Source organism: Clostridium tertium, from assembly GCF_902652255.1.
Classification (GTDB): Bacteria; Bacillota; Clostridia; order Clostridiales; family Clostridiaceae; genus Clostridium; species Clostridium tertium_A.
Genome location: NZ_CACRTO010000019.1, coordinates 1 through 115,343, shown reverse-complemented (window position 1 = coordinate 115,343; position 115,343 = coordinate 1). Strand labels below are relative to the sequence as shown.

The 115,343-nt window shown below is 28.6% G+C and carries 112 protein-coding genes, 1 tRNA gene, 1 riboswitch and 1 other annotated feature (1 of these 115 running past the window's edge); of the genes, 17 read left to right on the top strand and 96 right to left on the bottom strand.

Annotated features, from left to right (window positions below; all coding sequences use genetic code 11):
- Window positions 1-335 carry the 3' portion of a glycosyltransferase gene (locus GPX08_RS08705; RefSeq protein ID WP_156626421.1) on the top strand. It extends 670 nt beyond the left edge of the window, so 335 of the gene's 1,005 nt are visible here — the last part of the coding sequence; the start codon falls outside the window, past its left edge; it ends in the stop codon at window positions 333-335.
- Between the two features lie 149 nt (window positions 336-484).
- Here the strand turns inward: GPX08_RS08705 and GPX08_RS08700 are convergent, their stop codons facing one another.
- On the bottom strand, window positions 485-733 hold the full coding sequence (locus GPX08_RS08700) for a TIGR04540 family protein (RefSeq protein WP_156626420.1): 249 nt from the start codon (window positions 731-733) through the stop codon (window positions 485-487).
- Window positions 734-1,000: 267 nt separating this feature from the next.
- Here GPX08_RS08700 and ahpC point away from each other — a divergent pair, with 267 nt between their 5' ends.
- On the top strand, window positions 1,001-1,564 hold the full coding sequence (gene ahpC / locus GPX08_RS08695; RefSeq protein ID WP_156626419.1) for a peroxiredoxin: 564 nt from the start codon (window positions 1,001-1,003) through the stop codon (window positions 1,562-1,564).
- A 125-nt stretch (window positions 1,565-1,689) separates the two neighbouring features.
- Window positions 1,690-3,348, top strand: a complete 1,659-nt coding sequence (locus GPX08_RS08690) for an FAD-binding protein (RefSeq protein ID WP_156626418.1) — start codon at window positions 1,690-1,692, stop codon at window positions 3,346-3,348.
- A 140-nt stretch (window positions 3,349-3,488) separates the two neighbouring features.
- Here the strand turns inward: GPX08_RS08690 and GPX08_RS08685 are convergent, their stop codons facing one another.
- The gene (locus tag GPX08_RS08685) at window positions 3,489-4,805 is read right to left on the bottom strand and encodes a cation:dicarboxylase symporter family transporter (protein ID WP_156626417.1); all 1,317 of its coding nucleotides are present in this window, start codon (window positions 4,803-4,805) and stop codon (window positions 3,489-3,491) included.
- A 122-nt stretch (window positions 4,806-4,927) separates the two neighbouring features.
- Window positions 4,928-5,158: a binding site (T-box leader), on the bottom strand.
- A gap of 138 nt (window positions 5,159-5,296) precedes the next feature.
- Between GPX08_RS08685 and GPX08_RS08680 the strand changes: the two genes are divergently transcribed.
- The 3 genes from GPX08_RS08680 to GPX08_RS08670 all read left to right on the top strand — a co-directional run bounded on the left by GPX08_RS08680 (window position 5,297) and on the right by GPX08_RS08670 (window position 7,637).
- A complete protein-coding gene (locus GPX08_RS08680) occupies window positions 5,297-6,199 on the top strand; it encodes a prenyltransferase (protein WP_156626416.1) in 903 nt (300 codons plus the stop codon).
- A gap of 62 nt (window positions 6,200-6,261) precedes the next feature.
- Window positions 6,262-6,831, top strand: a complete 570-nt coding sequence (locus GPX08_RS08675) for a LemA family protein (protein ID WP_156626415.1) — start codon at window positions 6,262-6,264, stop codon at window positions 6,829-6,831.
- Between the two features lie 2 nt (window positions 6,832-6,833).
- Window positions 6,834-7,637, top strand: a complete 804-nt coding sequence (locus GPX08_RS08670) for a TPM domain-containing protein (protein ID WP_156626414.1) — start codon at window positions 6,834-6,836, stop codon at window positions 7,635-7,637.
- 118 nt (window positions 7,638-7,755) lie between these two features.
- Here GPX08_RS08670 and GPX08_RS08665 read toward each other — a convergent pair whose 3' ends face one another.
- The 15 genes from GPX08_RS08665 to GPX08_RS08595 all read right to left on the bottom strand — a co-directional run bounded on the left by GPX08_RS08665 (window position 7,756) and on the right by GPX08_RS08595 (window position 21,497).
- On the bottom strand, window positions 7,756-8,922 hold the full coding sequence (locus GPX08_RS08665; RefSeq protein WP_156626413.1) for an AI-2E family transporter: 1,167 nt from the start codon (window positions 8,920-8,922) through the stop codon (window positions 7,756-7,758).
- A gap of 138 nt (window positions 8,923-9,060) precedes the next feature.
- On the bottom strand, window positions 9,061-9,864 hold the full coding sequence (gene zupT, locus GPX08_RS08660; RefSeq protein WP_156626412.1) for a zinc transporter ZupT: 804 nt from the start codon (window positions 9,862-9,864) through the stop codon (window positions 9,061-9,063).
- A 165-nt stretch (window positions 9,865-10,029) separates the two neighbouring features.
- Window positions 10,030-10,821, bottom strand: coding sequence for a hypothetical protein (locus tag GPX08_RS08655; protein ID WP_156626411.1), 792 nt, complete (start codon window positions 10,819-10,821; stop codon window positions 10,030-10,032).
- 75 nt (window positions 10,822-10,896) lie between these two features.
- Entirely contained in the window at window positions 10,897-11,127 is a 231-nt protein-coding gene (locus GPX08_RS08650; RefSeq protein ID WP_156626410.1) for a hypothetical protein, read from the bottom strand.
- A 169-nt stretch (window positions 11,128-11,296) separates the two neighbouring features.
- Complete coding sequence (locus tag GPX08_RS08645) at window positions 11,297-11,533, bottom strand: DUF1292 domain-containing protein (RefSeq protein ID WP_156626409.1); 237 nt, start codon at window positions 11,531-11,533, stop codon at window positions 11,297-11,299.
- 39 nt (window positions 11,534-11,572) lie between these two features.
- Entirely contained in the window at window positions 11,573-12,016 is a 444-nt protein-coding gene (locus tag GPX08_RS08640) for a DUF2383 domain-containing protein (RefSeq protein ID WP_156626408.1), read from the bottom strand.
- Window positions 12,017-12,084: 68 nt separating this feature from the next.
- Window positions 12,085-13,416, bottom strand: coding sequence for a DUF21 domain-containing protein (locus tag GPX08_RS08635; protein WP_156626407.1), 1,332 nt, complete (start codon window positions 13,414-13,416; stop codon window positions 12,085-12,087).
- Window positions 13,417-13,749: 333 nt separating this feature from the next.
- Entirely contained in the window at window positions 13,750-14,175 is a 426-nt protein-coding gene (locus tag GPX08_RS08630; protein ID WP_156626406.1) for an SUF system NifU family Fe-S cluster assembly protein, read from the bottom strand.
- A 4-nt stretch (window positions 14,176-14,179) separates the two neighbouring features.
- Window positions 14,180-15,406, bottom strand: a complete 1,227-nt coding sequence (gene sufS, locus GPX08_RS08625) for a SufS family cysteine desulfurase (protein WP_156626405.1) — start codon at window positions 15,404-15,406, stop codon at window positions 14,180-14,182.
- Window positions 15,399-16,505: a Fe-S cluster assembly protein SufD gene (gene sufD, locus GPX08_RS08620; protein WP_156626404.1), complete on the bottom strand. Its 1,107-nt coding sequence runs from the start codon at window positions 16,503-16,505 to the stop codon at window positions 15,399-15,401. Before sufD ends, sufS begins: the two co-directional genes overlap by 8 nt.
- A complete protein-coding gene (sufB, locus tag GPX08_RS08615; protein WP_156626403.1) occupies window positions 16,505-17,914 on the bottom strand; it encodes a Fe-S cluster assembly protein SufB in 1,410 nt (469 codons plus the stop codon). The genes sufD and sufB overlap by 1 nt, the downstream gene beginning before the upstream one ends.
- 17 nt (window positions 17,915-17,931) lie before the next feature.
- Complete coding sequence (gene sufC, locus GPX08_RS08610; RefSeq protein ID WP_156626402.1) at window positions 17,932-18,681, bottom strand: Fe-S cluster assembly ATPase SufC; 750 nt, start codon at window positions 18,679-18,681, stop codon at window positions 17,932-17,934.
- 439 nt (window positions 18,682-19,120) lie between these two features.
- On the bottom strand, window positions 19,121-19,681 hold the full coding sequence (locus tag GPX08_RS08605; protein WP_156626401.1) for a GNAT family N-acetyltransferase: 561 nt from the start codon (window positions 19,679-19,681) through the stop codon (window positions 19,121-19,123).
- Between the two features lie 70 nt (window positions 19,682-19,751).
- The gene (locus GPX08_RS08600) at window positions 19,752-20,729 is read right to left on the bottom strand and encodes an alpha/beta fold hydrolase (protein WP_156626400.1); all 978 of its coding nucleotides are present in this window, start codon (window positions 20,727-20,729) and stop codon (window positions 19,752-19,754) included.
- Window positions 20,730-20,909: 180 nt separating this feature from the next.
- On the bottom strand, window positions 20,910-21,497 hold the full coding sequence (locus GPX08_RS08595; RefSeq protein ID WP_156626399.1) for an NUDIX domain-containing protein: 588 nt from the start codon (window positions 21,495-21,497) through the stop codon (window positions 20,910-20,912).
- Window positions 21,498-21,624: 127 nt separating this feature from the next.
- Between GPX08_RS08595 and GPX08_RS08590 the strand changes: the two genes are divergently transcribed.
- Window positions 21,625-22,761 (top strand): AI-2E family transporter, encoded by a 1,137-nt coding sequence (locus GPX08_RS08590; RefSeq protein WP_156626398.1) that lies wholly within the window; start codon window positions 21,625-21,627, stop codon window positions 22,759-22,761.
- 132 nt (window positions 22,762-22,893) lie between these two features.
- Here the strand turns inward: GPX08_RS08590 and GPX08_RS08585 are convergent, their stop codons facing one another.
- The 24 genes from GPX08_RS08585 to GPX08_RS08470 all read right to left on the bottom strand — a co-directional run bounded on the left by GPX08_RS08585 (window position 22,894) and on the right by GPX08_RS08470 (window position 46,976).
- The gene (locus GPX08_RS08585) at window positions 22,894-23,796 is read right to left on the bottom strand and encodes a gfo/Idh/MocA family oxidoreductase (RefSeq protein ID WP_156626397.1); all 903 of its coding nucleotides are present in this window, start codon (window positions 23,794-23,796) and stop codon (window positions 22,894-22,896) included.
- A 24-nt stretch (window positions 23,797-23,820) separates the two neighbouring features.
- The gene (locus GPX08_RS08580) at window positions 23,821-25,518 is read right to left on the bottom strand and encodes a diguanylate cyclase (protein WP_156626466.1); all 1,698 of its coding nucleotides are present in this window, start codon (window positions 25,516-25,518) and stop codon (window positions 23,821-23,823) included.
- A gap of 60 nt (window positions 25,519-25,578) precedes the next feature.
- On the bottom strand, window positions 25,579-25,713 hold the full coding sequence (locus tag GPX08_RS08575; protein ID WP_156626396.1) for a cyclic lactone autoinducer peptide: 135 nt from the start codon (window positions 25,711-25,713) through the stop codon (window positions 25,579-25,581).
- Window position 25,714: 1 nt separating this feature from the next.
- Window positions 25,715-26,374, bottom strand: a complete 660-nt coding sequence (locus tag GPX08_RS08570; RefSeq protein WP_156626395.1) for an accessory regulator AgrB — start codon at window positions 26,372-26,374, stop codon at window positions 25,715-25,717.
- Window positions 26,367-26,834, bottom strand: a complete 468-nt coding sequence (locus GPX08_RS08565) for a hypothetical protein (protein ID WP_156626394.1) — start codon at window positions 26,832-26,834, stop codon at window positions 26,367-26,369. The genes GPX08_RS08570 and GPX08_RS08565 overlap by 8 nt, the downstream gene beginning before the upstream one ends.
- Before the next feature lie 16 nt (window positions 26,835-26,850).
- Window positions 26,851-27,414 carry a hypothetical protein gene (locus tag GPX08_RS08560; RefSeq protein WP_156626393.1) on the bottom strand — a complete coding sequence of 188 codons (564 nt, stop codon included), beginning with the start codon at window positions 27,412-27,414 and terminating at the stop codon, window positions 26,851-26,853.
- Between the two features lie 197 nt (window positions 27,415-27,611).
- Window positions 27,612-29,339 (bottom strand): 4Fe-4S dicluster domain-containing protein, encoded by a 1,728-nt coding sequence (locus GPX08_RS08555; RefSeq protein ID WP_156626392.1) that lies wholly within the window; start codon window positions 29,337-29,339, stop codon window positions 27,612-27,614.
- Window positions 29,339-31,243 (bottom strand): 4Fe-4S dicluster domain-containing protein, encoded by a 1,905-nt coding sequence (locus GPX08_RS08550; protein ID WP_156626391.1) that lies wholly within the window; start codon window positions 31,241-31,243, stop codon window positions 29,339-29,341. Before GPX08_RS08550 ends, GPX08_RS08555 begins: the two co-directional genes overlap by 1 nt.
- A 1-nt stretch (window position 31,244) precedes the next feature.
- The gene (locus GPX08_RS08545; protein ID WP_156626390.1) at window positions 31,245-31,721 is read right to left on the bottom strand and encodes an NAD(P)H-dependent oxidoreductase subunit E; all 477 of its coding nucleotides are present in this window, start codon (window positions 31,719-31,721) and stop codon (window positions 31,245-31,247) included.
- A gap of 734 nt (window positions 31,722-32,455) precedes the next feature.
- The gene (locus GPX08_RS08540) at window positions 32,456-32,911 is read right to left on the bottom strand and encodes an S-ribosylhomocysteine lyase (protein ID WP_156626389.1); all 456 of its coding nucleotides are present in this window, start codon (window positions 32,909-32,911) and stop codon (window positions 32,456-32,458) included.
- 33 nt (window positions 32,912-32,944) lie between these two features.
- Window positions 32,945-33,838, bottom strand: coding sequence for a methylenetetrahydrofolate reductase [NAD(P)H] (gene metF / locus GPX08_RS08535; protein ID WP_156626388.1), 894 nt, complete (start codon window positions 33,836-33,838; stop codon window positions 32,945-32,947).
- 221 nt (window positions 33,839-34,059) lie between these two features.
- Window positions 34,060-34,165: riboswitch (SAM riboswitch) on the bottom strand.
- Window positions 34,166-34,229: 64 nt separating this feature from the next.
- Window positions 34,230-34,769, bottom strand: coding sequence for a GNAT family N-acetyltransferase (locus GPX08_RS08530; RefSeq protein ID WP_156626387.1), 540 nt, complete (start codon window positions 34,767-34,769; stop codon window positions 34,230-34,232).
- Between the two features lie 99 nt (window positions 34,770-34,868).
- Entirely contained in the window at window positions 34,869-35,822 is a 954-nt protein-coding gene (locus GPX08_RS08525) for an undecaprenyl/decaprenyl-phosphate alpha-N-acetylglucosaminyl 1-phosphate transferase (RefSeq protein ID WP_156626386.1), read from the bottom strand.
- Window positions 35,823-36,067: 245 nt separating this feature from the next.
- Window positions 36,068-36,709, bottom strand: coding sequence for a V-type ATP synthase subunit D (locus tag GPX08_RS08520; RefSeq protein WP_136006199.1), 642 nt, complete (start codon window positions 36,707-36,709; stop codon window positions 36,068-36,070).
- 2 nt (window positions 36,710-36,711) lie between these two features.
- Entirely contained in the window at window positions 36,712-38,094 is a 1,383-nt protein-coding gene (locus GPX08_RS08515) for a V-type ATP synthase subunit B (RefSeq protein ID WP_136006197.1), read from the bottom strand.
- On the bottom strand, window positions 38,087-39,868 hold the full coding sequence (locus GPX08_RS08510) for a V-type ATP synthase subunit A (protein ID WP_156626385.1): 1,782 nt from the start codon (window positions 39,866-39,868) through the stop codon (window positions 38,087-38,089). Before GPX08_RS08510 ends, GPX08_RS08515 begins: the two co-directional genes overlap by 8 nt.
- Before the next feature lie 17 nt (window positions 39,869-39,885).
- On the bottom strand, window positions 39,886-40,206 hold the full coding sequence (locus GPX08_RS08505) for a V-type ATP synthase subunit F (RefSeq protein ID WP_156626384.1): 321 nt from the start codon (window positions 40,204-40,206) through the stop codon (window positions 39,886-39,888).
- The gene (locus GPX08_RS08500; RefSeq protein ID WP_156626383.1) at window positions 40,190-41,191 is read right to left on the bottom strand and encodes a V-type ATP synthase subunit C; all 1,002 of its coding nucleotides are present in this window, start codon (window positions 41,189-41,191) and stop codon (window positions 40,190-40,192) included. Before GPX08_RS08500 ends, GPX08_RS08505 begins: the two co-directional genes overlap by 17 nt.
- A gap of 12 nt (window positions 41,192-41,203) precedes the next feature.
- Window positions 41,204-41,794, bottom strand: coding sequence for a V-type ATP synthase subunit E (locus GPX08_RS08495; RefSeq protein ID WP_156626382.1), 591 nt, complete (start codon window positions 41,792-41,794; stop codon window positions 41,204-41,206).
- Between the two features lie 18 nt (window positions 41,795-41,812).
- Window positions 41,813-42,298 carry a V-type ATP synthase subunit K gene (locus GPX08_RS08490; RefSeq protein WP_156626381.1) on the bottom strand — a complete coding sequence of 162 codons (486 nt, stop codon included), beginning with the start codon at window positions 42,296-42,298 and terminating at the stop codon, window positions 41,813-41,815.
- 12 nt (window positions 42,299-42,310) lie between these two features.
- Window positions 42,311-44,266 carry a V-type ATP synthase subunit I gene (locus GPX08_RS08485; RefSeq protein ID WP_156626380.1) on the bottom strand — a complete coding sequence of 652 codons (1,956 nt, stop codon included), beginning with the start codon at window positions 44,264-44,266 and terminating at the stop codon, window positions 42,311-42,313.
- Window positions 44,253-44,579, bottom strand: coding sequence for an ATPase (locus tag GPX08_RS08480; RefSeq protein ID WP_156626379.1), 327 nt, complete (start codon window positions 44,577-44,579; stop codon window positions 44,253-44,255). The genes GPX08_RS08485 and GPX08_RS08480 overlap by 14 nt, the downstream gene beginning before the upstream one ends.
- A 196-nt stretch (window positions 44,580-44,775) precedes the next feature.
- The gene (locus GPX08_RS08475) at window positions 44,776-46,452 is read right to left on the bottom strand and encodes a DUF4080 domain-containing protein (protein WP_156626378.1); all 1,677 of its coding nucleotides are present in this window, start codon (window positions 46,450-46,452) and stop codon (window positions 44,776-44,778) included.
- Window positions 46,453-46,472: 20 nt separating this feature from the next.
- On the bottom strand, window positions 46,473-46,976 hold the full coding sequence (locus GPX08_RS08470) for a hypothetical protein (RefSeq protein WP_156626377.1): 504 nt from the start codon (window positions 46,974-46,976) through the stop codon (window positions 46,473-46,475).
- Window positions 46,977-47,166: 190 nt separating this feature from the next.
- Here GPX08_RS08470 and spoVB point away from each other — a divergent pair, with 190 nt between their 5' ends.
- Window positions 47,167-48,666 (top strand): stage V sporulation protein B, encoded by a 1,500-nt coding sequence (spoVB, locus tag GPX08_RS08465; protein ID WP_156626376.1) that lies wholly within the window; start codon window positions 47,167-47,169, stop codon window positions 48,664-48,666.
- A 316-nt stretch (window positions 48,667-48,982) separates the two neighbouring features.
- Here the strand turns inward: spoVB and GPX08_RS08460 are convergent, their stop codons facing one another.
- The 7 genes from GPX08_RS08460 to GPX08_RS08430 all read right to left on the bottom strand — a co-directional run bounded on the left by GPX08_RS08460 (window position 48,983) and on the right by GPX08_RS08430 (window position 57,815).
- Window positions 48,983-49,261, bottom strand: coding sequence for a hypothetical protein (locus GPX08_RS08460; protein ID WP_156626375.1), 279 nt, complete (start codon window positions 49,259-49,261; stop codon window positions 48,983-48,985).
- An 18-nt stretch (window positions 49,262-49,279) separates the two neighbouring features.
- Window positions 49,280-49,651, bottom strand: a complete 372-nt coding sequence (locus GPX08_RS08455; RefSeq protein ID WP_156626374.1) for a nuclear transport factor 2 family protein — start codon at window positions 49,649-49,651, stop codon at window positions 49,280-49,282.
- Window positions 49,652-49,862: 211 nt separating this feature from the next.
- A complete protein-coding gene (locus tag GPX08_RS08450) occupies window positions 49,863-51,479 on the bottom strand; it encodes an oligosaccharide flippase family protein (protein ID WP_156626373.1) in 1,617 nt (538 codons plus the stop codon).
- Between the two features lie 13 nt (window positions 51,480-51,492).
- The gene (locus GPX08_RS08445) at window positions 51,493-52,464 is read right to left on the bottom strand and encodes an RluA family pseudouridine synthase (protein ID WP_156626372.1); all 972 of its coding nucleotides are present in this window, start codon (window positions 52,462-52,464) and stop codon (window positions 51,493-51,495) included.
- Between the two features lie 63 nt (window positions 52,465-52,527).
- Complete coding sequence (locus tag GPX08_RS08440) at window positions 52,528-53,718, bottom strand: amidohydrolase (RefSeq protein WP_156626371.1); 1,191 nt, start codon at window positions 53,716-53,718, stop codon at window positions 52,528-52,530.
- 53 nt (window positions 53,719-53,771) lie between these two features.
- Window positions 53,772-55,739 carry a cell division protein FtsA gene (locus GPX08_RS08435; protein WP_156626370.1) on the bottom strand — a complete coding sequence of 656 codons (1,968 nt, stop codon included), beginning with the start codon at window positions 55,737-55,739 and terminating at the stop codon, window positions 53,772-53,774.
- A gap of 87 nt (window positions 55,740-55,826) precedes the next feature.
- A complete protein-coding gene (locus GPX08_RS08430; RefSeq protein WP_156626369.1) occupies window positions 55,827-57,815 on the bottom strand; it encodes an AAA family ATPase in 1,989 nt (662 codons plus the stop codon).
- 225 nt (window positions 57,816-58,040) lie between these two features.
- On the opposite strand from GPX08_RS08430, the gene GPX08_RS08425 reads away from it, so the two are divergent.
- Window positions 58,041-59,510, top strand: coding sequence for a nicotinate phosphoribosyltransferase (locus GPX08_RS08425; RefSeq protein WP_156626368.1), 1,470 nt, complete (start codon window positions 58,041-58,043; stop codon window positions 59,508-59,510).
- Window positions 59,511-59,670: 160 nt separating this feature from the next.
- On the opposite strand, the gene GPX08_RS08420 is transcribed toward GPX08_RS08425, so the two are convergent.
- The 3 genes from GPX08_RS08420 to GPX08_RS08410 form a co-directional block, all read right to left on the bottom strand.
- Window positions 59,671-59,892 (bottom strand): hypothetical protein, encoded by a 222-nt coding sequence (locus tag GPX08_RS08420; RefSeq protein ID WP_156626367.1) that lies wholly within the window; start codon window positions 59,890-59,892, stop codon window positions 59,671-59,673.
- Window positions 59,893-60,008: 116 nt separating this feature from the next.
- Window positions 60,009-61,211 (bottom strand): EAL domain-containing protein, encoded by a 1,203-nt coding sequence (locus tag GPX08_RS08415; RefSeq protein ID WP_156626366.1) that lies wholly within the window; start codon window positions 61,209-61,211, stop codon window positions 60,009-60,011.
- 112 nt (window positions 61,212-61,323) lie between these two features.
- On the bottom strand, window positions 61,324-61,656 hold the full coding sequence (locus tag GPX08_RS08410) for a hypothetical protein (protein WP_156626365.1): 333 nt from the start codon (window positions 61,654-61,656) through the stop codon (window positions 61,324-61,326).
- Window positions 61,657-61,944: 288 nt separating this feature from the next.
- On the opposite strand from GPX08_RS08410, the gene GPX08_RS08405 reads away from it, so the two are divergent.
- Window positions 61,945-62,352 carry a transcriptional repressor gene (locus GPX08_RS08405; RefSeq protein WP_156626364.1) on the top strand — a complete coding sequence of 136 codons (408 nt, stop codon included), beginning with the start codon at window positions 61,945-61,947 and terminating at the stop codon, window positions 62,350-62,352.
- 195 nt (window positions 62,353-62,547) lie between these two features.
- Here the strand turns inward: GPX08_RS08405 and GPX08_RS08400 are convergent, their stop codons facing one another.
- The 15 genes from GPX08_RS08400 to GPX08_RS08330 form a co-directional block, all read right to left on the bottom strand.
- Window positions 62,548-63,138 carry a hypothetical protein gene (locus tag GPX08_RS08400; protein ID WP_156626363.1) on the bottom strand — a complete coding sequence of 197 codons (591 nt, stop codon included), beginning with the start codon at window positions 63,136-63,138 and terminating at the stop codon, window positions 62,548-62,550.
- A gap of 124 nt (window positions 63,139-63,262) precedes the next feature.
- The gene (locus tag GPX08_RS08395) at window positions 63,263-63,505 is read right to left on the bottom strand and encodes a hypothetical protein (RefSeq protein ID WP_156626465.1); all 243 of its coding nucleotides are present in this window, start codon (window positions 63,503-63,505) and stop codon (window positions 63,263-63,265) included.
- A 55-nt stretch (window positions 63,506-63,560) separates the two neighbouring features.
- Window positions 63,561-63,965 (bottom strand): hypothetical protein, encoded by a 405-nt coding sequence (locus GPX08_RS08390; protein ID WP_156626362.1) that lies wholly within the window; start codon window positions 63,963-63,965, stop codon window positions 63,561-63,563.
- Between the two features lie 200 nt (window positions 63,966-64,165).
- Window positions 64,166-64,762, bottom strand: a complete 597-nt coding sequence (locus GPX08_RS08385; RefSeq protein WP_156626464.1) for a YihA family ribosome biogenesis GTP-binding protein — start codon at window positions 64,760-64,762, stop codon at window positions 64,166-64,168.
- Complete coding sequence (gene lon / locus GPX08_RS08380) at window positions 64,758-67,088, bottom strand: endopeptidase La (RefSeq protein ID WP_156626361.1); 2,331 nt, start codon at window positions 67,086-67,088, stop codon at window positions 64,758-64,760. The genes GPX08_RS08385 and lon overlap by 5 nt, the downstream gene beginning before the upstream one ends.
- Window positions 67,089-67,370: 282 nt before the next feature.
- A complete protein-coding gene (lonB, locus tag GPX08_RS08375) occupies window positions 67,371-69,050 on the bottom strand; it encodes an ATP-dependent protease LonB (RefSeq protein WP_156626360.1) in 1,680 nt (559 codons plus the stop codon).
- A 469-nt stretch (window positions 69,051-69,519) separates the two neighbouring features.
- Complete coding sequence (clpX, locus tag GPX08_RS08370; protein WP_156626359.1) at window positions 69,520-70,818, bottom strand: ATP-dependent Clp protease ATP-binding subunit ClpX; 1,299 nt, start codon at window positions 70,816-70,818, stop codon at window positions 69,520-69,522.
- A gap of 32 nt (window positions 70,819-70,850) precedes the next feature.
- The gene (clpP, locus tag GPX08_RS08365) at window positions 70,851-71,450 is read right to left on the bottom strand and encodes an ATP-dependent Clp endopeptidase proteolytic subunit ClpP (protein ID WP_156626358.1); all 600 of its coding nucleotides are present in this window, start codon (window positions 71,448-71,450) and stop codon (window positions 70,851-70,853) included.
- 352 nt (window positions 71,451-71,802) lie between these two features.
- Window positions 71,803-73,086 (bottom strand): trigger factor, encoded by a 1,284-nt coding sequence (locus tag GPX08_RS08360; protein WP_156626357.1) that lies wholly within the window; start codon window positions 73,084-73,086, stop codon window positions 71,803-71,805.
- A gap of 107 nt (window positions 73,087-73,193) precedes the next feature.
- A complete protein-coding gene (locus GPX08_RS08355) occupies window positions 73,194-73,985 on the bottom strand; it encodes a hypothetical protein (RefSeq protein ID WP_156626356.1) in 792 nt (263 codons plus the stop codon).
- A 767-nt stretch (window positions 73,986-74,752) separates the two neighbouring features.
- Window positions 74,753-75,988, bottom strand: coding sequence for a potassium transporter (locus GPX08_RS08350; protein ID WP_156626355.1), 1,236 nt, complete (start codon window positions 75,986-75,988; stop codon window positions 74,753-74,755).
- A 2-nt stretch (window positions 75,989-75,990) separates the two neighbouring features.
- A complete protein-coding gene (locus tag GPX08_RS08345; RefSeq protein WP_156626354.1) occupies window positions 75,991-76,599 on the bottom strand; it encodes a TetR family transcriptional regulator in 609 nt (202 codons plus the stop codon).
- Window positions 76,600-77,034: 435 nt separating this feature from the next.
- Complete coding sequence (locus tag GPX08_RS08340) at window positions 77,035-78,363, bottom strand: peptidoglycan DD-metalloendopeptidase family protein (protein WP_156626353.1); 1,329 nt, start codon at window positions 78,361-78,363, stop codon at window positions 77,035-77,037.
- Between the two features lie 9 nt (window positions 78,364-78,372).
- Window positions 78,373-79,620, bottom strand: a complete 1,248-nt coding sequence (locus GPX08_RS08335) for a hypothetical protein (protein ID WP_156626352.1) — start codon at window positions 79,618-79,620, stop codon at window positions 78,373-78,375.
- Between the two features lie 13 nt (window positions 79,621-79,633).
- The gene (locus tag GPX08_RS08330; protein WP_156626351.1) at window positions 79,634-79,975 is read right to left on the bottom strand and encodes a hypothetical protein; all 342 of its coding nucleotides are present in this window, start codon (window positions 79,973-79,975) and stop codon (window positions 79,634-79,636) included.
- Between the two features lie 136 nt (window positions 79,976-80,111).
- Between GPX08_RS08330 and GPX08_RS08325 the strand changes: the two genes are divergently transcribed.
- Window positions 80,112-80,879 (top strand): histidinol phosphate phosphatase, encoded by a 768-nt coding sequence (locus GPX08_RS08325; RefSeq protein ID WP_156626350.1) that lies wholly within the window; start codon window positions 80,112-80,114, stop codon window positions 80,877-80,879.
- 65 nt (window positions 80,880-80,944) lie between these two features.
- Here the strand turns inward: GPX08_RS08325 and hisE are convergent, their stop codons facing one another.
- From hisE to GPX08_RS08245, 16 genes are all read right to left on the bottom strand, one after another.
- On the bottom strand, window positions 80,945-81,271 hold the full coding sequence (gene hisE / locus GPX08_RS08320; RefSeq protein WP_156626349.1) for a phosphoribosyl-ATP diphosphatase: 327 nt from the start codon (window positions 81,269-81,271) through the stop codon (window positions 80,945-80,947).
- A 301-nt stretch (window positions 81,272-81,572) separates the two neighbouring features.
- Window positions 81,573-81,932 (bottom strand): phosphoribosyl-AMP cyclohydrolase, encoded by a 360-nt coding sequence (hisI, locus tag GPX08_RS08315; RefSeq protein WP_156626348.1) that lies wholly within the window; start codon window positions 81,930-81,932, stop codon window positions 81,573-81,575.
- 2 nt (window positions 81,933-81,934) lie between these two features.
- Window positions 81,935-82,693 (bottom strand): imidazole glycerol phosphate synthase subunit HisF, encoded by a 759-nt coding sequence (gene hisF, locus GPX08_RS08310; protein ID WP_156626347.1) that lies wholly within the window; start codon window positions 82,691-82,693, stop codon window positions 81,935-81,937.
- A gap of 8 nt (window positions 82,694-82,701) precedes the next feature.
- On the bottom strand, window positions 82,702-83,415 hold the full coding sequence (hisA, locus tag GPX08_RS08305; RefSeq protein ID WP_156626346.1) for a 1-(5-phosphoribosyl)-5-[(5-phosphoribosylamino)methylideneamino]imidazole-4-carboxamide isomerase: 714 nt from the start codon (window positions 83,413-83,415) through the stop codon (window positions 82,702-82,704).
- The gene (gene hisH / locus GPX08_RS08300) at window positions 83,412-84,026 is read right to left on the bottom strand and encodes an imidazole glycerol phosphate synthase subunit HisH (protein ID WP_156626345.1); all 615 of its coding nucleotides are present in this window, start codon (window positions 84,024-84,026) and stop codon (window positions 83,412-83,414) included. Before hisH ends, hisA begins: the two co-directional genes overlap by 4 nt.
- Window positions 84,027-84,042: 16 nt before the next feature.
- A complete protein-coding gene (gene hisB / locus GPX08_RS08295; RefSeq protein WP_156626344.1) occupies window positions 84,043-84,636 on the bottom strand; it encodes an imidazoleglycerol-phosphate dehydratase HisB in 594 nt (197 codons plus the stop codon).
- A 216-nt stretch (window positions 84,637-84,852) separates the two neighbouring features.
- Window positions 84,853-85,914 (bottom strand): histidinol-phosphate transaminase, encoded by a 1,062-nt coding sequence (hisC, locus tag GPX08_RS08290; protein ID WP_156626343.1) that lies wholly within the window; start codon window positions 85,912-85,914, stop codon window positions 84,853-84,855.
- Window positions 85,907-87,202 carry a histidinol dehydrogenase gene (gene hisD / locus GPX08_RS08285; RefSeq protein WP_156626342.1) on the bottom strand — a complete coding sequence of 432 codons (1,296 nt, stop codon included), beginning with the start codon at window positions 87,200-87,202 and terminating at the stop codon, window positions 85,907-85,909. The genes hisC and hisD overlap by 8 nt, the downstream gene beginning before the upstream one ends.
- Window positions 87,203-87,225: 23 nt before the next feature.
- Window positions 87,226-87,858 (bottom strand): ATP phosphoribosyltransferase, encoded by a 633-nt coding sequence (locus GPX08_RS08280; RefSeq protein WP_156626341.1) that lies wholly within the window; start codon window positions 87,856-87,858, stop codon window positions 87,226-87,228.
- Entirely contained in the window at window positions 87,848-88,990 is a 1,143-nt protein-coding gene (gene hisZ / locus GPX08_RS08275; protein WP_156626340.1) for an ATP phosphoribosyltransferase regulatory subunit, read from the bottom strand. The genes GPX08_RS08280 and hisZ overlap by 11 nt, the downstream gene beginning before the upstream one ends.
- Window positions 88,991-89,310: 320 nt before the next feature.
- Window positions 89,311-89,814 carry a GNAT family N-acetyltransferase gene (locus GPX08_RS08270; protein ID WP_156626339.1) on the bottom strand — a complete coding sequence of 168 codons (504 nt, stop codon included), beginning with the start codon at window positions 89,812-89,814 and terminating at the stop codon, window positions 89,311-89,313.
- Between the two features lie 37 nt (window positions 89,815-89,851).
- Complete coding sequence (locus tag GPX08_RS08265; RefSeq protein ID WP_156626338.1) at window positions 89,852-90,316, bottom strand: GNAT family N-acetyltransferase; 465 nt, start codon at window positions 90,314-90,316, stop codon at window positions 89,852-89,854.
- 110 nt (window positions 90,317-90,426) lie between these two features.
- A complete protein-coding gene (locus GPX08_RS08260) occupies window positions 90,427-91,227 on the bottom strand; it encodes a YhfC family intramembrane metalloprotease (RefSeq protein WP_156626337.1) in 801 nt (266 codons plus the stop codon).
- Between the two features lie 290 nt (window positions 91,228-91,517).
- Window positions 91,518-92,579, bottom strand: coding sequence for a hypothetical protein (locus GPX08_RS08255; protein WP_156626336.1), 1,062 nt, complete (start codon window positions 92,577-92,579; stop codon window positions 91,518-91,520).
- 16 nt (window positions 92,580-92,595) lie between these two features.
- Window positions 92,596-93,726, bottom strand: a complete 1,131-nt coding sequence (locus GPX08_RS08250) for a DUF1648 domain-containing protein (protein WP_156626463.1) — start codon at window positions 93,724-93,726, stop codon at window positions 92,596-92,598.
- A 14-nt stretch (window positions 93,727-93,740) separates the two neighbouring features.
- The gene (locus tag GPX08_RS08245; protein ID WP_156626335.1) at window positions 93,741-94,130 is read right to left on the bottom strand and encodes a GntR family transcriptional regulator; all 390 of its coding nucleotides are present in this window, start codon (window positions 94,128-94,130) and stop codon (window positions 93,741-93,743) included.
- A gap of 154 nt (window positions 94,131-94,284) precedes the next feature.
- Here GPX08_RS08245 and GPX08_RS08240 point away from each other — a divergent pair, with 154 nt between their 5' ends.
- Window positions 94,285-94,482, top strand: coding sequence for a PspC domain-containing protein (locus tag GPX08_RS08240; protein WP_156626334.1), 198 nt, complete (start codon window positions 94,285-94,287; stop codon window positions 94,480-94,482).
- Window positions 94,483-94,544: 62 nt separating this feature from the next.
- Here GPX08_RS08240 and GPX08_RS08235 read toward each other — a convergent pair whose 3' ends face one another.
- Complete coding sequence (locus GPX08_RS08235; protein ID WP_156626333.1) at window positions 94,545-96,146, bottom strand: ABC transporter permease; 1,602 nt, start codon at window positions 96,144-96,146, stop codon at window positions 94,545-94,547.
- On the bottom strand, window positions 96,139-96,852 hold the full coding sequence (locus GPX08_RS08230) for an ATP-binding cassette domain-containing protein (protein WP_156626332.1): 714 nt from the start codon (window positions 96,850-96,852) through the stop codon (window positions 96,139-96,141). Before GPX08_RS08230 ends, GPX08_RS08235 begins: the two co-directional genes overlap by 8 nt.
- Before the next feature lie 200 nt (window positions 96,853-97,052).
- On the opposite strand from GPX08_RS08230, the gene GPX08_RS08225 reads away from it, so the two are divergent.
- Both GPX08_RS08225 and GPX08_RS08220 read left to right on the top strand, forming a co-directional pair.
- Window positions 97,053-97,679, top strand: coding sequence for an ECF transporter S component (locus GPX08_RS08225; RefSeq protein ID WP_156626331.1), 627 nt, complete (start codon window positions 97,053-97,055; stop codon window positions 97,677-97,679).
- 438 nt (window positions 97,680-98,117) lie between these two features.
- Window positions 98,118-98,306: an alpha/beta-type small acid-soluble spore protein gene (locus tag GPX08_RS08220; protein ID WP_136006063.1), complete on the top strand. Its 189-nt coding sequence runs from the start codon at window positions 98,118-98,120 to the stop codon at window positions 98,304-98,306.
- A 218-nt stretch (window positions 98,307-98,524) separates the two neighbouring features.
- On the opposite strand, the gene GPX08_RS08215 is transcribed toward GPX08_RS08220, so the two are convergent.
- From GPX08_RS08215 to clpB, 4 genes are all read right to left on the bottom strand, one after another.
- Window positions 98,525-98,872, bottom strand: coding sequence for an NrdI protein (locus GPX08_RS08215; RefSeq protein WP_156626330.1), 348 nt, complete (start codon window positions 98,870-98,872; stop codon window positions 98,525-98,527).
- Window positions 98,873-99,029: 157 nt separating this feature from the next.
- Window positions 99,030-99,674, bottom strand: coding sequence for a hypothetical protein (locus GPX08_RS08210; protein ID WP_156626329.1), 645 nt, complete (start codon window positions 99,672-99,674; stop codon window positions 99,030-99,032).
- 294 nt (window positions 99,675-99,968) lie between these two features.
- Window positions 99,969-100,043: transfer RNA gene (locus tag GPX08_RS08205), tRNA-Gly, on the bottom strand.
- A gap of 129 nt (window positions 100,044-100,172) precedes the next feature.
- Entirely contained in the window at window positions 100,173-102,767 is a 2,595-nt protein-coding gene (gene clpB, locus GPX08_RS08200) for an ATP-dependent chaperone ClpB (RefSeq protein ID WP_156626328.1), read from the bottom strand.
- A 175-nt stretch (window positions 102,768-102,942) separates the two neighbouring features.
- Here clpB and GPX08_RS08195 point away from each other — a divergent pair, with 175 nt between their 5' ends.
- Window positions 102,943-105,009: a helix-turn-helix domain-containing protein gene (locus GPX08_RS08195; RefSeq protein ID WP_156626462.1), complete on the top strand. Its 2,067-nt coding sequence runs from the start codon at window positions 102,943-102,945 to the stop codon at window positions 105,007-105,009.
- A gap of 420 nt (window positions 105,010-105,429) precedes the next feature.
- On the opposite strand, the gene GPX08_RS08190 is transcribed toward GPX08_RS08195, so the two are convergent.
- The 6 genes from GPX08_RS08190 to GPX08_RS08165 all read right to left on the bottom strand — a co-directional run bounded on the left by GPX08_RS08190 (window position 105,430) and on the right by GPX08_RS08165 (window position 111,043).
- On the bottom strand, window positions 105,430-106,689 hold the full coding sequence (locus GPX08_RS08190; protein ID WP_156626327.1) for a transcriptional regulator: 1,260 nt from the start codon (window positions 106,687-106,689) through the stop codon (window positions 105,430-105,432).
- A 17-nt stretch (window positions 106,690-106,706) separates the two neighbouring features.
- Window positions 106,707-108,008: a helix-turn-helix domain-containing protein gene (locus tag GPX08_RS08185; protein ID WP_156626326.1), complete on the bottom strand. Its 1,302-nt coding sequence runs from the start codon at window positions 108,006-108,008 to the stop codon at window positions 106,707-106,709.
- A 377-nt stretch (window positions 108,009-108,385) separates the two neighbouring features.
- A complete protein-coding gene (locus GPX08_RS08180; RefSeq protein WP_156626325.1) occupies window positions 108,386-108,559 on the bottom strand; it encodes a YtxH domain-containing protein in 174 nt (57 codons plus the stop codon).
- A gap of 82 nt (window positions 108,560-108,641) precedes the next feature.
- Window positions 108,642-109,613, bottom strand: coding sequence for a reverse transcriptase-like protein (locus tag GPX08_RS08175; protein WP_156626324.1), 972 nt, complete (start codon window positions 109,611-109,613; stop codon window positions 108,642-108,644).
- Between the two features lie 21 nt (window positions 109,614-109,634).
- Window positions 109,635-110,597, bottom strand: coding sequence for a DUF1232 domain-containing protein (locus GPX08_RS08170; RefSeq protein ID WP_156626323.1), 963 nt, complete (start codon window positions 110,595-110,597; stop codon window positions 109,635-109,637).
- 23 nt (window positions 110,598-110,620) lie between these two features.
- On the bottom strand, window positions 110,621-111,043 hold the full coding sequence (locus GPX08_RS08165; RefSeq protein WP_156626322.1) for a hypothetical protein: 423 nt from the start codon (window positions 111,041-111,043) through the stop codon (window positions 110,621-110,623).
- Window positions 111,044-111,266: 223 nt separating this feature from the next.
- Here GPX08_RS08165 and hflB point away from each other — a divergent pair, with 223 nt between their 5' ends.
- Window positions 111,267-113,003: an ATP-dependent zinc metalloprotease FtsH gene (gene hflB, locus GPX08_RS08160; protein WP_156626321.1), complete on the top strand. Its 1,737-nt coding sequence runs from the start codon at window positions 111,267-111,269 to the stop codon at window positions 113,001-113,003.
- A gap of 192 nt (window positions 113,004-113,195) precedes the next feature.
- Here hflB and GPX08_RS08155 read toward each other — a convergent pair whose 3' ends face one another.
- The gene (locus tag GPX08_RS08155; RefSeq protein ID WP_156626320.1) at window positions 113,196-113,573 is read right to left on the bottom strand and encodes a TIGR03987 family protein; all 378 of its coding nucleotides are present in this window, start codon (window positions 113,571-113,573) and stop codon (window positions 113,196-113,198) included.
- A 256-nt stretch (window positions 113,574-113,829) separates the two neighbouring features.
- On the opposite strand from GPX08_RS08155, the gene GPX08_RS08150 reads away from it, so the two are divergent.
- Complete coding sequence (locus GPX08_RS08150; protein WP_156626319.1) at window positions 113,830-114,252, top strand: hypothetical protein; 423 nt, start codon at window positions 113,830-113,832, stop codon at window positions 114,250-114,252.
- Window positions 114,253-114,413: 161 nt separating this feature from the next.
- On the opposite strand, the gene GPX08_RS08145 is transcribed toward GPX08_RS08150, so the two are convergent.
- Window positions 114,414-114,944, bottom strand: a complete 531-nt coding sequence (locus tag GPX08_RS08145; protein WP_156626318.1) for a helix-turn-helix domain-containing protein — start codon at window positions 114,942-114,944, stop codon at window positions 114,414-114,416.
- Window positions 114,945-115,343 lie beyond the last annotated feature (399 nt).

The following is a 115,343-nucleotide window of genomic DNA, read 5'->3' as shown; positions in this document are numbered from 1 at the left end:
TAAGTAATAATTTTTATATTAATTCCTATTTAAATATACTTATAATAAAAACATACTATAATATGAAGGAATACAATAAAGCTATTGAATTTTTTAAAGAAAATGAGTATGGCTACTTTAGAGAAATATTTTTACTTTTAAGTTTCTGCTACAAATTACAAGATGATTTAGATAAATATAAAGAATATATGAAACTCTATTTAAGTAAAGTAGATACTAATATTATTACTGGATTCAATTTAAACTATATTCAATCTGATAATATTATTCTAGAATCTATGGGTTTTAATATAAGTTTGCTTCTAGAATATAGTGAGCTTAATTATACAGTTTAATTATTTAATATAAAAAAGGAAGAGCCTGTCTGTACTCTTCCTTTAAAATATATCATTTATAATGTTAGTAGTTCAATCTTAGTGGAACTTTTTAGTTCTATAGAATGAATTTCTATATTATTTAATCTTTTGTTACTCTATGCCTTTATCTAATTCTTTTTATCTAGGATTTGTTCTAAAACATTTAATCTGGTTTTTCCTAGAATTTGTTTTGGTTTTTTAGCTATCTCGCCATCTTTGTAAAACTTATTTTTATTTGCTTGAATTACTGAAAAGATCTTTTCTTCTAAATCTTCATCTTCAATATTTCCTTCAAAATAATTATCTATGTAGTTTCTCAAAGCATAGCTTAGCTCCTCTTGATTTTTATAATATAGTCTAATTACACCCTTATTCAAGAATATTATCCTCCCTAAAAAATCTACTTTTAAATATATTTTATACCAAATATATCTAGTTTACAACCTGATTTGAAATTCTTAATTTTTATTTAATTATTATTCGCATTTATAAAGCACATTTAAGGAATAATATATCAAGTATATGATATTATGACTAATTGATAATTTTTATCAATTAGTTTTCTAAAAAGTGTTGACAAATTATTAATTAATAGTTATTATTAATACATAAAGAATATTAGAAAATTTAAGGAGGAAAAATTTATGTCATTAATAGGAAAAAAAATAGAAGACTTTAAGGTTCAAGCTTACCATAATGGAAAGTTTGTAGAAGTATCAAATGAAGATGTTGTAGGAAAGTGGGGAATATTCTTCTTCTATCCAGCAGACTTTACATTTGTTTGTCCAACAGAATTAGGAGATTTAGCAGATCACTACGCTGGTTTCAAGGAAATAGGCGCTGAAATATATTCAGTATCAGAAGATACTCACTTTGTTCACAAAGCATGGGCTGATACTACTGAAACAATTGGAAAGATTCAATATCCAATGTTAGCAGACCCTACTGGTAAGTTAGCTAGAATGTTTGAAGTTCTTATCGAAGAAGAAGGCGTTGCTTTAAGAGGAACATTCATAGTTGATCCAGATGGTATAATTCAAGCTTATGAAGTTCACCAAAACGGAATTGGTAGAAATGCTGAAGAATTATTAAGAAAAGTTCAAGCTGCTCAATTCGTAAGAGAACATGGTGATGAAGTTTGCCCAGCTAACTGGACTCCAGGTGCTGATACTTTAGTACCAAGCTTAGATTTAGTAGGAAAACTTTAATAGATAACATATAGGGGATTTACTCCCCTTCTAAAAATTAGCGAGGAAACTCGCTATTTTTTTAATAAATAACAGATAATAATTATTAGATAATAATGGAATGATTATGATATAGGAGGCTTTGTATGAATAATATATATGATTTACTTATAATTGGTGGTGGACCTGCTGGTTTATCTGCCGGGTTATATGCTGGAAGAGCAAGACTTAAGACTTTAATAATAGAAAAAGAACATACAGGTGGTCAAATTGCTAGTACTGCTGAAGTTGTTAACTATCCTGGAATTGTTAAGACTACTGGTCCAGACTTAACTAATCAAATGAGAATGCAAGCTGAAAATTTTGGAGTTAACTTCCAAACAGCTGATGTTATAGATGTTGATCTCGAAGGAGAAATTAAGACAATAAAAACTAATTCAGGTGATATCCAAGGTAGAGCTGTAATAATAGCTACTGGAGCTTCACCTAGAAAGTTAGGATTCCCTGGAGAAATAGAATATGGTGGTAGAGGTGTTGCTTATTGTTCTACTTGTGATGGTGAATTCTTTAAAGACTTAGAAATATTAGTAATTGGTGCAGGTTTCGCAGCTGCTGAAGAAGCTATTTACTTAACAAGATTTGCAAAGAAGGTTATTATTATAGCAAGAGAACCTGAGTTTACTTGTGCTAAATCAATTGGAGATAAAGTAAAGGCTAATAAGAATATTGAAATAAGATTTAATACTGAAGTAGTTGAAGCTGTTGGCGATGACGTTTTAAGATCTGTAAAATTAATTAATAATGTTACTAATGAAAGATCTGAATACTTCCCACCTAAGGAAGATGGTACTTTTGGTATATTTGTATTTGTTGGATATCAACCTCAAACTGATGTATTTAAAGGTAAAATCGAAATGGATAGATGGGGTTATATACTAACTGACGAAAATATGCAAACTAATATTAAAGGTGTTTACGCAGCTGGTGACTTAAGACCTAAGATGTTAAGACAAGTGGTTACTGCTGTTTCTGATGGAGCTATAGCTGCAACTGATGCAGAAAGATATGTAGCATCTGAAAAAGAAAGACTTGGAATAGTTGAAGAAGAAGTAATTGAAGAAAAGGTTCAAGTAAAAGAAGAAGCTCCTAAGGTAAGCTCAAAGCCTGGTAAGAGTGCTCTTTTAAACGATACTTTAAGAACTCAATTAAAAGGTGTATTAGCTAAATTTGAAAATAAAATTTCACTAGTTTCAATTGTTGATGAAAGTAATGGTAAGTCTATAGAATTAAGAGATTTAGTTCTAGATATTGCTGACTTAAGCGACAAAGTTGAAGCAATTATATACAAAAAGGGTGAAAATCCAGAAGTAGAACAAAAAGTTCATGCAGATAAATACCCTGTAGTTTCCATACTAAATAAAGATGGAGAATATAGTGGTGTTAAATTCCATGGAGTTCCAGGTGGTCATGAATTAAATTCATTTATATTAGCTATGTATAACGTAGCTGGACCTGGTCAATCTATAGAAGAATCTATACTAAATGAAATAAAATCAATCGATAGAAAAGTTAATATTAAGGTTGGAGTATCTCTTTCTTGCCACGTATGCCCAGATGTAGTGGTTGCTGCTCAAAGAATTGCTATTGAAAACCCGAATATTGAAACTGAAATGCTAGATTTATCAAACTTCCCAGAACTTAAGAGCAATCATAAAATAATGAGCGTACCAGCCATTATAGTTGATGACTCTAAAGTTTACTTTGGTGGTAAAAAGCTTCAAGATATTCTAAACTTAATTAAATAAATTAATATTAATTATAACTATTAAAAGAGGTTGTCAAATGGCAGCCTCTTTTATTTATTTATTTATTTATTTATTTATTTATTTATTTATTATTATTAATATTAATTGAAAACAGGCTACCTTTCGGTAGCCTGTCTTGTCTATGCTTCTACTATTTTCTTCTCAGCCTTAGCTATTTTTCTCTTTTCTGTTTCATCTACTACTACTGCTGTTACTGCTGATCCTGTTACATTAGTTAAAGTTCTCATCATATCTATTACTGCGTCTACTGCCATTACCATTGCCATACCTTCTATAGGTAAGCCTGCTGTTGAAAGTACTACTGTTGTTGAAATTGTCGCTGCTCCTGGAACCCCTGCAATTCCTATTGATGATATTATAGTTGTTATTATGATTATGAAATAGTGATATAGTGTTAAATCTACATTGAATACATTTGCTACAAATACCGCTACTATTGCTGGGTATAAACCACCACATGCATTCATTCCAATTGTTGATCCAAGCGGTGCTACAAAGCTTGCTATATTTTCTGATACCTTTGCATTTTCAACTAAGCTTTTAATAGTTACAGGTAAAGTTCCATAACTACTTTGACTAGTAAATGCAACAACTTGTGCTGGGAAGATATCCTTAAAGAACTTAAGCGGATTCTTTTTAGCAACAAGTGCTACTAATGGTGTGTGTACTAGTAATATTTGTAATAAACATGCTATATAAACTGCTAAAATAACGGCTATTAATGATTTTAAAGTATCTAGTCCATTTTTTGCTGCTGCAGTTGCTATTAATGCGAATACACCATATGGTATGAATTTTAATACAATTCTTGTTATACCTAATACTAACTCATAAGCAGATAATATTACATCCTTGAAAGCTTTAACTTTTTCTGGATTCTTATTATCTTCTATAACTAAAGCTATTGCTACAAATAATGAGAAAATAACTACTGGAATTATTTGATTATTTACTATTGAAGCTATTGGATTTGAAGGTAAGAAATCTAAAATAACTTTTGAAAAAGCTGGTATCTCTCTTGCCTTAAATCCTTCAACTCCTACATAACTTAATCCTTGTCCAAGGTTAAATACTTTTCCTATAACTAAACCTATTGCTGTTGCTACACCTGTTGTTCCAAGTAATATAGCTAAGGTTTTGAAGCCAATTGCTTTTAATGTATCTAGATTTTTTAATCTAACGATACTTGTTATTATTGATACCATAACTAATGGTACAACAATCATTTTAATTAATGATATATATCCCTTACCTACTACTTCTAAGTAAGAAGCACTATCTTTGAAAAATACACCTATAACTAGTCCTAAAACTAAAGCTGTTAAAGTTGCAAATGAAAACTTGTTTGTTTTAGATTTTACTAAATAAATTAAGTAAAATGCTAATAATGATACAAGTACTGATAAAATTAAATTAATACTAATATTTATATTCATATTATTCCTCCTATTATAAATTATTACTTTAAATATTGATTCTTTAGCATATTAGTGTATATTAATTAGTGAATAACTTTTATTTGATTTTAAGTAAATAAAAAAATCCCCTGCCCTGTAATTACAGAGGCAGAAGATTAACTTCCACGGTTCCACTCTGATTAGATATAAAATCCATCTCGTCTTAGGTACAAAAATACCTTATCTCTATAATGGGAGAACCCATAACCCCCTACTTTATTCAGGGATTAAACTCAGAGGTGCAATTCATTAACAATATTATAGGTTATCTCAGCAAACTAACCCTCTCTTTAATAATATTTATTAACTACTCTCCTCATCTTCGTTTTATTCATATCGGAATACTATGATTTAATTATATCATTTTTAGTAGCCTTGTCAATATTAATATTTATTTTATTTATATATTTGAAAGAATATTTTGTTTATGTTATTATTTTAACTTGCAGAACATAAAAGGAGATGATATTTTGGATAAAGAATATATAGTTAAGTTTATTAAAGATTCATGGAAAGCATTTAGACCTTTCTCATTAACACTTGCAATAGGCTCCACAACTTTGGGTATAGTATCTGCCTATAAAATGGGATCAATTAATTTTTTAGATTCTAAGGACTTATTATTAGTAATTCTTGTAACAATTGCTGGACTATTAGCTCAATCAGGTGCTAATTTAGTTAATGATTATTTTGAAGGTAGTTTTAGATATTATAGACCTAGTGGAAGAAAGGTAAAATTTTTAGGAGTTAATAGAACTTACTTTGATATTTATGTTTTCCTTTGGGCTATGGCTTGCTTTGGACTAGCATCTTTAATTGGCTTATACCTAGTTTACATAACTGATTATAAAATGCTTATTATAGGGTTAATAGGTATATTTGGAGCTTATTCCTATACTGGAGAACCTTTTGTATTTAAAAGAAAAGGTCTAGGAGTTCCAATTTCTTTTATAACAATGGGACCATTGATGGTACTTGGTGCCTCATATCCCTTCACTATGGAGTTAAGTTTATATCCTATTTTACTATCATTACCTGCTTCGTTTATTATACCGGCATTAATGATAAGTAATGAAATGAGAGATTTCCAAAGAGATTCTAACTTAAGTCTTGGAACATTAAGTGTTAGGATTGGAAGTAAGATCAGCACTTATATTTATAGATTTTTAGTTTTTGGTGCATACATTCTAACTGCAATATATGTAATATTAGGATTTTATCCTATCATAACTTTATTAGTTTTTATTACTTTGCCTATAGCTCTTAAAGCTCATAAGGCTGTTTGTAGCTTTGAAAAACTTGGTATTCCATATACTAATAACCTACATTGGACTTTTACATTATTACTTATTGTTACATTATTAATAGGATAATTTTTAATAACACACTTCTCTTCTACATATACTATGTATATATGGAAAGGAGTGTGTTTTTTATGAAAAATGGAGTAAAGATATTAATAGCTATAGTTGTAATTATTGCTATAATAGCTTTCCCAATAATATCTAGTTATAATAGCTTGGTTAGCTTAGAGCAACAAGTCAATAAGTCATCTTCAGATATAGATACTCAACTTCAAAGAAGGTCTGACTTAATACCTAACTTAGTTAATACAGTTAAAGGCTATGCTTCACAGGAAAAAGATATTTTTACTGATATCGCAAATGCAAGAAGTAAATTATCTGGAGCTACTAATGTTACAGAACAAGCTAATGCAGATAGCGATCTATCAAATGCTTTATCTAGATTATTAGTAATTGTTGAAAGATATCCAGACTTAAAATCAAATCAGAATTTTAAAGACTTAAGTATACAATTAGAAGGAACTGAAAATAGAATAGCTGTTGCAAGACAAGACTATAATACTGCAACAACTAATTATAATACTAAATTGAGAAGATTCCCTACAAATATAGTAGCTTCAATTTTTAGATTTGAAGAAAAACCACTTTACAAAGCAAGTGATAATGCTAGTGAAGTGCCATCAGTAGATTTTACTAGATAATTATGAGAATTATATCTAATTTAAAAGTCTTTTTATTATCTTCTCTTTTATTATTAATAAGTTTTTTTCAAATTACTTCTGCTGAAACTAATTACCCCTCTCCTACTAATTATAAATATGTGAATGATTATGTAGGAGTCTTAACTCAAGATGAAAAAGAGGAAATAATATCTATCGGTAAAGAATTAGAAGATAAAACTGGAGCACAAGCTATTACAGTTATAGTAAATAGCACAGATGGAAAACCAATTGAAAGTTATGCTCTGAATCTCTTTAGAACTTGGGGGATTGGAGAAAAAAATAAAGATAATGGTCTACTGATCTTAATTGCTCTTGAAGATAGATCTTGGAGAGTTGAAGTAGGCAGAGGTTTAGAGGGTGCTATTCCAGATGCTTTAAGTAATAGAGTTATGGAATCCTTAGCTAAGGAGAAATTTAGTACAGAAGAGTATGGAACTGGTATCGTTAATAGCTATAGTGCCTTTAGTGATATAATTGCAGATGAGTATGGAGTTACTTTAGATAAATCCTTAAATATAACTATTCCGGAGGAAAACTATGATTATAGAGATATTTCTAGATTTAGTATCATAGGAATAGTTGGAGTACTCGTATTGATTGACTTAATTTTTAATGGTGGAAGATTCACAATGTTAATCTTTAAGATCCTTTTCATTACTGGAGGTAATAGACGTGGTGGTAGAGGTGGTTTCGGCGGCTTCGGTGGAGGTTCTTCCGGCGGTGGTGGCTTTGGTGGCTTCGGTGGAGGTTCTTCTGGTGGTGGAGGTTCCTCAGGTAATTGGTAAAAAATAAATACTATCTTTCTAATGCTAATTAGACGATAATATTTACTCTAGTATTGACTGCCGTAAGGCAGCCAATACTAATAATTTATATTTAGTAGTAAAGTTCTTTTATTGTTATCTATTTTATATAATCCTTTGTTTCTGTTTTCAATCCTTTTTTCTTTAATTTACTTTCTATAAAAGTCTTAACTACAGAATAGAATACAGCAAATAATGGAACTCCAATAATCATCCCTACTAACCCTAAGACCTTTCCTGCAACTAAAATAGAAAATAATACCCAGAATGCAGATATTCCGATTGTGTCTCCTAATATCTTAGGTCCAATTATATTACCGTCTAATTGTTGTATAAATAGAATTATTACTAAGAACCACAAAGCTTGAACTGGAGATATAAATAATATAATAATAAATGAAGGAATAGCTCCTATAAAAGGTCCAAAGAACGGTATTATATTTGTTATTCCAACTATTACTGAAACTAAAATTGTATAAGGCATTTTAAATATAGTTAAAATAATAAATGTTAATACTCCAATTATTAATGAATCTATTATCTTACCTATTAAAAATCTTCCAAATGTATAGTTACTCTTGTGAACTAATGCAATTATAGACTGCGCTTTATCTTCTGAAAATAAAGCATAAGTTATTTTCTTACTTAATCCACATAGCTTTTCTTTATCAATTAATAGATAAACTGATACAATAATCCCTAATACTAAATTCCAAATGCTTGAGGCAAGTCTTGCAACAAATCCTCCTATTGCTGGTATAAGATCTCTTAAGAAAGCAAGGATATAGTTAACTAAATTATTGAAGTTTTCCATTAAAATTGCAGAATACTGTTCTTCAATATTTAAATCTATAATTATGTCATTTACAAAGTTAGTGGTATTTGTAATGTAACCAGGTATATCATTAATTAAACCCACAATGGATTCTGTAACTTGTGGTAATAGAAATTTTATTACCATACTTATTATAAAAAATGCAGATATATAAGCAAAAAATATTGATATGCCTCTCTTAGATTTTAAGTTAACTTTCTTTATATACTTATTTTCAAATACTCTATTCTCATAAAACTCTAATAAGAAATTAATTAAATAAGCTATAACAAAGCCTATTATGAAAGGTTGAAGTATAATTAATATTGAATGTAGCTTGTCTGTGAATATTGAAACTTGAGATATTGCTAAATAAAATAAGATGATTGAAACTGCAACTATAAATGAATATGCCGCTATAGTCGTATATTTATTATTCCAATTAATTTTCATAATTTACCTCTCTTTAATATATTTATTCTGTCATTACAATTATAGTTTATTATACCCCATTATTTTATATAATTTGTAAAGTTCATAATTTATTAATGTAAAAATTATATTTAAAAAGGACACATCCGTGCCCTTCATCTAAATAAATAATAAAAGGCTTACTGCCATTACTATCATTCCTAATATTAATCCATAAATAGATAAATGATGTTCACCATACTTTTCAGCAGCTGGGAGCAGTTCATCTAATGATATAAACACCATTATTCCTGCTACCATTGCAAAAATAATACCAAAGGATAAGTCACTAAATACACTTCTTAAAAAGAAATATCCTACTAATGCACCAACAGGTTCCGCCATTCCTGATAGAAATGAATATAAAAATGCTTTCTTCTTATTTCCAGTTGCATAGTAAATAGGTACAGATACTGATATTCCTTCAGGTATATTATGTATGGCTATTGCTATAGCTATTGGAATTGCTATCTTCATATCATTTAGGGCAGAAACAAATGTTGCAAGCCCCTCAGGAAAATTGTGTATTGCTATTGCTAATGATGTAAACATTCCCATTCTAAGAAGCCCTGCATTCCTCTTAGTCTCTTCATCAGCTTCTGATGGTAAGTTCTTAAATTCATGTGGATTTTCACCACTTGGTACAAACTTATCTATTATTGCAATTAGAAAAATTCCTATAAAAAATGAAATAACCGTTAAGTAATTTCCTTGCTTTTCTCCTAATGCTGAAACTAATGAATCTTTTGCCTTTGTAAATATTTCAATCATTGATACATATATCATAACCCCTGCAGAGAATCCTAAACTTACTGATAAAAACTTTTTATTTGTACTTTTCGCTATAAATGCTATTAAACTTCCAATTCCAGTGGCAAGTCCGGCAAATAATGTAATTAGAAAAGCTAGTCCTACATTATTCATATATTACCTCCTTATTCATATATGTTAATTTTACACTGACTTGCTTTATTTTTCAATTAATATATAAAAGAGAGACCTTAATATTATTAAAGTCTCTCTTTTATTATATTTAATTAAAATATTATATTATTTAAATCAATTCTTATTATATATCATGTTTAAATTTTATGAGCAACTTCTCCAATTTCCATTGTTATTATTGCATCCATTATTAGATAAGTTTTGATTAATAAATCTTTGCATATCTCTTAATGCTCTGTCATATCCTCGTCTAAATCCAACTCTAGCTCCTCTTTCAAAGCCTTGTCTACATCCATCTCGGAATCCATTTTGATAACCTGCTCTATATCCTCTTCTAAAACCTTCTCTTAAGCCCCTTTGGAAACTAGCTCTAGCAAGCTCATCCGCCCTACTTAAACCTCTTTCTAAACCTTCTCTAAATCCCTCTCTAAATCCAGCTTCTTTACCATTGTCAAATCCACATCTATACCCTTTAGAAAATCCTCGTGCTAAACCTTCTCTTAAGCCTTTCTCAAACCAACATCTAGTATCAACAACTCCACATTCATTCTGATTACATCCTGGGTTACATCCAGGGTTACATCCAGGATCACGTCTAGAATTATCAGATTCTCTAGCGAATGCATCTACTTCGTTGTCTATACTTGCATCACTTACATCATCTACATTATTTGCAGTATTTAGATTATTTGCATCATTAAAGTTATTAAAAGTATCCTCATTAAAATTATTGAAATTATCTGCATTAAAGTTATTAAAAGTATCTGCATTAAAATTAGTAAAATCATCATAATCATCTAAAGATGAAAAGTCAAAATCACCTGCAAAGTTGTCGAAATTAATATTTTCATTAAAATTGAATTCTGTCCCATCATCTTGAATCCTATTTAAAATTTCATCAAGATTTCCAGAATATTTTTCATTATTAGTTCCCATCTTTTTTATCTCCTTGTACTGTTTTTATATTACATATTATGCTTATCTTACTCTTTTGTTCTTAAATATTAATTTCTAGTCATTAAGTAAAGATACTATCTCTCTTACTAGTTGCTTAACTCTATCAGGAAGTCTTGAAATAGCTTTTTCTCTTCTTTTCTCATCATCAATTTGAGCAATTCTTAATACTTCTTGTTGAACTCCAGGAATACTATTAAGCTCTGAGGCTATTCTATTAAATCTTTCGGCAAATCTAGGGTCCTGCATCTTTGCTTGGAGTCTCATTATTAAATTATAATTATTCATTGAATACTACTCCTAAAAAATATTTTACTTTATATTATTCATAGTTATTTTTATTTGTGAACTTAAAAGAACAAATTAGATATAAAAGCTTCAATTACTTATATCTTAATCAAAAAAATAAGCTATCCTAAGATAGCCTATTTAAATGAATATCTACTTCAAATTATTATTAGAAATTTAATGCAGAAACTTCTTTATACATTTTTATTTCTGTTTCTGATTCAACCTCACTTAAAGTTTCATTCCAATCTTTATCAAATTTAATCTTATATATTTCTATATTTGATTTTTCTTTAACAGGTGCCATAGCAACATACTCACTACCACAAATAAGTTTTTGTTCTAAAATTGCATATTCTACCTTATTTCCATTTTCATCATTAAAAACCATAGTTCTATCACTCATCTTTTGCCTCCTTAAGATTGCTATTTCTAAATTTATAATCTACTTAATTGTTATTAAGTACTCTTGCATTTCTTTTATATGATCACTGTACATATCTGATATTTTAATTAAACTCTTTTCAAGATGCTCATGAAAATTTGACTCCTTGATTAATAAATCTAAAATAGATTTAAATCCCATTTCCGTTCCTTTTATAGCTTTTTCTAGTATTTGTTTATCTGTATCTATAGTCATTTCCTTAATACCATTGAATATTTCAACTAACTTGCCAAACATTCCTTCTTCTTTTACAGCTTCGCCATTTAACTCTTTTATTTCATTTAAAATAATCTTTTTATGTTCTTCTACTGTAAGTAAAGTGTTATTAATTAAAACTGTAAGTCTATAATCTTTTACTTTTTCTTTTAATTTAGTCATTTCATTTTCTCCCATTATTACACCTTGTAAATGAGAGTTTAATTCTTTTATTAATTTATCCTGCATAAAAAAACACACTCCTTTATATTAGTTTTTCTAATATAAAGGAGTGCTATGCATTATATACTACTTTTTTAACAAAGTACTGCTTCTTCTTCTTTTTCCTTTGCTCTATAATTTATTATTAATTGAATCTTATCTATTCTCTTATCATCAAGCTTTAAAAGCTTTAATGTAATGTTATCAAATGTAACTTCACAATTTTTTGTACTTTTAGGTATTTCACCAAGCTTTTCTATAAATAGCCCAGCTATTGTATCTGAAAATTCTGATTCTAACTCTATATTTAAGAAGTCATTAACATCTTCCAATGTCATAAGTCCACTTACAATAAAATTGTCATCATCGATTTTCTCTATATCTAAATTCTCATCATATTCATCAAGTATCTCTCCCATAACTTCTTCTATTATATCTTCCATAGTTACGATACCTGAAAAACCACCGTATTCATCTATAAGTATAGCTATATAAGCTTTCTTTTCTTTTAACTCTTTAAATAAGTCATCAATGTTCTTCGTTTCAATAAAGAAACTTGGCTCTTTTAGTAAATCTCTGATATTGACATTATCAACACCTTTTTCTACTATGCTAGCGAATAAATCCTTCATATGAAGAATTCCTATAACATTATCGACATCATCTTCATAAACAGGAATTCTTGAAAAATTCTCGTCTAATACATCTTTTATACAATCTCTAATTTTTACATTTACATTTAGTAAAAAGGTTTCAGTTCTAGGTGTCATTATCTTCTTAGCTGTTGTATCATCAAATTCAATAATTCCATCTATCATTTCTCTTTCAGATTGATTTATGGCACCATTTTCTTCTCCTATTTCAATTAAGCTTCTTATTTCCTCTCTAGATATTTGTTCATCTACGCCTTCAGTTTTTATCCCTAATATCTTAAGTATTAAGTTTGTTGAAAAAGATAAAAACCATACAAAAGGCTTGGTCACTTTTGATATAAATATAATAGTTTTAATAGATGACATAGCTAGTTTTTCCGAATTTTGAAGAGCTATTCTCTTAGGAACAAGTTCTCCAAGAACTAATGTAATATATGATATAGCAACTGTAGTAAGTACTAATGCTATACTATCACTATATGGTACATTAATGTTCCTTAATAGATTTGCAAAGCCAACTGAAATTGAAGTTGCTGCTGAAGCTGATGCAAAGAAACCTGCTAATGTTATACCAACTTGTATTGTTGATAAAAAGTTATTAGGATCTTTCATTATTCCTTTTAACAATATAGCTTTTTTATTTCCTTCATCTGCTAAAATACTTATTTTTGTTTTGTTCAATGATACTATAGCCATTTCTGCTGATGCAAAAAAAGCATTAATAACAACTAAGATTAAAATTAAAATTAAACTACTCCCGGGACTACCTTCCATTTACTTCTTCTCCTTATTTTTAAATATAATGAATTTATTCTATCATAATAATTATTACTATTTCAAATTTCTATTTATAACTATACTGTCTAAATTATCTTAATTATTCAAATTATTAATATTTATATTGATATACTCTAGTTTCTCTTAAGAAAACGTTAATTATCTGCATTTCTCTTGATAATGAAGAGTGAAAAATTAAGAACTAATGAAAAAACTCCTTACGGAGTTTTTTTTAATAATTTATTGTAGTAATTCTGAAAGAATTACATCCTTAATTTTTAATTTCTCATTCTTAATTTTTAATTGCAAATAGAGCTGTCTAAATCAGCTCTATTTATTGAATGCTTCTTTTAAAGTATGCCATGCAAGTACAGCACATTTAACTCTAGCTGGCATATTAGAAATATTTTTAAGTACAATAGCATCTTCAAGTGCTTCAAGCTCTTCTTCATCATTAATTTCTCTTTTTATCATACCGATAAAAGTTTCAACTAATTCTAAAGCTTCTTTTTTATCTTTCCCCTTTAATAGGTCTATCATCATTGAAGTTGAAGCCTGAGATATAGCACATCCTTGGCCTGTAAATGCTAAGTCTTCAATAATATCTCCATCAAGCTTTAATTCTAATTCAATTTCATCTCCACAGCTTGGATTATGACCCTTTTCACATAAATCTGGATTTTCTAACTTTCTTCTATTATGCTTAGAAGAGCTATGCTCCATTATTAGGGTTGTGTAAATTTCATTTAAATCCATTGCTCTACCTCCATTTTGAGAACATCTCATATGTTTTTTCTATTGCTTCCACTAACCTATCAACATCTTCTTCATTGTTGTATAAATATATACTTGCTCTAGATGTAGCATTTATTCCCATATATCTCATTAGAGGTTGTGCACAGTGATTTCCAGCCCTTATACATACACCAAAAGTATCAAAGATTGATGCAACATCATGAGGATGAACCCCTTCTATTTCAAAGGATATTACTCCACCCCTCTTCTCAACTTCTTTAGGACCATAAATCTTAACATAGTCTAATTTATTTATCTTATCTAAAGCATATGAAACGAGTTCTTTTTCATGCTTTTCTATATTTTCCATTCCTATTTCATTTAGATAGTCTATTGCCTTAGATAAACCTACTGCAGCTTCAACATTTTGTGTACCTGCTTCAAACTTATATGGTAATACATTAAAGGTAGTTTCTTGCTCATATACATATTCTACCATATCTCCTCCAAACATTAAAGGAGGCATCTTTTCTAACAAATCTTTTTTACCATATAAAACTCCAATTCCCATTGGTGCTAGCAATTTATGACCTGCTATTATTAAGAAGTCTGCATTAATGTCTCTTACATCTACCTTCATATGAGGAACACTTTGAGCTCCGTCTACAATAACTATAGCCCCTTTTGAATGAGCATATTCTGCTATTTCTTTTACAGGATTAATAGTTCCTAGTGCATTAGACACTTGAGTAATGCTTACTATCTTAGTTTTATCTGTTATCTTTGATTTTATTTCTTCGTCTGTTAGCTCACCATTTTCATCTGTGTACATATACTTTAATATTGCACCCTTAGCTCTTGCTACTTGTTGCCATGGAATTAAATTTGAATGATGTTCAGCTATAGAAATAACTATTTCATCTCCTTCATTAATGAAGCTCATTCCATATGACATAGCTACTAAATTAAATGCTTCTGTAGCATTTTTAGTGAATATTATTTCTTTAGAATGTTCAGCATTTATAAACTCTCTAACTTTTTCTCTAGCCTCATCATAAGCTTCTGTTGCAAGTACGCTTAATTCATAGGCACCTCTATGTGGATTCGCATTTATTTTTTCATAATAATCCTTAATAGCTTCAATTACAGCTATTGGCTTTTGTGTAGTAGCAGCACTATCTAAATAAGCTATTCTTTTACCATTCTTCTCTTTACTTAATGTCGGAAAATCTTTTAAATAATCTTTATTCATTGTCTAGTGATTCCTTTATTAACGCTAAGATTTCATTTCTTGTTGTTTGATCACAAACCTTATCTATAATAGGATTAAATGCCCCTTCAATAATTACTCTTCTAGCATCATTGTAATCTAATCCTCTACTCATTAAGTAGAATAACTTATTTTCATCTATTTTACCTGAAGCTGCTGCGTGTTCTCCAGATACATCATCTTCTTCACATAATAATAATGGCAATGCTTTTGCCTTTACCTTAGGTGACAAGATCATGCAATATTCATCTTCAACACCCTTACTTCTAGATGCTCCTCTCTTAAAATCAAGAGTTCCTCTGAATATTTTACTTGCTTCACCTTTTAAAGCACCTCTTGTAGTAATATTAGCGTTGCTTCTTCTACCTGTATGAGTAATAACATAATTCATATCTATAATTTTCTTATCTCCACCTAGGTAGATAGAGCTTAATGTTGATTCTGAACTTTCCTTTGCTAAATCTCCATGGTAGTTAGTAATACTAACACTTCCACCTAAATCTATTGAAACAAAGTCTACATTTCCGTAGTATCCTACATCTGATAGGTTTGAATCTACATTTACTGTATTGTTATTTAATAAATTCACTTTAATTACTTGAATTTTACTATTATCCTTACTGAATATCTTACATATCCCATTATGATATCCTTCAGATTGATCTTTTGAATTATATTTAATTAATATTTTTGCTTCTGATTCCTCTTCTGCAACTACTATTATATTATCAACTAAGGCATTGTTTTTTTCATCTAAGTTAAATTCAATTTCTATTAATCCATCTACCTTAGCTCTCTTATCTATATTTATTATGAAGCCTCTATTAAAATCAAATTCTCCTTGATTTACTATTTCTTCTGATGCTCCATATTTAAATTTCTTATTTAATGGAAATACTTTTCCTTTTCTAAACTCTTCTATTGTAACTCCATCTAAATCGCTACCAGTTACTTTATAATTATTAAACTCTCCAATCTTAGGAGGATTATAATCTTTTAATGTTACATCATTAACTTTTAACCAGCTTTTAGTTCTTACAGGAGTCTTATTAATATTATTAAAACTTATATTACTGTTCATTATCCTATGCTCCCTTCTAATTCAAGCTTAATTAAGTTGTTCATTTCTACTGCGTATTCTAATGGTAATTCCTTAGATATCGGTTCAACGAACCCTCTTACTATCATTGACTTAGCTTCTTCTTCAGTTATACCTCTACTCATTAAGTAGAATATAGCTTCATCACTAATCTTACCTATCTTAGCTTCATGTGCGATTTCTACATCATCATTCATTAAATCTATAACAGGTATAGTATCTGACTTAGATAAATTATCTAACATCAATGATTCACAAGATACTACTGACTTAGAGTTATGCGCATTTGCATTTACCTTAACTACACCTCTATAAGTAGCTTCACCACCATTTTTTGAAATTGATTTAGAATTTATAGTAGATGATGTATTTGGGGCTGCATGAATTATTTTAGCTCCAGTATCAAGGTTTTGACCCTTACCTGCAAATGATACCCCAGTAAATTCTGCTCTAGCACCTTCACCCTTTAAAATACTCATAGGATAAAGCATTGATATTCTAGATCCAAATGAACCTGATACCCATTCTATTCTTCCATTCTTTTCAACTATTGCTCTCTTAGTATTTAGATTAAGCATATTCTTTGACCAGTTTTCTATTGTACTATATCTTAAAGTAGCTCCTTCTTTAACAAATAGTTCAACACAACCAGCATGTAAATTAGTTACATTATATTTAGGAGCTGAACATCCTTCTATAAAGTGTAAACTTGCTCCTTCTTCTACAACAATTAATGTATGCTCAAATTGTCCTGCTCCTGGTGAATTTAATCTAAAGTATGATTGTAATGGAATATCTACATGAATTCCCTTTGGAACATAAACAAAAGATCCACCTGACCAAACTGCACCATGTAATGCTGCAAATTTATGATCGCTTGGTGTTACACATTTCATAAAGTATTGCTTAACTATATCTTCATAATCTCTAACAGCAGTTTCCATATCAGTATAAACTACACCTTGTTTAACTAAATCTTCTCTTATGCTATGATAAACCACTTCTGAATCATACTGAGCTCCAACCCCTGCAAGAGATTTCTTTTCTGCTTCTGGAATTCCTAAAAGATCAAATGTCTTTTTGATATCTTCTGGAACATCTTCCCAAGTTTCATTTAATTTTGACTTAGGTCTAACATAAGTAACTATGTTATCCATATCTAATTCATCTAGAGATGGTCCCCAAGTAGGTAATTTAATTTTGTTATATATATCAAGAGATTTTAATCTAAACTCTTTCATCCATTCTGGTTCTTCTTTTTCCATTGAAATAGTTTCAACTATTTCTCTAGTTAATCCTTTTTCTGTCTTAAATTCAAATTTATCTTCATTTTTAACGTCATAGATTCCTCTTTCAACGTCTTCTACATAGGTCTTCTTCTTAATTTCCAAAGCCGGTCACCTCCGTATTACATAGCTTCAGCTTTAAAAGCTTCATAACCATTCTTTTCAATTTCTTTAGCTAAACTTGCATCACCTGTTTTAACTATTTTTCCGTTAACTAAAACATGAACATAGTCAGCTTTTAAATTTTCTAAAATCTTAGTATTATGAGTTATTATTAAAACTCCATTTTCATCATTAGTAAACATCTTAATACCTTCTGAAACTATTCTTACAGCATCTACGTCTAGTCCTGAATCTGTTTCATCTAAGATAGCTAATTTAGGACTTAACATAAGCATTTGTAAGATTTCATTCTTTTTCTTTTCTCCACCTGAGAATCCTACATTTAAATATCTCTTAGCATATTCTTGATCAATTTTTAATTCTTTCATATTGTTTTTTAAGTCCTTATCGAACTTTAAGAATTTAATTAATTGACCATCTTTTGCTATCTTTGCACTTCTTATAAAGTTTTCAACAGTTATACCTGGAACTTCTTCTGGATGTTGGAAAGATAAGAATAATCCCTTCTTAGCTCTTTCATCAGTCTTAAGTTCTGTTATATCTTCACCTTCAAAAGTTATTTCGCCCTCTACTCTTTCGTATTTAGGATGAGCCATTAAAGTATTTGCTAAAGTTGACTTACCAGCACCATTTGGTCCCATTATTACATGTATTTCACCTTTATTAATTTTTAACTCTAATCCCTTTAGTATTTCCTTGCCTTCTACAGCAGTTTTTAAACCATTTATATTTAATAAAACTTCACTCATTTTTACATCTCCTTATTTGTGATTAATTATATATTTAAATTAAATCTTATCATTTCACTCTGAATTGATTATATCATACTAAATTACTAAGAATTAATCAACTGTTTTTTAGGTATTTATAGTCTTTTAACAGTAAATTATTCATTAATAACTATTATTAGCTTTTTTATTCTAAATATTATTTCCATTTATAGAAAAAAGCTAAGATTTGTAATTTATATTTTACAAATTATATTTGATAATGCAGAATTTATGTAACTACTAAGTTAGTAATGCATAATTAAGGATTTAATTTGTTGCAAATTGCTAAAATAAATTTTTAAAAACTCCTACTTAAGTCTTCTCTATAATTCATCTTTTAATTCCTTAATTTTTCATTCTTTAATTAAAAAAACTCAGCTCCCGCTGAGTTTTCACCTAAATTGCTAATTATTAATTGTTAACTATTAATTGTCTTAGCCATTACATATCTTCTTAGCCCACCATATTTTAGCTTTTCTTTCTTTATTTCATAGCCTAACTTAGTAAATGTATTTACACTATATTTATTATATGGTGATGCTGTTGATGCTAGTATTTTCACTTCATCATCCTTCGCTATTTCTTCTATATTCTCGCATAATATTTTTTGTAGACCATTTCCTCTATAGTCACTTCTAACTACTGTAGATTCAACCTGCCCTATCTTAAGTAAATTTTCTCCAGATATTCCTAAGTCATAACCATAGTTACCTTCTTCATATCCTTTTTTTATATATACAGCCATAGCTATTAATTCATCTTTATCATCAGTATATCCTATTATTCTTGCACCATTTTTTAAATAGTTAATAAACTCTTCTCTTTCTGTAGGTGCATATAACTCCTTATTTTCTAGACCTTCTAGGATTATATCTTGAAGATTCATTATATCGTCTAAATTACTTATATCAAGAATTTTCAATTTAGCATCAACTATATTACCTGACTTATCTTTAAGCTTTAGTATTTTTTTCACCATTTCTCCCTCCTTTTCTAATCTATAATATCATATTTATCTTAACTTTATATTGTTAATATATTTTAGCTTTTCATAGTTTATCTTGTAGAAAATCAAATATATTATCTAAATATTCCTCAAGAATTTCATTATTTTCTAGATATAATTCATGCTTAGCATTTTTATAATATATAAGCTTTGAATCATTGCACAATTTTGCAAACTTCTTTATCCCGTTTCCTCCGACAAGTTCGTCTTTTCCAGCTTCAAATATAAGTACTGGTATTTTTATTTTCTTTATATTTTCTTTTTTTAATATGTATCTAATTGCTTTTAAAGACTCATAAAGCCACTTAAATGATCCCCCACCTCTTTGCAACTTTTCATTTGTTAATATCTCCTTATAATAAAAGCCATACCTACTTTCATTGGATGTAGAAGCTAAATTAAAATCATAAATACTATCATAAGGCATATTTCCAAATATAAAATTATCTCCTTTTCCAAATTTAATTACTATTTTAGCTAAGAATATAGCTAGTAAACTTGGCATTCTCCCTACAGCTATTTTCAACATGGGAGATGATAGTATAGCTTTCTTAAAGTAATTACTATATTTTTCAATAAACATGGCACTTATGGCTCCACCCATTGAATGTCCAAAGAGAAAAATTTCTTTATCCTTAGTACTTTTTAAAACTACTTCATCTATAAATCTTTTTAAATCTTCAACATAGTAATTAAAATCTTCAACATTAATTTGGCTTTTATGAATTGTACCAATAGCTCCTGACCTTCCATGCCCTCTATGTTCCATTATGTAAACAGAATACCCTTCTCTAATTAAATAGTATATAAACTCCAGATATTTTTCTATACATTCTGTAAACCCATGAGAAATTACTATTCCACCTCTATCATCATTAATCTTATAGATCTCATAATACATTTGATTATCTAATTCTCCATTTAGCCTTCCAGTAACTTTTATATCATTAAGTTTATTCTTAACCATTTCAACAATATCTTCATCCATCCCAAAGTTGATAAAATACTCTCTTTTTCTCATATGAATACCTCTTAAGTCTTTTTTAGTATTTTATCTCTATTTAAAATATTTATTATCATATCATTGAATTATGTTAATTAGATTTAATATTTAAATTAGATAAAGGAGCTATCTCAAGACAGCTCCAATTAGAAATCATATAAATTTTTATACTATAAATTAATTTACCTAGTAAACTTCCTAAAGAATATAGTTTTCTATAGCTAATAAAGCTTTAACATCAATATTCTTCTCAACTTTAATTATTTCTTTAGCTTCTTCTTTAGAAACTAATATAACTTCTATGTCCTCATCATCTTCTAAATTTTCATTAGATATATTACCAGTACAAGTACAGTGTACTAATGCTACTGATTCATCTGTCATTCCAACAGATACATACACTTTCTTATTAGTTTTTTCTTGATTTATCTCAAGTAAATCTAATCCTGTTTCTTCTTTCAATTCCCTTTTTACAGTTTCTTCAAAGGTTTCACCATCATCAATAAGTCCTGCTGGTAATTCTATAACATAATCATTTATTGGAATTCTAAATTGCTTAATTAATACTAATTTATTTTCGTCTGTATGCTTAGCTATTATTACTACAGCATCTGGCTTATCTTCTCCATTGTCAAAAAATTTATTATTTAAGTCATCTATATTTTTACGAGAAGCAATAGTCCAATTTCTAAGAGCTCCTTTTTTATTTAAATAATCAGCACTATATAATTTCAAATATTTAGTTTCTGCCAACGTTTTTATATTTTTAACCTTCACCTTACTCATTTCTTTCATCTCCAACTCTTATATATTTACTATTATATTTTACAATTCATTCAACTTTAACACTAGCATAAATTGTAGACTTGCTTTACAATTATACTATAATTTTATATATGGAGGATGTTTCGATTTGAAAGAGCTGAATAATAAATTTAAAGAAAACTTATTACTTGGAACTTATCTAATAGTACTTTATTTTGTTTTATTAAATATAAAAAGTATATTTACCATGTTAGGCGGTACCTTAAGTATACTAAGTCCTTTTATTATAGCCTTTTGTATGGCTTTCGTCTTAAATCTGCCAATGAAATTTTTTGAAAATAAAATTTTCAATTTTCTAGATACTAATAAATCAGTTTTTGTAAGGAATCTAAAAAGACCTTTATCTATTTTATCTACTTTTATAACTGTTATTGGTTTGATAGTAGCTCTAGGCTTATTTGTAATTCCGGAACTTATTAATAGCGTTTCTACTTTACTAGATGCTGTTCCAGATTATATAAAGTCTTTTGAAGCATTAATTAATCAATATATATCATCTACTGAAATACTTCAAAATGCTTACAATACGTTAATGACTACATGGCAAGATTTGTTGCATATATTTACAAACTTCTTAACTACATCATTAACAGGGATTTTAAATACTACTGTAACAATTACTAGTGGAGTAATTAACTTTGTACTTTCAATTGTTTTAACAATTTATATGCTTTCTAGTAAAGAAACTCTAATATTAAATTTCAAAAAAGTATTATTTGCTTTTACTAAAAAGAATTTTGCTAATAAAGTTGTTGAAGTATCAAAACTAGCTAACTATACATTTTCTAAGTTTATTACTGGTCAATGTATTGAAGCTGTTATTTTAGGAGTTCTATGCTTTTTAGGTATGAATATCTTATCAATGCCTTACGCATTATTAGTAAGTGTACTTATAGGGGTCACAGCTTTAATACCTGTATTTGGAGCATTCATAGGAACTATTCCTGCTGTCTTTTTAATACTTATAATAAATCCTATAAAAGCTATATGGTTTGTAGTATTTATTCTATGCCTTCAACAATTTGAAGGAAATATAATATATCCTAGAGTAGTAGGTAATTCTGTTGGACTTTCTGCCATATGGGTTATGCTAGCAATGCTTGTTGGGGGAAGTACTCTTGGCCTTGTTGGAATGTTAATTGGAATACCGACTCTTAGTGTTGTATATCAATTAATTAGAGAACTAACACATAAAAAATTAAATCAAAAGAATGTAAAATTATAAAAGGGCTGTTTTACTAACAGCCCTTTTAAACTTTAAAATTACTAATTATCAATGTAATTCTTCCAGAAATGATGAAAATATTTACTATTTAAAACTCCTAGAGGAGTTTTTTTCATTAATTTTTCATTATCTCTATAGTTCTATTACTTTTTTAATTATCTCATCACATAATCTATGACTTTCTAAAGCATCTTCTATAGAAGGACTTGGTTGTTTTCCAGACTTTACAGCCATTATAAATTCTCTAATTATAGTATCAAACCCTCTTCTATATAAAATAGTATCCCAATCATTATAGTTTAATGTTTTTTCTTCATTATTTGAAGCCACAATAGAATTGTTCAAGTTCTTTACAATAGTTTTTTCTCCACTTGTTGAATATTCTAATACTTCTTCATTTAGACCATTGTCCTTATTCATTATAGCAATACATGTTGTATTGCTATTTCCAAGTGTTACTACTACATTATATAAGATATTATCCTTCTTTAAAGCACTAACATTTAATAATTCTATACTATCTTTTGCTAGAAATCTTACGGTATCAATAACATGAATAAAATCATCTAATATAAAAATTCTAGGATCCTTAGGTTTTAACACCCTATTCTTTTGTAACTTTATTATAGTTGGTTCACTATCTCTAAGCCTTGAGTACATAGGAGAAAATCTTCTATTGAACCCTACCATAAATACCTTATTTAAACTCTTCGCAAGCTCACTTACCCTTCTACTTTCTTCGTAATCATAACTAATAGGTTTATCAACATAAACATGGATATTATTTTTTAATAACTTCTCTATTATTTCTATATGACTATCAGTTGCAGTATGAACAAAAGCAGCTTCTACTTTCCTTTTAATTAAATCATCAACTGTATTAACAGTTTCACTTACCCTATATTTCTTAGATAGCCTTTTTAATTTTTCTTCATTTCTAGTACAAAAAATTAATTCCACGTCCTCAATAGCTGTAATTACAGGTAAATATGCCTTTTCACAAATATTCCCTAAACCTATAACCCCTATCCTCATTTAATCATCTCCTTATAATCTCTCTTATCTAAGATTATCAAACTTTTCTTTATTTTCTTCAATAACTTCTATAAATTTTTCTGCAATACAAGGATCAAATTGTGTACCTGAGAATTTTCTAAGCTCTTCAATAGCTTCTTCATAACTTCTTCTCTTATTATAAGGTCTATTAGATGTCATAGCATCAAAACTATCTACAACACTTAATACTCTAGCTAAATAAGGAATCTCATCACCCTTTAATTTATCTGGATATCCAGTACCATCAAATTTTTCATGGTGATGCTTAATAATAGGTATAATTTTATCTAATGATTTTACTGACTTAATAATCTCTATCCCTTCCTCAGGATGACCCTTTAAAATATTCCATTCTTCATTAGTTAACGGCATCTGCTTTAAAAGTATTTCCTTAGAAATATTTATCTTTCCTATATCATGCATATAAGATCCTTGGATAAGATTGTTTTTATCTTCTATAGATAGATTTAATTTTTCTGATAATAATCTACTATAAAGAACTACCCTTTCTGAATGACCATATGTATATTTATCTCTAGCATTAATAACCCCAATTAATGTTTTAATGGATGTAACCAACTCAATATCTTTTTCATCTATATCATTCTTTAAATCATCTAAAATAGAACTATATGTCTCAACTCTATTTTTATTAAAAAATTTTGCCCTATATAAAGCATCATCAGTACTTTTAATTAAATCTATTTCATTTTTAGCTTTATCCGGAAAAGTAGATATCCCCATTGATACAGTTAATACCCCATTAGGCTGATTTTCTTCGCCATAAAACTTAGTTTCCTCAATGATAAGTCTAATCTTATCAGCAATTTTTACTGCCTCTCCCTCACTAGTTTCTGGTAAAATTATTGCAAACTCTTCTCCACCATACCTTGCTGTTATACTATTTTCTCCAGAATTATCTCTTAATATTTTACCTATTTTTCTTAATACTTCATCTCCATTCTGATGCCCATATAAATCATTATAGTGTTTAAAATGATCTATATCTGTCAGAATCATCGCTAATTTAGTCTTATTCTTTTTAGCTTTGACGATTAATTCTTTTAAGGCGTCTTGAAAATATCTATGATTATAAACTCCTGTTAATCCATCCTTATTAGCTAGATTCTCTAACTTTTCGATATGTTCACCTTCTATTTTTACATAAAACCCAAGTGGCCATACAGTTAATATAAATACTCCTGCAAGTATCAAGTCATTTTGAAAATATTTATTTATTTCAACTCCTGGCATACAAACAATATCCATTATTAAAATAGCTAATGAAGCAACTATAGAAGTAACCATTCCACTCTTCATTCCAGATTGTATTGTTGTACTCGTAATTATAAATAAAAATAAAAACTTATAGTCACTTTCATGTGCCCCAGAAATAATCACTACAAAAAACAATATCAATCCGAAAAATGCATTCTCTATTAATATTTTATGTTTAATAGTTAATTTATTCACATTTTCACTGTACGTAAATGACCATGCCATATAAATTATAGCTAGTACAAGACATCCTATAAATATTGGCATAAATATAGATGTGTTATAAAAGGAACCTAAACTCATACCTCCATCATAAGAAAAATATTGAAAGAAAATGATTGATGTAAACATCAAAGATGCCAATTTTACTATAGATGCCATATCATTAATTTGCTTAATTCTACACTTTCTAATTTCCTTCATATTTATCACCATTTCTATATACCAAATAAAGATCGGATATCCGATCTTTATTTTCTTCAATTACTCGTCTCTTAAGCATTTTGGTTCTTCTGGTTGATAAGAGCACCAGAAACATGCTGAAGTTGCAACTGTTGAAGCTATTACTGTTGCAATTGTCGCTACTGCCATCATAAACTTATTGTTTAATCTTTTCATTTTAAACTCCTCCTTCTGATTTGAAAATTTTTATTAATAAAAAATCTATTATGCTTACTACTGCATGTCCCAATTTAGTAAGTGTTAGTACTTGCCAAGAAACCCCTGAATATATACATATGGAATAAATCAAATAATTTAAATTTGAGTTTTCTAGATAAATAAATATCATTCCTAAAGATAAAAACATGTATATAGTTAATAAAATAATAGATCCTTTTTTTAACCTTTTAATTTTAGCTGGACTTTTTATTGGTTTATTTGGACTATCCACAGGAGCTAGTTTATAAGTAATTATAATAGAAGTTAAGTAAACTAAAGCTCCAACTAAGATTAAGTAATTTATATTAATATAAATTTTTGTAAATATAATCGCTGGTATTACTGATATTAAAACACCAATAATAGCGCAATTAAAAGCTGTGCTGGCATGGGCTCCCCCTGAGTATTTTCTAAAAATACTAATAACAAATGAAATAATTAATGCTTCTAACATAACATTAAATATAGCACCAACAATAGCTACTAAAAGTATTGAAATTCCTATTTGAAAAAATGCATATAGGCCATACTCTATTACACTAGTCTTCTCATCGTCATAGTTTAATTGCTCTCTTAAATTCTTTGCTAAATTTTTTGATAAAGCTTCTATACTATACATCTTCTAAACCATCTTTCCCCTTACCTAAAATATAAAAAATATATAATATTATAGATAAAAATATTAATGATGGTATTCCTAATATAGTTTTTAATATAGGATTCATAAATAATTCATCTAAATTAATACTAGGTATAAGTTTTAAAGTAAATATATTTAATCCTTCTGAAACAAATTGAAGAAGAAATAATATAAGTGCACTTTTCATAGCTAGTACTACATCTATCTTTATATAGTTTATAGTAATAATTACCAAAAATAATAATATCAAGATAGTATGTACTCCATAATTTATAGGTAATAATCTTATTGAAAAAATAGTAAGTGCATAAACAATGCTAGATACTATATATTTTTTCTTATCTATACTAGTTTTTGATAACATATAAATTCCTAGTATAATTAGAAATCCTTCTGGAATTGCTCTTAAAAAAAATTCAACTGGTTCAAGTCTTAACATGATTTTCTCCTTATCTTTAGGTAATTGTTATTTTTTCCATCCTTGTTGTTGTGCTTAAATCCTTTACAACACTATAAATAATAATAAATACGTAAAATCTGATAAAAATATCTCCTATACTTAAAATGCTATATCCAATATCAAAAATATCAGTTAAAGGTTTTAATTTTGTACTTGCATCTCCAAGTATATGAATATCATTAACTTTATTAAAAGCATCAATTTTTGCATAACCCGTTAAATATGAAAGGCTAGGATAAACCGGCATAAATCCATTATTGGCTGATATAGCAATATCATTTAATATTCCACCTATAATTACAAAAACAGATCCAATTATAGCTGATGCATATTTCCTATATTTAAATATTAAAGGAAGGTATGAACACAAATAAATCGTCTTTAATGGTGCTACAATATCTATATAACTGTAATTTTCCATAAAAATATTTATCTGCATAAATAAATATACTATTTCCATAAAAAGTATTGGATATATTGCCCAATTTTTGAATAATAATATTATGTTGTACTTTTTGATTTTACAGATTATTAATGATATTAATACAGTTTCTATCATTCTTTTATACTCTTTAGAAAACCTTTCTTATAATAATTTAATTTTATAATTTATTATAACATCTCTCCAAATAGGTTTCCATACCTTTTCCATATTTTTTTCTTTTTTTTTACAAATATTTTCCCAAAAATTGAATATAGCCACAAAAAAATGAGAAAATTATCATTTTCCCATTTTTATGAATATATTAGCATTTTTTAGTATTTTTTATATATTACATGTAGAATTTTGCTAGCAATATGACTACCAGGACTCATGAGATAATCTTCATAAACTTTAATTATCATTGGATTATCATGTGATTTTCTTATTTCTTTATTTGAATCCTCCTTATAAATAGCTTCCATCCTCTTATTTAATATATCTCTATTAGATCTTATATATGGTTGTCCACCACCATCTATGCAGCCTCCAGGGCAAGCCATAACTTCTATAAAATCATATTTTGACTCTCCTCTTTCTATTTCATCCATAATTCGTTTAGCATTCCCTAAGGAGCTCACCACTGCAATATTGACAGTTTTTCCATTAAGGTCTATTGAAGATTCCTTAATTCCTTCTAATCCTCTAACTGATTCAAAATCAATCTTATCTAGCTTTTTACCTGTTATCCATTCATAAGAAGTCCTAAGTGCAGCTTCCATAACACCACCACTAGTACCAAATATAGTCCCAGCCCCACTTGACATCCCTAGAGGATTATCAAATTCTGAGTCATTAAGCCTTAAGATATCAATCCCAGCTTCTCTTATTAACTTTGCAAACTCCCTAGTAGTAATAACAAGATCAACATCTTTTATTCCTAAATCATCCTTCATCTCTTCTCTATTACACTCATATTTCTTTGAAATACAAGGCATTATTGAGACAACAGCTATATCTTCTCTTTTCACTCCTAACTCTTTAGGCAAATAATTTTTCGCTAGTGCTCCAAACATTTGTTGAGGAGATTTACATGTAGATATAAGTTCCATTTTATCGTAATAGTTATTTTCAGCATATTTCACCCAAGCTGGACAACAACTAGTTATTAAAGGTAATTTTTCACCTAAAGTAAATCTCTCTATAAATTCATTTGCTTCTTCCATAATAGTTAAATCAGCAGCAAAATTAGTATCACATACTAATTTGAATCCTAATAATTTTAACGCTGCTACAATTTTACCTGTAGATAAATAACCAGGTTCAAATCCAAACTCCTCAGCTAATGCTGATCTAACAGCTGGAGCTATTTGCACTACTGTAAACTTTCGTTCATCATCTAATAAACTCCATATCTCTCTATAGTTTGAATTTTCTTTTAAGGCTCCTGTTGGACATACTGCAACACATTGTCCACAGTAAGTACAATTAGTAGTACTTATTTCTTCATTAAAAAAAGTAGATATATTAGTATTAAAACCTCTATCTGCTACAGTAATAGCATGTACTTTCTGTATATCATTGCACGCTGTTACACATCTTCTGCATAAAATACATTTTTCTCTATCTCTTATAAACCCATCACATATATCAATATCAAAGGATGACCTTTCCCCTTCAAAACGTTTCTCATCAATACCAAGCTCTGCAGCTAAACTTTGTAATTCACAGTTATTATTTTTTTCACAGTTTAAACAGTCTTTAGGATGATTTGATAAAAGAAGTTCTGTAATGGTTCTCCTTGCTCTTACAGCTTTTAATGAATTAGTTCTTATTGACATACCTTCTTTTATCTCTGTAGCGCAAGATGGTACTAATCCTTTTTTTCCTTTCAGCTCTACTACACAAACTCTACATGTTCCTTTACAGTTCCTAGTCTCACCATCAACCATATACATATTACATAATGTAGGTAGATGAATATTTATTCCTTTTGCAGCTTCTAAGATACTTGTACCTTCTTCAACTTCAACTTTGATTCCATTAATCTCAGCTTTTATCATTATATTTCACCTCCTAAGCTAGTTTTTATAATTGCTTTTGTCGGACATGCCTCAAAGCATAATCCGCACTTAATACATCTTTCTTGGTTTATAGTATGCATCTCTCTAAGCTTTCCTTTAATAGCTAGTACAGGACAAGCTCTCAAACACTTAGTGCAACCTATGCAATTATCAGTTATTACATACTTAACTAAGCCCTTACAAACACCAGCACTACATTTCTTATCAATTACATGTTCTTCATATTCATTTCTAAAAAATTTAAGAGTACTTAGCACGGGATTTGGTGCAGCTTCTCCTAATCCACAAAGAGATGTATCCTTAACTACTTCACAAAGCTCTTGAAGCTTCCTTAAATCTTCTAAAGTAGCTTTTCCATTAGTAATGTCTTTTATCATTTCTAAAATTCTTTTATTACCTATTCTACATGGTGTACATTTACCACAGGATTCATCAACACTAAATTCTAAATAGAATTTAGCTATATCTACCATACAATTATCTTCATCCATTACTATCATTCCACCAGATCCCATCATAGAACCAATGGCAGTTAATGTATCATACTCTATTGGTAATTCTAAATATTCTATAGGAATACAACCTCCAGAAGGTCCTCCAGTTTGAATTGCTTTTAATAATTTATTTTTAACAATTCCACCTCCAATTTCATATACAATATCTTTTATAGGCATTCCCATAGGTATCTCAACAAGACCTACATTATTTATATTTCCAGCTAGAGCAAAAACCTTAGTTCCTTTAGATCTATCAGAACCTATCTTATTATACCAACTAGCACCATTGTTAATTATTTGACTAATATTCGCAAAAGTCTCTACATTATTAACACAGGTTGGTTTTCCCCATAGACCTTTCTCAGAAGTTCTCGGTGGCTTCATTGTTGGTTCTCCTCTTAATCCTTCTATCGAATGAATTAGAGCTGTTGCTTCTCCACATACGAAAGCTCCTGCCCCATATTTGATTTCAATTTCAAAATCGAAACCAGTATTTAATATATTTTTACCAAGTAATCCTATTTCTCTTGCTTGATTAATAGCTATCTTTAATCTATGAACAGCTAGTGGATATTCAGCCCTAATATATATAAACCCTTTATCAGCACCAATTGCATATCCGCAGATAGCCATAGCCTCTAAAACTAAATTCGGATCACCTTCCAATATTGCTCTATCCATAAAAGCTCCAGGATCACCTTCATCAGCATTGCAAATCACATATTTTATTTCACCTTCTGCTCTCCTCGCAGCCTCCCACTTCCTACCTGTTGGGAAACCTCCGCCCCCTCTACCTCTTAAACCAGACTCTGTTATCTCTTTTATAACATCTATCTTCTCCATTGTTGTTAATGCTTTACCAAGTGCAGTATATGCTCCTACAGCTAGTGCTTCTTCTATACTTTCAGGATCTATTACGCCACAATTTTTTAAAGCTATTTTTACTTGCTTCTTATAGAAGGGAATCTCTTCTTTTACCTTTATCCTTTCTTTAGTTTCATCATCTTCATATAAAAGTCTTTCAACTATTTCCCCTCTAATAATATGACTTTCTATAATTTCTCTTACATCTTCCTCTTTTACTTGAATATAAAAAACTTTATCTGGCATTATTTCTATTACTGGTCCTTTTGCACAAAATCCGAAACATCCAGTCATTATAACCTTTACTTCATACTCTAGATCCATTCTTTCTAATTCTTCTTTAAAAGCTTTGCTTATACTATCTGCTCTCGATGCTTTACACCCCGGTCCACCACAAATAAGTATGTGTCTTTCTTTTATATTTTCTTTATTAAATTTTTCTGGATTTTTTCTAACCTCTATTTGTTTTTTATAAAAATCTACTCTTTCTAACAACTCATCATAATTCTTTATCTTATCCATATTAACCTTGCTCCCTTAAATTATTTATTAATTCATTTACTTGAGGCTTAGTAAAATATCCGTAAACCTTATCATTAACTAGAACTACAGGTGCAATTGCACAGGATCCGACACATCTTAAAGTATCTAAAGTGAATAGGCCATCAGAAGTAGTCTCACCTTCCTTAATTCCTAATACCTTTCTAAAATCTTCTAATATATCATTAGCACCTCTTACAAAACAAGCTGTACCAGTACAAATGCTAATTACATACTTACCCTTTGGCTCTGTTGAAAAATAGGAATAAAAAGTTATTACTCCATATACTTTTGAAGTAGGTATATTTAGCCTATTAGCTATATATTCTTGCACCTCCCTTCCTAAATATCCATATAGACTTTGTGCATGATGTAAAACTGCTATTAAGGAACTTTCATCATCATTCCCATCTTGGATAAATAATTCTAATTCTTTGAATTTTCCACACTTATCCTCCAATTTTATCTCCCCCTGTATTATTTTAATTCTATTTGTTTTAATTTTCTGAATATTCTTATAATAATATGTTAGCACATAATGAAATGATTAACAATTAACTACGAAAAAATAACAACTATCAAATAAAATCTATAGTAATACTCCAATATAAATTGCAAATACCACTTTAAAATACACAATTATATAGTATGCTAATGGAAATTTATTTAACACTAAGAAAATCCTTAGTATTTAAATAACAGAGAAATATACTATTACTCTTTAAATTAATTGATTTGAAAATATTTCAATAAAATTTAAATAAAAATAGAAACTCTGCTCGCTGAGTTTCTTCCTTTAGTATTTCTATATTCTACAATTATATTTAGATAAAAGACTTGAAACATATTATGCATAGGTTGACTTGAAGCTTATGAGCTCAAAAAAGAAAAAAAATTAACAAAGAAACTCGGCTCGCCGAGTTTCTTCCTTAAGTATCAATATCTCTTCTACATTCATTTAAATAAAAAACTTGATATATATAATGTGAATGTCGACTTGGAGCTTATGACTAATACAGTTACATAAAACAACCTATCTTTGAAACTCAGTTAGCTGAGTTTCTTCCTCTAGTACCCACATATTCTTCAATTATATTTAGATAAAAGACTTGAAACATATTATGCGTAGGTTGACTTGGAGCTTGCGACGGAAACAGAGCATAATATGTTTCAAGTCTTAGTTAAATATATTAATTATTCCCCATAGATGTTTAATGAAAATCCTGTTTTCAATGTCTTTTCAGCATATTGTTTCGCTCCATCTAAAGACATATCTTTATAATTTCCACATTGAACTTCATTAGCAGCTGGTATTTCATTTGCTTTAAGCACTGCTTCTAAAGCAGATTCTAATGCTTCTTTGATTTCTTTAGGATCCCTATCTCCCCAAATACTTAAATAGAATCCTGTTCTACATCCCATAGGTGATAAATCTATAATTCCATCAACCTTACTTCTTAACTCATGAGCAAGCAAATGCTCTAATCCATGAATTGCCCCAGTTTCAAAAGCCTCTACATTAGGTTGTAAAAATCTAATGTCAAATTTAGTTACTTTATCTCCCTTTTCACCTTCTAATAAGCAACACTTTCTAATATATGGTGCTTTAACTATTCTATGATCTAATTCAAAACTTTCTACTTTTTCCAATTATATTACCTCCCTATATTTCTTATATATTAATTAATTTACAACATTCTCACAACTATTTATTGTATTAATTATGGATGAAACACCTTCACTAATCTTCTTAGCTACATATGGATTATTCATAGTATATAAGTGAATTCCATCTACTCCACTTGATATTAAATCGATTATTTGCTCATTTGCATACGCTATACCTGCATCTCTTAAAGCTTCAGGATTAAATTCGTATTTATTCATTATCTTCAAAAACTTTTGTGGTACTTTTGCCCCACATAATGATACTATTCTTTTTATTTGTTTAGCATTTATAACAGGCATAATCCCAGCTTCAATAGGTATATTTATATTATATTTTTCTTTCTTATCTAAGAAATCATAAAAATAATTGTTATCAAAGAATAACTGAGAAACTAAGTGAGTAGCACCAGCCTCTTGCTTTCTTTTTAAATTCAGTAAATCATCTTCTATAGATTTACTATCAGGATGTGCTTCTGGATAGCAAGCAGCAACTATATTAAAATCATTTCTAGCTTTAATATGAGTAATAAGATCGCTTGCATATTTAAAGCTACCTTCTCCATTATAATCTACTGGAATATCTCCTCTTAATGCTAAAACATTTTCTATGCCCTCTCTCTTTAAATCATCCAGTATCTTATCAACATTGTCTTTAGTTGAGTTAATACATGTTAAATGAGCTAAAGGCTCTATCCTATATTTATTCTTTACTATTGAAGAAATTTCACAAGTCATATTTTTAGTTAAGCTTCCACCTGCCCCATAGGTTACGCTTATAAAATCTGGTTTAAGACCTTTTAATTCTTCTAAAGTATTATAAATTGTTTCTATATTTGATTCTTGCTTCGGTGGAAATATCTCAAAAGAAAATACTACCTTTTTTTCATTAAATAAATTATTAATATTCATAATTGCCCCCTTAATATTTATTCTTTGCTCATCTACCTTTTACCAGCTTGACCAGGAAAAACGACAGTCGCACTGTATTAGTATTTTATTATTTAGATTAATTAACTTTCATGTTTTATGAAATGTCTAAGCTATTCATAAATCATTTAAGATATAGATAATCTAAGAATAAAAAAATACCTAAAGGATAACCTTTAGGTATAGTATAAGCCTATAAATTACCCTTATCTAACAGGAATTAGCACCACACAAAATAAACTAAATTAATTTAACCTTGTAGGTTGCCGGGTATCATAGGGCCAGTCCCTCCACCACTCTTGATAAGTTCTTTCAATATTCTTTTCTATTATTATAAATTATTTCCTCTTTTTTGTAAACAAGGAAATAAGATTTAATTTTTATTTATAAAGTCTTCTTTAAAAATAGCCATTGATATTGCATCATGGTATTGACCATTTCTATATATTTCTTTCTTTAAAATTCCCTCTTCAACAAATCCTATTTTCTTATAGCAAGCTATAGCTCTTTTATTAAAGGCAAATACGTTTAACTTTATTTTCTTCATATTTACTTCTTCAAATATAAATTTTATAAGAACACTTAAAGCATCACTTCCATAGCCCTTTCCCCAGTATTCTTTATCTCCTATCATTATTCCTATAACACAGTTTCTATTTTTTGTACTACATTCATTAATACTACAACCACCTATATATTTACCTGATTCTAAATCTTCAATAGCGAAATCATAAGTATGATTTTCTCCTGCTTTTCTACTTTTTATCCATTCTTCTTCTTGAAACTTAGTCATAGGAAAAGGAATATCACTATCTAAAAACTTCTTTACTTCCTCATCATTTACAAATTGTACTGCTCTGTCTATATCTTCTGCATTATAAGCTCTTAATTTGACCAATTTACCACTATACATTACTAATCCCCCCCAAATTTTATTTGAAACATCTTAATTTTCTGATGATTTATATTGAAAGAAATTCAGCCCTATTGAGCTGAATATAAAAATCTCTAACTAATGTCTTATTAATAATAATACTATTGAAACTATACTGAAAGCTAAGCTTACCATATTTATATATGTAACTACTTGCTTAGGCGTAAATCCCTTTGACTCTAACCTATAGTGAATTTGACTTCTATCTGCTTGATAAACTGGTTTTCCATCTAAGAACCTTTTTACTATAACAAAAATATTATCAAATATAGGTATTGCTAAAGCTAGTATAGGAATAAATAAACTCATCAATGTAGCTTGTTTAAATGCGCCATCTAAAGCAATTATACTAAGTATAAACCCTAAGAAATTAGCTCCAGAATCACCCATAAATATTTTTGCAGGATATTTATTATACATAAGGAATCCTAAAGTTATACCTGATACTGCTAACGACATAATAATTGATTCACTTTGTCCAAGTATTATAGCTGCTCCCGCGAAGGTAATTGAAGATATTAAAGTTAGTCCTCCTGCTAAGCCATCCATACCGTCTGACCAATTAATAACTGTAGTAACTCCAAATATCCAAGTTATTGTCAAAATAAATTGTACTGCATAACTTAATTGAATATATTCATCTGTAAAAGGATTAGTAAATCCTCTAAAAGCAACACCTGAATTAAAAACAAGAATTGCAGCTAGTAATTGAACTATTAATCTTGGATATATAGGAAATTCCTTACCTCTAGTCTTATAGAAATCATCAACTAGTCCAATTAATAATATTAGAAGTGATCCAAAAAATATCCAGATCTTCTCTTTATCTAAACTATAATTATTTATGAAAAAATAAACTATGAAGAATCCAATAAACATCGCTATTCCACCACAAAGTGGAATTTCTCCTCTATGTTGTTTTCTTTTAGTTGGCTTATCAGTGAAACTATATTTATGTGAAATTTTCATTAATATCGGTACTATAAAATATACAATTGAAAATGCTAATATAAAAGATAATATATATCGCATAATGTGCTCCTTAATTATAAATGCTATTTAATATTATGTTAATTAATTATTATCTTATTATACTATTAAAGCCCCCTATTATCAATGACAAAAGAATTACGATTTTTATTATTTCAAAATCACTTAGCTAATTTACAGTTCCTTTTATCTTTGATAATTATGAATATATTACTTACTTAACTGTTAATTATTATTTATTGCCTGTTAATTGCAATAAGGAGCTGTTATAAAACAGCTCCTTATTATTAATTCTTTGCTTGTATCATATCTTTAACTTTCATAAGTCTAGTTAAAGCTCCTCTTTCATTTTCATCAAGCTTCATTCTAATGTACTTGATAGTTTCTTGAAGAGAAGGAATAGTCATATATTCAAGAGCATTAACTCTTCTTCTAGTCTTTTCTATTTCATCTGCCATAAGCTGAGTTGACTTTTCAACTTCTGCAAGCTCTAATAACTTTGGCAGTATTGTATATAGCTTAGAAATAGAATCATCTAGTTCTGATGATGTGCTTGCAAATCCATATGGGAATATGCTCCCTTCATCACCTTCTAGCTGTCTATGAAAGTCCATTTTCGGAACATTAACACTCATTATATTCTTAGTTCCTACTTCAACAGAAATACTTTCTTTCGGATAAGCTACTGCCTCTTCTAGAAATTCTGAGCTCATAACAGCTCTAGCCATAACAAAGTCCTTAAGTGCTCCTTGAAGCTCTGCTTCTACAGATTTTCTTAATTCATTATTATATTTGACAAGATTAACGAATTGCCTCATAAGCTCATCTTGCTTATCCTTTAAAAGTTTATGTCCCCTTGTAGCTGTAGCTAATCTCTTTTTTAGCTTAGACATCTCCATTCTAGTAGGATTGACATTTAATCTTGCCATGGCTATTCTTCATCTCCCTTTGGCATATACTTTTCAAGATATTCATCTCTGATTCTTTTAAGCTCAGTCTTTGGAAGTATCTTTAAAAGTTTCCATCCTAATTCTAATGTTTCTTCTATACTTCTATTTGCTGTAAATCCTTGAGAAACATATTGTTCTTCAAAGGCTTCAGCAAATTTAGCATATTGCTTATCTATATCTGATAATGCTGATTCTCCTAATATAGCAGATAATTCTTTAGCCTGCTTTCCTTGTGCATAAGCTGAGAATAATTGATTCATAGTATCAGCATGGTCTTCTCTAGTCTTATTTTTTCCTATACCCTTATCTTTAAGTCTTGATAATGAAGGAAGAACATCTATTGGAGGCATAATACCTTTCTTATATAATTCTCTTGAAAGGATAATTTGACCTTCTGTAATATATCCAGTTAAATCTGGAATTGGATGTGTCTTATCTTCTTCAGGCATAGTTAATATAGGAATTTGAGTAATTGATCCTTCTTTACCTCTAAGTCTTCCAGCTCTTTCATATAGAGTTGAAAGGTTAGTATATAGGTAACCTGGATATCCCCTTCTACCTGGAACTTCTTTTCTAGCTGCAGAAACTTCTCTTAAGGCTTCTGCATAGTTAGTTATATCAGTCATAATAACTAGTACGTGCATTCCCTTTTCATAAGCTAAGAATTCAGCTGTAGTAAGAGCCATTCTAGGTGTAGCTATTCTTTCGATAGCTGGGTCTGATGCAAGGTTCATAAATAATACTGAATTATCTATAGCCCCAGTCTTATTAAATTCATCTACGAAGAATTGAGATTCTTCAAATGTAATACCTATAGCAGCAAATACAACTGCGAAGTTAGAATCTGAATTTAAAACTTTCGCTTGTCTTGCAATTTGTGCTGCTAATTGTGCATGAGGAAGTCCTGATGCTGAGAAAACAGGTAGCTTTTGTCCTCTAACTAAAGTATTAAGTCCATCTATTGCAGATATTCCTGTTTGAATAAATTCTGATGGATAATCTCTAGATACTGGATTTATAGCTTCTCCATTTATATCTAATCTCTTTTCAGGTATTATGTTAGGACCATTATCTATTGGGTGTCCCATACCATCAAAGATTCTACCAAGCATATCTTCAGAAACCCCAAGTTCAAGAGGTCTTCCTAAGAATCTTGCCTTAGTTTCTTTTAAGTTAATTCCTGATGATCCTTCAAAAAGTTGAACCATAGCTCTAGTTCCGTTTATTTCAAGAACTTGCCCTCTTCTGATTTCACCAGTTTGAAGTTCAACTTCAACTAATTCATCATATTTAACGCCTTCAACACCTTCAACTACCATTAAAGGCCCTACAACTTCTGTAACTGTCTTATATTCTTTAAGCATTTAGAACCCCTCCTTTTTCGTTGATTAATGTATCAATAGCTGCTTTTAATTCTGCTTCAATCTCATTCATTCTGCTTAGGTTTTCTTCAGGAATATACTTACTTCTTGCAATCTTATCTCTAATTTCGCTTAAAGCTAAGATTTCATTTAAATATACTCCAGCTTTTAATGCTCTTTCAGCTTCCTTCTTAAATAGAAGTATTAACTTTAACATCTTATATTGTTTATCTAATGATGCATATGTATCAACTTCATGGAAGGCATTTTGTTGAAGATAATCTTCTCTAATTGATTTAGATACTTCTAACTTTAATCTATCATTTTCTGATAAAGCATCAATACCAACAAGACTTACTATTTCTTGTAATCCTGATTCTTCTTGAAGTAAAGTCATAGCTTCTTGTCTTAATGTAGACCAATCAGAAGATACTTCATTATTCATCCACTCATCAATTGTATCTGCATATAATGAATATGAATTTAACCAGTTAATTGATGGGAAGTGTCTCTTATAAGCAAGTTGAGCATCTAGTCCCCAGAATACCTTAACTATTCTAAGTGTTGCTTGAGTAACTGGCTCAGAAAGGTCTCCTCCTGGAGGTGAAACTGCTCCTATAGCTGTAACAGCACCTTCTCTACCATCTTTACCTAGACAAACAACTTTACCAGCTCTTTCATAGTAGTCAGCAAGTCTTGATCCAAGGTAAGCTGGATATCCTTCATCTCCTGGCATTTCTTCAAGTCTACCAGACATTTCTCTTAAAGCTTCTGCCCATCTTGAAGTTGAGTCAGCCATTATTGAAACTGAATATCCCATATCTCTAAAGTATTCAGCTATAGTTATACCTGTATATATACAAGCTTCTCTAGCTGCAACTGGCATGTTTGAAGTATTAGCAATAAGTACTGTTCTCTTCATTAAGCTTTGCCCAGTCTTAGGGTCTTTTAGTTCTGGGAACTCATTTAAAACGTCTGTCATTTCGTTACCACGTTCTCCACAACCAACATAAACAACTATTTCAGTATCTCCCCACTTAGCAATTTGGTGTTGAACTACTGTTTTACCAGCCCCGAATGGTCCTGGTACTGCAGCCGCTCCACCTTTAGCAACTGGGAAGAATGTATCTACAACTCTTTGACCTGTAGTCATTGGAGCATCTGGTTTTAACTTTCTTGCATATGGTCTACCTTTTCTTGCTGGCCATTTTTGCATTAATGTTAATTCCTTATCACCTTTTTCAGTTTCTACTATACATACAGTATCAACTATAGTGAAATCTCCTGCTTTAATTTCTTTTATTGTTCCTTTAACTCCATAAGGTACCATTATCTTATGAAGAACAACTGTAGTTTCTTGTACTGTTCCAATTACATCTCCAGCCTCAACTACATCTCCTACTTTAGCAGTAGGAACAAAGTTCCAAACTCTTTCTCTATCTAATGACTTTACAGCTACACCCTTAGTTAAGAACTGTGAGTTTGCAGCCTTTGCAAAAGCATCTAGAGGTCTTTGGATACCATCGAACATAGACTCAATAAGTCCTGGTCCTAATTCTATACTTAATGGTTCTCCAGTAGTAACTACTGGGTCCCCAGGTCCAATTCCTGTAGTTTCCTCATAAACTTGGATAGATGCCTTATCGCCTCTCATTTCAATGATTTCTCCGATAAGACCTTTTTCTCCAACCTTAACCATGTCGAATATATTTGCATTTTCCATTCCCTCAGCAACTACTAAGGGACCTGCAACTTTAATTATCTTTCCGGTCTTCAACGTACTAACCTACCTTCCTATAAAATATTAACGCCTACAGCTTTTTCCACACTATCACTAATTCTCTTAAGTCCTATATTTAATGAACCTTGATTACTTGGAATTAATATTACAGCAGGAAGTACCTCTTCATTGTAACGTGCTATAGTTTCTTCTATTGTTTGCGCTATTTGTTCAGTTACAAAGATTACTGCGTAATTGCCTCTTGCACAGCTATCTACTGCTTTTCTTGCTTCATCAGCATCTACTACTGGGAATACATCTATTCCTAGAGCCTTGAAAGCTAAAACTGAATCCTTATCTCCAACAACACCTATTTTCTTATGCATATATATCACGCAACCTTTCTCTTATTACTTCCTCAGCAATATTATTAAGCTTGCCAACCATTATAATTCTTATTACTTTTATTTCAGTCTCTTTAGCATATATATATGATAAAAGTTTCTCTGGTCCAAAAGTAACTAACTTAGAATCTTTCATTAATTCCATAATGTAATTATCACTTAACTTTTCTAAAAGACTTGCAGATTCCGTTGCTATATATCCTTCAAACCCTTCTTTAATTAAGTCTGAATAAATAGTACTTTGAAGTTTAGCCATTATATTTTCTGGTGATTCATTTAATAAAGCAACTAATTTACTACTATCTATTGCCCCACCCTCTACTATAACTTCCTCAGCAAAGTCTCTTCCTTTGTTTTGCTTTTTAATTCTAAGTAATGTTCTTATATTAGTAGAATCTATCATTGCTTTTACTAGATTATCTATAAACTTATAATCTAAGCTTTTTTGGATTTCTACTAATTCTTTATACATATATTTATCAATAATTATATCTATCTTTTGAGGATCTTTAGTTTCTTCAAAGACCTTCATAGCTTCTTGAACTCCTTTTCCAAGAGTTCCATTTAAGCTTTTATAATTATCTCCATCTATCTTACGTTTAATATCTTGTAAATCTAAATTTCCAAGCTTTACAATCATAGAAGATAAATCTTTTCCAAGAACTTTTCCCTTTAAAAGAACTTTTACATTATGATAATCATATTTTAAGCTCATTATCTTAACGACTTCTTTAACAGGGCTTATTTCATATACTAAATCATATACTCTTTTAAGTTCTGCTGATAAAATTTCTTCATAATCCTCAGCTCTTTTTATATTTGATGATACATTTGAATATTCTGTTTCATTTAATATTCTAAGAACTTCACTTGCAGATGGAGCTTCAATCATTCTTTCAACTTTTGGCTTATCAAGGAGTTTAGTTTCTAAAACCCATATTCTTGATACTGCTTGGGTAAACTTCATTTTATCCATTTCTTACCCTCCTTAATTGAACAACACATTAGCTACTTCAAACTCCAATTCATTCTTTAATGAACTTACTAAAGCTTCATATGTGTTATTTATTTCTATACCATTACTTTCAAGAATAAATCCACCTTTAAAGTTCCCTATAGTAGGACTTAACTTTATATTACCATTATCTCCTAATGCTTGATTTAAATCATATATAAAAGTAAGGTCTACTAATTCAATTCCTGCTTTATTTAAAATAAGATTTTGTTCTCCTATTTTTCCTAAAGATAATATTGAACTTTTAATAAATCTTAAAAAATCATCTCCAGAAATAGCAGCTAGAACATCTACACTTTTATCAAAAACGTCTTTAATAACTTCTTGTTTTGCAGATAACTTATTGTTTCTTACTTTTAAAGAAGCAGAAGATATTATTCTTTCTTTTTTAGTTTTTGCCTCAGCTTCAGCCTTTTGTATTATTTCTTTTTCTAGTTCTCTGGCTTTAGCTACTTTTTTAGAAAGAATCTTATTCTTTTCTTCTTCAGCAGAAGCTAAAATGCTTTCCTTTCTTTCTTCAGCATCCCTAAGGATTTTTGAAGTTAGATTATTAATATTTGCCATCGCCTATTCTCTCCAATCCTAGAATCCTTTGTTTACTAACATAAATGAAATAACGAATCCTAATAATGCATATGTTTCAACCATTGCTGCTAAGATAATACCTTTAGTATTGTGTTCTGGGTTCTTCGCTAATATTTGAATACCAGCTGCTGCAACCTTACCTTGAGCTATACCTGACCAAAGTCCAGCAAAAGCTATTGGAAGACAAGCACCTAATAAGTATAATCCTTGTTCTAAAGGCATTCCTGAAGTCATCTTAGTGAACACTAAGAAACCTATAACGAAACCATATAAACCTTGAGTACCTGGTAATAATTGAAGAACTAAAGCCTTACCAAACTTTTCTGGTTCTTCTGTAACTAAACCTGTAGCTGCTTCACCAACTATACCAACACCTTTAGCTGAACCTATACCAGCTAAACCAACTGCTAATGCAACTCCCATTGCTGCAAAAATTAATCCACCGTTATTTTCTATAAAATATTGAATCCATGACATTTCCATTTATAATTCCTCCTAATTTCTTTTGATCCTTATATATTTTTCTGAGCCTTTAAATGCATTAAACGGTCTTCCACCGCCATCATAAAACTTAGAGAAATATTCAACATATTGAAGTCTAGCTGTATGAACATAAGCTCCAAGTAATGATAATCCTAAGTTAAATATATGGAATAATACAAATAATACTGGTCCTATTATTATTGCTGCAACTCCTGGTAGAGTATTAATTAAAAGATTTAATGCTCCAGCAATAGATCCACCAGCTAATCCAAGTGCCATAAGTCTTGTGTATGAAACTAAGTCTCCTACATATCCAGTTATACCATATAAAGAATACAACCCTTGACCTGCTTTAGCACCGAAAGATTTTTCTGCTCTTCCACCTGCAATAACTATAAGTATCATACCTATTATCATAGTTACTATAAATACTGTTCCTAAGAAACTTGCTAAATGTAAGAACTTAACAGCAACTAATCCACCAATAGATATTAATGTAATTATCCATGATCCTGCATCAAGTAAAGCATCTAGCTTTTTACCAGCTTTCACTAAAGTATAAACCTTTATAAATAGTCCAAAGAATATTTGAATTACTCCAAGGGCTAAAGATAAAATAAGAATAGTATTTACATCTTTATTTGTATCAATTAATTGAGTTGGAAGTTTTACTATATCACCAAAGAATGATCCGTAAATCAACCCAAAAAATATTGTTGGGAAACTTAAGTAGAAGAAGAATTTTGCAAAATCCTTCATACTATCACTTAACTTTAAGAACTTAAGAGCTAAGAATGATCCTATTAGTACTATTAAACCATATCCCGCATCTGCTACCATCATTCCAAAGAATATTAAGTAGAATGGTGCAAGAAGTGGAGTAGGATCTACTTCATTGTATTTCGGATAACTATACATACCAGTAACACTTTCAAATGCAGATACAAGCTCTCCATTTTTCAATTTTATAGGTACATCATCTATTTCGTCTTCTTTAACCTCTTCAAACTCTATGTAGTATTCATCTTTAAGAACCTTTTTGCAAGCTTCTGTTAAGAATTCACTATCTTCTTCTGCTATCCAACCTTGAATTGCGCATATATTTTTAGTTTTTAAGAAATTATTTGCAACCTTATTTCTGTCTACCTTACTAGCAAAATAATCATATGCAATTTCTAAAACTTTTAAATCTTCTTCATAGTTCGCAACTTCTTCTTTTACAAAGAATTTTTTAGATTGAATTTCTTCAATTTGATGCTTAAAGTCTAATATCAACTTTAAAGGTACATCTTTATGTTCTGTTTTAAAGGCACTAAATCCAACACTTCTAAGAACTTCAGAAATATTTTCATCGTATTCCTTATTAGCTAAAATTAATAAATTAATATCATTTGTACTTCTAGATACTATTTCTACGTAAGCATTTGATAACTCTTGTAACAAAGTATCTTCATAAGATTTTGCTATAGTTCCTATATAATAAGAAGTATTCTTTAATGATTTAATCTCACTAAAACTTACATCTAAATCTTGCCAAGGTGTTAAAGTATCAATTTCAGCTTGTAACTTAGTTACCTGTGAATCTAAAGCAGCTAATTGTCCATCCTTTTCTTTAGCCTTTTCATAACTGTTAATCCAATTAGATGATTTTACTGCTTCCTCTAATTGATCTAAGGTTAATGATTGCTTTTCTTCTCTTAAAGCTTTTATTCCAGATTTCTTTGGAACATATTTACCTAAGAACTCAAGACCATACTTAGCTTTTGATAAGCTTTCTTCATATTTCACACATTCTAAATCCATATCGTCTTTAGATAGGGCTTTTAATTCTTCATACTTATCTTGTAATTCTTCATCTTGCAAATTTATAAATTCTACACCAGATAAGCCTTGAATTTCTTTTAGTAGCTTTTGTTTCTTAGATTCGAAGGTAAGCAAAGTGAATTTCTTCATCTTAACTATTGCCATGAATCTTCACTATCCTCTCAACGATTAAATTAATAGCATTATTTCTCTTATCTTCGGAAACATTTTTAATACTAGCAACTTCTTCTTCACCTTTAGATAAAATAGGTACTGCTTCAGAATTTCCATCTTCTTCAGCTTTTTTAATAGTTTCAACTCTTTTTGAATTAGCAGATTCTATTATCTTGCTATATTCATCTTCAGATTGAATATTTGCATTTTTTAACATTTCCTTTGCCTTAGCTGTAGCTTCTTCAATTAATTCTTCAGCCTTCTCTTCAGCTCTCTTTATTTCATTTATTGCTTCTAATGCCAAAATCTCACCACCTTTATCATATTTAATAATATAGAAGTTAATACTTTATATAGTATTAATTACTCTATTCTATTATACATTATACACTGTTTCCTATATTTTTCAACATCTTTATTCCTAATTTTCAGAAAGAACCTCTATATACTACACAGTGTAATCGTTATCTCCACATTATATTTACAATATTCAATTTTTCTTAATATTCTTTTATTTCATTTGTTATACGGATAATATCGCCTCCATATCCAAATAGATAGTAATCTTTCATTTTAATAATTTTGGACTCATTTATAAATGATTGTATATCAATTTCGAAAGATTCTAAGTAATATTCCCTAAATGAATATTTTTGTCTAAGAATATTTTTTATCTCTTCTTCATCTTCTTTTTTTATACTTCTTCCAATAAAGTCAGGTATCCCTCTTTTTTTATTGAAACTTAAATAGTCAAATCTTAGTAATTCATTTATTACATCAGTATCTTCTTTTAATATTTCCATATTAAAATCTAAAAATACTCTATAATACTCACTGTTTCCTATATTTCTATTAAAGTATCCCTTCTTATCAAAGTACTTTCCAAGTTCATAGTAAAAATCAAAAGGATTTTCAAACTTCTTTACTAAATATTTTATTATGTTATTAAACTTTTGTGAGTTATAGTATTTATCTACCATTTCCTCAACCTTTTTAAGTTTTATTAACTCATCATAGCTTAAGTCTTTAGTTTTCAAAATTTCATAAGGTGGATATGGAGAAAACTTCATTCCATATGATATAGCCTCTTCTCTAATAGATGCCCCTCTTAATAATTTTAAAAATCCTAATTGTATTTCTTCTGGTTTTATACTATATACATCATTAAAAGATCTTTTGAATGAGTTATAGTCCTCTCCAGGCAGACCTGCAATTAAGTCTAAATGTTGCTTTATATTTCTTAGCTTTAAAAGCTCATCTACCTTTTCTTTTATATCACTAAAGTTAACAAATCTATTGATTCTATTTAAAACATCATCATTAGTTGTTTGAACTCCAACTTCAAATTGGAACCTATCTTTTGGCGCTTTTCTTAGTAGTTCTAATTCCTCTCTTTTTAATAAATCAGCTGATATTTCAAAATGGAATTGTGTTTTAGTATCTTGATTTATTAGGAACTCCCAAATTGCCATTGTAAACTTATGATTGCAGTTAAATGTTCTATCAACGAATTTAACTAGTCTTACTTCTTTTTTTATAAAGTATTCAAGCTCTTTTTTAACTCTTTCTATATCAAGGAAGCGGACTCCATGAATAGTTGATGATAAACAATAACTACAATTAAACGGACAACCTCTACTTGATTCATAATAAACTATTTTATTATCTAAGTTTTCATCTTCTTCATAAGGAAAAACTATCTCATTCATATTCATAAGAGGTCTTTTACCATTAAATAAAATATTATTATCTTCTTTATAATATAAACCTCTAATGTTATCTAAACTTCTTTTTCCTAATTTATATTCAACAAACTCCCTATATGTTTTTTCACCTTCTCCTTCAATAATATAGTCTCCATTAAGCTCCTTTAATATGTTTTGACTATCATAAGATACTTCAGGTCCACCATATAGGATTTCAATATTTTCATCTACTAATTTAATTAAGTTAGACAATCTTTTTATCATTTCAATATTCCAAATATATGTAGAAAATGCAACTACATTTGGAGATTCTTTTATTATTTCTTCTAGGATTTTTTCCTCTCTATCATTAATGGAAAATTCTCTAATCCCACATTCATAATCCATATCCTTTGTAAAGGCTTTTAAATATCTAACAGCTAAATTGCTGTGTACAAATTTTGAATTGATAGCTGTAAGTAAAATCTTCATATGTTATCTCCCTTCAATTTTTAAGTAACCTTTATTTTTTTCCCCCTAATAAAATGAATATCCTCCCATAATTTAGTTTCTTCTATTTCATAAGATTTTTCAAGGAGTTTTTTATTTTCCTCTATATTTGATTTAATAATAGGGTTTAAATTCTTAAATTCAAATTCTTTGAACTTTCCTGATGGCATTACAGCAATTATTTTATTATTTATCATATCTCGTACTTCTTTATTAATATCCCAAATATAAATTTCTCCACCAACTTTTATATATTTCCCTACTTCCTCTATTAGCTTTGCTCTACTAAAGCTATTCCACATTTTGCTCAAAGAGAAAAACATGGTACAAGTATCATATTCATTTTCTTTGAGTTCTCCTTCTTTATTTACACTAACATAATCTACTGAAATTTCGTCCATTATTTCTTTTGATAAATTATAAATAACCCCAAAATTTTCACCAACATCTAAAATATTCCCTGTAAATTTTATATCTGATAAATTTAAAACTATTGTCTTACCCATAAATAAACACCTCCATATTACATAAGTTACATTATATTTATATTTATGAAGGCTTTCTTTTATAACAATTTTTTTATTATTTATAATATTTATTTTCAATTATCTTTTTATTTATTCTCTTTATTTTTCTTTTTGCATAAACTCCTATAAGGAAGAATAGATATAAATGTATTGATTGGGGGTGAAGACTTTGGAGAAAGATAGCTTTTTAAGAAATTCTATCCTTCTTACAATTTCAAATATAACAACAGGAATATTAGGTTTTATTTTCTCTATTTACTTATCAAATCTTATAGGTCCTGTTGGAATGGGACTTTATGGTTTAGTAATGCCTATTTATAATCTTTTTATATGCTTAATGACAGCCGGAATAATTGCAGCAATTTCTCAAACCTCTGCAATTTATAAGTCAAAAGGACAATTTAATAATATTAGTAAGACAATAAGGTCTGTGGGTGGTTTCAATGTTATTTGGGCAATTGCTATAGGAGGTTTAGTCTTCTTTTTAGCACCATACATAAGTAAATATGGAATTCATGATATTAGAACTGTAAATGCTATTAGGATTACTTGTCCAGCTATGATATTCATAGCTCTTTCTAATATTTTAAAAGGTTATTTTTTCGGTGTTTCTAAAATCGTAGTACCTTCTTTTATAGATATCTTAGAAAAAGCTATGAGAATACTTACTATTACTCTATTAATTTTTGCTTTTAATTCAACTTCTATAACCTCTTTAGTAACTTTAGCTTACTTATCTTTAGCTATTGGAGAACTTCAGAGCTTAATTTTATTATTCTTATATTATAAAAAATTATCTAGAGAAACTCCTAAGAGCAATCATAAACCAGAAAGAGCTTCGCAATTACTTTTTAACGTACTAGTAATTGCTCTACCTCTATGTTTAAATGGTTTCTTAGGAAATTTATTTGGCACTGCTTCTACTCTTTTAGTTCCAAGAAGATTAGTTGCTGCTGGGTTTGATCCAACTACTGCATTAGGTATGATAGGGAAATTTACAGGAATGGCTTTGACTATAGTAACCTTTCCTATGATTGTTATTATGTCAATAAATTCATTAATAGTTCCTGACCTCTCTGAAACAATTAGTAGACGTGATTACTATAATGCATCAATAAGAATAAAAAAAGTTATGAAAATAGCATTCTTATTAGGCCTTTCCACAACAGTAATATGTAATCTTATTCCTGATTCTTTAGGTCAGATGTTATTTAAAAGAGATGATTTAGGCAACTATATAAAAATAGCATCTTTAAGCGCGCCAATATTCTTTACTGCAAATACTATGTTTGGAATACTTAATGGGCTAAATAAACAAGGCATAATTCTTAGAAACTCACTTATAGTATCAGCCATAGAAATAGTATGTTTATTTATTTTTATAGGAATGCCCGGTGTAAATATTATGGGTTATGGTATAACCCTATTTATAACTTCAACAATAAGTTTAACTCTAAATCTGAGAGAAGTTCAAAAACATATATACTTAAATCTATCAAAAAGCAATATAATTATTTTTATATTACTTTCAATTTTAATTTTTATAGTACTTAAAGTCTTAAGTAGAAATATTTTAAACGATATGATGATAATTAAAAATTTGATACTTATATTTATAACCTTTGGACTTTTTACAGCTTTAAGCTTCTTTGGTATAGATGAAGAATAGGTGCTACACACAATGAAGAATGTATAATGTATAATTTACAATTAAAGATGTAATTTGTTCCAAATTACTGATAATTAAAGGGGGCTGTCGCACAAACATCCCAAATTAAGAATTAAAAATTAAAAATGAAGAATTATTGATGCAATTCTTACAGAATTACTAAAATTAACTTCTTTTAAAAACTCCTTAAGGAGTTTTTTCATTAATTTTTCATTGTGCGACAGCACCTTTCCATTTTAATCTATCAATTTATATTCTCTATTTATTAATTCAGTTTTTTTATTTGGATTTGTTTTAAAACTATTGCAAATATATATTATTTCTTTTTTTCTCCATATAACAAATTTGCATCACAGTATGGACACAAAACTTCATCTACATTGTTAGTATCAAATCTCATTGGCAATCTCTTTTTACAAAATGGACACCTCCAAAATATTATCGATATTATAATATATATAATTAATAAAGTTATTCCAACTATTACTCCAATAATACTGTTTAAAAAGGTAGATAATAAAGATATGATAATTGAACTAAACAAACATAATAAAGAAATCCTTCTAAAAAATAAGGCATTTAACTTTTTGTCCATGTATAGCCTCCTAATATATTAACTATATGGATAATAATGCTCAGCCTTAGACTCAAATTCTTTTAAGTTTAATATTTTATTATTATCATCAAACTCTACAATAGATACCCCATCAAATTCAGAAATATTCTCATTATAAATACATTTAAAATACCATTCAACTACTGTAATATTTCTGCTATGAATAAATTGCTTTATATCCCAGACTAATACTTTCCCATGAGTATGCCAATCTTCAAACCATCTCTCCATAGTATCAATGCCTTTATATTCAGGTCCATAGCATTCACTATATATGATTTTCTCAGAAAATATTTCATTTATTATGTCTTTCTCGTTATTTATCCAAGACTTGAAATATCCTTTTATAAGTTCCTCCTTAAGTTTCATAAACAATCCCCCAATAAATTAAATTTTATACCAATTATTTATATACAAATTATACCACATAGTAATTATTTCTAATATTTTACTTTCAGATAAGATTATTCTTACAAAAAATTTCCTTATCTAACTTTAAATTCACAAAATAAAAAACCCAGCTATAAGCTGAGTTTTCTCATTAATTTTTCATTATTTCATTTTTTTAATTTCTTCATTACTAAATCAGTTGTTTTCTTAATCTTCTTGGTAGGAATTTAAATAATTTTGGTGATATTAAGTCTAAGTCTTTTCTTCTTATACCGCCCAAATAAATCATAGTATATAAATACACTACTCCTCCTACTGCTATTAATACTAATGTAGCAACTCCAATTAAAATTCTTCCCCCGCCTAAAATTTCCGCTAATTTTACTATAGGGTACTTTGCAACTACTATAATTATAGCCATTAATATGGAGCAAATCATAGGAATTATTCCTTGTTTTATTATTGGTATCTTAACTCTAAAGAATTGTGTTATCTTTCTATGATTTATTATCGTTGGAATAATAAATGAAACAAAGGTTGCAACTACTGCTCCATTTATATTTACACTTGGAATAGAAACTAAAAATACATTCAGTATAATCTTAGCTATTAATCCAAGGCTTGCAGACACAATAATTAGATATAGCTTATTAATTCCTTGTAATATAACATTTTGTATTGTTGTTATAGACATAAAAATTAATAAAGCTGATCCATACATAAGTAATACATATTCATCATTCGTATTATTAAATAAGAAATGATAGATCTCCTTGCTTAATATCGCAAGTCCAAAAGTTGATGGCATTACTATAATATACATCATTCTAAAAGAATAGCTTGTTTGTCTCTTTAATTCCTTCTTATTTTTCTGTACAAAAGCTTGAATAATCTTAGGGAATATAGAGGTTCCTAAAGCAGTTACTATAGCTAATGGCACATATATAAGAGTCTTATAGTAAGATAAAACTGCTGTTAAACTATTTACCTCAGAATCAAATCCTGCTGCTGAAAGACTCTTCGCTAATGTGATACTATCAATAACACCTGCAAAGTTTTGAACAGCTGCAACTAAAGTTATTGGTATTGCATACATAAAAAATTTTTTCACTATTTTTCTATCAGAAACTTTTCTCTTTCCTTCTTCATGAAGCATTTCTGCCTCTTCATAATAGGATTTTTTATTAAATATATACATAATATATATTAATGCAATTACAGCTCCAAGAGAGGTACCTACAGTTCCCCCTGCACTTCCCCATTCTAAGCTACTAGTAGCTGAAAGTAAAAGTGCTGCAAATACTAAGCTTAAAACTACATTTACTAGCTGCTCTAATATTTGGGATATAGCTAAGGATTCCATATCTTCAATTCCTTGCATATATCCTCTATAAGCAGCTAAAATAGCAGCAAAAAATATTGCAGGTCCTAAGAATAAATAGGTTAAAGCTGATTGCTCCCTATTAATCCACGTAGTTAATGGAAATGCTAATGCCATAAATATAGCAGCAATAGCAAAACTTATAATACCCAAATATCTTCTAGAAAGCCTCATTGCCCTCAATGCATCCTTATGATGTCCTATTGCCCTTAATTCAGTTACTACCTTAGTTACAGCTGGCTGAGCGCCAAGGCTAGTAACTGCTATTAAAAATACAAATATATCATATCCAGCTACATATATTCCATAACCTTCTTTTCCCAAGACCGCAGTTAATAAAGGAACATACATTGCTGATAATAACTTACCAGCAATACCTGCAATTGATAATATTAAGAAACCACGTCCAACTGATTTTTGCTCCATATCTAAATCACCTTTATTTTATTGAAAATTTAAACACATCATTTTTAATCTTTTTAAATACTGGTGGTAAACTTTCTGTTATAGTCTTATTATTTAAATAGCTTAATTTATCCTTAGTTTCCCTAAATACCAACTTATATGCATATAAGAATTGACAATCTAATCCGAATTTATTAGCAAAGAAAGAATTTAACTTTCTATCTCCATACTTGTTATCTCCAATAATAGGAGCACCTAAATGAGATAGATGAGCCCTAATTTGATGACTTCTTCCTGTTATTAAGTCTATTTCTAAGAATGAATATGCTCCATTAGTCTTTAAAGTCTTAACTTCCATAGCTATTTCCTTAGAATTTGGAATCTTTTCATCATAAATCTTAGAAATATTTGCTTCTTCATTTTTATGAATATATCCCTTATATAATCCATCTTTAACTTTACCCTTAACTAGAGCATTATAGTATTTTTCAACATTTCCTTCTCTAATTAATTCATTTACTGATCTTAATGCTTCGAAATTCTTTCCAAATATAACTATACCTGAAGTATTTCTATCTAATCTATTACATGATGCAGGAGTAAATGTTATTTCATTTTCTGGTAAGTAATCTCCCTTTTCATTTAAATAAGATAATACATAGTCCGTTAAGCTTGGTTCCTTTCCTTTTTCATCAGGATGAACTAATATATTTGGCCATTTCTCTACAACTAATATATTAGAATCTTCATAAGTAATCTTCATTCCACCAGCATTAACTTTTATAAATTTATCTTCTGGCTTTTCTTTATTACTTTGAATATATTTTATTTCAACCACATCATCTACTAATAGTGCGTAATTTTCCTTTTGCTTCTTACCATTTACTCTAATATCACCTTTTCTTAAGGCTTTAAAAATCTTACTTAAAGGAACATCCTTTAAAAGCTTTCTTAAAAATTTGTCTAGCCTTTGACCTGCCTCATTTGTTCCTATTTCTATTTTCAAACTAATCACTCCTAGTTTTGTTATTCTAAACTATTTTCCCCATTGTAATAGATTAATATTAATTTATCTTCTTGTCAAATATTCTAAGACCATCTCACATTGCATTGCTACTCCAAGCGGTAAGCATTCCTCATCTATATCAAACAAATTGCTATGTGCAGGATATACAATATTCTTTTCCTTATTACCTGATCCTAAAAAATAAAATACTGCTGGTCTTTCATTTGCAAAATATGCAAAACTTTCAACTCCCATCTTAGGATGTTTTTGTACTAAAACATTTTCTTTACCTAAGACCTTTTCTGCACCTACTTTAAATAAAGCTACCATTTCATCATTATTATAAAGATTTGGGTAAGATTCCTCTATATCTATATCACAAGTAGCTCTTGATGACTTACAAATTCCATGAGCTATTTCAGTTAGTCTTTCTTTAGCAAAAGCTCTATCTTCCTTGCTCATAGTTCTAATAACACCACTAATAGTTACTTCTTCAGGTATTATATTTTGAGCTGTGCCTCCATGAATACTTCCAACAGTTATTACAGCTGGATTTGCAGTATTTATTTCTCTACTTACTATTGTTTGCAGAGCTATTACAACATGACTTGCTATTACTACTGGATCCACAGTAGTATGAGGATAAGCTCCATGTCCACCTGAGCCCTTTATTTTAATAGTAAAAGGATTAGATGCAGCATTTACTACTCCTTCTTTTAGCATAATAGTTCCACATTCTAAAGTTTCTTCAACATGAAGCCCACATACACAATCAACTCTAGGATTTTCTAATACACCATCTTCTATCATAAATCTAGCTCCACCTATAGTTTCCTCTGCAGGTTCAAATAATAGTTTTACATTACCACTAAATAAATGCTTATTCTTATTTAAAATTTTACCTACACCAAGTAATATAGTTGTATGAGCATCATGCCCACAAGCATGCATTCTGCCATCAACCTTAGATGAATACTCACAAACTTTTTTATCTAAAAGAGGTAGTCCATCTATATCGCCTCTTAATGCTATAGTTCTATCTTTATTAAATTTATCTTCTCCAGTGCCTCTAATTATTCCACATACGCCTGTTTTTGCAACCTCTAAATACTCTATTCCTTCTTTTTTTAAAAACTCTTTTATAAACTTTGAAGTTTCATACTCCTCCATGCCTAATTCAGGATGTTCGTGCAAGGTTCTTCTTATTTCTATTAATTCATTTTTTATATTTATTGCTTCGTTTTTAAAATTCATTTAGTTGCCCCCTTTAAATTTTTATGTAGATAATTAATTGAATCATACTATACTTAAGTCCAATAAATTTCGATATTGTCTCCATCCTTTATCTTATCAGTATATCCTACCCTATTTCCATTAAGCATTAGATTTATCGTTCCTTTAATCTCTTTTAAATTAAAATCTACATAATTAAAGATATTGACAAATATATACTCTTTTTGTCCCTTTAGAGTAACCTTCTTACCATTAAAGATAACAGTAATCTCATTAGTATCACTTTCTTTAACTTCTTCTACATAGTTATTTTCTTCACCTTTAGTATTTAGATTATCCCCTTCTAAAACTATGTAATTATCATCAAGAATTCTTCCATCTTTTCTTATGTCCATATTATTCTTTAATATATACTTTTTAATATCCCCAATAGTTTTTGGTAAGATAATTCTTACCTCATCATTTTCTTTAATATAATATTCGAGAGTTTCTATTTCATTATTAACTAAAATGATTGGTTCTAAATTTATAATTTTCTCATCAATATATAAGCTAATTGTATTGAACTCCTTAATTTGATCAATTATTTTAGGATGAGCATCCTTACCTTGAATTGCATACTCTATCTCTATATTATCTCCTGACTTTATTACCTTATCTAAATCCTCAAGCTTTCCATTTACCTTGATGATAGGATTCTTACCTCTTTCACCGAAAGCTATCCTCTTAACATCATTAACCTTATATCTTAAGTTTTTGCCATTCTTAACTAAAATCATATTAGGATTTATCCCTGCATGAATAATAACATCCATTACTTTGTGATTATGAGAATTTAGCATAGTTACTGGTGTCCCATTTAAAGTTACATCAATAAAATCGTTTTTCCCTTGTTTTATAGATATCAATGCTATTCCTAAAACAGTTACTCCTGCTGAGCCTAACTCATTATCACTTATGCACTCTTCTATAGCTGTTCTATCTTTTATTGCTATTCTTTGTATAGGCATACCTAATGCTGTACTTAATTCATCTAACATCCAAGGAGTATGTGCCCCTCCTCCTACTAAAAATAATGCACTTGGTGCTTTTCCTGCATTTAAATCTATTATCTTTGCAGATATAGCTTCAGCAATTTTTCTTACTATAGGTCTTACAACTTTTAATAAATTCTCTGAGCTTATAGTGTTCTCAAGACCTAAAATGTCTGTATATGTTATATTTTCACCTAAATTTAAATTTCTCTTTATGTATTCAGCAGTATTGAAATCAACCAAACATTCTTGTGCTATAACTTCAGTTATCTCATCACCAGCCTGTGGTACCATTCCATATGAAGATATACTATCTTTTGAACTTATCGCTATATCAGATGTACCTGCCCCTATATCTACTAAAGCTATATTTAAAAGCCTAAGTTTTCTTGGAACTACAGCTTCAATAGCAGCTATAGGTTCTAATGTTATATTATTTACTTTCAGCCCGACCTTCTTCATAACTGTATATAAAGAATCTATAACTGACCTTGGAAGAAAAGTAGCTATCACTTCTGCCTTTACCTCTTCTCCTTTATGACCAATTAAATTAGATATAACAAATCCATTTAAGTAATAATTCTTAACAGAATAACCTACACAATATAACTTACCTTCAGTAGTTTTATTTATTTCATTTTCAGCTGACTTAACAGCTACAAGCTCTAGAGTTTTTACATTTTCTTTGCTAATCTCCTCATCAGGATTTAACTCTATAACACCTTCTGAATTAACAGTTTTTAAAAATCTTCCTGCAGCTGCAATAGCTACATCTTCAAGCTTTATATTAAGTTCTTCTTCAATTTCAGTAACTATTTTAGCTACGCCTTTTGCAACTAAATCTATATCATGAATTTGACCATCTATCATGGCTCTTTCTTCATGTTCTAAATATTTTTCACTAATTATTCTAAATTTATTATCTTCAATTATTCCTACCGTTCCTATTAATGATCTAGTTCCAACATCTAGTGCAAATTTAATTTTGTTTAAATTTACATTATCCATACTATACACCTCGTAACAAAGAATCTTAGTCTTCTCCTTTTATTGCCATAATAAGATTATACATTCTATTTCCAAAATAGTGAACACTTACTTAATTATAGTAATAATATTATTAGATATTAGTATCTTTAAAGAAAAGCTTCTAATAACTCCGTCAACAAAATCAATCTTTACTGTATCTTTATTTATTTCTTTAACTAGGCCTTCTCCATAAGCCTTATGAACTATAGTATCTCCAACTTCTAATCCATAGTCCTTACTTTCATTTGCTTCATCAAACTTACCTTCAAGTACAAATCTAGATACATCTTTAAATCTTCCTCTTTGAGTCTTTGGAGAATAAATATATAAATTATTGATAGCTCTAGTTATTCCTACATAGAAAAGCCTTCTCTCTTCTTCTAAATTTTCATCTATTGAAGATTTATGAGGTATAGTTTCTTCCGTAGCATTAATTAAGAATACATTTTTAAATTCCATTCCTTTCACACCATGTATTGTACTTAAAATAACTCCCTCTTTTATTTCTTTACTTTCCTCTATTTGATCTCTTACTCCTTCTACATGACTTAACAATTCAAGTATCGTCTTAATCCCATCGGCCGCACTTTTAAATTCCTCTAATATATCTTCATAATCATTAAAGCTTTGATTATACCTCTCACAATAAGCCTTTAAATAATCTATATAGCCTAGCTCAGATATTACAAACTGTATTGCTGATGATAAAGATAATTTATTTAGATGAAGAATATCCTTCTTTAAGTCATCTATTTTCTTAGCTTGATAAGGTGGAGTATCCTTCTTCTCTATTAAAATATCAAATGGACATTTTTCTTCCTTATAATTTCTAACATAATCTAAATTAGCTTTACTGACATACCTAAAGGGTTTATTTATTATATGTAAAAAGCTTTCTTTATCTTTGTTGTTTATGGCTAATCTCAAGTAGGCCAATAAATCTTTACATATAAAATGATCAAAGAAGTTGTATCCCTTATCTAATAGAACAAAAGGAATCTTATTTCTAGTAAAAGTATCGATTATACTTCTTGCTTCCATATTAGTTCTATATAAAATTGCATTATCTTTAAAGTCATCTATAGATGACTTTATTATGCTAGAAATTTCTTCTCCCTGATGTCTCTCATCAAAAGGAGTGGAATATTTTATAAGCCCCTTAGTGTTATTATAAGCTTTAATAACCTTACTATTTCTACCTATATTATTCTTTATAACTTCCTTAGATGCTTCTACTATATTCTCACTACTTCTATAATTAATAGATAAATATATCTTTTTGCCACCATTGAAAATTTTATTAAAAGTTACCATATATTCTGGCTTAGAACCTCTAAAGCTATAAATACATTGATCTTCATCTCCTACAGCAAATAATGAAGTATTCTCATTAAGTAATTTTAAAAATTCAATTTGTAATTCATCACAATCTTGAAACTCATCTACCAATATATACTTAAATAAGTATGAATATTTATTTATAAATCTATCTTCCCTAAATAAATTAATGACCTTTAAAGATAAATCATCAAAATCCCACAATTTATTTTTTCTTTTATACTCCTCATATTTATCGAAGGCCTCATCAAATATATCCCTTGATAAAGAAGGTTTGAATTCTTCAAAGGATTTTAAAGATGTCTTATAAGAGGAAATATTATTCAATACTTCCTTAATCTTATCGTCACTAACTTCATCAGAATACTTAGATAGTACACCTTTTATTAAATTATAAGATACAGATGAATTAATAATTGATATATCAAAGCCTTCTTTTAAAAGGATCTTATAAAATAATCCATGGAATGTTCCAAAGAAAGGAGCCTCATCTTTATTAAAAACATTTTTGTATCTATTCCTCATATTATCAGCTGCTGCTCTTGTGAATGTTATTACTATAATATTATATGGCTTAACATTTAAATCACTAATTAAATAGTTAACTCTATTTATAATAACTGTGGTCTTTCCCGAACCAGGTGCTGCCACTACCAAAGTATTTTTTCCATTTATGTAAACTGCTTCTCTTTGATAATTATCAAGATATATTTTCATGCTATTTTCCTTTCACACTCTATTATTGACTTAATTATACTGTAAATAACTATATTGTAATAATTTATTTATAGAGGTACAATAGTTGTGTAATTTATATATAAGTTGTTAAGCTAGTATCATACCTTAAATATGAACTATCTTAATAAAAAGTAGAATCTTTATTACAACTTATATCAATTAATTTCTTTACTATTAAAGATATTTATTCAAGAGGAGTTAAATATGGAAAACTTAATGAGATTTGATGTTACTAACGAACGTAACCTTACTATGTTAGTAGACTTTTATGAACTTACTATGGCAAATGGATACTTTAACAAAGAAATTCAAAATAAAGTTGCATATTTCGATATGTATTTCAGAAGAGTCCCAGATGGTGGTGGCTACTGTATAATGGCTGGTGTTGACCAATTAATTCAATACTTAAACAATTTGAATTTCACAAATTCTGATATAGATTATTTAAGAAGTAAAAATTTATTTTCTGAAGAATTTTTAAATTATCTAAAGAATTTTAAATTTGAGTGTGATGTATGGGCTATACCAGAAGGAAACTTTGTATTTCCAAATCAACCATTGGTAATAGTAAGAGGACCTGTAGTTCAAGCTCAATTTATAGAAACTATGATACTACTTACAATTAATCACCAAACTTTAATAGCTACTAAAGCTAATAGAATCTGTAGAGCTGCTGATGGAAGAACTGTTATGGAATTTGGCTCTAGAAGAGCTCAAGGATATGATGGAGCTATATATGGTGCAAGAGCTGCTATAATAGGAGGATGTGACTCTACCGCTTGTACAATAGCTGATAAGTACTTCCAAGTTCCTGCTGTTGGAACTATGGCTCATAGTTGGGTTCAACTGTTTGATACTGAATATGATGCATTTAAAGCATGGGCAGAGGTTTATCCAGACAATTGCTCACTACTTATAGATACATATAATGTGTTAAAATCAGGATTACCAAATGCAATTAAAGTATTTGATGAAATATTAAAACCTCAAGGTAAGAGACCTACTGGAATTAGAATAGACTCAGGAGATATTACTTATCTTACTAAAAAGTGTAGAAAAATATTAGATGCAGCTGGATATGAAGATTGTAAAATAATAGTTTCTAACTCTTTAGATGAACATATTATTAGAGATGTGTTAAGTCAAGGTGCAACTATAGATTCCTTTGGAGTTGGTGAAAGATTAATCACAGCTAAATCTGAACCAGTTTTTGGTGGAGTATATAAATTAGTAGCAGTAGAAAATGATGAAAATAATATTGTTCCTAAAATAAAAATAAGTGAAAATACTGAAAAAATAACTAATCCAGGATTTAAAAAGATATATAGGATTTACGATAAAGAAAGTCATAATGCTATTGCAGATCTTATAGCATTAAATCATGAAGTTATTGATGAAAGTAAGCCTTTAGAAATTTTCCATCCAATTGAAACATGGAAAAGAAAAACTGTCACTAACTATTATGTAAAAGAATTAATGGTAAAAGTTTTTGATAAAGGAAAACAAGTATACGAAAGCCCTTCTGTTCTTGAAATAAAAGAATTCTCTAAAAACGAAAGTTTAAAGATGTGGCCAGAAATACTTAGATTTGAAAATCCACATACTTACTATGTAGATTTATCAGAAGATCTATGGAGCTTAAAACAAGATTTACTTCATAAATGCGTAAAGTAATCTTATAATCTAATATTAAAAGAAGTTGTATAATATTTATTTTAATACAACTTCTTTTTAATTTATATAATCCAACAATCTATAGGTTCAAACAAAAAAAAATTAGGGCTAATGCTTAGTATAAGTTATAAAACCTATATTCAACATAAAGCCCTTATTTTTAGTAATTTATCACCTTATCATTTTCTCCATAATTTAAATATCTCTCTTGAGAATAGAAAAGTTCTTCATTCATATTATCTATAATCGAACTTTTATTTCCAGATATTGATAACTCCTTAAATGGACATACTTCATTTTCATTTGTTATAGTATGCATCGGGCATTCGCTATAACAATTAACCCTTTCTTTCTTTGTTGACCAAAACGGACACTTTCCCATAACATTTCCTCCATACCCCATATTTGAAAACGAAATCAAAAATTTGCTTATATTATATTATATTTTGTTACTAAAAGGAAGTATTTTGAAGGATTTTTCATAATACAAATTTCGACTTAACTAGATATATTTCTACCCCACTCGAGTGATTTGTAATATAAATCCAATAATTCCCCCTCATTTATGCGTAATTTCTTACAATATTCTTCTATCTTTTCTTTTTCAAGATTTTCATATGCTAAAGATAACTCTAAAATATTCCTATAAATATTTTTTTCACCAAGCAACGCCCTTTTAATTTCTCTATTTAATGGCAATGTTTTAACAACATAATTTATATCTTTTTCTATCATTTCATCTATATTATAAAATAATCCAACCATAAAAGCTGATGGAGAATCTTTAAGTTTAATGGTACGAGCAATTTCCTCGCAAAATCTTGCTCTTATTATTATGTTCTTAGTGTATTCTTCATTTTGAGGGGACATTTCTGATACTGATAATATTGATAGCCATTTTCTTAATTCACCTTTACCTATAAGCATTATAGCTTGCTTTATAGATTTTATTTCTTGTAGAAAATTAAAATATGATGAATTAATAAATCTTAAAAATTTATAAGTTAGAGCTACATCTGTTTTCATAATATAATCTACTTTATCTAAATTATAATCATCTCTTACAAGCTCAACTAAAAGCATAAATATACTAGTATTTTTTATTGATATATCTTTACCTAAAAATACTGATGGCTTACTATAATAGTATCCTTGGAAAAAATCACATCCCAGCTCTTTAGCTTCAAGCAAATCTTCTTTAGTTTCAATTTTTTCTGCTAATATTTTAATATTATTATCCTTACAATAAGTTGCTATTTCTTGTCTCTCTTCCTTAGTGGATAATATGAAATCTATTTTAACAATATCTACGACTTCTATAAATTTCTTTATATAATCTAAGCAAATAACATCATCCAAAGCAATATTATATCCTAATTCTTTTAAAGAAATTAATTTATGTATTATTTCTTGTGATGGATTTACCGTCTCTAGTACTTCAATAACTACATTGTCTTTAGGTAAAAGAGTTGCTAAATTATCTTTAATTACTTGCTCGGAAAAATTAACAAATGCTCTTTTATCTTCTGTTAATACATCTAATCCAAAAGATGATATATTTTCTATTACCTGATAAGTCGCTCTCTCATCTTCAACTTCTGAATCATAATTATTTTTAATTGAATTTCTATATAATAACTCATAAGCTACTACTTTTCCATTTATATCATATATACCTTGCCTTGCAATAAAAATTTCCATATACTCATCCTTAATAATATTTATATTCAATACTATTATAACTAAATAATTGGGAAATTTAAACCTAAGTTCTTATTAAAATACAAAAAATAAAAGAGGTAATAATCCTCTTTTATAATTTGCAATGACTGCTATTCTTTACTACAGAAATATTTATTATTTCATTAGTAAATGCTTTAAGTAAAGCTTTTTCTAAAACTTTTTCATGATCAAAGTTTTCTATATCTCTACATTCTGCGAATACTTTATTTAACTCACCATCTACATTTCTATATGTTAATGTTACATATGGTTTATCGTATTCTACATTTAATATCTTTAAGCCCCAAGAAATTTGTGCATAATCATCTTCTTTTGTTAGTTTTGTTAATTCTCTTAATTTTTCCTTTTCTTCAGATGGATCATTTATAACTATTAATTCATCTCCAACTTTATACTTCGCCATAACCTTTCCCTCCTAAAATACTAAATTTTTAATATATATATATTATTACTAAAAATTATGTTATTATTATTTGTGTATTTATTGAAATTTAAGTTTGTTAATTTATTAACAACCTCATAATTATAATATCACATTATTTTGATAATTTCAATAGTTTTGAATAATTCACTTAAAATATGCTTAATTAATACTTATTATTTATTACTAATTATTACTATAAAATATATATTGACAAAAAACAATTTTTATTATATAATTGGTTATAAAATAAGAAAAGGATGGTGTATTATGGAAAATATAACTTCTATCTTTAGAGAAAAGAAATTAAAACTTACTCCACAAAGATTAGCAGTTTACAAGTATTTAATGAGTACAGATGAACATCCTTCTGCAGAAATTATATATAAATCACTTCAACCTGAGTATCCTACAATGAGCTTAGCTACAGTCTACAAAGCACTAAAAACCTTAGTGGAAGTAGGCTTAGTACAAGAAATAAATGTTGGAGAAGGTAATTTTAGATATGATGCTAATCAACATGACCATGCTCATATTCAATGTATAAACTGTAGTAAGGTTTCTGATTTAGAGAATATATCTTTTACTACTCTTAACAGTACTGCTGAGGAATGCTCAGAATATAAAGTTTTATCAAATAGAATTTTCTTTTATGGATTATGTAAGAATTGTAAATAATTAAAAGCTAGAATTTTTTCTAGCTTTTTTATTTTGCTTTTTATTGCAAAAGGTAAAGGCCGCATTTACTGCGGCCTAAAGGGGGATGGGGGGGTTTAGCTTAAACGAAGATTACTCTACGTCTGCTATAGGAGAATACTTCTCCGGTACAATAATATTATTTACTAATTAATCTTTTTTATGCATTTATAAATTTTAAAATAATCCTTTCCTATATGCATCCATAATCTTATCTATAAACTCTGCTTTTCTATCATCTACTATACTCTTTATAGAAATTAGCATTTGTATGTTTTCATCTTCTTCAATAATATCATCATCATCTTCTATACCTTTTCCTGAATAATCCTCCTCTATACCCTCTTTTAAGCCACTTTCTTCATCTGTATCTGTAATACCATCGATATTATCATCATTTTCATTAAAATTATTATTAAAATTATTATTAAAACTTGTACTACCATTGTTTTGTTGGTTGAAAGAGTTCATTCCTAAAGCATTCATAAGCCCTTGTAATCCCCCAAATTCATATCCACCTCTATTATTTTCATTACTATTTCCTTGCTGGTTTAATCCTGATGAATTTGAATTAAAGCTATTTAAATCAACTCCATTATTCTTCATTGATGACATGACATTCCCCAAATTATTTAAATCAAAATTTTCTCCTAAAAGACTTAATAATTGATTAGGATTTATTCCAAAGGGGAGGTTATTATTGAGCTCACCTTGTACATCAGCTATATCTTGTCTCTCGCGTCTATGTCTTCTTCTTTTTTTAGACATTTAGAGCCTCCTATAATTCTTCTATTTGTTTATTATATGTATTAAAATTTTTTTTGATTATATAAGTTATAATAAATTTTTTGCATTTTTTTGGAGGGCCATAAGCCCTCCATCCTCTATACCACTAGTAACCTGCTCCTCCAAATAAATTACCGAATGAGCCACCACATAGTAAGAATAATAATATTATTAATACTGAGCAATTATTATTTAATAAGCCTGCACCACAAGCAATTAATAAGAAGATTATAGGAGTTATACAACTATTCATTCCTCCAAAAATATTTCCACCATCACAGCATGGTTCTGGTTCACAACATGGTTCGCAGCATACTGGTTCACAGCATACTGGTTCACAGCAGCACATATTACGTCTTCTTCTTCTTCTCCTTGACATATCTATCTCTCCTTTCTAATTTATCTTAGCAAAATCCGCCAAATAAATTTCCATTTCCGCAGTTTCCGAAGCCTGAACAACCATTACATAAGAATAGGATTACTAATAGGAATAACCAGTTTGAACATCCTCCAAAGCCGGTATTTCCATATCCAGAATCTACTGGGCAGCAGCATTCTTTACGTTCTCTCTTACAGCAGCATTTCACTGGTTTACAGCAGCCTCTATTACTAGATCTACCACCAAATCCACCAAATCCGCCGCAGTAGAAGAGTATTAATAAGATCCAAATCCAGCTAAAGCCGCCAAATCCGCCAAATCCGCCGCAGCCGCCTCCAGAAAATGGTCCACTTTGTGGTGGGCATTGTGAGCTAATATTATCGCTTCCACCGCATGAATTTAAACCATTTAGAATTTCATTCATTTCCATAACTTACTCCTCCTTGGGATTTATAGTTTTTTGTTTTATAGTATATGATATTCCCTCGAATAATAATTGCCACTGTTTTTTAATGTAATATTTTAAATATTGGAATAAAAAAACGTAATTTTTTATATATAATAAAATGGAATAAAATAAAGATAGCTGTACCAAAACTTGATACAGCTATCTTTATTCTATTAAACAAACTATTCACTTTCTACTAATACATTAAAAAGGTTATCTACTAATTCATCTCTACCTTTTTTATTAACTGATGAGAAGAAGTATAAAGTATCTTCTTTAGTTAATTTTAAAGTATCTCTAATATCTTTTTCTTTTTTTCTTAATTCATTATTTGAAAGTTTATCACTTTTTGTTGCTATAATAACTTCATCATACCCATAAAACTTAATCCATTCATGCATTTGTATATCATCTGCAGTTGGTTTATGTCTTGAATCCACTAATAGCACAACTCTCTTTAATTCACTACGTCCACTTAAATATGTTTCAATAGTATTACCCCAACTAGCTTTTTCTGTTTTTGAAACCTTAGCATATCCATATCCAGGTAAATCAACTAAATGAAACTCTCCATTATTAATCACAAAGAAATTAATAAGTCTAGTTTTTCCTGGAGTCTGACTAACTTTAGCTAATTTTCTTCTATTAGTTAAAGCATTTATTATTGAGCTTTTTCCAACATTAGATCTACCAACAAAAGCAATTTCAGGAAGCCCAGTTGTTGGGTATTGCTCTCTTTTTACTGCCGATGTTACAAATTCCGAATTTTTTATTTTAATCAATTGTATCCACTCCAATTATAGCTTTATTTAATACCTTATCAACATGGTCAACTGTTATTATTTCTAATTTATTTTTAACTACATCAGGTATTTTGTTTATATCTTTTTCATTTTCCTTAGGTATTATTATTGTATCTATTCCTGCTCTAAAAGCCGCAATAGATTTTTCTTTTAATCCACCTATAGCTAGAACTCTACCTGTTAAAGTAACTTCTCCAGTCATAGCAACATTACTTCTTACTTTCTTGTTAGTTAAAGCAGATACTATTGAAGTAATAATAGTAACTCCTGCTGAAGGCCCATCCTTTTTAATAGCTCCCTCTGGGAAGTGGATATGTATATCAGTATTTTTGTAAAAATCTTCATCTATACCATACCTACTAGCATTAGCTCTTACAAATCCATAAGCAATCTTAGCTGATTCTTGCATTACATCACCTAATTGCCCTGTTAACACTAACTTTCCTTGCCCCTTCATTGTTACTGATTCAACTGGTAAAGTATCTCCACCAGCTTCAGTCCAAGCCATTCCCTTAACTACTCCAACTCTATCTTCGCTATCTTTAACGTCATATTCAAATATCTTAGGTCCTAAATATTTCTCTAATCTATTTGCGGAAATATTTATAGATTTTTTGTTCTTCTTTATCATTTCAGTTAAAGATTTTCTTATAATCTTTCCTAATACTCTTTCTAGACTTCTAACTCCAGCTTCTCTAGTATAATAATTTATTACGTCCTTTATCGCAGCCTCAGATATCTTAAATTCATCTTCTTGAAGCTTATGTTCTTTTAAAAGCTTTGGAATTAAATGTTCTTTAGCAATATGATATTTTTCTTCATAAGTATATCCTGATACTTCAATTATTTCCATTCTATCTAATAAAGGCCCTGGAATTGTATCTAAAGAGTTTGCTGTTGTTAAAAATAATACTTTAGATAAATCCATATCTAATTCTAAGTAATGATCTCTAAAAGTATTATTTTGTTCACTATCTAATACTTCTAATAAAGCATCAGCTACATTTCCTCTATTATCTGACCCAAGTTTATCTACTTCATCTAGTAAAATTAACGGGTTATTCACCTTAGTTTCTTTTAATGCATAAGCTAATCTACCTGGAATTGCTCCAACATAAGTTTTTCTATGTCCCCTAATTTCAGCTTCATCTCTTACTCCACCTAAAGACATTCTCGTATATTTTCTATTAGTAGCATTAGCTATTGATTTTGCAATAGAAGTTTTTCCTACCCCTGGAGGCCCAACTAAGCATAATATAGGACCCTTTAACGTATTTGTATACTTCTTAACTGCAAGATATTCTATTATTCTTTCCTTAACTTCTTCTAAGCCATAATGCTCATTATTAAGTATTTCTTCAGCCTTATTAATATCAAAACTATCCTTCGTGGACTTACTCCAAGGAATATCTAAAATCCAGTCTAAATAATTCCTAATAACGTTACTTTCTGATCCTTGTCCCGCAGAAGCTTTAAGTCTATTTAATTCACTTTCAGCCTTTTCTCTGACATGCTTAGGAAGTTTAGATTTACTTATTCTCTCTTCATATTTTGCTATCTCTTTTTTATCTTCGTCTTCTTCACCTATTTCCTCTTGAAGAACTTTAATTTGTTCTCTTATATAGTATTCTTTTTGTGATTTATCGACGCTTTCCTTAAGCTTCTTACCAATTTTCTTTTCAACATTCAATATTTGAACTTCATTTTCAATAATTACCAGAAGCTTTTCTACTCTTTTTATACAATCTAACTCTTGTAAGATCTCTTGTCTTTTTTCTTCCTCAATAATAACATAGGATGCTATCATATCTATTAGCTTACTAAAGTTCTTTATTTCATCAAAAATTGATAAAACATTGCTTTTCATATTCCCTGAAGCTTTTATAAACTTACTAAAGCTCTTCTTTAGAGATTTAATATACGCTTCTACATTTTCATACTCATCATTCGAAGGAACATCTAATGTTTCAATATTACCCTCCAAATATTCTTCTTCAGAACTTAAACTTATTAATCTACCTCTATCTACACCTTCTACTAATACTCTAATTGCTTCAAAAGGCAATTTTACAATTTGCTTTACCCTACATATAGTTCCAATTTCATATATATCATTAAATTCAGGTTCTTCAACTTCATAGTCCTTTTGAGTTGATAAGAAGATTTCAGCTTCATTTTCCATAGCTGATTCTATTGCAGCCTTTGACTTATCTCTTCCTACATCAAAATGCATTATCATATTAGGGAAGATACTAATTCCTCTTAAAGGAATCAAAGGTAGAGTTTTTAACTTTTCACTCATTGTTCCCATCCTCCTTATATTTTATATATAACTTTTATAGTATACACATAAAATAATTTTTTTTCAATCTATTTCAATTTATTTAGTTATTAGGCTTAATAATTAATATTTATTATTAATACACATTAATTATTGTCCTTTGTATATTATTTATATTATAATACATCTTTTTTAATTAGCAATGAGAACATTAAAAAAATAATAAAAATATGTAAAGAAAAAACTCCAATTGGAGTTTTTTAAAAAATTATTTTTAAATAAATCATTACTTTTATATAGAGTTTATTCTTCACCTTTAGCTGATAGAATATCAATATTATTACTACTATCTATAATAATATTATCCATTATACTTTCATTAATAAATGTTTCATTAATAACTTCTTTTATAGTTCTTACAGGAACTATTTCTATTCCCTTCAATTCGCTAAAACTATCTTTCCAGTTATCTTTTGGAATTACTACTTTTTTAGCTCCAGCTTTTTTAGCTGCCATAATCTTCGCATTAACGCCTCCAATTGGTTTTACCTCACCTAATAGACTTATTTCTCCCGTCATAGCTATAGTACTACTAATCTTAACATTTTTTATTGCACTAAATACAGCAGTAGCAATACTTATTCCAGCAGAAGGTCCATCAACAGGCATCCCCCCAGGAATATTAATATGTATATCATAGTTTTCACATTCCAAATTAAAAACATTATTTAATACAGTAAGAACGTTTTGAACAGATGAGTAAGCTGTACTCTTTCTCTTTATTTTTCTGTTACTACTAGTTATTTCTTCTTCTTCAACTATCCCACTGACTTTTAATGAGCCAATTCTTTTATTTACTTTCTTAGCTGTAGCTTCTATTTCCAATAACATTCCTATATTTGCACCATGTACTGCAAGACCATTTACTAAACCTACTTGAGGCTTCTCTTTTATTTTTTTATCTGGAACTTCAGTATAGTTCCCATTTTCTATCACCCATTGTATATCTTCTATATCTAAACTAGTTCTATCTTCATTTTTTACCATTCCTGAAGCTAATTGCACTAAATTAACAACATCTCTTCCATTAGTACAATATTTAGATATCAAGTTAAGGGCATTTTCTTCTATATTTAATCCAACTTTTTTAACAGCATTCTCTCCTATAATTTTAATTTCATCTGCATGCAATGACCTAAAAAATATTTCTACGCACCTTGATCTTATAGCAGGAACGATTTCTTCCGGACTTCTGGTAGTTGCACCAATTAGCCTAAAATCTGCTGGTAATCCATTATCAAATATTTCTTTTATATAATCCGGCATATTGGGATTTTCACTACTGTAATAAGCACTGTCTAGAAATACCTTTCTATCTTCAAGTACCTTTAATAACTTATTCAATTCTATATGATGTAACTCACCAATTTCATCCATAAATAGAACTCCCCCATGAGCCTTAGTTACAGCTCCTGGCTTAGGTTGTGGAATTCCTGCAACTCCAAAGGATCCAGCTCCTTGATATATTGGGTCATGTACTGAGCCTATAAGTGGATCTGCAATCCCTCTTTCATCGAACCTTATTGTTGTTGCATCTATTTCAATGAACTTAGCATCCTTTTTAAATGGTGATTTACTACTTTTTTTTGCTTCATCTAAAACTAATCTTGCAGCAGCAGTTTTACCTACTCCAGGTGGCCCGTATATAATAACATGTTGTGGATTAGCTCCACATAAGGCAGCCTTTAAAGCTTTTATACCTTCTTCCTGACCAATAATTTCATCAAAACTATTAGGTCTACTCTTCTCTGTTAAGGGTTCAGTTAGCTCTATACTCCTCATCTTCCTTAACTTTTCCATTTCTTTTGTATTTTCTTTTTCAATAATAACCTTACTGTTACTATTTCCTTTGCTATTGCTGAATATGTAATAGATAAAGAGTAGCATCGTTGTAACTTGTAAAAATAATAATACTTCAGTCATATTCCATAGATCTGTCGCAATGATAGCTAATCTAAGAACTAATAATCAAAACCAACCAATTATTAATGTAATTTCGTTGAAACTACTAAAAAATTCAAATTCAAAACCTCCTAATAGAGCTTTTTTCATTAATTATTCATTCTTAATTTTCTGTTGTGCGACATCTCCAACCTCCCTTCCTTCTAGTCATATAGATATTATTAACTTAATATCTACTTTATATTCTATAAAAAAAGGATTCTTTTCCATGATTTTTCTTAATTATATTTTGAAGTAAAATTATTATAATTAACATACTTTTTTCCTTAATATATGTTGCTTAGTAAGTAACTTTATATTTGAATTTTTTTAAAATTTATATCGATATTATAAATTGTTAATTTCAGTTTCATTTTTTATATACTAAATTTTATAAAAATAAAAATGTTATTACAAAATGATTTTAATCATTAAGTAATAACATTTTATTCTAAGCAGTTTCTACGCCTTTTCTCTTTTTAACTTTTTTTGCTGCCTTTAATTGCGGTCTAACTTCACCTTCAGCAACTCTTATTACTTCAGGATCTTTTTTATCCTTTATACATTCATCACTAATAATAACTTTAGAGATACTTTCATCAGAAGGAATATCAAACATTATTTCAGTCATTATTTCTTCTACAATTGATCTTAAACCTCTTGCTCCAGTTTTTCTCTTAATAGCCTCATCAGCAATTGCCTTTAATGATTCATCAGTAAAACTTAACTCAACATTATCTATTTCAAATAACTTTTTATATTGTTTTACTAAAGCATTTCTAGGCTCAGTTAATATATTTACTAAGGCATCATTATCTAATGATTCTAGAGTAACCACTACTGGTAATCTTCCAACAAATTCAGGTATAAGTCCAAATCTTAGTAAATCTCCTGGCATTATGTCTTGAAGAAGCTTACCTACATCTTTATTATGCTTAGATGATATATTAGCACCAAAACCTATAGAACTCTTCTCAGTTCTCTTTTCTATTATTTTATCAATTCCATCAAAAGCTCCACCACATATAAATAGTATATTAGATGTATTTATTTGTAGGAATTCTTGATGAGGATGTTTTCTTCCACCTTGTGGAGGAACAGAAGCAGTAGTACCTTCAAGTATTTTTAATAATGCTTGTTGTACTCCTTCTCCAGATACATCTCTTGTTATAGATGGATTTTCAGATTTTCTTGCAATCTTATCTATTTCATCAATATAAATAATTCCTTTTTCAGCTCTTTCTATATCATAATCAGCATTTTGAATTAATTTTAAAAGTATATTTTCTACATCTTCACCTACATATCCTGCTTCAGTTAAAGTTGTAGCATCTGCTATAGCAAAAGGAACATTTAAAAATTTAGCTAAAGTTTGAGCTAAAAGAGTCTTACCTGACCCAGTAGGTCCTAATAAAAGTATATTACTCTTTTGTAGTTCAACTTCATCATCTACTAAATTCGAATTAATTCTTTTATAGTGATTATATACAGCAACAGATAATGACTTTTTAGCCTTCTCTTGCCCGATTACGTATTGATCCAAGTATCCCTTTATTTCATTAGGTCTTGGAAGACTAGTTGTATCTAATTCAATATTTTCTTCAAACTCATCAGATATTATTTCTGAACAAAGATCTATACATTCATCACATATATATACCCCTGGTCCTGCTATTAATCTTTTAACTTGCTCTTGGTTCTTACCACAAAAAGAACATTTTAATTGTTTTTTCTCATCGTATTTAGCCATAAATTCACCTCACTTAGGTTTAGATAGAACTATTATTCGTTACTACCTTTTTCTTTATTAGTAATCACTTTATCTACTAATCCATAATTCATAGCTTCATCTGCTGTCATAAAGTAATCCCTTTCAACATCAGCTTTTATCTTTTCTATAGGCTGATTAGTATTTTCACTTAATATAGTATTTAATGATTCTTTTATTTTTAATATTCTCTTTGCATGAATATCAAAGTCAGTTGCTTGACCTTGGAATCCGCCAAGAGGTTGGTGAATCATTATTTCACTATTAGGTAATGCAAATCTCTTTCCTTTTGCTCCTGATGAAAGCAAGAAAGAACCCATAGATGCAGCCATACCTATACATATAGTTGATACATCTGATTTTATATATTGCATAGTGTCATAAATAGCCATCCCTGCAGTTATTGACCCTCCAGGACTATTTATGTAAAGATGAATATCTTTATCTGGATCTTCACTCTCTAAAAACAATAACTGAGCAACTACTAAATTAGATACCGTGTCATTTATTTCTCCACTTAACATTATTATTCTATCTTTTAATAATCTTGAAAAAATATCGTAAGATCTTTCTCCCCTACTTGTTTGTTCTACTACCATAGGAACTAAACTCATTTTTATTCCCTCCTTCTCTTAAATTACCTTCTTTTATTATATCCATATTAATAAAAAACTAATTATATAAGTTGTAATAAATATTATACATTTAATCAGATTATATTTTATACTGATACTATTTAAATAATACCAGTATTCCTACAACTTATATAAAATTTAAATACTATATACTTTTAATTTTAGTATTTTACTTAAATTATTATATTAACTTCTAACTTTTATAACACCATAATTATTTAGATTATTAGTTAAAACATATATATATTAAATTATATAAAATTTTATTTAATTTGTTAATGGATATTAGAAAGAATTGCCAGAAATAAATTCTGACAATTACTTTAATTTATTATTTATTGTTTTCTAATAAGAAATTTACAGTTTTTTGGATTTTAACATCTGCTGTTAAAGCTGCTTTTTGACTGCTTAATAATAATTCAATCATTTTTTCATCTTCTCCAGCTGAGTACATCTTTGCAACTTCAATAGCTTTTTCTTTTATTTCTTCTTCAGTCGCTTCAATATTTTCTGCTTTTTCTACTGCTTCTAATACTAAATCAGTCTTAACCTTAACTTCTGCATTTTCCTTCATGTAGTCTCTCATCTTAGCAGCATCAGTACCAGTTAATTCAAAGTATTGATCTAAAGTTAAACCTTGATATTGAAGTCTTTGCTCTAAGTTTTTAACCATTGAATCAATTTCTTTTTCAACCATAACTGCTGGTATTTCTACTTTAGCATTTTCAGATACAGCCTTTATAACTGCTTCTTCAAATTCTCTATCAGCTTTATCAGTATTTGATACTTCTAATTTCTTAGTAATATCTTCTTTTAATTCAGCTAATGTTTCGAATTCTGAAGTTTCTCTTGCAAATTCATCATCTATTTCTGGTAATTCTTTAACTTTTATTTCTTTTACTAACACTTCAAACTTAGCTTTCTTATTATTTAATTCTTCTCTGCCATAGTTTTCAGGGAAAGTAACATTTACTTCAACCTTATCTCCAGCTTTTGCTCCAACTAATTGCTCTTCAAAATTATCTATGAAAGTACCTGATCCTATTTCAAGTGAATAGTCTTTACCTTCACCGCCTTCGAAAGCTACATCATCAATAAATCCTTTAAAATCTATTACTGCTGTATCTCCAGTAGCTACTTCTCCATCTTCTTTAGTTTCGATTCTAGCATTCTTTTCTTGCATTTCTTTTAACTTTAAGTTTACTTCTTCTTCTGTTACTTCATAAGATGGCTTTTCAACTTTTAGTCCTTTATATTCTCCTAATTCAACTTCTGGATAAACAGTAACTTCTGCAGTATAAACAAAGTCTTTACCTTCTTCAGCTGTTACTATATCTATATTTGGATAATCAACAGGAGTTATGTTATTTTCTTCTAACGCCTTTGTGTATGATCCTTCAATAGCAAAGTTTATTGCATCTTCCATTAATACTCCTACTCCATAGTATTTTTTTACTATAGCCATAGGCACTTTACCTTTTCTGAATCCAGGTACATTAAAAGTTTTAACATTCTTATTATAAGCTCTCTTTATAGCATCTTGAAACTTATTAGCCTCAACTGTTATTTCGAACTTAACAAGGTTTTTCTCTATTTTTTCCATTTTAGCTTCCATCGTATTCTTTCCTCCTAAAATAGTAAGATACTATCATATTTGATATAACTACGTTATTATACCATATAACATTAATTATTTTCAAATATTTGTTTATCTTAATTTTTCTAATTTGTCAAATCACCATTAGGGTTAACATATTTAACATTTCCATCTATTGTTACTTCTAATCCTTTTTCTTTTACTTCTCCTAATTTAATATCTGTTCCTTTAGAATTCCATAAAGTCTTATGACTATTATCATTCAAGTCTACAACCCATATATATTTATTTAATCCAGTTCCGAAATAAGGAAGGTTGCTTATATAGGCTACTTTAGAATCAGTAATAAATTTAGCTTCTACATTCCATATATATCCGCTATAGGTTTGAAGTACAGATGCCTTATTAAATACTTCTCCATTTGGAGCAACATACTTATCCTTAGTTATATTGCCTTCTTTCCCATCGACATTGAATACTTTCATGTCTTGGCTTTCATCTATCGTTAAAATAAGATTTTTAGCTGGATTTATTGAGTAATAAATATTAGAAGGTATATCCTTTATCCCCTTAAACTTAACCTTACCTTCAATTTCTTCATACTCTGCCTTTAATGTAACCCCTTCTTTTAACTTAATATCAATAGTCTTAGCCTCAGGTTCCTTAGGTGGTTCTTCAATGACATCATTAGGAGCTTCATTATTTATCTCTTCATTATCATTATTGCTATACTCGTCTTCATCAATCCAATTTTGAACTTTAGCCTTTAAAGCTTCCATATTGACATTATTCATAGCTAGCTTCATAAATAATAATCCAACAATAAATACTCCTATTATTGATAACACAATAATACGTCTCTTTCTTTTTCTCATTTGCCTCTCATAATCTCTGCTGAATATGCTAGGTTTCCTCACACCTAATTACCTCCCATACTACGTATAAATTTTAAAAGCATACTTTTTATATCTTAAATTACTGTCTAAAAAATTACTATCTTTTGCTTGAACAGCCACATGATGATTTACCACCCTTAGTGCTGCAACAGCCCCCACATTTTAATAGACCATAATCTCTTAATTCGGCAACTGTAAGCTTAGCTTCATTTTCGCTATAAGCTTCATATTCTGGTGTAGATTTTAATATATCTTCAACCTTAAAATTTGTCATTATAATCACCTCAACTTATATTATATACTTTAACCTATTGAAATCTCCATATATTTTATATAAATTTAATATTATTTTAAGTATTAAAACGATAATTTAATATATTTTTATACTAATTTCGATTTTTTTTTAAAAACTATTTGATTTTTTAACCAAATATTATATAATAAATATATAATATTTACATTTATTAAATTATTTACATATTGTTAGCTTTTAGCCCATACTACTGTTAATATTTTTATTAGCAGTTTTAATAAAACCCCACATATGTTCATTTATTCCCTTTCTTAAATGAACATAAAACCCTTAACCTGTGCAAGTACTTGTACAGGTTCTTTGTTTTTATAAAAAAATTAGAAGCTTAAAAATAATAGAATAAAAAATGATGCTGTTTCAGAATATAAAATAGATAATTAAAAAAACTCCTAATGGAGTCTTTAAAAACAATCATTTTAAATTTTTAATGGGACTGTTTGTCCAACAGTCCCATTTTATTTTAGTTACCTAATTCCTACTCGCCCTTTATCTTCATATCCTTCTTTCCAAACTCTCCTGCCCATTCAAAGCCTTTCTTTGCAACTATAACAGCAATTACTTCATTTACAACTGCTGCAGCTGCAATAGTTCCTTGAATAATTTCTGCAGATTTAGGATCAGGTCCTGCCAAAACAGATACTGCAATCCCTGTAAATACAAGGGATACTCCTGAGTGTGGAAGTAATGTTAATCCTAAATAATTTCTAACACTCTTAGGAGACTTTGTAATGCTTGCACCAAAGAATGCACCAAAATATTTACCCAAAGCTCTAGCAACAATATATATAGCAGTAAATAAGCCTGCACCAAGAATCAAATTATAATCTAATGGTGCTCCAAGATTTAAAATAACAATAATCATTGAAATACCTAAAATTGGATTAAAATCATTCATTATCTTTTCAAGCCTATCTTCTGTTATCATATTAGAAAATGTAGCCGAAAAAGCCATACCCATTAACATAAAATTCAATATTGGTTTAGGCATAATATGATTATTAAAAATAAATCCTATTCCTGAAGTAATTAAAATCATTCCAATAAGAATCACTAAAGTATCTAATGTTTTGCGTTCCTTTTTTAATAATAAACCAGCTAAAAGTCCAGTAGCTAGTCCAATAACTAATGGAAGTACCACAACCATAGGAATCATATACCCTGGTAGCTTCTGTTCAGATATCTTTCCTGCAACAATAGCAATTGTTGTAAAAAATACAATTACACCCACCATATCATCTAATGCTGCCATAGGGATCAATGTTTTTGTAACAGGTCCATCTGTTTTAAATTCTCTAACAACAGATAATGCTGGTGCTGGTGCTGTAGCTAATGCAATTCCACCAAAAATGAAAGCAAGATAAATAGGTACATCAACAAAATAGAATACAACACCAAAAACTAACGATACTAAAAAGAAAGTTCCTAAAGATTGTGTTAAAGTTGTTATGATAATTGCTTTTCCAGACTTCTTAATTTTTTTCCATACAAGCTCTGTTCCAATCATAAGTCCTACTGCGCACTCTAAAATATGTACAATATTTTCATACCATCCTGCTTCTAATATTGAATTATCAAGTAATGAAAGAGCGTGGGGCCCTAATATCATACCTGCAATTAACCATCCTAATATAGAGGGTAATTTCACCTTCGATATTAATTTTCCTATTAAAAAAGCAATAATTATAGCAATAATCCATCTAAAAAAAATCATATTTATTCTTCCTCCTTCGCTATTCCATAAAGCATAAAGCTTAATATTTTTCTAAGTCTTTCCTCGTGATCAGATATAAGAATTGTAAAGTCTGCATTAGAGTATGCTGAACTACTAAAATATCCATTAAACATTTCTTGTATTATCTCATAATACTCCAAAGCATCTTCCTCTGTAACATCATTACGTAAAGTCAGATTCTGCAACGCTGATCTGTAGATACTTTTATTTAATTCATCAAAATCCCTTTTTATTTCTTTTATTTCATTTATAAGTTTTGATGGTGTTTGTAAAATTGCTTCAAAGAATATACGGGCATAAAGTGGATACTTTAAAAAGAATTTTAATCTTAATTCCATATACCTATGCAAATCACTTCCTATATTTTGAACCTTTAAGTATTCTGTAACTTCTAAAAAACATCTACTAACACATACTAGATAAAGATCATCTTTATTCTTAAAATTATGATAAATTAATCCTTTCGAGATTTTAAAATTATTGCAAATATTATTAAGAGAAGAGTTGATATACCCTTTTGTTCCAAACTCCTCTATAGCTGCTGCAATAATCTTTTCTTTTGTAATTTCTGTTTTCTTTTCTTTCTTCATATATGCTTCCCCCCGAGTTATAGACCACATGGTCTATAATGATTATATCAATTATTGACCAACTAGTAAATAATTAAAAATAATTTGTTCTTAATTACACAAAAAAAGAAACTCATTCCGCTGAGCTCCCTCCTTTAGTATTCTAGATTTCAATAATTATATTTAAATATTAGACTTGTTACTATATTATGTGAAAGTCGACTTGACGCCGATGACAATTAGCCGTTAGCAATTAATAATTAACAATAGTGGAAGTAATTTGTCCCAAATTACAAAAATAAAAAAGAAACTCAGCGAGCTGAGTTTCCTCCTTTAGTGTCCAGCCAATCTTTAGTAATTTGAAATTAGACTTGTTACTATGTTCTGCGTAACGTCGACTTGGAGCTCGCGAGGTCGACTAAGCAGAACATAGTAACAAGTCTTAACCAAATTATTCTACACGTACGGCATTGGGCTTGTGTGCTGTCCGTTTATTCTTATTTCCCAATGTATATGAGGGCCTGTACTCATTCCTGTAGTTCCAACCTTCGCTATAGTTTCTCCTCTAGCTACAGTTTGTCCAACAGATACTAATAATGCACTATTATGTGCATATAAAGTTTGCACTCCACCGCCATGGTCTATTATTACTGTATTTCCATAATCAGAAAACCATCCTGAGTAAACCACTGTACCACTTTTAGCTGCTGCTACTGGTGCTCCCTCAAAATCACCTAAATCAACCCCTGTATGGAATCCAGCTGCTCCTGTAACAGGATTTATTCTAGGTCCATAAGGGTCTGTAACTATCCCAGATCCTGGCCTTAAAAACGTTTCAGTGCTTGGATCTCCTGGAATTCCACCACCTCCACTAGAACCTCCATCTCCTCCTGATGAGCCTCCTGAAGAACCTCCTGATGAGTTACCATTATTTATATCTGCCAACATATCTTCTAGTTCTTGTTGTAACGCCTGATTATAGACAGTTAACTCTCCTATTTCATGCGCAAGCTCTTTTTCCTTATCACTTAATGATGCCAGCATATTGGTCTTATCATTTTCTAATGCCTGAAGCTCATTCATTTTACTTTGATGATATTCTTGTTTTGCTAAATATTCTTTTTGAGCATCTTTTAATTCATCTTGTTTAGCTACAATTCCATTTTTGCTTTCCTCGATACTTTTCAATTCTTCAGCAATTTTATTTTTTTCTTCTTCCATTTCTTTTTGGATATTATTAGCTTTATTAATTAACTCTCTATCGTAATTGATCATTCTAAAAACATTTTGTAGATTGTTAAACAATTCAAATATATTTCCGCTCTTCATAATTAAATATAAATATGTAGTGGCAATATCTATTTTATAATAACTTCTAAGTCTAGTTCCTATATTAGCTTGAATTTGTTCTTCTTCTTGCTTTTTTTCTTCAATTATTGCTTCCTTATCTTGAATCGCATTTTGAGAACTAACTATCTTACTGTTAAGAGAATCTATTTCACCTTGGAAATCATCTATCCTTCTTTGATAACTGTCTACATCAGCTTTAGCTGCATCTAAATCTTTACTTTTTTCATTTATCTGATTCATAATACCTTCTAGAGCTGAGTTTTGTTCATCTATTTCCTCATTTATCTTATCTTTTTCATTTTCTAGTTCTTCAATCTGATTGTTATTATTCTCAATTTTATCTTGCAGGGATGAACTACTTTCTGCCATTACTACCATATTAAAAGAAAAAATCATTGCAATTGTTAAACTCAATGTTCTAACTCTTTTTCTCATAACTGCCTCCTACTCTAAATTAAACTTTTGCACATCTCTAACTTCCCAACTTCCATCATTGTATTCCATACTAGTTAAAAACATCTCATCAACATTTTGGTCTATAAAAGGTATAAATTTTTTGCTTATATGATAATTTAAATTAACAACTATATTCCCTTTATAAACTCCATTCTCATAAAAGAACTCACTACTCTTAATCTCAGTTTTCAATTCATTTAGTTCATAATTATTTTTTAAGAATAAACTCTCCCTTTTTATGCTATCATATATCTTACTTTTAGCATCTTCTTTAGAGTTTTCTATTAATTTGTAATCCCCATTATTTAAAGCATTAAATGTACTACTATAAAAATTATTTATTATAGCTTCAATATCTTCAATTAGCTTATCATTAGCCATATTAATATTTATGTTTATATTAGGCAAATTTCCTATCTTTACTTTTTCACTAGTTATCGTTCCCCAAGGGAAATCCCTTTTAAGTTGAATTTCAATATCTTCATTAAATGGGATTGGTCCATAATTCTTAATATCTGCAACTTTCTTATTAATTTCTTCATCATTTATAATTACTTCTGCATCATTAAAATTTGATGTGAGACTTATATTTATTGCCTGCATATTCAAATCTATTTCTTTATTTTCCATAATAAATATCTCTTTTTCTTCTTTAACAACACCATATTTAGTATCAAGTTCTCCTTTAACAGTATATTTACCAGGAATCAGACCTCTCTTTATATTCGTCGCTGCAATTTCATAATCATTTATATATAATCTAGCCTTATCAAAATTTGTATTTATCTTAACAGCAACTGGCTCTATCTCTATTTTGTAGTTATCAATAAATAATATTTTCTTATTTACTAAGGTAAAAAATCCACTTTCACCTTTTGTTTTTAAATCTTTTACTATATTAATTGCTTGGTTTTGATTTTCAGAATAATACTCTGTCAAAGGTTTAAGGTCTTTTTTCTTAATTCTCTTTCCATCAACCCTAATATCTTTATAAATTTTTCTTGGATTATCTTCTTTTAAGGCTATTTGTAAGTTTTTAAGAACAATATTTTTAGAAGACTTATAGCTTCCGTAACTAAATCCAATTAAAATAAAAATGAATAATACTGAAATTAGAAATAATCTTCTTTTAAGTATAAAGCCTTTTAATTCTTTAAAAGATAAACATTTCACTTCACTATATAAGACTTTAAAGTATTCTTTTATTTTAAGTAATAGTTCTTTAATAGTTCCCACTATACTCCACCCTTTATTCTAAAATATCTATTATCCACTTACTACACTCTAAACATTTATAAATTCTAATAACAAACAAATCTAGTAATCCTAGTTCTCCATTTTTACTTAATTCTTCTGCTTCTTTTTTAGTTATAAAAGAATCTTCTTCATTTATAAATCCTTGAATTTCTATTATGTAATTTTTATTAGTTTTCTCACAACAATCATTTATTCCTACAACTTCAATTTCTTCATAGGAAAGTTCACTACTTAACTCTTTTATTATATCAATAATATCCTCAAATTCATCAATATTATCTAAAAAATCCTCTTTATAGAAACTTAAATCTTCAATTTGAAACAATTTGTTCATTTATTCCCCACCTTTTTCACTTTGTAATTCAATTTTATATTCATTAATATTATTTATCAAGTTTATTTTGTTATAGTCAAAATTTAACAAAGTTATGTTATAATTTAGAAAACACAATGTTTTAAGGAGGCAAAATATGATTTTCGATAGCCATATGCATACAAAATTTTCAACGGATAGTGATATGAGTATATTAGATGCAATTGAAGTTTCAAAAAACAATAATATTGGAATAATCATAACTGATCATATGGACTTAGATTATCCTGTTAAAGAAGACTTCAAATTCCATGTTCCAAGCTATTTTAAAGAATACGAAAAATATAGAAGTAATAGCCTGAAACTTGGAATAGAAATAGGATTAACAAAGAATGTAGTAGAAGAAAGTGAAAAATTAATTACTTCCTATGATTTTGACTTTGTACTTGGATCTATTCATGCAGTTAAAAATCTAGATATATACGCAGAATATGTACATCAAGGATATAGCAAGAAAGACTTCTTCACTTATTATTTAGAAGATATGCTTTCTTGTGTTAACCTGTATAATAACTTCGATTCATTAGCCCATATAGATTACCCCTGCAGATATGCTAAGTTCGATAATAATGAAATTTTAGTATCAGAATATAATAATATACTAGCTGAAATATTTAAAACCTTAATAAACAAAGGAAAAGTTCTGGAAATTAATACTTCAAGACTTCATATACCTGAAGCTAAAGTTGCTTTAAAAGATATTTACAATTTATACAAAGATTTAGGTGGAAAATATGTTACTTTAGGATCTGATGCTCACGCTTCTACAAATATCTATAGAAACTTCGATATAGCATTAGATTTTATAAACGAAGTTGACTTAAAAGGAATCTACTTTAACAATAGAAAACCAGAATTCTTTTAATTCAATGGTAAAATATTGTAAGTATATAAATTTAAAGGAACTCAGTCTAAGCTGAGTTCCTTACTCTATATTTCATCTATAGGCTTTCTCTCAGCCTTTAAATTTCCTATCTTACTTCTTCTACTTTTTAATTCTTTTTCTACATCTTCAACAGATATACCTAACTCTACCATTGTAACTAAAAGATGATATATTAAATCTCCCATCTCTAATACTTGCTCTTCTTTAGAAGTGTTTTTTGCACTAATAATTACTTCTGTACACTCTTCTCCAAGCTTTTTTAGTATTTTATCTACTCCCTTATTAAATAAGTAACTTGTATAAGATTTCTCATCCCTATTCTCTTTTCTATCTTCAATAACAGCATATAGCTCTTTAATTATATTATCCATAAAAAACCCCCTCTTCCAGTTAACAATTAGCAATTGACAGTTAATAATTGTTGATGTAATCCCTCCGGAATTACTAAAACAAACTTATTTTCAAAAACTCTTTAAGAGTTTTTTCATCAATTCTATATTCTGTATTATTCATTATGCTCTATCATTTTCTTTTTTTATACTTAAACATCAACTTCATTTTTTCATCCTACGTCAGCACCATAATTCTTTTATTTTTTCACTGTGCACTAGCACCTTAATTTCTTCATTTTTTCATTCCTTCATTATGCGTTAGCACCTTCATTCTTAAATCTTAATTTTTTATTATATATTTTTCATTATTTGCTAGCTTTATCTCAGTGAAAAAACAACTTCTCTCTCCCATGTGGCAAGCTACTCCAACTTGTTCAACTAGAATTAATATAGTATCTAAGTCACAATCAATATACATCTCTTTTACATATTGTAGATGACCTGAAGTCTCACCTTTGTTCCAAAGTTCATTTCTACTTCTGCTATAAAACCAAGTTTTCTTTTCCAATATAGTTTTCTCTAAGCTTTCTTTAGACATATAGGCAAGCATAAGTACTTCTTTATTTCTAAAATCTTGTACTATTGCTGGAATTAAACCACCACTTTTATTAAAATCCACTTTATTTATATCAAATTCCATAGTTATATCCTTACCTCTATATTATTTTTTCTCAAATAATCTTTAACCTCAGACACTTTTAAATTACCATAGTGAAATAAGGAAGCTGCAAGAGCCGCATCCGCTTCTCCATCTACAAATACTTCTTTAAAGTCTTCTATAGAACCACATCCTCCAGAGGCTATTACTGGTATATCTACTAAGTTACTTACCTTCTTAGTTAGCTCTATATCAAATCCAGCCTTAGTCCCATCTGCATCCATAGATGTAAGTAAAATTTCTCCCGCTCCAAGACTGTATGCCTCTTCTATCCATTTAAAAAGATCTATACCCGTGTCTATTCTTCCACCATTTATATAAACATTCCAATTATTCTTATCTCTTCTTTTTGCATCTACAGCTAGTACAATACATTGATTGCCAAAGTAATAAGCTCCTTCTTTAATTAAATCCTTATTTCTAATAGCTGCAGAATTCAAGCTTACCTTATCTGCTCCAGCTCGTAAAATTTTTCTGATTCCATCTACTGTACTTATTCCTCCCCCTACAGTAAAAGGAATAAATATTTTTTCAGCTACTTTTTCAACTACTTCTATCATAGTCCTTCTTCCTTCATGAGTAGCTGTAATATCTAAAAAGACTATTTCATCAGCCCCCTGTTTATAATACTCTTCTGCTAATTCTACAGGATCTCCAACTTCCTTTAGCCCTACAAAGTTAACTCCTTTAACTACCTTTCCATCCTTAACATCTAAGCAAGGTATTATTCTCTTAGTATGCATATCCCCACCTACTTACATAAATTAATAGCTTCCTCTAAATCTACATCTTTAGAGTAAATTGCCTTACCTACTATACAACCATAAATATCTAATTCTTTTAGTTCTTTAATATTTTCAATATTCTTCACTCCACCTGAAGCAGTAATATCAATATTTGAAATTAATTTAACCTCTTTCATAATATTAATGTTAGGGCCTTCTAAAGTGCCATCCTTACTTATATCTGTTATTATGATGTTCTTAACTCCAATAGCTTCCATATCATTAATTAATTCTATATAATGCACTTCACTTTTAGCTATCCATCCTCTTGTATGAATATATCCATCTTTAAAATCTACAGCCACAGCTATCTTATCTCTGTAGGTATCAACAGCTTCTCTTAATAATTCTTTATTTTCTATTGCAGCAGTACCTAAAATAACCCTAGATACTCCGCCATCTATTAATGCCTTTATATCCTTAAAGTTTCTTATTCCACCACCTACTTCTACATCTACTCCTAATTCTTTTACTACTCTTAATATTAATTCTAAATTAACTAACTCACCTTTTTTTGCACCATCTAAATCTACTAAGTGAATAAGCGTAGCTCCTGCTTCCTTAAATCTTTTAGCTACCTTTAAAACATCTTCCCCCATTATATCCTTTTTATTATAATCACCTTGATATAGCCTAACAGCCATGCCATCAATTATATCTATAGCTGGAATTACTATCACTTTACCATCTCCCCAAATTCTTTTAATAAATTAAGCCCTGTTTCACCACTTTTTTCTGGATGAAATTGCATTCCTATAATATTACCTTTTCTAACTATACCCGGTACCCTTAATCCTCCGTAGTGAGAGTAAGCAACTAATTCCTTATCTTCGTAATCTGTTGCCATAAAGCTATGAACATAATATACAAATTTATCTGATGCTAATTTAGAAAAGTTATTATCCTCATTATTTATACTTAACTTATTCCATCCCATATGAGGTATTTTCACTCTTTCCCTAGGCTGAAGTTTCTTTATATTGCCATTTAATAGTCCTAGCCCTTCTTCTTCTTCTCCTTCAAAACCTTTTTCAAATAATATTTGCATACCTAGACATATTCCAAGGACTAGCTTCCCATCTTTAGCTACTCCCTTAATTAATGTATCTAATCCGTCTTCTTTTAGGTTGTCCATAGCTTGCTTAAATGCTCCAACTCCTGGAAGGATAATAGCTTCTGACTTCTTTATAACTTCTTTATCACTAGTAATAACTGAATCGATATTTAATAGATATAAAGCATTTTTTATACTTTTTAAATTACCCATTCCATAATCTATAATTGTAATCATAACTTATCCATCCTTATTAAATACTTAAGGTGCCTTTAGTTGATAAAACCTTATTTACATCATTACCTACAGTAACTGCTTCCTTTAAAGCTCTACCAAAAGCCTTAAATATCCCTTCAATTTTATGATGATCATTTACTCCGTATAATACCCTAATGTGAACTGTTCCATTAACATTCATAGCAACAGCTCTAAAAAATTCTACTACCATTTCAGTTGAAAAATTCCCGATTTGTTCTCTTTTAAACTCTCCCTCAAAGTGTAAGAAACCTCTCCCACTTAAATCTAATACTACTTGGCATAATGCTTCATCCATTGGCACAAAAGCAGTTCCATATCTATTTATACCTACCTTATTACCTAAAGCTTCATTTAATGCCTTCCCCAAAGATATTCCTATGTCTTCTACTATATGGTGATCACAAACCTCAATATCTCCACTTGCCTCTAAATTAATATCTATTCCGCTATGAAATGCAAATAAAGTAAGCATATGATTTAAAAACCCAACTGGCGTATTTATACTGTTATTTCCCTTTCCATCTACATCTATTGATAACTTAATATTAGTTTCCTTTGTCTCCCTTTTTATCTTAGAAACTCTACTCATAAACCCTCCTTATTTCATTTACAATTAGCAATTAACAACTAATGATGTTTTGCTCTGCAAAACTTAATTTTTTCATTCTTTCATTATTGAAATTCAGCTCGTCTGAATTTCTTCCTTTAGCATCCTAGCTTCTACAATATTAAATTATTCAAGGAGTTATTAACATATTGTGCGTAAGCCGACTTGGAGCTTGCGACGGAGGCCGAGCATAATATGTTAAAGACTCCTGCAAAATATAAAATCATTTATTATTTCTACAACTTTATTATTTTCTTCTGGAAGTCCAACTGTGATTCTAAAGCTATTATCTTCAAAGCTTCTTATAATAATTTTTTCTTCCCTAAAGGCATTAATAAGTTCTTCCTTATTATCTGCTCTTCCAAAAATAAAGTTAGCTTTTGATTTGTAAAACTTAATATTACCCTTTTTAGAATCTAATGATTTTTCTTCTGCCTTTTTTAATTCAATATAAAGTCTTTCTCTTTCATTTATTATTAGCTTTAAATTTTCCTTAAGAGAATCTACCTCTTCTGTTAGATATATACTTGCTATTTCTTGAGAAATAGTATTTACATTGTAAGGAGTTTTATATTTTAATAACTCATTGATATTATCCTTATTAGAAATTAAGAATCCTACTCTTAAAGCTGCTAATCCCCATGCCTTAGATAAGGTTCTAGTTACTATTAAATTAGGATATTTATCTATTAATGAAACTACTGATTCCCCATTAAACTCAAAGTACGCTTCATCAACTAGAACTATCTTATCTTTAAAAGCTTCTAAAATCTGAATAATATTTTCTGTACTATATGCAAATCCAGTTGGATTATTAGGATTAGAAAACATAACTATCTTTACATCTTCTTTTTTTCCTAATTCTATAAACTCTTCCAAATTGAAAGAATTATCCACATCAAGGTTATACTTAATCACATTTCCTTCATTTAAAGCTGTGTAAAAGTCATACATTACAAAGTCTGGTGTTACAGTTAAAAGCTTGTCTCCACTTTTAATATTCTTGCTTATAACTAAGTTAATTACTTCATCTGAACCATTCCCAATAATAATATTATCGGAGCTTACTCCTACATAAGAGCTATATGCTTCTCTTAAATTATCACCATCAGTATCAGGATATCTATTTAAATCTACTTCCTTAAGATTTTCTAATATCTTAAAATACTTATCTTTATTAATATTCTTAGGACTTTCATTACCATTAAGTAATAAGTTATCCTTACTGTTATTTGAGTAAATTCCTAAATCATTAATCATTACATACCCTCACCTTCACAGAATTTCCATGTGCAGTTAATCCTTCTCTCTTTGCAAGTAGCATTATATCTTCTGAAGCTTTATTTAACTCTTCCTTAGAATAGTAGAGATAAGAACTTCTCTTTATAAAGCTATCTACTGATAAAGCAGATGAAAATCTAGCTGTACCATTAGTAGGAAGAACATGGTTTGGTCCTGCATAATAATCTCCTAAAGGTTCTGGAGTATAATATCCTAAGAAAATTGAGCCTGCATTTTTTACTTCACCTAGATACTCCATTGAGTTTTCCACCATTAACTCAAGGTGTTCAGGGGCTATAATATTAGATATTCTTATACAGTCTCTTATATTCTTGCATATTATAGCCATTCCATAATTACTAAAGGATTCTTTAATAATATCTTTTCTTTTCATTTCTTCTATTTGAACTTCTAATTCTTTCATTATTTCATTGTATTTTTCTTCAGATGTTGTTAATAAAATTGATGCTGCAAGCTTATCATGTTCAGCTTGTGACATTAGATCAGCCGCTACATATTTACTATTTGCATTTTCATCAGCAACTATTAATATTTCACTTGGTCCAGCTACCATATCTATATCTACTGTTCCAAAGACTAGTTTCTTAGCCATAGCTACATATATATTTCCTGGGCCCACTATCTTATCTACCCTCTTTATACTTTCAGTTCCATAAGCTAAAGCTCCAATAGCTTGAGCTCCACCAACCTTATAAATTTCATTAACTCCAGCTAAGGATGCTGCAACAGCAATATAAGGATTAATTTCTCCATTTGCTCCCGGAGGTGTTACCATTACTACTTCCTTCACTCCAGCTACCTTTGCAGGTATAACATTCATTACTACTGATGATGGATAAGAGGCTGTTCCCCCTGGAACATAAACCCCAACTCTTTCTAGTGGTAGTACTAATTGCCCCATAAATACTCCACCTTCTTTAGCTATTGAATATCCATTCTTAACTTGTTTATTATGATAAAATTCAATATTATTAATTGCAGCTTTAATAGCATTAATAAAACTTTCTTCAACTACATTAAAGGCTTCTTCTACTTCTTCTTTCGAAACTTTAATAGTTTTTGAAGTTAGTAACACCTTATCAAAATCATTTGTGTACTTAAATAATGCTTTATCCCCGTCTTTTCTTATATCTTTTAAAATATTTAATACATTACTTATAACTTCTGGATTTTCTTCTTCTCTATTTTTTATTATTTTTAAAATATCTTCTTCCTCATCCTTAGATAAATTAAATAATTTCAACATAGCCCTTCCCCTTTATTTATTGCTTATTTAGCACTTATTACTTCTCTTATTTTTTCTAATATAAAGCTTATTTCTTTTTGCTTAAGCTTAAAGCTTGCCTTATTCACTATTAATCTAGCACTAATATCTTGAACTTCTTTTAATACTACTAACCCATTTTCCTTAAGAGTAGTTCCTGTTTCCATAATATCTACTATTCCATCACATAAGCCAAGAATTGGTGCAAGCTCTACAGAACCATCAATTTTAATTACTTCCACATCTATATTATTTTCTTTAAAGAATTCCTTAGCTACTTTAGGATACTTTGTCCCTATTTTAATATGCCCCTTCATATTAAATAAGTCTTTATTTGGCATAGCCGCTACTATAAACTTACACTTACCAAAGCCTAAATCCATTAATTCATAACAATTATGACCTTTTTCTATTAAAGTATCTAATCCAACTACCCCAATATCAGCAACTCCATGTTCAACATAAGTTATGCTATCGTTAGCTTTTACTAAAAAATAATTTACGTCATACTTAGTATCTTTAAATACTAATTTTCTTCCCTTATCCTTAAGCTCATCTGTTCCAAATCCTGCTTCATCTAGTATCTTAACTACTTCATCTTCTAATCTACCTTTAGTTAAAGCAATACTAATCCCCATAATAATCCTCCTTTAAAACCTTTATTCCCTTTTCATCTTCTGAAGGAATAACCTCTACTACATAGCCTTCTTTTCTAAGCTCCATACTCTTTCTTAATGCTTCTATTTCATTATCTTTACTAAAAATAATCTTATATCTTTCTTCTTTTGATAGCTTTGAGTTTAAAATACTACTTAATTCATCTACATTAATAGAAAATCCTATTGCCTTGTATCCTTTTTTAACTGAATCAATTAAATCGTCATATCTTCCACCACTTAAAACAATATTTCCTGATCCTTCAATATATCCTCTAAATATTATTCCTGTATAGAAGTTAAGCCTGGGAGTTATAGCTAAATCAAAGGTTAAATACTCTCCATATCCTAAGTTATCCAATCTTTTATAAATATTTTCTAAATATTTTATGCTATTATTCATTTTAGAATTAAAGGACATTTCTTTATACTTCTCTAAAATATCTGCTCCTTCTCCAAATAAAAGAGGCAACTTGTAAAATGTATTTTTTATATTGTCTTCAACATCTAATTTTTTGAGAAATTTTTTTAACTCTTCTATTTTCTTCTTTTCAATTAATATCGATAAGGATAACTTGTCCTCTTCTGAAATATCTAAAGCTTCTATAGCAGATTTAAAGAAATTTACTTCTCCTATTTCTATTTTAAAATTCTTGGCCCCAGTAGCTCTTAAAGCTTCTATTGCAATTATTAATGCTTCTAAATCAGCAAACTCATTTTCTTTATTTATAAGCTCTATTCCACAATCAGTATATTCATTTCTTCTTCCACTAAATTCTTCAAAAACTCTATATATACTAGCTTCATATCTAATTTTGATAGACTCTTCAACATCTTTAAATCTAGTTGATACAAGCCTTACAATAGGTATAGTCATATCTGGTCTCAAGGCTAATATTCTTCCTTTTGAATCAAAAAATTTATATACATTTTCCTCTTTTAGCCCAGAATACTCATATCTAAAACCTTCATAAAATTCTATGCTTGGCGTGATTACTTTCTTGTATCCCCAAGAATTAAAAACATTATTTATTAAATTAATTGCCCTATCTTTTTTTAAACATTCCTCATTAGTTAAATCTCTTGTTCCCTCTGGAATAATATTCTTATTCATACTCTCACCCCTTTTACACTTTATAACTTTAAAGTATTATCATAATAGTATATTAATATTAATTCAATGTCAATAAGTTGACAGAAAATTAAATAAATTTAACATAACTTGAGTTTATTTTATAAATCCATGTTAATATCTATAAAATAATAACTCATCAGTTGCTAAGGTAGATTATGAATTTTACTCATTCTTCATTTTAAAATGTGTACCTACTCTCTATCAGTTATTAGTTATTAAATAAAAGGGGCTGTCTCATAGACAACCCCTTTAAAAATTTTAAATTCATTCTTCATTATTCATTGTGCCACAGCACATTATTATTTCATTTCACTTAAGTTTTTTATTTTATCTTCTGTAAGTCTATAAACTGTCCATTCATCCATAGGTACAGCTCCTAAAGATTTATAGAACTTAATAGATGGTTCATTCCAATCTAAGCAAGCCCACTCCATTCTCTTACAACCTTGCTCTAATGCTTTTTTAGCTAAAAACTTAAATATTTCTCTTCCTATTCCTCTTCCTCTATATTCTTTTCTTATAAATAAATCTTCTAAGTATAATCCATACCTACCTATAAATGTTGAAAAATTATAAAAGACTAAAGCAAATCCTATAGGCTTTTCATCTAATTCAATTATTACTGCTTCTGCTCTATTATTGTTAAAAACAGATTCTCTAATAGTTTCTTCTGTAGCAATAACATCATTAGTCATTTTTTCATACTCAGCTAATTCCTTAATAAAGGATAAAATTAAAGCAGTATCTCCTTCCTTGGTTTCTCTTACCTTAACATTTTCGATATTCGTATCATAATAACGCATAAATACTCCATCCCTTCTTGATACTTTTAGTTTATTTTTAAGCAATGTTTTTTTTCATTGCTATATCGCATCTTTCGCATACTTCATCTTGGAAATCTTCAAATCCATACTTTTTATAAAGCTTAAGAGCCTTATATAGTACTGAATTAGTTTGTAAAGTAATATTTTTGTAATGCAAATTCTTTGCGATCCTAAAGGCATTTTCAATCATTATGTTACCTAATCCAATACCTTGAAAATCTTTGCTTAAATACATCTTTCTAAGTTCGCAAGTTTCATCATCAACTCTGTAAATACCGTAACTACCAATAATTTTCCTCTTAAATTCTAACACCTCAAATGCCCCATTATTTTTAGTATAAAATTTAGTTATATTAGTAATATCTAAGTCTTCACCTTTAGGATTTAATTTTAAGCCATAAGGAGTTAACACTTCTTCTACAAGCTTTAGAATCTGTGCTTCATCTCCAGCCCTAGCTCTTCTAAACCTAATATCCTTCATTAAAAATTCCCCCTTTTTATTCCCTATAAAAATAATAGACTCCTACCAAAATAGAAATCTATTATTTTTTAAGATGAAATTTATCACCTTATTAATATTATATTATATTTTTAAATTATTTCATTATATTTTTGCATTTTTGTTGAGAAATTTCTAAAAACAAATGTTGCTAATATAATAGCCATAACTAAAATACTTAATTCCACTAAATATACATTCTTCAACACACCTAATTGATATAAAGCAGCTGGAAAATCCATAATAGCATGACTTATTATAGCTATTACATAATAAATATATTTTCTTTCTTTAACTGCATATAATACTAAAACTGAAAGAGCTATCTGAACTGAAAGAGCTATTAATCTCTCAACTCCTGTCATTAACCATAATAATGAGCTGGTATTTACAAATTGGTTGTAAGTTGCATCGATAATATCTTTAGATACTAATGCGCCTTCCATTATTGATTGAAATCCACCTTTATTTATCAATACAGCATAGACTATTGAATTTAAGCTACCAATTGCTCCTATTAATATAGCTTCTATACCACCATGTCCTATTCCATAAGTTAAGGCTGTAGTGGTATCTCTTCCTTTGATAAGAAACTTAAAAGATACAAGTCTTGCAGTTTCTTCCATGATACCTGCCATAAATCCACCATATAGCATATATGCAACTGGATTATTTAATAAAAAACTTGCTGTGCTTTTATTATAACTTAAGAAATATGTGTGAATTGGGCTTTCTATTATATTAACAGCTATAAAAAATGCAAGAGCTCCTATAAAAAACACCTTAAGACTTGCATTATATTTTTTCTTTAAGTATATCATTCCTACTATAGGTACAAATAGACTAATAATAAGGCTTATTCCCATGAATATAATTGATAAATTACTGACCATAATACCCTCCTTATTTTACGGAGCACTACCATTGCTAACACCCCCACCTTTTATAAGCTGGAGCTAAGCTCTGACACGCGCCTGAATTGATTTTTCTAACCTTCAGATAGAGTAGTCATCCTACACTCCATCAAAGTGATTCACACAAAATGCAATATTTTTGTTCACTACTTTTTAAGAAAACTCTACCTAAAACTAAGAATCACTTTATATAGTTTAAATATTAATATTATACTTAAATAATATTTTCATCATTCGAAGAAAATTTAAAGAAATATCAAAATCTATAATTATATTTTAGATATAAAAATAACAAATAAAATTAAAATAACAAAAAATATAAGCGCCTTTGGATTTCCGAAATTCACAGTATATCCAATACCAGCTCTCTTTTCTATCATAAAGGATGGATCTTTTCTATTATAATAAAACATTCCTAAAACCCAGTATTTATCGTCATTATTATATACTTCTTCTTCAGTTTTCTCTTTATCTATGGATATTCTACCCTTACTTCCCATTAATATAATTAATATTAAAAATCCTATCATAATAATTGCAATCAATATATTAAGAATAGATTCTACTCTACTAGTATCAAAAGTATAAATTAGACCTAACTGTTTAATTGAGTTTAAAATTATAAGTCCTATTTCCGTTACTAAAAAGATAATAGAAAACAACATTTTTAATATCTTCTTTTTATAAATAGTACTCTTTAAATTAGTACTATTTATATCTATCCTAGAACTTAAACTTACCCTTGCCATAATATAAATGACTATCACCATAGCAAGCATATTTATTGGTAACCTATATAATTCATGTAAACTTACATATCTTAAGTTATCCTGTCTTAGGAAAGTTAAGATTACTATTATTAAAGGAATAAATATGGGTACTATAAATATGAAGCTAGGCAAAGGCTTATACTTATCATCTTTCTTAGGTTTTCTTAAAGATGTATCTACAGCTACTGTATTGTTTTTATAGTTCCAATTATTCTTCTCTTTTAAATTTCTAATTTTTTTATTATATAGTGCAAAAATCCCACTATTAATTAATATACAGCCTACCATAAAAATCGATAGTAACTGTGAAACTACTTCTTTATTTTCAGTAAAGCCAAATGACAATATATTAAATGATATACTTATTGATAAATATAATGTAATTACTGTCTTTTTATATTTTCTTTCAAGCTCTACTATTTCATCATATTCTATAAATTTCTTAGGTATTCTTATTCCAAAGAAAAGGCCGCTGTTAGAGAAACTATTTAAATAATATGATATAATTCCTAAAACAATTAAAGTTATGTTTCCTACTAAAATTTCTTCTAAATTATTCAAAATATCCCCCCTACAGTTACAGTCCTTGTACTATAAAATATATTATCAATATAGCTATTAATACAAATGGAAGTATCATTATTGTAGCACCTATTGGATTACCTAAGTTAACATCCCAACCTATCCCTACTCTTTTTTCTACAAATATGCTAGGATCATTTTTATTACAATAAAAGTTCCCAAATAACCAATACTTATCATCATCTCTATAAATTTCTTTTTCATTACTATTATATTTTATATTCTTTCCACCTTGTCCAATCTTATAAGTAATAACAGAAAAAACTATTATAGTTATAAATATTACTGGAAGGAATATATAGTTTATAACTTGAACATTCCAGTTAAATAAAGTACAGAATTGAATTATAGAAAACATAATCGATATTTCAATAGCTATAATAAATAAAAGTATAGAATTTATTCTCTTAAATACTTTCCTTTGCTTTTTTATTTCCTCTAAGGTTCCACTATTTATTTCTGTTTTCCCATTAACTGCAAACTTATTAGTAAGAGTTAATAAAACTATCATTCCGGTTTGAGTTAAGATAGGAAATAAAACTAAATAGAAGAATCCCTTAAATCCATCTTTAGCTACAAAGCTATCTGCTACTCCTGCAGCATTATAATGAATTGGAAATGGATTAGGCACATTTTTATAGGCAATAAGAGTTACTATCATAGTTATTAAAGGTATTATTAATAATGTTAAAAAAGTTTTTGTCTTTATTATTACATTATCTTCTCTTACCTTAGGCTTTCTTATAGATGTGTCTACAACTACTACATTCTCTCCAAAACTTCTAAATCCTTTTTCTTCCTTAAGCTTCATAGTTTTTTTCCAATAGATAATTAAAGGAATATTAGATACTATAATTAATACAAATAAGGTTATTAAATAAATTGATATTTTGGTATTAAAAATCATTAATATATTTATTATTATTAAAAAAGGTAAAATAAATAACGTAAATTTTTTCTTATATTCTTTCTCTAATTTTATTAAATCTTCATCTTTTTCATATTCCTTTGGAATCCTAACACCAAAGAAGATACCATTGTTCGAGAATTTATTAACTAGTAATCCAGAAATAAATAAAATTACACTTACAAAAATAATAGTTCCTAATAATATTATTTTTTCCATTATTCCTTCCATTCTTATTCACCCTCTTCATTTTTAAAATCGAGAAAAACCTTATCTATATATGACTTAATATCTTCTTTTTCAATTCCTCTATTAAAACATTGAGCCATATAATAATATATATTTGCATTAACTTCTTCCTTAAAACTCTCCATAGACTGATTCAAATTAAGATCAACAATTGCACCTTTTCTTCTATCTATCTTTATATATCCTTCATCTTTTAAAATAGAATACGCTTTATTAACAGTATGCATATTAACGCCTATATCTTCTGCTAAAGACCTAACTGAAGGTAATTCTTCATTTTTATCAATTTCCCCTTTTGCTATACCTTCTATAACTTGATTTTTAATTTGTATATATATAGGTATTTCAGAATCAAAATTAATTCTTAAAATCAATTTATCACCTCTTTCTAAGACCATTAATATTTTTTAAGACTTTTTTTATAATAAATTTAAGAAAAAAATTGTACAATAATTACATTATATAATAGAAAAATGAAGTATAATATACTAAAACATATTATTTTGTAGTTTGGAAAGGATGATTTTAATGAATAAAAAACTCTACAAAATCTCTGCTCAAAAAAAAGTTGCTGGGGTATGTGCTGGTTTGGCTGAATATTTTAATGCAGACCCTACATTGATAAGAGTATTAACTCTATTAATAATACTTTGCTCTTTTTCACTTGGCCTTATATTTTATATAGGTTGTGCACTGATAATGCCTGATAAATCTGAATTAATGTAATTAAAGTTTATTTTTATTAATATAAGCAGCTGACAATTGCATCGCAATTGTCAGTTAATTTTTTAATTTAATTCATTAAATTGTCTTACTGATACTTTAGAAAGAATTACACTTATTACAGCTAATATTGCCAATTCAAATATTAAAACTAAACTTAATAATAAATTATTATTAGAAATTATATTAAAATATTTTACAAGTATAGGTACAGCTAGAATACCTACTGATATTAACATTTGTATCATAACACTTGCACTTTGTTTTACAACTGCTGTTTCAGATACCCAATGCATATTAGGGAAAAATAAATTAACTACAATTCCTAGCATAGCTACAATCATTGAAAATAGTATAGAAATTACAAATAACCATAAAGCTTGTGTAAAACTAAAGTTTAATGAGAAGAAAAATATTATATTACTAATTATTAAAGCTGGAACAATTAATATTAAGTTTAATAATATCTTAGCTTTAAATATTTCTAATGGATTAAGTGGAGAGCTTTTCAATATCCATAAGTTTTTACCTTCCATAGAAATAGATGAATTAGTAGTACAAGAAAGTGATAAAATACCACAAGTAACAGCTATAATCATTAATGGCATTAATTCTCCTACCGACTTAAGTTCAAAAATCATATATATTATATCTTCTCCCATAAACAAAGTTGCAGCTGCCATAATTAGTAATAGTACTGGCCCTATTATAGTATTTAATACATAAATAGGAGATGCAAAATATCTTTTTGCTTCTTTTATTAATAGTGCTTTTGTTATACTTGATGACTTCATAGAAGTAATTTTATAATCATTTCTCTTATAACTTTCTTGAAGTTTTGAGCTTATTTTCTTATATGCCTTATTAAATACTATTATAAATAAGCTAAAAAATCCTATAGAAATTATAAGAAAAATGCCTAAGTCTATAATGCTTCCTTCTGCTAATGCCCTTGTTAACATCACTGCTGGAGGATAAATTTTAAATATAGCATCATTTATTGACGAACTATTTAATAATATTTTTTGTAAAAAGTCTCCACTACTATAAGAGCCTACAACTATTAATAGAACTATTAATAAAGTACCAGTTGTAATAACTAAGTTTTTATATTTAAATTTATTTGAAATATAACTAACTCCAAAAGAAATTATTGATGATATTAATAAAGGTATTAAAGGTAAAGTTAAAAATATTAATATTAAATATACAAAAAATAATATTGATGGCTTTGCATAAACAAAATATACTATAGCTGGTATAACAAAAGTAAAGATGCTAACTAAGTAATTTATTAATACAAGCTGAAATACTTTAACTATTAAAATATAGCTTCTTTTTATAGGTAAACTCATCAATAAATCATAGTCTTTAAAAGAAAATAATACACCTTGTGCTTTATAAATAGATGTAAAAAATATTGTTACTGTAGTTAAAATAATACTTAATGTTAGTAACATATCTAAAAATCCCATTCTTTTTAACCCATCTGCTAAAAACTTTGAATAAATCACTGCTGTAAAACTTATCATAACAGCAGCAAATGTCAGCATTAAAGCTAAATATATAGACTTATTTCTTTCTTTTTTAGATCTAGGGCTTGTTATTTTATTTATTCCAATACTATTTATTAATGATATTTTTGTAAGGCTCCATAAATTATTCATTATCTATCAACTCCATAAATATATCTTCTAAGGAACTATTTCCTTTAACCTCTTCCATAGTACCCTTTGAAACTATTTTTCCATCCTTTATAATAGCAACCTTATCACATAACTTTTCAGCAACTTCTAAAACATGAGTTGAGAAAAATATAGCTACTCCTTCATTGCATAATTTTTTCATTTCTTGCTTTAATAAATGAGAAGCTTTAGGATCTAATCCAACAAATGGTTCATCTAATATTAGTAACTTTGGCTTATGAAGTAAAGCTGAAATAATAGTTAATTTTTGCTTCATACCATGAGAATAAGATGAAATTAAATCTCCTAGTGCACTTGTTATTTCAAAGATTTCAGCATACTTTTTTATTTCTCTTTCCTTATCTTCTTTAGAAACCTTATAAATATCTGCAATAAAATTTAAATATTGAATACCTTTTAAAGATTCATATATATCTGGATTATCAGGAATATATGCAATTTTTTCTTTGCAAGCCATAGGATTTTCCTTAATAGATATTCCATCTATTAAAATATCCCCTTCAGTAAAATCTAAAATACCAACTATAGCTTTTATAGTCGTTGTTTTACCTGCACCATTATGCCCAATAAAAGCAAATATCTCTCCTGGATTCACCTCTAGAGATATATTATCCACTGCTTTTTTCCCATTTTTATATGCCTTAGAATAATTTATTATATTTAACATCTTATTACCCCCCTATTCTATCTGTTATATATATTGTATAACAGATAGAATAAGAATGCAACAATTTTTCGAATTTTCTCTTTACAGCTTATTCATATATGATAAAATTAAATAAGTCGGTATTCTTTGAAACCGAACTTTGCAAAAATTATTTTTTTGCCGAATTATATCCTGTAAGGAATAAGAACGGAGGAGTCAAAATGTTAAACACTCGAGGGGTGGGAAAATCCCATGAAAATGTTAGAAAGATGGTAGTTACAGCTATGCTATCAGGAATTTGTTTATTCCTAGGCTTAACTGGACTTGGTTTTGTACCTTTACCACTTTTCAAACTAACAATCTTACATTTACCAGTTATAATTGGAGCCATAGTTGAAGGTCCTGTTGTAGGGGCATCTATTGGATTTATCTTTGGATTATTTTCAATATATCAAAATATCACAGCTCCAACACCAATGTCACCATTCTTTTATAATCCATTAGTATCTATATTACCTAGAGTACTAATTGGAATAATTGCTTATTATATTTATAAGCTAATAAAATCAAAAATAAAGAATGCAAAAGTATCTATAATCATTGCAGCAATATGTGGATCTCTAGTTAATACTATTGGAGTTCTTGGCACTATTTACTTAATTTACTTTAAAGATTATGCAGCAATACTTATGGACAAAGGTACTATAGCTGATAATTCTTTAAATGCAGTTACTACGGCCCTACTTACAGTAATAGGTACAAATGGTATTGCTGAAGCAATATTATCTGCTGTAATTGTTACACCTATAGTAATTGCAATATTTAAAATGCAAAAGAAAAGAATTTAGACATAAAACATAAACTTAAATTGAATTGAATTTACAAGCTCTATGAGGAAAACTTGTTATATACAAGCTACCCACATAGAGCTTTTATAATAGATTGCTAAGCAATCTGTTATAAAAGAATTAAAGAATGAAAAAATGAAAAAATGAAAAAACGGCAAAATCTCCATAAAAAGATCCTTATGGATTTTTTATATGGTAATATTTAAAACAGAAGAGGTTTTGCATCTCAAAACCTCTTCCTTCATTCTTTCATTTCTTAATTTCTTAATTTTTTCATTTTAAAATGCTGTGCATTTTAAAACATAATAAAGATAGACAACTCCTCCAATAATCCCCTTATTTGCATTAAATTTAATAGTTTATAAAGACATTTATTACATAACATAATAGCACAAAGTTAAATAAAACTTTGTAACACAAATTAAGGAGGCGCTTATTATGGCAAGCAGCACAAAATTAGTTCCAGAAGCAAAGAAAGGATTAGCTAAATTCAAAAATGAAGTAGCTGGTGAAATGGGAGTACCTTTCTCAGATTATAATGGTGACCTTTCTTCAAAACAATGCGGTAGCGTTGGTGGCGAAATGGTTAAGAGAATGGTAGAACAATACGAATCAAAAATAAAATAAATTAATACTATCTAATAATAAAAGGTGCTGTCGCACAATGAAAAATTAAGAATGAATAATGAAAAATTAATGAAAAAAACTCCCGAAGGAGTTTTGAAAAGAAATTAATTTTCGTAATTCTATAAGAATTACATAAATAATTCTTCATTTTTAATTCTCAATTTGGGATGTTTATGCGACAGCCCCTTTTCGTTTAAATTAAGAAAGTTATTTTTAGTTTACAAATTTTCTATGGCAGCTTTTACTGCTTCTACATCTTCATCTGTTCCTTGTCCATTGATTTTACGAAGACAAGTAAGTCCATATTCTTTTTCAATTTTATCAGCTGCAAAACAATATGATTCAGCATGTCTTTCCATACTACCATTAACAACAAAGCCACGAACTAGATCTTTGTGTTCATCTAAAAATGCCCTTGTAATTTGTGTAATTTGACCAAACCCTTCATTACGTGTAATAAGAACGCATTCTTCATTTAATGGCTCACTAACGCTTTGTGATGGTCTTCCTAATTTTTCAGCAAATGCTTTTCCCGCACCAAATCTACTATCATATACTACTAACATATTTTTCTCTCCTCTTTATGTATTAATTTAATTTATTATACCACATAAAAAGCAAAATGTAAGTATTTATTAATAAAAATTATTTATTAATAATATTTATTAATAAATAATTCAAAATTGCTCTAATAAAAAAATCTACACAAAAAAAACGTTAAACTTATGTTTCTTTTGAGATAGTAAAATAAGGGTTATCCCACATATTATCTATATTAGTCCATAGTTTTTTGAACTTTTCTATATCAGTTTTACGATTATAAATTACACCCTTCTCATTTTTGCCATTAGCTAAATAATCTAAGCTTTCTGCAAAATAAAAATTTTCTTTATCATAACCTACTATAGGAATATAATGAGTATAATGTGGATTTGTATATGGTTCTTCTACATGAATAAACACTATAACAGGAGCACCTTTTGCTATTTCACCCTTCAAATCCTCCACTGTTCCATCACAAACATACTCTGCAGTATATCCTCTCCCTTCAAAAAAATCTACTATTCCGTAGGGTGTAATTCCACCTTGAGCTAATTTTCCTGGGAAATCCTTAAAAAGTTCCATTCCAGAAGCCTCTTCACCATAATTTCGTAAAAGATAAGCTGATGAAAATGCTGCACACTCTAATCCTGTCTGATAATCAAAATAATTTTCATTAGAAACAAAATATGACTCCGGTATTTCCTCCGATGCCTGAACATTAGATTCACTCTCATTATCATCAATATTACTTACTTTATTAGTGCATCCAAATAGAGTAAATATAAAAACACAACCTACTATTAAAATTACCATATATTTTTTCATAGTTAATCCCTCTTATATCACTTTATAGTTGAATTTTATCACATATTAATAACAATATATACATTTAAAGGAAAATATAGTATAAGGTGTGTTTGAATGAAGATTATGTACCTATTTTACCTATACTTCTATTCAATATTAATATCCTCAATCCTTTTCATAGCCTCTAATCTATTTATATACATAATATTTTTATACTCCATGCCTTATCACCCCAGTATTTATGATTTATAAAAAAATAAAAAAATCCGTACAAAAAGATACTAATCTGCATCTATCTTGTACGGATAATATTGGAGCGAAAGACGGGACTCGAACCCGCAACATTCACCTTGGCAAGGTGACGCTCTACCATTGAGCCACTTCCGCATAAATTACAATTATATATTATAATAATATTAAAAAATCGTCAAGAGTATTTTTTATTTCTAGAAAACCCTTCCCCAGGGCATCCTATTTTCAAGAAATTAATTACCCTGGGGATTAGTTTTTCTAAAATTAATTAATTGTTAGTTGATCTTCATTTCCATCTACTACTACATTAGATCCATAACCTATATCACCTTTTATAATCTTTCTAGCTAATGTGTTTTCTATAGCATTTTGAATATATCTCTTTAAAGGTCTTGCTCCATACACTGGATCATATCCTTCTCTAGCCATAATAACCTTTGCTGCCTCAGTTACTTCAAGGCTTATATTCTTATCCTTTAATCTTACTGAAACTTCTTTTAAGAATATATCTATAATCTTCTTAATACCATTTTCAGATAAAGGTTTAAACATAATTATGTCATCCACTCTATTTAAGAATTCAGGCTTAAATCTAAGTTTCATTTCATTCATAACTTGGCTTCTAATACTTTCTTCTATAGTATCTTCATTATTATTTTCTAGAAGATAACTACTTCCAATATTGGATGTCATAATTATAATAGTATTTTTAAAGTCTACAGTCTTACCCTTATTATCAGTTAATCTACCATCATCTAAGATTTGTAGGAATATATTAAATACATCTTCATGAGCCTTTTCTATTTCATCAAATAGTATTACACTATATGGATTTCTTCTTACTGCTTCAGTAAGTTGACCACCTTCATCATATCCTACATATCCTGGAGGGGCTCCAACTAATCTAGATACTGAATGTTTCTCCATATACTCAGACATATCTATTCTTATAATATTTTCTTCAGAATCAAATAGATTTCTAGCTAAAGTTTTAGCAAGTTCTGTTTTACCAACACCAGTTGGACCTAAGAATATAAAGGAACCTATTGGCTTATTTGCATCTTTAAGTCCAGCTCTTGCTCTTAAAATAGCATTTGAAACTGCAGTTATCGCTTCTTCTTGGCCTATAACCCTCTTTTCCATTTCATCTTCTAATCTTAAAAGTTTCTCTCTTTCACCTTCAAGAAGATTAGTTACAGGAATTCCAGTCCATTTAGAAAGAATTTTTGAAACTTCTTCCTCAGTTACTTCTTCTTTTAAAAGAGCTCCTTCATAATTTTCTTTAACTACAACTTCTTTTTCCTTAATTTCCTCTTCTAAAGCCGGAATTACGCTATATTGAATTTCCGCAGCCTTATTATAGTCATAGTTTCTTTGAGCAGCTTCTAAATCTCCTCTTGCTTCATCAAGCTTAGATTTTAGATCTCTTAAATTAACTATAGCATCTTTTTCCTTCTCGAACTTAGCTGTCATTTCATCATTTTTAGCCTTTAATTCAGCAATATCTTTTTCTAATGCCTCTAACTTTTTCTTAGATCCTTCATCTTTTTCTTTGATTAAAGCTTCCTTTTCAATTTCCAATTGGAAAAGTCTTCTTCTAGTAGTATCAAGTTCTGTTGGAAGAGAATCTATTTCTGTTCTTATCATTGCACCAGCTTCATCAATTAAGTCTATTGCCTTATCTGGCAAGAATCTATCTTGAATATATCTATGAGATAACTTTGCAGCAGCTATTAAAGCTGAATCATGTATTCTTACCCCATGATGGATTTCAAATCTTTCTTTTAGTCCTCTAAGAATTGATATAGCATCCTCCACTGTTGGCTCTTCAACTATAACAGGTTGGAATCTTCTTTCTAGAGCCTTATCCTTTTCTATATATTGTCTATATTCATCAAAGGTTGTAGCTCCAATACAATGTAATTCACCTCTTGCAAGTAATGGCTTAATTAAGTTACCTGCATCCATAGCTCCATCTGTTTTACCAGCCCCAACTATAGTATGAATTTCATCTATAAATAAGATAATTCTACCTTCACTGCTTTGAACTTCTTTTAAGACTGCCTTTAATCTTTCTTCAAATTCTCCTCTATATTTAGCTCCAGCAATTAATGCCCCCATATCTAATGAGAATATTACCTTATTCTTTAAACCTTCAGGTACATCACCTCTAATAATTCTTTCTGCAAGTCCTTCAACTATCGCAGTCTTACCAACTCCAGGCTCACCAATTAATACTGGATTATTCTTAGTTCTTCTAGATAAAATTCTTATAGTTCTTCTAATTTCATCATCTCTACCAATTACAGGATCTAATTTATGTTTTTTAGCAAGGTCTGTTAAGTTGGTACCATATTTACCTAGTGCATCGTAAGTTCCTTCAGGATCTTGAGTCTCTACTCTTTGGTTACCTCTTACTTCCTTTAATACTTCCATAAATGTTTTTTTATTAATATTGTATTTATTTAATATTGTTTTAACTTCACCATTTTTATCTACATCAATTATTGCAAGCATAAGATGTTCTACGCTAATATAAGAATCTTCAAATTTCTTAGCTATATCTTCCGCTTTTACTAAAACTTCCTCTATTTGTCTAGTAGCATAAACTCCTGATGAGTTAGCTCCTTCTCCTAGAACCTTTGGCATATTTCCTAAGACTCTATTTAAGTCATCATTTATCCCTTTAACGCTAACACCCATTTTAGTAAATATATTTGGTATTAGTCCGTCTTCTTGCTCTACTAATGCTGTAAACAAATGTATTAACTCAACTTGCTGATGGTTAAACTTTACAGCAATTAAACTAGCATTATTTAATGCTTCTTGAACTCTTAAAGTCATTTTATCAATATTCATATAAGTCACTCCTTTACAAACATATTATAGAATTATTATTATCTTTGTTTTAATAATAATACAAAAGTCAAAGAAAGTCAAAGTATATTTTTAATTTTTTAATGAAACTTTTCTATTTTTTAATAAATAAGATATAATAAATTATATAAGAGTCTATAGAAAAGAGGTGATTAAAATAAGACGCCAATACGTAAATTTCCCAGCTGACTCTCCAATCAAGATAAGCTATGCAAATATAAGAGAATATCCAATACATTGGCACAATGCTATAGAGATCCTTTATGTTCTTAAAGGTAGTATACACGTAAACATAGATACAGATTCCTTTGAGGTTCTTGAAAAAGAGATGGAAATAATAAATATGGACGAAGCTCATAGAATTTATAGCGATGAAGATAATAAGGTATTAATTTTTCATATAGACCCCTACTTCTTCGAAAAATATTATAAGGATATAAATAATATTTTCTTCTATACCAATTCAACTGACGATGGAGCTCAAGAAGGAGAAGAATATGATCTTCTAAGAAACTTTTTAGCTAAACTTCTATGTGAAAATGTTCAAAAACTTGATGATTATGATAAGGAAGTTGAAGATATTTTAATAGATCTTCTATACCATCTTATAAATAACTTTCATTATCTTACATACGAAAAAGAAGAGCTTAAGGATAAAACAGAACAGTTAGCTAGATATCATAGAATATCAAAATATATATTTAATAACTATGACAGTAATATCACTTTACAAGAAATAGCTAAAAAAGAATTCTTAAGTCCTCATTATTTATCTCATGAAATTAAATATGCTACAGGTTATAGCTTTACTGATCTCGTAAATTTAACTAGGGTTGAAGAATCAGTTAAACTTCTACTAGATAGTGATTTAAGTATTTCTGATATTTCTGACGAAGTAGGTTTTTCACATGTTAGATATTTAAATAAAAACTTTAAAATCTATTATGGCTGCACCCCACTTCAATATAGAAAGAAAAATAAATTAACTGAAAAAGAGTTTGAACAAAGTAAAAAAATAGAGATTTTAAATTTAGAAGATGCTTTAGAGTATCTATCTTCTGAATTAGATGATTACGAGAGATTCAACTATGAAAATAAGCTATGGAAGATTCATATAGATATGGATGAAAACCTTGGTGAGTTTGATAAGTCTTACAGCGAAATAATTAATTTAGATGATGCCTTCGACTTATTACTTGAAGATAATAAGGATATCTTAGAAGAAATTCAAGAAGAACTTCATTTCAAATATGCAAGGTTAGAAAATATGTTTAATAGTGATATGGGGGTTTTCCCAAATGCTGATTTTTATAACTGGAATAAAGCAAAAAGTGTTATTGAATTTTTAGATTATATATCACTGAAACCATTAATACTTATTGATAACCCAAGCTTTACACTAGAGAAGTATAAACATATATTAAATAGCTTCTTTGAATATTTTTCAGAAATAGATTATATTGATGTAACAGAATTTAAATTTCAATTTACTTCCGCCATATCAAAAGACATAAGAGAAGATTTATCTTTATTTATAAAAGAAATATATTCAATAGATGTCTTAGAAGAAGACTTTTCTTGTGAAAAGGACTTAAATAAGATTTATGATACAGCCTTTATGCTTCCTTATATTATTCATAATACTTTGTTCAATAATAACTCTCTTAATTTTTTAAGGGCTTTTGATGTATTAGAAAAGGTGATTAGTTTAACTAATGAAGTATTTATTGGTGCCCCTGGCTTAGTAAATGATATGGGAATTAAAAAGCCTTCATATTATGCCTATTATTTACTTAATAAGCTAGGCGATGAAATAGTAGCTATGGAAAATGGATATATAGTTACTAAGAAAAATGATGAATATTGCATTTTATTATACTCATACACTGATGAACTTTCTGATATGGAAAGTCTCCAAGATATTATTAATAAAAAAGGTAAACGTAAGCTTTATAAAAGAAAATTTTCATTAAACATAGCAAATATAAAGAAATCATCAAGAATTACAACTTACGAAATAAGTGAAGGAGTTGGTTCTTCTTATAATTATTGGCTATCAATGGGTTCTCCTGATAGGTTAAATAAAGAGGAAAAAGAGATATTATACAGAGCTTCCTTCCCTAAAATAGAATTTAAATATTCTAAGAAAAATACAATCTTAAATATAATTACAGAGCTTAAAGGCTATTCTGCAAAGCTAATATTAATAAAAAATATTAAATAAAAGTACAGAGAAACCACTTATTAGGGTTTCTTTGTACTTTTTCTGCTTTCCCAGGGTTTATTGTAACAACTTAAATGTACTTAAAATTGAACATTTAAGTCAATGCAATTTAAAATTAATTACAGTATACTTTAAATATAATAAGATCTGTAATTTTTAGAAGGGGTTGATTTTAATGAGAGGTTTATTTTTTGTACCTAGTATATTATCGAAGTATTCATTAACTAGTATAATATCATCTATCTTACATCCAATTAAACATTACATTAAACTATAGTTTAATGTTTAAATAATTAATATTTCAAATCTTTTAATTTTCAATTTAAGATTATCCATATATTATAATAAATATTAAAAGGTGTATAATTAATTTTCTAATAAAGAAAATTAATTATACACCTTTTACTTTTATATTAGCTATCAATCTTTTTCTAATTTCATAGCTAAAGTAAAGTATTTTAATGAATCCTTTACTTCTCCAAGCTTGTAGTACATATCGGCCATATCTAAATATCTTTCATATCTTCTCTCTTTATTAGCAAATTTAAATAAAGAATCTAGTGATAAATTCATATACATTTCAGCTTCTAAATATAAGCCTTTCTTTTGAAGTATCATACCTTTTAAATAATAGGCTTGTTCGATTAATAGTATATCATCTGTATCAATAGCTGAATTCAACGCTTTATCAGTAATATCATATGCTATATCGTACTCTCCATTTTCATACAGAGCTTTTATGCTCTTATTTAAAAATCTAACATATTTCTTTTTATCATCTATTGGAAATAACTCTATACCTTCTAGAATTTCCTTTATAGCCTTCTCTCTTTCTTTAACATAAAAATAACTCTCACCATTTTTCCCCTTAGATATAGCTAAAATCATAGGGTTGTCCTTTTTATATTCGTAAGCGAGATTCATGTACTTTTCCACATCATTTTTCTTAAGCTTTATACATGCATTGGCAAAACTATGATAAATATCACCCTTATCTAAGGGATCTTCTATAAAATCAATAAAATCCATAGCTTCTTCCAGAACTTTATATGTCTCTTCAATATTGCCTAATTTTTCATAGCACTTACCTTCCCTATAACAAGTATAGGCATACTTTACTTTATCATAATCACCATCGTCTTTAATAAGCTCCCTAGCTCTATCATAGTAATTTACAGCTTCATTATATTCCTTTGTTCTATAAAAGAATGTAGCCATATCAAAATAGTATGTAATAGTATTTTCTTTTGTATTATTCTTTTGATATAAATCATAATATTGAGATACTATTAATTGAATGTTCTCAATCTTATTTTCTTTTACATAGTAGTTAAAAAGTAAATGTATCAATTCAAAAGCCAAGTCATTATAAGAATATTCTAATGCATAATTTAAATTATGCTCAATTACATCAGATATATCACTTTCAGCAACCATATTACTTCTAATCAGTTCAAGATTACTATTAATTTGTTCTTCCACATCTTTTACTAAGTAACTATAATCAAGTGAAAGTTTATCAGCAATATATTCTAAAATATCTTTATCTGCTTTTATCTTTCCATTTTCTATACAACTCATTTTTGATATAGAGACCTTACTTCCACATAATTCTTTTAAAGTTACCCCCTGATACACCCTTGCTCTTTTTATCTTTTCTCCAGTTGATAAAATCTCCATTTGAAACCCCCAATTGATTAATTTTTAAGTATTCCAATTTTCCTAAAAATATTAACCCCTTCATCAAGATACTTAGCTGCTTCAGTATCATTTTTTCTGTCAATATAAAATTTACCTAACATAATTGCTAATTGTGCAACTTGCTTTAATAAATTATTTTTCTTAGCTAAGTCATACGTGTCTATTAGTATATACTCTGCTTCTCTAGACAATTCTTTTAATGTATAAACTCTATACCAAATTAAGTTAACATCTATGATAATTTCTATTTCATTTTCATCTATATAGAAATTAATTTCTTCTAATACTTCTTCACATTTTGCAATATTTTTTATCTTAATATAATTCTCACATATATTCATTAAGGTTTCTATAACCTTCTTATCTTTCCTTCTTATTCTTATATCTTTAGATATTTCATAATGTTTAAAGGACTCTTCTATATTTTCAAATTCATAGAATAACTTTCCAAGATTATTTTCTATTTCAGAAATATTGCTTAATTCATCTAACTCCTTATATACTTCTAAAGTTTTTTGTGAGTATTTTATGGCATTAGTTAGATCACCCTTTTTATTATACTCTTCAGATATTAATAAAAGAGTTTTTGCATACTCTTCTTTATTGTGAACTTGTTCAAACTTACTTTTTGCTAAGAAGGAATAGTCTATAGCCTTCCCAATATTTTCAGTTTTGAAATAAGATTGTGCCATATAATAATATATTTCTCCAAGTAAAGAATCGTTTGCAATGTTATTGTCTAGATATACCTTTTCAGCTTGTCTTAAATAACTGCTTGAAGAATGATAAGCTTTTAGTTTTAAAGTGATTCTACCTAGATTTAAAAATGTATTTATAATCTCTTCATAATTATTATTTTTTATAAAAATTACATTCGAAGATAAGAAAAACTGTTGAGCTAATGTAAGCTCATCTTTAGCCATATATATTTTTGCCCTTAAGTATAAAATTTTAGCTTTTCTATATTCAAGATTATATTTTTCTACATAATATAAAGCATTTTCTATGTACTTTTCACCTGTTATATAGTCTCCAGATAATATATATGATTCAGCAATTTGTTCATAATATATACTTATCTTTTCAGCTTGTGTTTCTTCGGACTCCATTAAATATTCAACAGAAGTTTGTAATGTAGCTGCTAAATATTCTAAGAGATCCATAGAAGGATTAGATCTTCCCGACTCAACTAAACTAATTTGCCCAGGCGTAATTCTATCCCCTGCTAAATCCTTAAGAGTCATATCTAATTCTTTTCTTCTTCTCTTTATTTTTTCACCTAATGCAAGAATCTCCATAACACTCTTCCTTTACTTAATACTATATAAATATTTATATTTTAAAAATTCAGCAATTATAATAAGCCCATGTAACAACTCTTATAATCTGATTTTTTTCGTCAAATTAAAAAGAAAAATATAAAAATTATAATATTTTTCACCTTTTTATTATTATATCATTAAACACTTGTAAAGCACTATATAATTTGGAAAAATTATTATGATTTTTTTTTAAATTCTGGTTTTTATTTAAATTTTTTTATTAATTTCGCTAAAAAATATAGAAATATTTATCTATTTTCTACATATAAAAAAGGCTGTTTTATAACAACCTTTTTTATGTTTAAAATTCTTTAATCATAATTCTACATAATTAATTTTTAAAATGTACTACCTTAAGATATATAATCGCTTACCATACAACAAGCATCTTCAGCCATATTCAACACTCTTTTACTTACTCTTCTTAAATTTTTTTGTGTTTTTCTATCTAATTGTGGTAAAACCATAGCCGTAACTGCCATACCAATTATAGCCCCTGTCATCATACCTCGAAAAACTTTCATCATATTATCACCTCATAAATGTATTTATATATAGTCTTTGTAATTTACATACTAATATTCATAAATATATAGAAGTGATTTAATATTAATTAATTCGATTTTCTTTATTATAAAGATACTCAGCATAATTAAGAACATCTTTTTGCTTCTCTAATGGTAATTTTCTTAAATAAAATACTAAATCCTTATATAAGATATCTTCATATTCATTAACAGCTATTTTTTCTTTAACCTCTTCTTTAATGATTACTTTATCGCTAGCTTCATTAGATAAATTTTCTTTCCCCTCATCTAATTTTCCATCTAATGCAATAATATTATTTATCCTATCCTTTGCTAAAGCTTTAAGTTTAATTTTTGTTTCAGAACTATTTACTGTTATTGTATTATCTCTTAAATACGAATAAACTACATTTTCAGAAACTATAGATAGCTCTTCTTTACACTTTTCATCTGCAACCTCATTAAATAAATCTCCAGTATGACTATCTACCTTAACAAAAATAACTTCAATACCTCTACTCATTAAGTCATTCATTTTATTATAATATTTTACTGAAGATTCTTCATTTCTATTCCAAAATCCAGTAGCATGATGAGCAATTCCCTCATAGTCATGAAATATAACTACTCTTTCCTCTTTCATTTCTATAGCATACTCAAGACCTCTAACTGCTGCCTCTAGCTCGCCAGCTATTTGTCTAATATTTCTATCACTATTACTTGCTGATGATCCACTTTCTATATGTTCAATTATATTATTCTTAACTGCAACTAAAGCATAAGAATACTTTTCAGTACTAATGTTATAGCTACCATCAACATATATATGTAGACACTCCGTAGGATAATTATCTACTCCTTTTTTAAGCATGCCACATCCTTCAAATAAAAAGCTTTTTGCTTCACCTTCAGTAGTGAAGCTCTTATATTTAGCGCCTTTTACTCCCTTTATATACTTCTGACACTCAGCCCATGTATCTACTATCTTATTTTCCACCTTTATATTTTTTGAAAAATCAAATCCCTCTTTAATTGCATAATATTTCTTTGCCATACTTATCTCCCAAAATTAAAATTATAATGCCATTACTTCTTCAATAAAGTTATATACCTTTTCCACATTTTTTGCTCCAGTAAAGTTAATAACATATTCAATAATGTTCTTAATTACAAATACTATGTCATTTTTACCTTCCCAGTTTTCTATAATAATCCTTGTTGGAACATCTGAAATAATTCTCTCTAACGCAAAGAAAGCAACAGCTATTTCATCTACCTTTCCTATGAAAGGAATGTTATCTGGTATTATATCCGTTGGAAAACCTATATATGCAATTGCAGCAGAAATAATTAACTTCGTCTTCATAGGAACTCTTTTATCCTTTAATAATCTAAATAAAAGAGCTGCCATATCGGGAATTATAAATAGATAATCACTAAAAGTCTTTACTTTCTGTGGTAATTTTTCCTCTACATAATCCCTACCTAAACTATAATAATCTCTAACTTTTTCTACATCTGAAAAATCTTCTACTGGATCTTCTTCATCCTCTTCTGTTTCTTCTACAGGTTGTTCCTTTATTAAAGTACCTAAAAGAGAAATATTAATATCTGATACTTCAATATTTAAAAGTTCTTGCCTAGTATATATATCTGAAATATTTAAATCTACATATGGAACATCTTTTAATAAAACTTTTAAATTAATAACTACCTTACCAGAATCATAGCTTATTCCCATATCAGATAATTCTTTTAATGCAAACTTCAATGCTGCCTTCCTCATTAGTGAGAATATCTTAATTTTAGCTATTTTAAATGATGATACTTCACCATGTATAATTCCATTTTCGATTCTAGCAAGCTTTATTCCTGCTACAAAATCTATAGTTATTCCTTTACTAAAGCTACCGTAAAATTTTATTTCTTCATCTACTTCTACTTTTTTTAGAGTAAGACCTTCTACCTTTACAAAATCATTTAAAATGCTTAGCAAATCTTCTCCTGTTAAAGAAACTTTTACACTTGAAATATTCATACTTACCTCCCATATTGTGTTAATTATGCATCTAAATACATATTTAAGTTTGTACCGATGATATAAAGAAGCTTGTCTTTAATATATACGTCTTTTATTTCTCCATCATATTTATCTAATTTAATTATAATATTATTTCCATTAATATTTATATAATCTTCTCCTAGAAATTTTAATATAGATTTTAACAGAATTATACTAGCTCCCTTGAATTTCCCTAACTTAGATATATTTAAATTCTTCGTCTCAAGTACTATTTTGTTATTATAAACTTCTTTTATATAAACAAATCCACTAAAACTACTATTTATTTTACTAAATATATTACCTGAAAAAATTATTCCATTACTAATTTCTATATGGGTTATCTCTATTCCTTTTTCTCTACCCTTTTGGTTAATTAATTCGGTAATATCTTTAGATGATAGTATAGTTGAGTTAAACAATTATATTATCTCTCCTTGCAATATTACTAATTAAATATATTAGTCTAAGTAGTCAGCTATTTAAGTTAAAGTATACTCTATTTACATAAATATTGAAAGATATCTTTTAAAATTAACAAGTCTACCAACACTTACATTGGTAAATACTATGAAGTTCAATGGACTTAAAATTTTAAAATGTTAAAATATTTATGATAATTCATCTTCTATTTAGGAGGTAATAATGAACAAACTAAAGAAAAATATAATTTTTATTCCAATAACAACTGCTATTATTTCCATATTAGCTTTAGCATACTTAAGCTTTGGTTCAAAGGCTAACTACAATAAACAATATTCATTATTTTTAGAAGATATAACTAATAATTCTATATCTAAAGTAATATTTAATAATAATGATAATTTAACTATATTATTAAAGGATGGAAGTAAGTATTCCACTACTAACCCAAATAGTCCTACTTTAAAAGAAGATCTATTAAAAAATAATATAGAGGTTTTAGATGAAAATACATCTAGTCCATCTAAAGCTATAACTTCACTAATACTTTTATCTTCTATAATTTCTATAGTTTTTATATCGCTTAGTAAAAAAAACTTAGGTTCTTCTAAAGTTACCAATTTAGATGTTAAAGACTTTTCAGAGGATAAAAATGCATTAAACTTTGATTCAGTTGCAGGTAATGAGGAAGCAAAAGAAAGTCTTATGGATATAGTAGATTTTCTAAAAAATCCTGGAAAATATAAAGAATATGGTGCTAGAATGCCAAAGGGAGTTATTCTTTATGGATCTCCTGGTACTGGTAAAACCCTCCTTGCAAAAGCTGTTGCTGGTGAAGCTAAGGTACCATTTTATGCATTAAGTGGATCTGATTTTGTACAAGTGTATGTAGGGGTTGGAGCTGCAAGGATAAGGAGCTTATTTAAAAAGGCAAAATCTCATGGAAAAGCAGTTATTTTCATAGATGAAATAGATGCTATTGGTAAGAAAAGAGGAGGTTCTGGTGCTGATACTTCTAATGATGAAAGGGATCAAACCTTAAATGCACTTTTAACTGAAATGTCAGGCTTTAGTGAAGAAGAAGGCATAGTAGTAATTGCTGCAACTAATAGGTTAGATACTCTTGATCCAGCATTATTAAGACCTGGTAGATTCGATAGACATATAGAAGTATCTTTACCTGACCTTTGTGCTAGAGAAAAAATAATTTCTTTACATTTAAATAATAAACCTCATAATAATATAAACATTAATGATATTGCTAAAAAAACTGCTTATTTTTCAGGAGCCAAGCTTGAAAACTTAATAAATGAAGCTGCTATTATAGCTGCTAAAGAAAATTCATCATCTTTAATTCAAGAACATATTGATAAAGCTTTTTCAATAGTTCTTGCAGGTTATGAAAAAAAAGAACGAAAAAGCTACTTAGAAGAAGATAAACTTTTAACTTCTTATCACGAATCTGGACATGCTATTATTTCTTTAATAAAAACACCTGAAGATAAAGTTTCAAAAGTTACTATTATTCCAACTACAAAAGGTGCTGGAGGATATACATTAACTATTCCAAAAGATACCTCATATCAAAGATTAGATTATTTAAAGAGTAGAATAATGGTATTACTAGGTGGAAGAGCTGCCGAAGAATTGATTTTCGGCAAAGATAAGATTTCAACTGGAGCTGAAGGTGATTTAATCCAGACAACAGAAATAGCAATGGCTATGATATCAGAATACGGTATGGGAAAAACCTTGGGACTATTAAAGCTCTCTAAAATAGGACAGTTATCTACTAGTTATGGACATCCTATTGTTGAAGAATGTAGAGAGCTAGTTAATGCTCTATATGAAGAAACCTTAAAAACTCTAATGAACAACAGAGAATTACTAGATAAGATGGCCATGGATCTAATGGAAAAAGAAACATTAGATGAGGAATATATTTCCCAACTGTCATAAAATGCGAAGCATTTTATTAATGAAAGAATGAAAAAATTAAAAAATGAAAGAATGCATATAAAAAATCTTTACAGATTTTTTATATGTAATCTTTAAAACAAAGGAGGTTTTGCATAGCAAAACCTCTTCCTTCATTTTTTCATTCCTTCATTCTCTTAATTTTTTCATTTTAAAATGCTTCGCATTTTAAAACTATTGTGACATTCCTACTATCATTCCTAATATATATGGAACTAGCCATATTAACCATACTACAATACTAAACTTATGGAAGTTATGTAGTTTGTCTTTATCTTTCTTAATGAACACTATTGTCGCCCATATTGCATGGAATAGCATTAATATAATGGCTAATGCACCTGTAATTCCATGAAGACTAAATAAACTTCCCCCATTGGACATTTGTGACATTATAGTAGTTCCAGTTGTATCAAATAATAAACCTATCCAAAAAATTATTACATGAAACTTTTTCAATGTACCACTCTTACGTTCTGAAAATACTCCTATAGTATAAAAAATAAGAGCTAGTGTTATAGTTATAATTGCCATAACTAATTTGATATTCATATTATACCTCCTAAATATAAAAATATACTTTCAGAATAGCTTACCCCTATAAGCCTTACTGAACAACGTTCATTATAGTTTTATAAATTTATATTGTCAATGAATTTATTTCACCTTTAGTATGTGCATAACCATTGACAAATAAAATAAACAGTTTTATAATGAACATAATTCATATAAATGAAATATAAAAATACTAATAGATTTTGACTATAAAAATGAGAAATAAATTTTATATAAAAGAAGGTTGATTAAAATGATAAAAAAGAATTCATTATTATTCTTAGCTGGACTTGTTTGGAGCATCGCTGGATATAATGTACTGAATATTGGATATCAAGCATATGAAGGAAATGTATCAATGATACTTGTTACTCTATCTGTAGCAATATTTTTTCTATTTAAAAATATGATTTTTGAAAATATGGTAAAGAAACACACTAAAAGAATTACTGAATATGAAAATGAAAAACAATGGTTTTGGAAGTTTTTCGATTTAAAATCTTTTGCTATTATGGCATTTATGATGACATTTGGAATTATTGTACGCGTAAATAACTTAGCTCCTGAAGCATTCATTGCATTTTTCTATACCGGCTTAGGTCTAGCTTTACTTTTCTCCGGACTTAAGTTTATATCTAACTATGTGAAAGTTAATTTTGTAAGATTTGCTCATTAAATACTAATAGGTAGGGACTTTTAAATTATAGCCCTACCTATTTTAATTTCTTCCTTTAGTTCCTCTTAAATATATAAAAATGAATTCACTTGGCATCTTTAACATATTATGCATAAGTCCACTTGGAGCTTGCGAGGTCGACAGAGCATAATACGCAATTTTTAATAATCTAATTGTTTTAACCTTATAGTCACCTCTTCTTGTGATGCATTTTCTAACTTATATGATATTATTTTTCTTTCTATATCTCTGCTCACCTTATCAGAATTGCTAAATAGATCTCTAGCAGCATTAATTGCATATGCAAGTATTGATGCTACCCCTGCACTTCCTAATTCAAATCCCATGCTTTCAGTTTCTGATAATTGACTCTTCATCAATTTATATATTTCTGAGCAATAAGCTCCTTTAATAATGATCCTATCATACTTAAATTCTAGCGCTTCTAATAATTCAGTTGGATTATATGCTTCGAAAGCAGGATTTTCTTTTTGCAATTCTAAAAGCTCATCTAATACAGTTCCTGGAGTTTTATCTAAGGCTTCTGCTAAAGCCATAACAACTTTATTAGAATACTTCTCAACGCTTTTACTAGTATGAGTTGCTAATAGTTGTTGACTTATTCCTGTTTTTTTATGAACATCATACCTCTTAATATTATTTCTTTGTAAATATATATCTAGATAATTCATTCTCAAAACCTCCTAATTTTATCCGATCGCTACCATTGCTAACACTCCCACTTCTACAAGTGGGAGCTAAGCACTGCTACGCGCCTGGATTAGTTCTTCTAACCTTCAGATGGAGCAGGGGGTATTCCTGTTAAGAAAACTCCACCTGAAGCTAAGAATCACTTTATTAATAATAATTTATTTATTACTAAAATATTTTTTACTAATAAAATTATATCTCATTTTCTGTTATCTGTAAATATAAAAAATGAGATATCTTTTAGATATCTCATTTCAGACTGCTGACAAAGTGTCAGCAGTCTTTAATTTTATACATATATGTAATATAATAATAAATATTTTAATTTATTACATAGGAGTTTACTAATGATAAACGAAAGAAAAGAATCACAAAATCAA

Coding starts and splice junctions, on each gene's coding strand:
- GPX08_RS08215 (WP_156626330.1), bottom strand. CDS start 98,872: ATGTTAGTAGTATATGATAGTAGATTTGGTGCGGGAAAAGCATTTGCT.
- GPX08_RS08250 (WP_156626463.1), bottom strand. CDS start 93,726: ATGGAAAAAATAATATTATTAGGAACTATTATTTTTGTAAGTGTAATT.
- GPX08_RS08600 (WP_156626400.1), bottom strand. CDS start 20,729: ATGAGAAAAAGAGAGTATTTTATCAACTTTGGGATGGATGAAGATATT.
- GPX08_RS08225 (WP_156626331.1), top strand. CDS start 97,053: ATGTTAAACACTCGAGGGGTGGGAAAATCCCATGAAAATGTTAGAAAG.
- GPX08_RS08585 (WP_156626397.1), bottom strand. CDS start 23,796: ATGAGGATAGGGGTTATAGGTTTAGGGAATATTTGTGAAAAGGCATAT.
- GPX08_RS08220 (WP_136006063.1), top strand. CDS start 98,118: ATGGCAAGCAGCACAAAATTAGTTCCAGAAGCAAAGAAAGGATTAGCT.
- GPX08_RS08400 (WP_156626363.1), bottom strand. CDS start 63,138: ATGTCTAAAAAAAGAAGAAGACATAGACGCGAGAGACAAGATATAGCT.
- GPX08_RS08555 (WP_156626392.1), bottom strand. CDS start 29,339: ATGATAAAAGCTGAGATTAATGGAATCAAAGTTGAAGTTGAAGAAGGT.
- clpX (WP_156626359.1), bottom strand. CDS start 70,818: ATGGCTAAATACGATGAGAAAAAACAATTAAAATGTTCTTTTTGTGGT.
- GPX08_RS08405 (WP_156626364.1), top strand. CDS start 61,945: ATGGAAAATATAACTTCTATCTTTAGAGAAAAGAAATTAAAACTTACT.
- GPX08_RS08475 (WP_156626378.1), bottom strand. CDS start 46,452: ATGAAGATTTTACTTACAGCTATCAATTCAAAATTTGTACACAGCAAT.
- GPX08_RS08450 (WP_156626373.1), bottom strand. CDS start 51,479: ATGGAGCAAAAATCAGTTGGACGTGGTTTCTTAATATTATCAATTGCA.
- hisH (WP_156626345.1), bottom strand. CDS start 84,026: ATGATTACAATTATAGATTATGGAATGGGTAATTTAAAAAGTATAAAA.
- GPX08_RS08270 (WP_156626339.1), bottom strand. CDS start 89,814: ATGCGTTATTATGATACGAATATCGAAAATGTTAAGGTAAGAGAAACC.
- hisI (WP_156626348.1), bottom strand. CDS start 81,932: ATGGAATTTGATATAAATAAAGTGGATTTTAATAAAAGTGGTGGTTTA.
- GPX08_RS08180 (WP_156626325.1), bottom strand. CDS start 108,559: ATGATGAAAGTTTTTCGAGGTATGATGACAGGGGCTATAATTGGTATG.
- GPX08_RS08325 (WP_156626350.1), top strand. CDS start 80,112: ATGATTTTCGATAGCCATATGCATACAAAATTTTCAACGGATAGTGAT.
- sufS (WP_156626405.1), bottom strand. CDS start 15,406: ATGAATAAAGATTATTTAAAAGATTTTCCGACATTAAGTAAAGAGAAG.
- GPX08_RS08470 (WP_156626377.1), bottom strand. CDS start 46,976: ATGGGTAAGACAATAGTTTTAAATTTATCAGATATAAAATTTACAGGG.
- GPX08_RS08685 (WP_156626417.1), bottom strand. CDS start 4,805: ATGAATATAAATATTAGTATTAATTTAATTTTATCAGTACTTGTATCA.
- GPX08_RS08330 (WP_156626351.1), bottom strand. CDS start 79,975: ATGAACAAATTGTTTCAAATTGAAGATTTAAGTTTCTATAAAGAGGAT.
- GPX08_RS08185 (WP_156626326.1), bottom strand. CDS start 108,008: ATGGAGATTCTTGCATTAGGTGAAAAAATAAAGAGAAGAAGAAAAGAA.
- GPX08_RS08520 (WP_136006199.1), bottom strand. CDS start 36,709: ATGGCAAGATTAAATGTCAATCCTACTAGAATGGAGATGTCTAAGCTA.
- GPX08_RS08395 (WP_156626465.1), bottom strand. CDS start 63,505: ATGTGCTGCTGTGAACCAGTATGCTGTGAACCAGTATGCTGCGAACCA.
- GPX08_RS08580 (WP_156626466.1), bottom strand. CDS start 25,518: ATGAAGGAAATTAGAAAGTGTAGAATTAAGCAAATTAATGATATGGCA.
- GPX08_RS08145 (WP_156626318.1), bottom strand. CDS start 114,944: ATGAATTATCTAGATATATATTTACAAAGAAATAATATTAAGAGGTAT.
- GPX08_RS08565 (WP_156626394.1), bottom strand. CDS start 26,834: ATGTTAAGACTTGAACCAGTTGAATTTTTTTTAAGAGCAATTCCAGAA.
- GPX08_RS08210 (WP_156626329.1), bottom strand. CDS start 99,674: ATGAAAAAATATATGGTAATTTTAATAGTAGGTTGTGTTTTTATATTT.
- GPX08_RS08440 (WP_156626371.1), bottom strand. CDS start 53,718: ATGAATTTTAAAAACGAAGCAATAAATATAAAAAATGAATTAATAGAA.
- hisE (WP_156626349.1), bottom strand. CDS start 81,271: ATGGATAATATAATTAAAGAGCTATATGCTGTTATTGAAGATAGAAAA.
- zupT (WP_156626412.1), bottom strand. CDS start 9,864: ATGAATAATGTAGGACTAGCTTTTCTAATTACATTATTTGCCGGACTT.
- GPX08_RS08670 (WP_156626414.1), top strand. CDS start 6,834: ATGAGAATTATATCTAATTTAAAAGTCTTTTTATTATCTTCTCTTTTA.
- GPX08_RS08455 (WP_156626374.1), bottom strand. CDS start 49,651: ATGAAACTTAAGGAGGAACTTATAAAAGGATATTTCAAGTCTTGGATA.
- sufC (WP_156626402.1), bottom strand. CDS start 18,681: ATGAGTGAAGTTTTATTAAATATAAATGGTTTAAAAACTGCTGTAGAA.
- GPX08_RS08345 (WP_156626354.1), bottom strand. CDS start 76,599: ATGAAGAAAGAAAAGAAAACAGAAATTACAAAAGAAAAGATTATTGCA.
- sufD (WP_156626404.1), bottom strand. CDS start 16,505: ATGAACAGTAATATAAGTTTTAATAATATTAATAAGACTCCTGTAAGA.
- GPX08_RS08515 (WP_136006197.1), bottom strand. CDS start 38,094: ATGCTTAAAGAATATAAGACAGTTACAGAAGTTGTAGGGCCTTTAATG.
- GPX08_RS08265 (WP_156626338.1), bottom strand. CDS start 90,316: ATGAAGGATATTAGGTTTAGAAGAGCTAGGGCTGGAGATGAAGCACAG.
- hisC (WP_156626343.1), bottom strand. CDS start 85,914: ATGATTAATGATTTAGGAATTTACTCAAATAACAGTAAGGATAACTTA.
- GPX08_RS08550 (WP_156626391.1), bottom strand. CDS start 31,243: ATGGATAAGATAAAGAATTATGATGAGTTGTTAGAAAGAGTAGATTTT.
- GPX08_RS08605 (WP_156626401.1), bottom strand. CDS start 19,681: ATGGTGAAAAAAATACTAAAGCTTAAAGATAAGTCAGGTAATATAGTT.
- GPX08_RS08175 (WP_156626324.1), bottom strand. CDS start 109,613: ATGGCAAAGAAATATTATGCAATTAAAGAGGGATTTGATTTTTCAAAA.
- GPX08_RS08190 (WP_156626327.1), bottom strand. CDS start 106,689: ATGGAGATTTTATCAACTGGAGAAAAGATAAAAAGAGCAAGGGTGTAT.
- GPX08_RS08595 (WP_156626399.1), bottom strand. CDS start 21,497: ATGAGTAAGGTGAAGGTTAAAAATATAAAAACGTTGGCAGAAACTAAA.
- GPX08_RS08500 (WP_156626383.1), bottom strand. CDS start 41,191: ATGGATAAAATGAAGTTTACCCAAGCAGTATCAAGAATATGGGTTTTA.
- GPX08_RS08240 (WP_156626334.1), top strand. CDS start 94,285: ATGAATAAAAAACTCTACAAAATCTCTGCTCAAAAAAAAGTTGCTGGG.
- GPX08_RS08655 (WP_156626411.1), bottom strand. CDS start 10,821: ATGGGAACTAATAATGAAAAATATTCTGGAAATCTTGATGAAATTTTA.
- GPX08_RS08430 (WP_156626369.1), bottom strand. CDS start 57,815: ATGAAAATATATCTTGATAATTATCAAAGAGAAGCAGTTTACATAAAT.
- metF (WP_156626388.1), bottom strand. CDS start 33,838: ATGAATATTAATAATTTATTTAATGAAAAAAAGGTAGTATTTTCTTTT.
- hisF (WP_156626347.1), bottom strand. CDS start 82,693: ATGCATACTAAGAGAATAATACCTTGCTTAGATGTTAAGGATGGAAAG.
- GPX08_RS08260 (WP_156626337.1), bottom strand. CDS start 91,227: ATGGTCAGTAATTTATCAATTATATTCATGGGAATAAGCCTTATTATT.
- lon (WP_156626361.1), bottom strand. CDS start 67,088: ATGAGTGAAAAGTTAAAAACTCTACCTTTGATTCCTTTAAGAGGAATT.
- GPX08_RS08155 (WP_156626320.1), bottom strand. CDS start 113,573: ATGAATATCAAATTAGTTATGGCAATTATAACTATAACACTAGCTCTT.
- GPX08_RS08635 (WP_156626407.1), bottom strand. CDS start 13,416: ATGGAAGGTAGTCCCGGGAGTAGTTTAATTTTAATTTTAATCTTAGTT.
- GPX08_RS08675 (WP_156626415.1), top strand. CDS start 6,262: ATGAAAAATGGAGTAAAGATATTAATAGCTATAGTTGTAATTATTGCT.
- ahpC (WP_156626419.1), top strand. CDS start 1,001: ATGTCATTAATAGGAAAAAAAATAGAAGACTTTAAGGTTCAAGCTTAC.
- GPX08_RS08410 (WP_156626365.1), bottom strand. CDS start 61,656: ATGGCGAAGTATAAAGTTGGAGATGAATTAATAGTTATAAATGATCCA.
- GPX08_RS08530 (WP_156626387.1), bottom strand. CDS start 34,769: ATGTATAGTGGTAAATTGGTCAAATTAAGAGCTTATAATGCAGAAGAT.
- GPX08_RS08235 (WP_156626333.1), bottom strand. CDS start 96,146: ATGAATAATTTATGGAGCCTTACAAAAATATCATTAATAAATAGTATT.
- GPX08_RS08665 (WP_156626413.1), bottom strand. CDS start 8,922: ATGAAAATTAATTGGAATAATAAATATACGACTATAGCGGCATATTCA.
- GPX08_RS08645 (WP_156626409.1), bottom strand. CDS start 11,533: ATGAGTGATAGAACTATGGTTTTTAATGATGAAAATGGAAATAAGGTA.
- GPX08_RS08350 (WP_156626355.1), bottom strand. CDS start 75,988: ATGATTTTTTTTAGATGGATTATTGCTATAATTATTGCTTTTTTAATA.
- hflB (WP_156626321.1), top strand. CDS start 111,267: ATGAACAAACTAAAGAAAAATATAATTTTTATTCCAATAACAACTGCT.
- GPX08_RS08525 (WP_156626386.1), bottom strand. CDS start 35,822: ATGCGATATATATTATCTTTTATATTAGCATTTTCAATTGTATATTTT.
- GPX08_RS08150 (WP_156626319.1), top strand. CDS start 113,830: ATGATAAAAAAGAATTCATTATTATTCTTAGCTGGACTTGTTTGGAGC.
- GPX08_RS08340 (WP_156626353.1), bottom strand. CDS start 78,363: ATGAGAAAAAGAGTTAGAACATTGAGTTTAACAATTGCAATGATTTTT.
- GPX08_RS08425 (WP_156626368.1), top strand. CDS start 58,041: ATGGAAAACTTAATGAGATTTGATGTTACTAACGAACGTAACCTTACT.
- GPX08_RS08415 (WP_156626366.1), bottom strand. CDS start 61,211: ATGGAAATTTTTATTGCAAGGCAAGGTATATATGATATAAATGGAAAA.
- GPX08_RS08560 (WP_156626393.1), bottom strand. CDS start 27,414: ATGATAGAAACTGTATTAATATCATTAATAATCTGTAAAATCAAAAAG.
- hisZ (WP_156626340.1), bottom strand. CDS start 88,990: ATGAATAAGAATATTATTCCAGAGGGAACAAGAGATTTAACTAATGAG.
- GPX08_RS08170 (WP_156626323.1), bottom strand. CDS start 110,597: ATGAATATTTCAAGTGTAAAAGTTTCTTTAACAGGAGAAGATTTGCTA.
- GPX08_RS08230 (WP_156626332.1), bottom strand. CDS start 96,852: ATGTTAAATATAATAAATTATTCTAAGGCATATAAAAATGGGAAAAAA.
- GPX08_RS08650 (WP_156626410.1), bottom strand. CDS start 11,127: ATGAATAATTATAATTTAATAATGAGACTCCAAGCAAAGATGCAGGAC.
- GPX08_RS08360 (WP_156626357.1), bottom strand. CDS start 73,086: ATGGAAGCTAAAATGGAAAAAATAGAGAAAAACCTTGTTAAGTTCGAA.
- lonB (WP_156626360.1), bottom strand. CDS start 69,050: ATGACTGAAGTATTATTATTTTTACAAGTTACAACGATGCTACTCTTT.
- GPX08_RS08435 (WP_156626370.1), bottom strand. CDS start 55,739: ATGGATAATGTAAATTTAAACAAAATTAAATTTGCACTAGATGTTGGA.
- clpP (WP_156626358.1), bottom strand. CDS start 71,450: ATGAGTTTAGTTCCTATGGTAGTAGAACAAACAAGTAGGGGAGAAAGA.
- GPX08_RS08575 (WP_156626396.1), bottom strand. CDS start 25,713: ATGAAAAGATTAAACAATAAGTTTATGATGGCAGTAGCGACAATTGCA.
- GPX08_RS08420 (WP_156626367.1), bottom strand. CDS start 59,892: ATGGGAAAGTGTCCGTTTTGGTCAACAAAGAAAGAAAGGGTTAATTGT.
- hisD (WP_156626342.1), bottom strand. CDS start 87,202: ATGTTGAAATTATTTAATTTATCTAAGGATGAGGAAGAAGATATTTTA.
- GPX08_RS08460 (WP_156626375.1), bottom strand. CDS start 49,261: ATGGACAAAAAGTTAAATGCCTTATTTTTTAGAAGGATTTCTTTATTA.
- GPX08_RS08570 (WP_156626395.1), bottom strand. CDS start 26,374: ATGTATAGTATAGAAGCTTTATCAAAAAATTTAGCAAAGAATTTAAGA.
- GPX08_RS08390 (WP_156626362.1), bottom strand. CDS start 63,965: ATGGAAATGAATGAAATTCTAAATGGTTTAAATTCATGCGGTGGAAGC.
- GPX08_RS08490 (WP_156626381.1), bottom strand. CDS start 42,298: ATGGAAATGTCATGGATTCAATATTTTATAGAAAATAACGGTGGATTA.
- GPX08_RS08280 (WP_156626341.1), bottom strand. CDS start 87,858: ATGGGGATTAGTATTGCTTTAACTAAAGGTAGATTAGAAGATGAAGTA.
- GPX08_RS08690 (WP_156626418.1), top strand. CDS start 1,690: ATGAATAATATATATGATTTACTTATAATTGGTGGTGGACCTGCTGGT.
- GPX08_RS08485 (WP_156626380.1), bottom strand. CDS start 44,266: ATGGCAATAGTTAAGATGAAGAAATTCACTTTGCTTACCTTCGAATCT.
- GPX08_RS08630 (WP_156626406.1), bottom strand. CDS start 14,175: ATGGATTTAAATGAAATTTACACAACCCTAATAATGGAGCATAGCTCT.
- hisB (WP_156626344.1), bottom strand. CDS start 84,636: ATGAGTAGAGTTTCTAAGATAAAAAGGGAGACAAAGGAAACTAATATT.
- GPX08_RS08495 (WP_156626382.1), bottom strand. CDS start 41,794: ATGGCAAATATTAATAATCTAACTTCAAAAATCCTTAGGGATGCTGAA.
- GPX08_RS08640 (WP_156626408.1), bottom strand. CDS start 12,016: ATGCAGGATAAATTAATAAAAGAATTAAACTCTCATTTACAAGGTGTA.
- clpB (WP_156626328.1), bottom strand. CDS start 102,767: ATGAATATTGATAAAATGACTTTAAGAGTTCAAGAAGCATTAAATAAT.